We start from the raw sequence: 94842 nt of genomic DNA, 5'->3' as shown, positions 1-94842 counted from the left end.
ACGATTGGCACGCAGAACTGCTAAAACATTTAGCCAGCAACCAACAACGCGTCGCTCAGGTCATCAATAACCTAGAAGGCATGTCGTTTAAGCCTCAATCGGCGACTTTCTTAGCATGGATAGAAAGCACTGACAGCCATATTGACCTTACACCTCACTTTATTAAAGCCGGTGTTATGCCCAGTGAAGGCGTATTTTTTGGTCAAAAGCACAATGTCCGACTGAATTTCGGAACCGATACAGAATCGCTTAACCATGGTTTAGCGATGATTGAGGACTACTGGAAAGCAACTCGTTAGTGCCCGTCTAGGTTCTGTGGATTACTACGGGCTAACCAAAGGTCTTATTTTAACAAGTCGTTCGAGCACATCCTTGTGTCACTCCACAGCGAGATCCCTCTCGCTGAGGCTTGTTAAAATAAGACCTTTGGCCAACCCTCATACGGTGTCATATCTATAGCCACGGCACCTAGAAAGACAAGTTTAACGCCAAAAAACACCATGCGGATCGACCCGAATTAACGCGATTTTATCGTCTAAATTAGCGTTGGGTTTATCTTCTGGAACGCTTTGCCAGCCGCCCTCTGAGCCTCGGAACAACAGAAGCCAGCCAGAGTCCGTAAAATCTAGCAATGCGAACGGTAATCTAACGTTAATTGACTTTGTAGGGTGTGGCACTTCTTCTTGAATTAATACTCGACGCCCTTTAAAAGACACAAATAATCGCTTACCCTTTGGCGGGTATTGCAATAGCTTCGCGATCGAGTGTTCTGCCTGCTTTTTAACCAGCGGCGGTAAATCTTCAATTTTTGACATACAGTGGCCATTAATGAATCTTGAACCCAGTGATTTAATCGAGTTAGCCCATACCACCATGCCCTTCGGAAAGTATCAAGGCCGCAAGTTAATAAAACTGCCTGAAGAGTATTTGCTGTGGTTCCAAAACAAGGGTTTCCCGAATGGCAGATTGGGCCAATTATTGGCCTTAGCTTTGTTATTACGCAGCGAAGGATTAGAGCACCTTTTAGACCCGATAACCAAACAAATGATGCCAGCGAGCTCTACCGTACAATGACTCAGTTAAACTGGCAGCAACAGCCCATTAAACTGGTACGTTCAAACAAACGTAAAACCATTGGGCTTTATGTTAAAGAGCGACAAATAGAAGTTCGCGCCCCTCATCACGTTGCCGTCAGCGAGTTAACTGATTTTATTCATTCCAAACAACAATGGCTCATTAAGGTGTTGGCCGAGCAAGCCCAGCAGATAACCGAGAAACCAGATTTTAGCGTTCGTCGCCATATACCTTTTATAGGTAAGCAGTTAAAAGTTCAGATAGTTCAAGGTAATAAGCTGGGCTGGCGTGATGAAGATGAGCGACTTATTTTGTATGCAAAAAACCAAGAAAAAAACCATATTCACCATCTGCTCGCTGATTTTTACCTGACCAAAGCAAAGTATGTACTGCACAATAAAACTCTCGACCTAGTGAGCACATTAAACTGGCAACACAAGCTGACAGATATTCGCTTCAGACGCACAAAAACCAAATGGGGTCACTGCACCGCGACAGGTCGCATTCAATACAACTGGTTGATTCTAATGGCACCTGAGTCTGTGATAGATTATCTTATAGCGCATGAAGTGAGCCATTTAAAACATTTGAACCACTCAGAGCAGTTTTGGCAACAGGTTCAAGCCATTCACCCGAGCTATCAACTTGATCGAAAATGGTTAAAAGATAACGGTCACACCCTAGTACTTTAAGTGAGTATATTTTGAACGAAAGACGCCAACATCAAGACAAGCTCGTTATAACAATCAGGGTCTTAGCCTCGCTGGCCTGGTTAAGCCTAATTGTCTGGCAAGTGATTGTCTGGCTCGCTGCGCCTGAACAAAACTCCATTATCAATCGGTATCATGAGTTAGAGGTCAGAAGCTTCTGGCTTGAAGACTGGGCCGAATGGTTACCTTGGGCGCTTGGTGCCTGCACTTTGTTTACCCTAGCCGCTTTATTTTGCTCACCGTTTCGCTCTAGACGTAAAAACGACCCAAAACGAGTGCACCTGCTGATATTGTTGGCACTTACTTTATTTGGTTTTTGGTTTTATTGGTCCAAGATCATTACCAATCTTGCCAGCTAAACCAGAGCCTTGGGCAGGCTAACAGTGAACCGAGCGCCACCAAATGGACTTGTTGAAACGTCAATCGTTGCGTTGTAGCTCATCAAAATATCTTGTGTCATTGCCAAACCAATACCTTGCCCTGGTTGTAAGCTATCTAAGCGCTTACCACGCTGTAAAATTCGCTCTCTGGCTTCTGGTGCTATGCCTTCACCGTCATCATCGATATGCACGACCACTTTATTGCTTTCACTGTGCTGATCTACTTCAACGCAAATTACTGAGCGGCCATATTTAAATGCATTTTCAATTAAGTTGCCGAGCACTTCGAGCACATCATTGCTGTCCATCGCCAATAAAACCACCTCGTCGCTCGATGGTAAATCGAGCACCTTATCTTCTTCTAAAAAGGCTTTATCGAGGGCACGCCCTAATCGCGCTAATGCAGCAATCAGGTCACAAGTTTGGCCTAATACAGGACCTTGACGAGCATCGGTCACAGAGCGCTGCAATTGATATCGAACAATTTGATTCATCCGATCAACCTGCTCGTTTAAGGTATTTTGATCATCGCATTGCAAGGTTTTCATCACCGCCAGGGGCGTTTTTAAGCTGTGCGCTAAATCACCCATGGCTTTGCGATAGCGTTCACGCTGGCTTTGTTCGGCATGCAATAGTTGGTTCAAACTGTCTGTTAGCGGCTTAAGTTCGCTTGGGTAATTACCTTGTAATTGGTCGGCTTCACCTTGGCGAATACGAGTTAACTGCAGCGCCAATAAATGCAGCGGTGTTAACCCCCATTTAGTGACCAATGCCAGCACTAACAACAAGGCAACAGAAGCAGTGCTTAAGCCGCCCCAAAGCTGCTGTCGATAGGTTGCAATTGAGGAATTCAAAGGTGCGGCATCTTCTAATACCCAAAATTCAAAGTAGCGATCTTGGTTAGTCGCGTCTTCCCAAATAAAGCCATTACGCTGATAAACAAAACCTTTATGCTGACCAAACTGTTCACCGCCTGGGGCTAAATTAGCTCGACTGCGTACCCATTCGCCTTCGGTAAACCACTCACTCGATAAACTTTCCCAAACCGATTGCCGCTGTTCATTGATGACTAAGCCAATCAAACCAGATTCTGGTGTATTAAAACGCTCTTCACGCAGGGCTCTCGGCAATGTCAGGGTGACATCATCTAGCTCAGCCAACGACAATAAACTAAAGGTCCGAATAAAGAGACGTTCAGCTTGAGCTGCGTTTTGGCTTTGCACAAAGGCTCGGTCTAACGCGTAGCCAGTAATGCCGAGAAAAAAAAGAATAAGGCAAGCGGCTGAACCGATCAGCCGTTTGGTTAACGACAAAGGTTGTTTAACTTGCATAGGCGTTACGCGCTGTCACCTTGATTAAATCGGTAGCCTTGTCCGCGTTGGGTAACAATAGGGTTGCGTTCGCCTTGTGGATCTAGCTTTTTACGTAACCGGCGCACAAACACTTCGATCACGTTACTGTCACGGTCGTAATCTTGTTCATACAAATGCGTCGTAAGTTCGGTTTTAGATACAACTTTATCTTTGTGGGTCATCAAATATTCAAGGGTGTTATATTCATAGCTGGTCAGTTCAACGATACTTCCTGCAACAGAGACCGATTTTGCTGCGGTGTCTAACTCGTATTCACCCAACTGAAGCGTTGGGCTCGACATACCCACACTGCGTCGCACCAAGGCCTTTACCCGCGCCATTAATTCATCAAAGACAAAAGGCTTGGCTAGGTAATCATCGGCACCGGCTTCTAAGCCTTCAACTTTGTCTTTCCAATGACCACGGGCAGTTAAAACAATTACTGGGTAATTTTTATTTTGTTCGCGCAGCTGTTTGATAACCTCTAGGCCATCTATACTCGGCAAACCAATGTCAATAATGGCGGCGTCATAATCTGTTTCTAAACCAAAAAACAAACCTTCTTGACCATCTCCACTGACATCGACAGCAAAGCCTTCTTTTTTAAAGCCCGTTTGCAGGTGTTCGCGCAATCCGGTTTCATCCTCGACGATTAAGAGCCTCATAAACGGCCTCCCTTTCTGCTTTATTTATAGGTAAACCAGTTTGCGGATGAATATCAACTTCCTTGATACGCCCACTGGAATCTAACACTCTGAGTCGATAAAACCAGGGCGGGTTGGTGCCATTTTGCTTTTCAACCTTAGCAACACGCCCTTGGTAGATGCACTCTACCGCTGCAACCACTTGGTTTTCAGAGGTCAGTGGTATCGCCTCGTGTGTACAAGGGTGGGTATCTGGCCAATCGTTGGCAGCAAACACCCAAGTTACCATGACAGACAACATTGCCCCTAGAATCATTCTTTTCATTGCAGCCCCTAAGTACGAAAACTAACGCGCAGTAGGCTGCACCTCCACTTTCAATTGAACGTATCGGCCAGGATGCTGCTGCGTTTGCATGGAAAATTCACGACCATTGTATCGGTAGCGAACGTCATAGCCTATTAGTTCGCGGTACTCTTGTCGATAGCGAGTATCACAGTCACGCTCAACTCGGTAATGTACGGTAGTGTCGTTGCTGCGGCTGACTTCGTTGCCGATCACGCTGCCGATAACACCACCGGCTATGGCACCGATGACCGCCGAGTCTCGACTACCACCCGAAGATGAACCAACATGGGCACCAATGGCACCGCCGATGATAGCGCCTGCCGCTGGGTTGCCACGAGAGCCGCTAGATTCTCGATAGATTTCAACATCACGAATTCGACATACTTCGTCATAGCGATCAGATCGATTACTGTCCCCACGTGAGCGGTAATACCAGTAGGTATCGTAAATCGGCGCGGCACTAATGACTCTGCCTTCGACATAAAACACATGCGAGTTTTGAGCACGACGACTTTCTTGCGAGTAATAGTCATCGTCGTAACGATCAGAATCAGCAAAAGACATGGCTGACAAGGTAGTGAAAGCCACTGCAGCAATTGATAGTTTAGAATTCATAATGGGTCTCCTTCGTAGCATTACAGAAAGATTAACCCTGTGAGCATGAACTCAAGCTGAATAATCTTCAACTGAGAAACGTCATTAGTAGCCCTTTAACGAAATAACTTAAAAAGCGCTCTAGAGTATGTGGCTTGCCTGAGCTGAGGTGCTGTAAAAATAGGCGCGCCGTGAAACCATCCATGGTGGCTCGTCATTGGCATCCATGCCAATGAACGCCCTTTTTTTACAGCACCTCTGCTCAAACTTGTATGCCATCGCTAATATTAGGTTTTATAAATTAGTGGCGCTGAGTTGTGCTTGTATTTCATCTAAAATAGCGGGGTCGTCAATGGTTGACGGTACAGTGTATTCTTCGCCGTCGGCCATTTTACGTAACGTTGCACGTAATATTTTGCCTGAGCGGGTTTTTGGCAAGCGTTCAACAACATGCGCCTGTTTAAAACACGCAATCGCCCCAATTTTTGCTCTGACGCTGGCCACTAGTTGTTCTTCTAGTGTTTCTGGGTCGATGTAGTCGCCATCTTTAAGTACCACTAACCCTAAAGGTAACTGGCCTTTAAGCTCATCCTGTATGCCAATGACGGCACACTCCGCTACCGATGGATGCTCGCTGATGATCGCTTCCATTTCGCCAGTGGAGAGACGATGCCCTGCTACGTTGATTACATCGTCTATGCGACCCATGACGAATAAATAGCCTTCTTCGTCTAAGTAACCCCCGTCGCCGGAAGCATAATAGCCGGGGAACTGGGTTAAATAAGCTGACTCATAACGTTTTGGGTTTTGCCAAATAGTTTGCAAGCAACCTGGTGGTAACGGTCGTTTCAACGCAATGAAACCTTGCTGCATGGGTACACAGCTTTGCCCTGCGTGATCGACAATTTCAACATTGAAACCGGGTAAGGGCCGGCCTGCACTGCCAGGTTTGACGGCAAAGGTTTCAATACCGAGTGGATTTCCGGCAATGGCCCAACCAGTTTCAGTTTGCCACCAATGATCGATCACTGGTTTGGATAAATGGGATTCAGTCCATACCAGGGTTGCTGGATCTAACCGCTCTCCTGCCATGAAAATGGTTTTTAGAGTCGATAAATCATAGTGATCAATCAATTTACCCTCAGGGTCCGATTTTTTGATCGCGCGAAAAGCCGTAGGCGCTGCAAATAACAAATTAACCTTATGCTCCTCACACACTCGCCAAAAGGAGCCCGCATCTGGTGTCCCAATTGGCTTACCTTCGTACAAAACAGTCGTACAGCCAGCAATCAGCGGCGCATAAACGATATAAGAGTGACCGACCACCCAACCCACATCGGAGGCAGCCCAAAACACATCACCTTGCTTAACGTTGTAAAGTGCAGCCATGGAATAGTTCATGGCTACCGCATGGCCACCGTTATCACGAACGACACCTTTGGGTGTGCCTGTTGTGCCGGAGGTATACAAGATATAAAGCGGGTCCGTTGCTTGAACTGCTTCACAATCGGCTAGTTCAGCCTCTAATAATAGGTCTTGCCAGTTATTGAATGGCGCAGTTTGTTTAATTTCTGGACGTTCCCAAATCACAATATGGTTCGGTTCATGATCTGCTTGGGCGAGTGCATCGATCACCATTGGCTGATAGTCGATAATTTTATTAGGTTCTATACCACCCGTTGCTGTGAGCAATACCTTGGGTGTTGCATCATTTAGCCTAACGGCGAGTTCATTAGGGGCAAAACCGCCAAACACGACCGAATGAATAGCACCTAATCGCGCGCAAGCAAGCATAGCAATAACCGCTTGCGGAATCATTGGCGTATACAGCACAACTCGATCACCCTTTGTCACGTCCATGGCTTTTAGCATACCCGCACATAGGGCCACTTCGTCTAATAGTTCTTTGTAACTGTAATGCTGCATGGTATTGGTAACAGGTGAATCGTAAATCAAGGCGGTTTGCTCACCCCGCCCAGCTTCAACATGCACATCTAGTGCTAAATAGGCTGTATTTAACTCTCCGTCGGCAAACCAAACATCATTACCTTGCAGGTTTTGACTGTATCCAACTGTAGGCTGTTTATACCATGTCAGTTTTTGGGCTTGTTCAAGCCAAAATGCATTTTTTTCTGATGCAGCAGCAGAGTGCTCTACTTTATAGCTCATACTATCGCTCCTTTTATTTGTTTTTAGCAGTCGATTGCTTCGAACATAATTAAAGAATGTAATTGGGCTAAAAACTATGACCTTTTAGTCTTTAAGACTAAGGTCGAAATGCATTCAGGTTAATAATGTAAAAACAAGCAAATGTTGATAAAAATGAGCAAAAATAAAACCTGCCAAGGGCTTGTGTTTTACAAAATATCTCCGGCAGGAAAATGACGTTTTTACCGGAAATCAATGCAAACCGCACGGTGCTTAGCTTTGCCAACGGTGTCCACAATTTCTGTGGATAAGTCTGTGCACAAGCAATTGAAAGTGTCATCTAAGCTGCATAACTGCCACACAAGCTGAAATTGCTCATTTTTTAACCAATGAAATAAAATCCTTATAAATCAATTAGTTATAGTATTTTAAAAGTGTTTTTTAGCTGACGGTACATTTTTTAGCCAATATTACGAGTTAAATTACCCTAATAATTGATCTGGGGATATTTTGCTTACAGGGTTTATTTTTACTAGGCAATAAGTTAGTGAAACTATATTGTTACGGAATGTAAAATCTTGACCACATTTGAAAATAATTGCACCGTTTTAGGCCTTTTTGACGGCTTAAAAACAGTTAATATTTATGCAATGCGCCAAAATGTGACCGACACCCTATTTTGAGTAAAAACACATCAATCCAACTGTTTTTAGGCATAAAAAAGCCAGATTAAAAATCTGGCTCTAAATTCACAATTTTGGCTTATTTCTTATTCCGCCTTCGGCTTCATATGCGGAAATAAGATAACGTCTTTAATAGAAGGTGAATCGGTCAAGAACATAACCAGGCGGTCAATGCCAATACCTTCACCTGCCGTTGGCGGCAAACCGTATTCCAATGCATTAATGTAATCAGCATCGTAGAACATCGCTTCATCGTCACCCGATTCTTTTTCAGACACTTGCGACTGGAATCGTTCTGCTTGATCGATAGGGTCATTAAGCTCTGAGAAGCCATTGGCAATTTCACGCCCGCCTAAGAAAAACTCAAAACGGTCGGTAACGTCTGGGTTTTCATCATTACGACGCGCCAACGGAGAAACCTCAGCTGGATAGGCGGTAATAAAGACTGGATCAAACAACTTCTCTTCAACGGTGGCTTCAAAGATTTCAGTTTGAACCTTACCTAAGCCCCAGTTCTCTTTAACATGTACACCTAGCTTTTGAGCAACGGCGGTTGCTGCTTCTAAGGTACTGATGTTATCGGCCGTTAAATCGCTATTGTACTTCAAGATAGAGTCAAACATGGACAAACGTTCGAATGGCTTAGCAAAATCATAATCGCGGCCCTGATAATGAATATCGGTTGAACCCAATACCGAATTCGCCACTTCCCGCAGCATTTCTTCGGTAGTATCCATTAAATCGTTATAGTTCGCGTAGGCTTGATACCACTCTAACATGGTGAATTCTGGGTTGTGACGGGTAGAAACACCTTCGTTACGGTAAGAACGGTTTATTTCGAAGACACGCTCAAAACCACCCACAACCAAACGCTTCAAGTAGAGCTCTGGCGCAATACGCAGATATAAATCACGGTCCATTGCATTGTGATGAGTGATAAATGGTCGTGCAGTAGCGCCGCCCGGTATCACCTGCAACATGGGTGTTTCAACTTCCATGAACGAACGCTCGGTCAAATAATTACGAATACCACTGATCACTTTTGAACGAACTTCAAATACTTTACGTGTTTCTTGGTTAACGATCAGATCAACATAACGCTGACGGTACTTAGCTTCTTGATCAGCCAAGCCATGGAACTTGTCAGGTAATGGACGCAAAGACTTGGTTAAAATACGTACGTTTTCTAAGCTTTCAACATTAACGTAAAGCTCACCCTTACCCGATTTACACAACAAACCTTTAACACCAACAACATCGCCGATATCGAGTAACTTCCAATCATCGCTTTCTTTTTGCAGCGGCCTACCCAAATAAAACTGGATAGAACCGGTTACATCACGAATACCCACAAATGGACCACCGCGACGCATAACACGACCAGCAATAGCAATCATGATGCCTTGGCTTTCAATCTCTTCTTTTTCTAACTCGCCATAAGCGACTTGTAAATCACCTGCTTTATGCTCAACGCGAAAGTCATTCGGAAAGGCAATACCCCGTTTATCCTGCAATTCAGCCAATTTCTGTTTTCGCTCAGCAATAATATGGTTATCTTCTGAAGGATTCGGCAAATTGTTTTCTACTGGGTTATCACTCATTTTTCATTTCCACGTTGTTGGTTTGTTTGTTTCGGTTGTTTCGGTTGTTTCGGTTCGAAGGGTGGTGGGTTGCTTTAAAAAGAACGCTGTAAACCCATCCATGGGCGCTCGAAGATCACATCCATGTGATCTCACGTCTTTTTAAAGCAACCCACCACCCTTCTTTATTTGGTATCACTTTTTAAATTTTAACTGCTTCATGCTTTTTTACTCTCACAAAGTCAATTGTGCCACACTCAGAAACGAATTGGGTACTAGAGTATGAAGGTATGAGACGACATGGATGTCGTCTTTAAGCGCCCATGGACAGGTTCACAGCGCACTTCTTACTCAAGTACCCAATTCGTTGAACGAAGCCACCAAGCCTTAAAGCTTAAAGACCTTTTTTCAAAGAAGCTTCGATAAATTGGTCAAGATTACCGTCTAACACGCTTTGCGTGTTGCGGGTTTCAACGCCCGTTCGTAAGTCTTTGATGCGCGAGTCATCTAACACGTAAGAACGAATTTGGCTGCCCCAACCAATGTCAGACTTATTGTCTTCGACCATCTGAGCCGCTTCGTTTCGGATGCTCATTTCGTGTTCATACAACTTAGCTTTCATTTGCTTCATTGCTTGGTCTTTGTTTTTGTGCTGAGAGCGATCATTTTGACACTGTGTAACGATACCCGTTGGGTTATGCGTTATACGTACCGCAGATTCGGTTCGGTTAACGTGCTGACCACCAGCACCTGATGCACGGTAAACGTCAATGCGTAAATCAGCCGGGTTGATCTCAATTTCAATGTTGTCGTCAACTTCAGGTGAAACAAAAACAGAACTAAAAGAAGTGTGTCTACGGCTACCCGAGTCAAAAGGGGATTTACGTACTAAACGGTGTACGCCCGTTTCAGTACGTAACCAACCAAAGGCATACTCGCCTTCAAAACGAACGGTAGCCGACTTAATACCAGCGACATCGCCCGCGGAAGCTTCCATGAGCTCAGTTTTAAAGCCCTTTTCTTCACCCCAGCGTAAGTACATGCGCAAAAGCATTTCAGCCCAGTCTTGAGCTTCAGTACCGCCAGAACCTGCCTGTATATCTAAATAGGCATTGTTTGGGTCCATTTCACCACTAAACATACGACGAAATTCAAGAACTTCTAGCTGACTTTTTAGATCACTAAGTTCAGCTTCAACTTCAGCAACGGCATCGGTGTCTTCTTCTTCCACCGCCATGTCGAGTAAGTCAATTGAATCAGCTAAGCCTGAATCTAGGTTATCAATGGTTTGAACGACGTGCTCTAATGCTGAGCGTTCTTGGCCTAAGGCTTGTGCGCGTTCAGGCTTATTCCAGACCTCAGGTTGGGCAAGTTCACGTTCAACTTCGTCTAAGCGTTCTTTCTTAATGTCATAGTCAAAGATACCCCCGAAGCACGTCGGTTCGCGCACCTAGGCCTTTGATTAACTCTCTAATTGGATTAACTTCCACGTTTGTACCGCCTGTTGGCTAAAACAGGCCAATTAAGCGCTGTTTAGCAAAAAAATTAAAGGTGCGCATTTTACAGGAAATCAATAGCCTAAGGTAGAGCTGATTAAGCCTTTTCATAATCCACCAACACTGATTCAAATCAACCCGCACAGTTAAAGCTTCGGCTACTCTTGGAGGACTACTTGAGCGAAAGTGAATGATGTATTCAGGTGCTATAGATAACCTCGTCTTAAGGAGGATATATGATTTGGCTCATTGTCGGCTTAGTTCTTTGGTCTGTTTCACATTCAATTAAACCCATTTTTCCAAAATTTAGACAAAAGATTACAGACTCGCTGGGTTTAGATAAAAGCAAAGGTCTTTTTTCTTCATTGGTACTAGTTTCAATTATTTTTATCATCTACGGTTGGCGGCACGCAGACCCCTCTCTCTTAGTGTATACCGCACCGAAATGGCTATTTATTCCAAGTTTAGTATTAATCTTTATCTCGATTTATTTATTTATCAGCAGTACAGCCGGGCTTCGGTATCGTCAATGGATTCGTCACCCACAACTTCTTGGCCTCATAATATTATCGGGTGGACATCTATTAACCAACGGCGAGGTTCGTTCAATTATCCTGTTTGCTGGGTTCGCAATTTGGGCACTGATCACCATACCTTTTATTAATCAACGTGATGGCACCTATGTAGCTCCTACACTAAAGCCGATTAAAGCTGAGATTAAATTTATTGTGATTACTATTATTGCTAGCTTACTTTTAATCGCTCTGCATGGTTTCTATACGGCAAGCCCATTAATTGGATTCTAGGCTATCCAAATAAGTAGGCATGGCTGAAATAAAGAAGCGAAATTAAAGTTCTCTTCGTAGTCAAGTGACAACTGATTCAATGAATTAACCCCTAAACAGGTGCGATTTTGAAATTATTTGTTATTTAAAATATGTACTTATCTTTCTGTTTCTCAAATTACGCCTGTGAATCCAATTTTATTTCATCTGGCTTCTATTTTCGAAAACATTAATTGCAGGGTTTCTTGGCCACGAAATCGGTTACAGCTTAGTTGATAAACGCCTTTTAGACGCTTGCCCTGTGTCGGCCATATGGTTGTATCGACATTAAACGCAATAGCATCAATTTCTTGCTGTCCGGTTTTCAACACTAACTTTAAATGCCGCTCACCCACTATGCGTTGCGAAACTATAGTGAAATCGCCAAAAAATTGCGGTTCAGGAAAAGCTTGTCCCCAAGGCCCAGCTTGCTCAAGAAGCAATGCTTGGTGCAAGTTGAGCTCGGATTCTTGCAAATTTCCGTCTGTCCATAGGTGTGCCTGTAAGACTTCTGGATCGGCCAATGCGTTTATTGACTGTTCGAATAACACTCTAAACTCTTCGAGTGATTCTTGCCGTATGGTTAAACCGGCAGCCATGGCGTGGCCACCAAATTTAATGAGTATGTTTGCGTTTTGTTTGCTTACCCAATCTAGGGCGTCGCGCAGGTGAACGCCGGGTATGGAACGGGCTGAGCCTTTTAAGGTGCCTGAATCGGATGGGGCCATGGCTATGACCGGGCGGTGTATTTTTTCTTTCACGCGCGAGGCGAGTATGCCAATGACGCCTTCATGCCAATCGGTATGGCTGAGGACTAACCCTGATGGCGGTGCGGTTAAATCAAGTTTGTCTAAGTAGCGTTGAGCATCGACTACCATGGTCTGCTCTATTTGCCGACGCTCTACGTTGAAGTCTTGTAATTGCTGAGCAATTTCTTTGGCCTCATGATCGTTTTCGGTTAGCAGTATTTGTACGCCGATGGTCATATCGTCTAATCGTCCTGCGGCGTTTAATCGCGGTCCAATAACAAAACCCATGTCTAAACTTTTTGCTTGTCGCCACTCTTTACCGGCTACGTCAAACAAAGCTCGAATTCCAGGTCGGCATTGCCCTTGTCTTATGCGATTTATACCTTGTTGCACCAGCTTTCTATTATTGGCATCCAATGGCACCACATCGGCTACCGATGCCAAAGCAACTAGGTCGAGCCATTTACCCAAATTGGGCAAATTAATTACGCCTTGCTCACGCAATTTCGCGCGCAGTGCTATCAACACATAAAATAAAACAGTACACCCGCAAGCGGCTTTACTTGCAAATAAACATCCGGGTTGATTTGGGTTCACGATGGCATCGGCGTTGGGCAAGGTGTCGGCGGCCAAGTGGTGATCGGTGACCAGTACTTTTACGTTGGCGGCTTTAGCTTTAGCCACACCTTCTAAACTGGCGATGCCGTTATCAACGGTTACTATTAGGTCGGGGTTTTGCTGTAATGCTAAGTCGACTATTTCAGGCGATAAACCATAACCATATTCAAAGCGGTTGGGCAGTAAGTAGTGTATGTTCAAACCCATCTCGGTCAGCCCTAACATGGCTAATGCAGTTGATGTCGCGCCATCGGTATCGTAGTCACCAATGATCAACACGTGCCAAGCCCGTGCTCGCGCCTGCACGAGTAGATCAACGGCTTTATCAATATCTTTTAAGGTTTGCCAAGGCAGTAGCGTTGCTAACGAAGCATCAAGTTGGTCGGCAGAGTCAACACCGCGAGAAAGGTAGAGTCGGTTTAATAAGGGATTACTGTGAACACTTAGGTGCTCATTTAAAATTGGCCGGGTTCGAACATCAAACCCGCCAATTGAAACGTTTTCTATTTTATTCACCAAATACGTGCTTTACAACATAAGCTTGCAAAACGTTTAGTTCATTTGCAATAACATCATAACGCTCTTCTCGGTCGAACAAATCAGCTAAATGGTGTGGCAGCTCCGGTGTTTCTAAGCCTGCCTTTTCAATCGCCTCGGTAAACTTAACGGGGTGTGCAGTTCCTAAAGTGATCAAAGGGATATTCATGTCACGACGACATTCACGTGCCGCTTTCACACCAATGGCCGTATGCGGGTCTAGTAGATAACCGGTTTCGTCATAAACCTGTTTAATGGTTTCACAGGTAACGTCATCGTTTACTGCGTGACTGTCGAACGTTTCACGTAAGCTGGCCATTTTTTCTAAATCTAATTCAACCGTTTCGACATTCATTTTGTTCATCAGGTTCGCAAGTACGGAACCATCACGGCCATAAACATCAAACAATAAACGTTCAAAGTTAGATGACACAACAATATCCATAGACGGCGATAAGGTATGGGCCAACGGTAGTTTTTCATATTTGTTTTGGCTAATGGTGCGGTGCAAAATATCGTTTTGGTTGGTCGCTACTATCAATTGTTTAACTGGTAGGCCCATTTTTTTCGCCAAATAACCGGCAAAAATATCACCAAAGTTTCCGGTTGGAACCGAGAACGCCATTTCACGATCTGGTCCGCCTAAATTCAAACTGGCGTAAAAATAATAAACTACCTGCGCCATAATACGCGCCCAGTTTATTGAATTTACGGCCACCAATCGGCGCTCTCCGTTTAAAAAACTTTGATCAGCAAAACAGGCTTTAACCATGCTCTGGCAATCATCAAAGTTACCTTCAACCGCCAAGTTATAAACGTTGTCGCCTTTAATGGTGGTCATCTGCTTGCGTTGAACTTCTGACACCCGATTGTTCGGGTGCATGATAAAAATATCAACGTGCTCACTGTGCTTACAACCTTCAATGGCGGCTGAACCGGTATCTCCGGAGGTGGCGCCAATAATAACGGCTTTCTCGTTGCGCTTAGTTAACACATGATCTAATAAGCGACCCAATAGCTGCAATGCAAAGTCTTTAAAGGCTAAGGTTGGGCCTTGAAACAATTCGAGTACGTATTCGTTGTGATCAATCTGCGCTAAGGGCGCTACCGCTTTATGACCAAAACCCGCGTAAGTTTCATTGATCATCGTTTGTAACGTAGCATCATCAATGGCGCCGCCAATAAATGGCTGAATAATTTTGAACGCCAGTTCGGCATAGGGTAATTCACGCCAGCTGCGAATGGTGTCTAGCGAATAATGCGGTAAGGTTTCAGGCACATATAAACCACCATCACTGGCTAGACCTGTTAGCAATACATCTTCAAATTCTAATGCCGGAGCTTGGCCACGCGTACTGATATATTTCAAAATTCTGCTCTCACTGTTATGAGTCTAAACGTTCAACACGAATACGAACAACTTTTGCTGGCACTGAAGACAAGGCTTCAATGGCAGAAATAGCACTGTTCATCTGACGTTCTTTGACCGGTTGTGTTAATAATACCAATGGCACTAGCTCTGCATCATCTGGAGCTTCTTTTTGGATGATTGCTTCCATATTAATACCATGTAGGCTTAATGTTTCTGCAATTTTGGCCATCTGCCCTACTTCGTCCTTTACTGAAATATGCAAGTAATAGGATGTTGTGAATTCATCTGGCGCCAGTACTGGTAAATCTTTGGTGACGGAGCTAAAGCCTAAATGTGGCACTAACCCGGGGCTGTCAATGTCGCGTGCGATATCAACGATATCGGCAATAACGGCCGATGCAGTTGCTTCTGCGCCGGCACCCGCACCGTAATACATAGTTGGACCAACCGCGTCACCGAATACAAGTACTGCGTTTAGCACACCATCGACATTGGCGATCAAGCGTTTGCTTGGGATCAATGTCGGATGGACTCGCATTTCTAGACCTTCTTCTGTACGTCTAGCAATACCGAGGTGTTTAATTTTGTAGCCCAGTTCATCGGCAAATTGCACATCTTCACGGGTAATTTTCGTAATACCCTCGGTGTAGACCTTATCGAACTGAAGAGAAACGCCAAACGCGTTTGCGGCTAAAATTGCCAACTTATGTGCAGCATCTATGCCTTCAACATCAAAAGTTGGGTCGGCTTCAGCATAGCCTAAGGCTTGGGCTTCTTGTAGGACGTCTTCGAAGGCTCGACCTTTTTCTGACATTTCAGACAAGATAAAGTTGCCTGTACCGTTAATGATGCCAGCAAGCGATTCTATTTGATTGGCCACTAAGCCTTCTCGAATGGCTTTAATAATTGGAATACCGCCAGCAACAGCCGCTTCATAGGCAACCACAACACCTTTGGCTTCAGCGGCCGCAAATATCTCATTACCATAAATAGCAATCAGAGCTTTATTGGCTGTGACGACATCTTTACCGTTAGCGATTGCCATTAATACCAGGTCTTTGGCGACGGTGGTGCCACCAATGGTTTCAACAATTATATGAACATCTGGGTCGTTAACGACATCAAAAATATCGCGTGATACTTCAACCTGTGCTAAATCACAACTTGGGTTATCTCGACGAGCACCGACATGGGTAATTTGAACGGAGCGCCCTGCTCGACGTGCAATTTCATCTAAATTACGCTGTAGGACATTAAATGTACCTGCACCCACAGTGCCTAAACCACATATACCAACATTAACCTGTTTCAAAGCTCGCCTCTTAGCGCAGATGATGACAATTACGATTGCGAACAGTACTGAACGCCACCGCCAAGGTCAACGAGCTTCACAGTGAAATGACCGCTTTTTTGATGATTAGCTGGTGACGATTTTGCAATAACCCATTCCAGAGTAATTTTGCTTGGTAAAAGAGGCAAAATTGACGCGATTGAACCAGAAGCTGCCACGGAATGAGGGTTAACCAAAGGGTTTGTTTTATCGGCCTCAGTGAGAGGGATCTCACTGAGGAGTGTCACATGGATGTGCTTGAACGACTGATTAAATAAACCCTTTGGTTAATCCGTAGTAATCCGCCATTCCTAGGTCGACACTCGGAGTACCCCGCCTGAACCGAGGTGCTGTAAAAACAGGGACGCCGTATACCCATCCATGGGGGCTCGTCATTGGCATCCATGCCAATGAACGCCCTATTTTTACAGCACCTCGATTCAGGCTCTCAGATATAGATACAGTGATAAAGCATCGAATAATCAACCGTCTGAAAACAAAAAAGGCCACCCGAAGGCAGCCTCTTTATTTCAGAACACAAGCAGCAATTAAGCGCTTGTTTTCTTACCTGGGATCTTCTCTTTAATACGAGCAGAACGACCAGAACGCTCACGCAAGTAGTAAAGTTTAGCTTGACGTACAGCACCACGGCGCTTGACTTCAATGCTATCTACTATTGCAGAGTAAGTTTGGAAAGAACGCTCAACACCAACGCCATTCGAAATTTTACGAACGGTGAAAGCAGAGTTAACGCCACGGTTACGTCGAGCAATTACAACGCCTTCAAAGGCCTGTAGACGCTCACGGTCACCTTCTTTTACTTTAACCTGTACAACCACGGTATCACCCGGGCCAAAGGCTGGTATTTCTTTTGTAATCTGTTCAGCTTCTATCTGCTGAATTATCAAATTTTTGTTGCTCATGATTCAGCTCCTGATCAGTCGCGTGAGCGTTGTTGCTCACTTTCAAATTCATCTAAAAGAGTCAGCTGTTCTTTCGAAAGCTGGCGACCTTCCAATAAGTCGGGTCGTCTTTGCCTTGTCCGGCCTAGTGCTTGCTTGGCACGCCATCGACGAATATTTTCGTGATGACCACTTAACAGTACTTCCGGCACACCTTTATCATCGAGTACTTCTGGCCGAGTATAGTGTGGACAATCCAACAAGCCATCAAAAAAAGAATCTTCGACTGATGATAAATCATGACCAAGCACGCCTGGCACCATGCGGCTGATTGCATCCATAAAAGCTAATGCACCCAACTCACCGCCACTGAGGACAAAATCTCCAAGTGACCATTCTTCATCAATATCTGCTTCAATCAACCGTTCGTCAATTCCCTCATACCGACCACAGACAAATATCAAATGTTCGTTCTGAGATAACTCAACTACGCCTTGTTGATCTAGTTTTCGCCCTTGTGGTGACATATAAATCACCTTTGCTTTGCCTTGACTGTTCGCTTTCGCGGCAGTGATGGCATCGCGCAATGGCTGAACCTTCATCAACATACCGGGACCACCACCAAAAGGTCGGTCATCCACGGTTCGGTGTTTGTCTTGGGTAAAATCACGAGGATTCCAACACTGGGTTGAAATGAGCCCTTGTTTTACCGCCCGACCGGTTACGCCATATTCTGTAAATGTATCAAACATTTCAGGAAACAACGTGACCAAACCAAACGTAAGTGCAGGTTGATCTACACCTTCTTCATTCAAAACTCTGGATCCCAATCTACCGTCATTTGGCCTTTCGCAAGGTCAATTTCAAGAATAAATTGGTCTACATGCGGAATTAAGCGCTCGCGCCTATCAATGCTATTCACATTGCCCTTTACAACGACGACATCGTTGCCGGGTCCTGCTGCCATTAAATGATCCACTTCGCCGAGCACAACACCTTCGGTGGTGATTACGGCTAGGCCTTCCAGTTCGTACCAATAGTACTCACCTTCGTCCAACTCAGGTAAACGGTCTTTCGGAACGCAAATTTCTGCGCCTGAATATTTTTTCGCAATCTCGCGGTCATCGACCCCTTTCAAATGCGCAACCATTCCCTTGCCATGACTACGTCCTTTGTCCACTTCGACCAATGTCGTTGTTTGACCTTGGCGTAATGTCCAATCTCCGTATTCTAGGATTCGATCCATTGGCTCAGTAAAAGAAAAAACTTTCACCCAACCTTTGACGCCGTAAACCGACGAAATCTTACCTAAAACAATGAAATCTTTAGAACTTTCTGTACTCATGACGACCTATAGCCTCTTAGTTAATTAGGCTTCGGCTTTCTTAAACTCTTTAAGCAATTGAGCGACGCGATCAGAAGTCTGTGCTCCCTTGCTTGCCCAATAGTCAACGCGATCCAGGTCGACGCGTAAACGTTCTTCCTGACCACGGGCTATTGGGTTAAAGAAACCAACACGCTCAATGAAACGACCATCGCGGGCATTTCGGCTGTCAGCCACTGTAAGATGATAAAACGGGCGCTTCTTAGAACCACCACGTGCGAGTCTAATGACTACCATCGCGTTCTCCTGTTTGTGGGCAAGCTTTAAAATCACCTGCCATTGCGGAAAGCTATCGGGGGTTACCCGTAGACTAAAATCCAACGTTTAAATAACCTGGGGAAAACCCAGAAATTACGGCCGCGCAATTATACGTATTTTGCCTAGTTAAGCAAGAGAACATCAGTAAGGAGTATACAACTGAGAATTTGGCTAGTTTCTAGCCCGAGATATAGAGTCCCGCCTAGGCTTAAAGCCATGAAGCAAGAACTCTCAGAGCGTTATCCTTTATTCCTAAAATAACGTATTAATAAATAAGCCTTAATCGCAATGACCACCACTACTGCCACAGTAATCAGAAATACCTGCAAACCTAAAGACATATATACCTCAGCGGACCCTGTATGATTCCGCTGAGTATACGAGATTTACATATCATTAAAAGGCGGATAACCCTTATTCGCTTCAATATCGAAATCAATTTCTTCTGCCGCTAAGGTAAGAGCCTCACTAAACTCAGTACCTGCCAAGATACCATCGATGGCATCCGCCATGGCAGCCCTGATAGTTGGGTAAGCTGGGTGTAAAGGCTTTGCTCTAGCGATGGTTGCGAATTGCTGAGCAGGAATAGTTAAAGGACCACTTTCACCAAAAACGAGCGATTTTTGTAACGCACTGTAAGTCGCAGGCACACTAAACATCTCCGCAGAAGTCGTCAATACTTCTTCATCGGATAAAATAAACTTCATAAATTCCGCTGCTTGCTGGGGGTATTGAGTCTGAGATGTGATCCCATAACTCCAGTTGTCATTACTGGTGACATGGTATGGCCCTAAAACAGGAAAAGGAATCGCGATCAAATCTGTGCCCAACTCATCTTTAAACTCCGGCCATTGGCTCGTCGTTGCGATTGCTAACGACGCCCTGCCTTTCTCGAACCGCTTCGTCGATTTATGGCTAGGGACGATCCACTCCTGCTTAATCATCGGTGCCAATATATCTTCGAAGTCTTCCATGAACAGTGATTGAAGTGCGATATGCGCATCCCACTTAGATTTAGAAATGATATCGCCACCGGTAGCTTGGATAAATGGTGAAAATGCAGTTACATACCAATCATCATCGGCATAATGCAGCTGCATATCCAATGGCCATTTGCCATACTTTTTAGCTAAGACCGCAAGCACTTCGTGAAACTGCTCAGTATTCCAAGCTTGATCTAACTGCATCGGAACAGTGATGCCCGCCTCAAACAACAGACTCTTATTTGCATATAATGCAAGAGCATCACTAGTTGGGCTCAAAGCATACATCCGACCATCTATTGGGTAAGTGCCTTGCTGACGAATAGTGGCTGTGACATTGGTGAGCAGCTCTTCACCAAGCAACTGATTAATCGGCATAAGCAAGCCCGACCAAACATAGCGAGATAGACTGCCGGATTGAAAATATAAAATATCGGGTAACCGGCCCGCATCTGCTTCTTTGACAACAAATTCAGCAAAAGCAGACTGGGGTAAAACCAATGTATTTATTTGGATGCTGGATGTTTTTTCATTAAAGCGTTGAACTTGAGCTTCGAACAAAGCCTGTTCAGCTTCTGAATTTACGTTATACCAAATATTTAATTCGACGGCATCCGCAGCAAAGCAGACGTTAGAGAAAAGGAGCAGTACGATCAATAGATAGTTTTTCATTATTATTTTCCAATCAATTTGAAAACGATTTCATAGAGCCTGACTAATATACATAGATCATGGAACCATGTTCAACCCATAAATTCGAATCATTGCTTGGAATCGCTTTCATAAAAAAAGCACTCGATTAAGAGTGCCTTTGAAAGATCTTACTTTAAAGTTCCGAGCTAGTGCGCCTAGAACGGCATTTTGCCGCCACCCAGCCCAGGCGGTAAGCCACCACCAGGGGGCATGCCACCTTGGCCACCCATCATTCCGCCCATGCCACGCATCATTTTTTGCATGCCACCTTTTTTACCGACTTTTTTCATCATTTTCGCCATTTGTTTATGCTGCTTTAATAGGCGATTGATGTCTTGAATCTGCGTTCCAGAACCTTTGGCGATACGCTTCTTACGTGAGCCGTTGATTTTATCGGGCATACGACGTTCAAGCGGGGTCATTGAATCGATAATGGCACCCATTTGACCAAATTGCTTCTCCGCGCCTTGAATTTGATTCGCTGCTTGGGCCATTTGACCCATACCAGGCATTTTATCCATCATGCCCATCAAACCGCCCATGTTATCCATTTGCTTGATTTGATCGCGGAAATCTTCTAAATCGAATGATTTACCTTTTTTGATTTTGGTCGCGAGCTTTTCCGCTTTTTGCTTATCGACCTTACGCTCAACTTCTTCGATAAGTGACAGAACATCACCCATATCAAGAATACGAGAGGCAATACGATCTGGGTGGAACGGCTCTAGTGCATCGGTTTTTTCACCCATGCCCATAAATTTGATCGGCTTGCCGGTAATATGACGTACTGATAAAGCCGCACCGCCACGAGCATCACCGTCTGCCTTCGTTAACACAACACCGGTAAGCGGCAAGGCTTCATTAAAGGCCTTCGCGGTATTCGCAGCATCCTGACCGGTCATGGCATCGACCACGAACAAGGTTTCTACTGGGTTAACGGCTTTATGTAGCATAGATATTTCAGCCATCATGGCTTCATCTATTGCTAAACGACCAGCGGTATCGACTAAGAGCACATCTACAGCTTGCTTTTTAGCGGCTACCACAGCGTCTTTTACAATCGCTTCCGGCTTTTGACTAATATCGCTAGGGAAAAACAGCGCACCTACTTCGCCCGCCAATGTTTCTAACTGCTTGATAGCCGCTGGACGATATACGTCGGCCGAGACCACCATAACTTTTTTCTTTTCACGCTCTTTTAAAAACTTAGCTAACTTGGCCGTAGTGGTGGTTTTACCCGCACCCTGCAAACCGGCCATTAATACAATAGCGGGTGGCTGTGCTTTTAAGTCTAGGGCTTCGTTAACATCGCCCATGACGTGCTCAAGTTCACTTTGAACAATCTTAAGGAACTGCTGGCCAGGATTAAGCGCTTGCGAGACTTCTTGCCCAACGGCCCGCTCTTTAACGGCGTCGACAAAGGCTTTAACCACCGGTAGTGCGACGTCAGCTTCGAGCAAAGCCATACGAACTTCACGCAAGGATGTCTTAATATTGTCTTCAGTCAGCTTTGACTGACCGGTAATTTGCTTTAATGTTTGGCTTAAACGCTCTGAAAGGCTATTAAACATGGTCACTTCACAGTTACAATCAAAGATTAGAGTATATCAGTCTTAACATTAATTTGGCTAACGACTCACGCATCTACGGTTAAACTTTATATAAAAGGTTCAAAAACATGCTGTTATGGATTGCCATAATAACCTACTCGCTCAGTGGCTCAGTGGCGGTACACGCAATATTAAAGCGTATTGAAGTGAACAATTGGTATCTCTATACGCCTGCAATCATTGGTTTGAGCGCGCATTCGGCGGCATTATTATCTGAAATGTACTTTGAGGGCATGCTGAGTTTCAGCTTACTCAACGCTTTATCAATATGTGTCTGGATGATCATTGCAGTTGTTGTAGTCTCTAGCAGCTCAAAACCATTACAAAACTTATTTCCTTTCTTCATGCCATTTGGTGCCGTTCTGTTGCTGATAGGACTGTTTACGCCTCAGCCCTTGCTTCTTAAAAGTTATTCTTCTGGCATGGTCATCCATATATTTCTCGCCCTGCTCGCCTACAGCGTCATGGTGATTGCTACGGTTCAGGCACTACTGGTAAGCTTTCAAAACCGTCGCCTGCATAATCATCAACTAAAAAACCGCCTTTCTGAACTATTACCGCCACTACAAACCATGGAGCGGTTATTATTTGAATGGGTGTTAGTAGGTTTCTTACTATTAACCTTAGCTATTTTAACCGGCGCTCTGTACGTTGAGAATTTTTTCGCTCAGCATTTGTTGCATAAAACTGTTTTAACTATCGTTTCTTGGGGCTTCTTCCTTTATGTCCTTGTGGCACACTATTTCCTTGGTGTGCGCGGAACTAGGGCTAGTCGCCTTATTTACGTCGGATTTAGCTTCCTAATTGTTGCTTTTGTCGGCTCAAAGTTCGTATTAGAGTATCTTTTACAATGAGTTTTCTCTAAAAACTTGACTCGAACATCATTTAACGATGAAAATCCCCTTTTAATTGTGACAAGGTTCACCTCTCTTGAATGAATTACCTCTAGGCCTACTGTTTACGATCCTAGGCCTACTGATATTATTTTCTGCATTTTTTTCTAGTTCAGAAACCGGAATGCTGTCTCTAAACCGCTATCGTTTAAAGCACCTCTCTAACGAGGGACATCGTGGAGCACGCTTAGCGCAGCGCCTGCTGAAACACCCAGAAAACTTAATCAGTGTTATCTTAATTGGCAACAATTTAGTCAACATTGCAGCGGCATCATTATCAACAATTATATTTTTACGTCTAATGCCGGGCAATGAAGACCTTGCTTTGGCGGTATCAACCGTTGTGTTAACTCTAATTGTACTTATTTTTGCAGAAGTGACCCCAAAGACATTGGCGCAACGACATCCAGAGCGCATTGCCTTTGTTGCCGCCTACCCGCTTAGGGTATTTTCTACTCTATTAGCCCCTGCCGTTTGGTTTGTAAATCACATTGTTAAGGGCATTTTCTGGATCATGCGGGTTGGTCACCGTAAAGATGCTGTTGAGTCTATTTCTTCTGAAGAACTTAAAACTATCGTATTTGAATCTAGCGCCACTTTGCCGCAAGACAAGCAATCTATGCTATTAGGTATTTTAGAGTTAGAGAATGTCACCGTAGACGACATCATGGTGCCGAGAAACGAAGTTGCCGGCATTGATATGGAAGCTACCGTTGAGGAAATTGCAGACAGTATCCGGCAAACTGAATACACCCGCTTTCCGCTTTATAAAGGCGACGTTGATAAAGTCATTGGCATTTTACACATACGTGATGCTGCAGAATTTTTATACGCCGACAACCCCTCAAAAGTCATGCTAACGAAAGCGGCAAAAGACCCTTATTTTGTTCCTGAAGGCACTCGACTGCATACTCAGCTAATGAACTTTCAATCTCAACAGCTGAGAATGGCCTTAGTTGTTGATGAGTATGGCGATATTCAGGGCCTAGTTACCCTAGAAGACTTATTAGAAGAAATTGTGGGTGAATTCACAACAGATCAAGCCAATAGCAATAAAGAAGTTCATCCACAGCGTGACGGTAGCTTCGTTGTCGATGGCACCGCCTCTATTCGCGATATCAACAAGCTTCTAAACTGGAACCTACCCACTGACGGCCCCAAAACCTTAAACGGCCTAATTCTAGAACAAGTAGAAGCCATTCCAGATGCTAATTTAAGCTTAAAAATAGGTGCCTATTTAATAGAAATCCTGCAAATTAATGACAACGCTGTCATCGCAGCTCGCATTACCTCTTTAGATATAACCTAAAACAGCAAAGGCACAAGCCTTTCAATTTGAAAATAAATCAAGAAATGGCAATCCTAGTGATTGTCATTTCATTATTTACCTGCCTATACTTGCACTAACACCAAGCAATTCATGCTTCAATAACAATAAAAACTTTTTAGGGGACACCATGTTTATCAACCATATTATGGGTATTTTCACCAACCCAGACAGCGAATGGGTACGCATTCGTGATGAAAAAGCAACGATTAGCCAGCACTATATGACTCACACGCTCATTTTAGCGCTCATTCCAGCAATTTGCGGCTATATTGGCACCACTAAAATGGGCTGGACCGTCGGCGCATCCGACACTATTTATACATTAACAGCTCAAAGTGCATTTTTTCTTTGTGTGCTATTTTATGGCGCTATGGTCACTGGCGTGGTTGTGCTTGGTAAATTTATCGACTTTATCTCAGTCACCTACCAAGATAAAAAAGAAGGTACGCCACTGCGAGGTATCGCCTTAGCAACCTACACCAGCACACCTTTATTTTTATGTGGTTTTGCCGCGCTCTACCCCATTTTATGGTTAGATTTAATTCTAGTTTTAGCCGCAATCGCTTACGCAGTATATTTACTCTATGAGGGCGTTCCTATTTTAATGGATATCCCTAAAGAACGTGGTTTTGTCTTCGCCAGCGCCATTATTACTGTCGCCATGGTGATGTTTGTTGGCTTGCTTGCTCTAACCGTCATTATTTGGGCTGTCGGCGTAGGCCCTATCTATATTACCCATTAGAAAACAGGCGCTGAACTCGCCAAATCTCATTTTCTTGATACAATGCGGCCAATTAAATAATTGGCCTTTTTTATGCCCCTCAATATTAAAATAGTACTGATTAAAACTTGGCACCCTGGCAACATTGGTGCCGTTGCACGTGCCATGAAAAACATGGGTTTGCACCAATTAGCCCTAGTAGACCCTGTCGACTTTCCTAGCGAAGAGGCGACTAATCGTGCCGGACAGGCAACTGATTTGCTTGAGAACGTCGAAGTATTTAGCACCCTTGCCGAGGCAATTGCAGACTGCACAATGGTCGTAGGCACCAGCGCACGCGACAGAACACTAAAGCTACCCTCACTGACCGCACAGACATGCGCTGAACAAGTCGTAGAGGAGCAAGAGGCAGGCCAAGTCGCTATCGTATTCGGCCGTGAGAGGATGGGATTACATAACGATGAAATACAACAATGTCATTTCCAGTTGAATATTGATGCTAACCCCGACTATCCCGTGCTCAACTTAAGCCAAGCGGTACAAATCGTCAGCTATGAAATATTTAAGGCATCGAAGTTTGCACAAAACAAACCAACAAATAACAGCCCATACCCACTAAATAGCGAATTAACGCTATTTCAAGAACACCTTCAACAAACCATGACCGATATAGGGTTCACTAACGAAAAGCACCCAGGGTTAGCATTTGACCACCTTAAAGCACTTTACCGCCGCGCTCGCCCTACGAAAAAAGAACTGAGCATTCTGCGTGGTTTTCTCAATGCCGCGCAAAAAAATTAGCCATAAGGCATTTCACTACAAAGAAATGCCGACTTTTTTATATATAAAACCCAACAACCAAGCCGGGCCAATTAACAAGAATTGTATATCTTCAAAAAAACTTGGTTTTTTACCTTCAATTTTGTGGCCGACAAACTGCCCAATCCAAGCAATCACAAAGACCACCAAGGCGGTCTTCCAAAGCTCGGTACTGAAAGTCGCTTGATGCCAAAGAATCAAAGCAAAACATAACAAAGAAAACAGCACCATTCCAACAGTGATACTCCAAGAGATACGGCTATAGAAAACCAATGCAAACAAGCTGAAACCAACGGCTAAGTTTAGCCACTCAAACCCTGGCCAATGCACGGACCAAAATAGCGCTAACACAGTCCAAGTAATGGTCGGAACACAAAGCCAATGAATAATCTTATTTGTCTTGTTTTGATGAGACTCTCCATAGCTATCCAACCATTGAGAAATTGATCTTCCCATTTCATTACCTCCCAACAAACTTACAAGTTTTTATTATTTTTTAAGTACCACTGCAATATACGTCTTATTGATAACAATCTCGCTCATTACCTTCAAAATCGACCTCAATCAATAATTTATACATACACCTGTGATATTTCATCATTAATGGATAGATCAATCTTTATTCTATTTCTCTTAGGTTTTTATATTCATTAGAATCCACGGCTCATCAAAGTTGTAAACACTCATTGGTAAAAAATGTATAAATTTTTATTGGTCGTATTAAGTGCCGTATTACTAAATGTAGTTCATGCACAAACTTATTTAAATGGCGTATCCGCCTATGAGCAGCTAAATAAAGAGTATTACCTCGCCGCGCTCTATACCGCCGATCCAATGCACGACGCAGCAACGATACTTGCCGACAAGCGTCCTCAAAAGATGGTCGTACGCGTAACCGCTAAACGCTGGTCTCCACATAAGTTTAACCAGTTATGGCGTCAAGACTTAGCACTTAATAATTCCTTTTCGGATAATCTAAAGCTTACCGAAGCTGCCATTGCCTTTACTAGCTTCCCTAAAGAAAACTTAACCGTAGGCGATGAAATTGAAATTAGTTATACAAGCAAGTCAGGTACTCAAATAAATCTCAACGGCGAGGCTGTTTTAACCTACCCCGACAAGGGCTTGTTTAACGCAATTGTCAGCACCTGGATTGGTGATGTCCCCCCTAGCCGCCTGTTTCAATCTGACATGCTCGGTAATGAATCAATTATCACCTCTAAGAAAGATTTATTCATAGAGCGTTTTGATAATCTTAGTATTAATCCACAGCGTCTAGATTTAGTCGGCACTTGGCAAGAAGCTCAGCAAGCAGCAGAACGAGCGCTGGCCAAAGCAGAACAAGAGTTACTAGAACAGCAACAAAAAGAAGCCGACCAGAAAAAGCAAGCCGCTGCTGAGAAAAAGCGTTTAGATGATGAACGAAAAGCTGCCGTAGCATTGGCCGCGAAACGTAAAAAAGAAGCCGAAGAAGCTAAGAAGAAACAACAGCAAAACAATAGTGGTAATAGCGAAGCTGATAAAGCCAAGATTGCTGAAGAAGAAGCGAAGCTTGCAGCAGCAGTCGCGGCACAACAGGCAGCCGAAGCACGTGCAGCTGAGCTAGAACAACAGCAAGCCGGTAAAAACCAAGAAACTCTGGCTAGAGAATACGCAGAAAACCTTTATAAGTGGGAAGTGCAGCGTGATGTTTATAAACGCATCTCATACCCAGAATGGGCAAGACAGTTCAACCAAGAAGGCACTATACGCATAGAGTTCATTATAAATTCAGCTGGCCAAATGGTGGGGATTACCTCGTTATCACCAGCCGACAGCGGTTTGCTCGGTCAAGAGCTTAAAGATGCGGTCTCTCGTGCTGCACCCTTTAAAGCGTTCCCTGTAGAACTAAACAGTGCGCAACTAAAAATGGTTATTGAGTATGAATTTAGCTTAGAAGAACGTGTTGCTGAGTTACCCGTCATGCCTGTGCCTCCGGCTGCGCTCGAAGTAGATAAAGAATTATCACTAACGCAACAAGCGCAGGCTTGGCAAGCATACAAGCAGCAAATTAAATCGGACATCTCTGCCAGTATTGAGTACCCATTTTGGGCTCAAGATTTAAAACAGCAAGGCGTTGTTAAAATGGAAGTCACGGTAAATAGACAAGGGGTCATTACCAACACCAAACTGACTAAAAAGACGAGACACGCGATATTGAATCAGGAACTGCTCGATGCTTCTGATCGTATTGGAGGTTTCTCAGCATTTCCACAGTGGATCAATGAGCAATCGGTCACGGTTAGCATTGAACACGAGTTTAAATTATAAAACCTTACCTCCTTGGAGTGACGTATGAAACTATCGCATTGGGCATTGGCTAGTTTAGCCATAGTCCCTTTTACCGCTAACGCGTTCGAGACTCGGCTTAATGGATTTATTTCCGTTGGTGCAGGGATGACGTTAAAAGATGGCCAAGAGTTTACAACTGACCCTGTAAACGCCGGCAAATACACCAACGAACTGAGTATCAAACCCGATACTATGGTTGCGCTTCAGACGCTTTCACAAGTTAATGACCGCCTCTCAGCAACGGCTCAGCTAGTGGGTTTTGCGGGGACCGACTTCGATGTGAATTTTGAATGGGCCTACATGAATTATGAATTAACCAATGACATCAGCGTTAAAGCGGGTCGTATTCGTATGCCGGTGTTTAGCTATTCAAGCTCTCTCGATTTAGGTTATTCGTACACATGGATTCGTCCACCCGTCGAAGTCTACAATGTATTTTTAACCAGTTTGGAAGGGATCAGTGTTGATTACAACCTACTGCTTGGAGATTGGTATACCACAGCTTCAGTATACTATGGTGAAACCAGTGGCACCGACCCTGAAACTCAGTCATTAGTTGAATTTGAGAGTATACTTGGTGGTAGTTTAACGCTGAACAATGGCAACTTGACATTGCGTGGCTCAGCGAGTGTGGATGATGATGTAACTGCATTAAGAACAGGTACAACAACCCCTATTGACCTCCCACTTGGCTTTTATTCCGCATCAGCCTTATATGACAACGGTACGTTCTTGGTGAATTCAGAGTATACCTTTACCGACTTCCGAAACGATTTGAATAACAATGAGACGGCTTGGTTTGCGACGACAGGTATGAGAGTTGGTAGCTTCACCCCTCATTTTACTTTGTCATCATTTAAACAAAGTCAAAACTCTACTTTCATGGCAGGTCCATTCGCTGTAAGTGACTATCCTCACGATATATCAGCCTATACCATCGGGGTTCGTTGGGATTTCGACATCGCAGCTTCTGCAAAAATTGAATACACCTCACGTAAAGACAACACTGTAGATGCGCCTATTGATGCACTTGATTCGCCATACGGTGATGCACAAGCCATTTCAGTCGCTGTCGACGTAGTATTTTAAGGGTGACGAATATGAGAATAGATAAAAAGATGTTAAAAATGCTGTCCATGATCGCCCTAACTGTTGGTTTAACCGCTGGCGCAATGGCCGATCTTTTAGTAATTGTTCACCCAGAAAACGCCAATAAAATTGACGCAAAATGGGTTAAAAACTTGTACCTTGGTCAAACGTCTGAATTTAATGATGGCACGGATGCGGTACCATTGTTACTTGCAGAAGACAATGAATTAACACTGTTGTTTTTAAAGGAAGTTGTTAAGCAAAAGCCAGTACAGTTTAAGCGCTTATGGTCAAAATCACTCTTTACAGGTAATGGCTCTCCGCCACAAGAAATCACCAGCGAATCTGAAATGATGTCTCTAGTGATGAACAACCCTGCGATGATTGGTTTTATTCATCAAGATAACTACACCAATGATGTTCGTGCCGTGTTACGAATTAACATGGCTGACTAGTTTGACCCAGTAAAGTAAAAGAGTAGCCGAAATAGACTGCTCTTTTACTTTTCACCTTTTTGATTGCAACTACTATAAAACCAACCTACTTCTTACCCTAAGCAACAAACACTTTCAGTTGATTTATGTACATATTTACAATGCTCTCTGGCTGCTTGCTTTGCATACGCTTCAACCACTGATCTAAACAGAACTGAAGCTGATCAGTGGTACTGAGAGAATCAAACATATCAATTAGCATGGTATCTAACTCATCATCAAGGTATTGCTGACTACACATGGCCAATACTCGACGAATATGTGTCAATTGTTGAGCTGCGGGCATTTTAGTTACCCACAACCCAGCTAGAGCGGCGTGGCTTGCAACGTCATCAGTCAATGTGTCTATTTCTACCTCACCTGTTAAAATGGGTGCAGCGATCTGCTCTGCATCAAAATCACCACTGACTAAGCCTTCTTCCGCTAGCACTCTAACGCGTGCCAAAACCTCGTCACTTATATTTGGAACAATGTCTTTTAACCGTTTTTTGCCATCTATCATAATTAACAACTGACGCTGTTTCATAGACAAGTTCTGTGAACGATCAGCGATGGCAGCTCTTCCGGTTTCTGTTTTTTGAAGGACGGTGTCAATATTCATTCCCATTCCCCATAGGTGGTTTTAATTTTTATTCAGATCAGATTAACATATTTTGTACGGATTCCTAGCACCAGCCCCTATATATAGCCGTTTCCGATCAATACGGGTCAATACAAAACTGCGCCGAAAACACACTGCTGCCCCATAGTTTAGAAGAAACAACCTTCATAGCTTGAGCTATACTGAACAACCATTACAATACGCCCCTTTTCTCTAAACTGAGGTTTGCATGAGCCACGACAATATCATTAATACTTTCAATGTTTCTGAAGGCCACACCCTTGATGCGCCAGGAAACGTCGGTTTTGTCAGTCTTGGCTGCCCGAAGAACACTGTAGACTCTGAACGCATCATTACCCAACTACGCAGTGAAGGCTATAACATCATTCCTAGTTACGAGAATGCCGATGTGGTCATCGTCAATACCTGTGGCTTTATTGATTCTGCGGTTAAAGAATCACTAGACACCATTGGTGAAGCATTAAACAAAAACGGCAAAGTATTGGTCACGGGTTGTTTAGGGGCGAAAGAAGATGATATTCGCGAAGTGCACCCTAATGTGCTTTCTGTAACAGGCCCACATTCTTATGAAGCGGTGGTTAAACAAGTGCATGATGTGATTCCTCCTCGTCATGACCCGTTTACCTCGCTAGTCCCTGATACGGGCATTAAGCTTACCCCAAAGCATTACGCTTATTTAAAAATATCTGAAGGCTGCAACCATCGCTGTAGTTTCTGTATTATTCCTTCCTTTCGGGGTGATTTAGTCAGCCGTTCTATTACTGAAGTATTAACAGAAGCAGAAAGCTTAGTTAAAAGTGGCACCAAAGAATTATTGGTTATCTCTCAAGATACCAGCGCTTACGGCATTGATACAAAGTATCGCGAAGCCAACTGGAAAGGTAAAACCATTCAGACTCGTATGAAAGCCTTATGTGAGGAGCTGGGTCAGCTTGATGCCTGGGTACGCATGCACTACGTTTACCCATACCCACATGTAGATGACATTATTCCTATAATGGCAGAAAACAAAATACTGCCCTATTTGGATATTCCATTTCAGCATGCCAGCCCGCGAATACTTAAAGCAATGAAGCGCCCTGCTCACGCTGAAAAAGTACTGCATCGCATCAAAAAATGGCGTGAAATCTGCCCCGATATCACCCTACGCTCAACCTTTATTGTTGGCTTCCCTGGTGAAACAGAAGAAGACTTTCAAATTTTGCTCGATTTTCTAGAAGAAGCACAGCTAGATCGTGTCGGTGCTTTCCAATACTCAAACGTTGATGGTGCCAGCGCGGCTGCATTACCTAATCACGTTGACGAAGCCGTAAAGCAAGAACGTTATAATCGTTTCATGGAAGTTCAGCAACGCATCAGTGCTGCTCGTTTACAAGCTAAGATCGGCAAAGAAATCGAGGTTATCGTTGATGAAGTCGTTGCTGAAGGTGCTGTTGCGCGCTCGAAAGCCGACGCGCCAGACATAGACGGCCAAGTATTCTTAGATAACCAAACTCACTTAAAACCCGGTGATATACTAACCGTGAAAGTTGAAGATGCAGACGAATATGACATGTGGGCTCAGCCGGTCATCTAGTTTCGTCAGCAAGGTTGGGAAAGCTTAGACTTACTATACTGATGTCCCAGAAATGATTTTGAGATTAGGCCCAGTTCAGCGGCCCATTGCTTGAAATTTCGGTCGCCATAAACCCATCCATGGGGGCTTGATTGAAACATCCATGTTTCAAACATCCGAATTTCAAGCAATGGGCCGCTTCTCAACTATGAGACAGCATAGATTTGCTAGGCTTTTGAACACAAGAAAAAGGTTAGTTTTTGTACTTTTTGTCCTGCTATAAAAATAACGGCAAAGGCTACAGGCCAAGCTACCAGCCACGCATCAAGCCAACGACCAAGAAACCCTGCAGAAATGCCTGTATTAACCCAAGTAATGACGGCCGTCATAATAGTTACCATCAACGTTGTCATTAGAACAGACTGCACAAATCGAGCATATTTTTTTGCAAACACGACCAAACCCCTTAAATTAGACTAAACTAATATAATAGTGATTTGGGTTAGGCTGTCAAGATAATACGGTTGGCATCGTGACAGAACGACCGTAATTATTTTGCTTATTCTCATACATTCGCGCATCGGCCAATTTAAAAACCTCCTGGATATTTTCATGCTCATTAGCACAAGCAGAACCAATGCTGGCATCAATACTTTTAAAACCTTCTTTATGTAACTGCCCTACGGTTCGACTGATCGCTTCAAGTACTTGATTATTGGGGTTACTGTGAGCAATTACTGCAAACTCATCACCACCAATACGATAAAAAGAACAATATAAAGAAAGATTGGCGCTCGCTATTTCACAAAATCGTAACAGTAGCTCGTCCCCTCGATAATGCCCTAACTGGTCATTTAGAAGTTTAAGACCATCAATATCAATGATATAAAGATGGTCGTTGCCACTAAAACTTTCATAATCACGATTAAATGCCCGTCGGTTCAAAACGCCGGTTAATGCATCTGACGTCGCTAATTTTAGTGCTCTTTTCATTTGAATAAAATTCTTACGCTCTTTTTTCTGAAGCTCTCCAACTTGATAAGACATTACCAGCGATAGCAGTAAAACTTCTGTGGCCACAGCTAGTAACCCAATGTGCTCTGTATAGTAATTATATGTCTCACCTAAATCTGTCACGATAATTGAGATTAGCGCTAGTATTGTGAAAGTAACATTTGCGACTAAGTACCAATAGGCAACTTTGTTTTTTCTTAGCGCCAACACGATGGCAGAAAACAGACCAAATAAGCTAAATACGCCCACCCCAAACCGGTCTATCTCCATCATGTAATGTGGTTTAAATAGTCCAATGACAGCCAAAACACTTAACAGACCCACTAACCAACGACTGGTAATAAAAAGCCTAGGGGCGTTGGTTTTTAAGGACAACAATTCTGTTGAAAATAAAACATAGGCAATATTTGAAAACAAAATAGGCATTGCACTGAGTAAGAACCAACTCATGCCAAAAACATCTTTGAAGAATAATAACGCGGTACCCTGCAATAAAAAGTTGCCTACTATGAACAACGTATAATATAAATCTGACTTCGATCGTCTAAAAAAGTACATAAACAGATAGTAAAAAATAAGCGCAAAAAATACGCCTAAACAAAATATAGTGAGGATATTTCCGCTACTAATTGCGTGGTGATATAGATTAACTTCTTGGAAATAAGGTACCGGCTCAATGATAAAGTGGGTACTGTAGAAGTCTAGATTATAGCGATAGTGACCTTCTGATAACTGAGCTTTGCGTCCGTGTCGCAACGGGAACTCATTAGGTGTCGGATCGCCTACGCCTCCCGCTGCAGATGCGACAACTGCACCCGATGCATCCACTATATTCCAAGAAAATGCCTCATAGAGACTACCTTGAGCGAAATCAAAGACATAGACACCCGACTGGGTAATTGTAATATCGCCCGAAAAACTATATTGACCACCGGTTTTCAACGGTTTCGCTATTGGGCTTAATTCAGCATCTAACCACTGACCTTCAATTCGCTGAGGAGCACTAAAGGCACTCACCATCAATAAATTCAATAGTATAAATGCAAGGCACGACTTCAACATCGGAAACTACCTAAAATGCACAGTTGCCAGATATTCAATACAACGACTTTGTTATAATTAAAAACCAGACTTTAGTCACTTTTATGGGTGAATGAACGGATTGGTACTAATAGTAGTTGAATCAGCTCATTCCGCCATAAAAAAACATACTAACCACTGCTGCCCCATAGATTAGAAGCGGCACACTAACGTCTATTTATTCATATCTTAATGCATCGATTGGATCTAAACGCGCGGCTTTCGCTGCGGGTAAAATACCAAAGACCACTCCGACACCTGTAGAGAAGCCCAATGCGAGCACAATAGACCATAGAGGCACATCTGAAGGAGGGAAATTCGGGATAGAACTTGCAATCCCAGCGCCTAAGCCAAAACCTATGGCTAACCCAACAAGACCACCGATCAAACTAATAATCACGGCTTCGAGTAAAAACTGCAGTAAAATATCGGCACGCGTGGCACCCAATGCCTTGCAGATACCCACCTCTCGGGTACGTTCGGTTACCGAGACGAGCATTATGTTCATAATCCCGATCCCACCGACTAATAGACTAATACCGACAATACCGCCAAAAACTAGGGTTATCACCTGCGTCACCTGGCCAATTGAGCTTAAGACTTGATCAGAACTTTGAATCATAAAGTCAGACGGCTCATCCGCGGCAATACCGTGCTGACGCCGAAGCGTACGCTCAACTCGTTCTGTAATACTATCCATTCGATCCACATCGCTGACACGGGCGACAAAAATAACAAACGGCTGGTTTTGAAAACCCATTATAGAAATTGCCGTCGGGTACGGTATATAAACGTAGTTATCAAGATCTTGACCCAGCATCTGGCCCTTGCTTTCCAATACACCAATCACTTTTAACCAATGTGGCCCGTACTGGATAAACTCGCCAATGGGGTTTTCCGGTAGCTTTAATTCATCTCTAACTTTAACCCCAATAACGGCTACTTTTTTACGCGCATTAGCATCGGCTGTGGTAATAAACCGCCCTATTTCAGGATATGAGCTGTCCATTTCGGCGTAGTCAGGTAACACACCAACGACATCAGCCCGGTGATCACGCCCTTTATATTGAACGCCGTTGTATTCAAAAACAAAAGTTTGCGGTGAAACAACGTCAATGCCTTCTATACCACGCAATTTAATTAAATCATCTTCAGTTAAGTCACCTTCTAAGCGACCATAGTTGTCCCGTTTTTGTTGAATAAATAGCGAGTTAGAACCGTAGCCTTCAAACTGATTCGTAATTGACTGTTCAAGGCCTTTAACCAATGAAACCACCGCAATAATACTAGCAACACCAATGATAATACCCAGCGAGGTTAAAAAGCTGCGCATTTTACTGGCAACAATTGCTCGCATAGCCGAACGAAACGCTTCAAACAGAATTAACATACGACACCCTCCGCACCTGCTTCAACGGCTGTGCGAATATCAGACACAACCTTGCCATCGGTTAACCTAATTTGACGATGACAGCGATCCGCAATATCAGGCTCATGTGTCACCATAATAATGGTCTGGCCTTCACGCTGAAGCTCATCGAATAAGTTCAAAATGTCATGGCTGGTTGCACTGTCTAAGTTCCCCGTAGGTTCATCGGCTAACAAAATGGAAGGGTTAGTTACTAACGCTCTAGCAATGGCGACACGCTGACGTTGCCCACCTGAAAGTTCATTGGGTTGATGCCCCATTCGTTTACCTAACCCTACCCTCTCAAGCATGGCTTGCGCACGGAGCTTACGCTTTTTATAACTAACGCGCTGATAAACCAGCGGTTGCATAACGTTATGCAACGCATCAACTCTAGGCAAAAGATTAAAGCTTTGAAAAATAAAACCAATTTTGTGATTTCTGACTCGGGCAAGCTCAGTGCCGGTCATTTCCCCAACGGAGTCACCCTCTAACAAATATTGTCCTTGCGAGGGCGTATCTAAGGCGCCAATAATATTCATTAAGGTTGACTTACCGGAACCACTTGAACCAATAATAGCGACATAGTCATTCGCCATAATGTCGATATCAACACCGTCAAGTGCGTGCAGGGTCTCACCGCCCATTTGGTAAGTTCGACGTATATCTCTTAGAGAGATTAATGCGTTATTACTCATCGCTAAGTTCTACCGTGGTGACTATATCACCGTCAGTCAAACCACGAAGTATTCGATAAGGACCCGTGACTACTTGCTCGCCTGCCGTTATGCCTTTTTTGATAGCCTGATAACGATCATCTTGTACACCTAACTCGACGGTTCTAGAACTCACAACTCCGCCGTTAACCACAAACACTTGGAATGACACATCATTGCCCTCGGTCTGCTCTTGAATAGCTTCAATCGGGACGAGTGGCCAACTGTTTTCTGACCGATTTATAATTTCAGCTCGAGTACTCATTCCGGGGCGTAGAATAACCTTATCTGAATCGGTAACGACAACCTCAACGGGAAAAACCAGGGAATTTTTACCAGGAACATTGCGTGCACTGGTCGCTATCTTAGAAACTGTGCCTTCAAGCTGCTGGTCTAAGTAAGCAACGGCAAATACGCGTACCGGTAACCCTAAAGTCACGTTACCAATGTCGGCCTCATCCACATCTATTTCAGAAAAAATAACGCTCGGGTCTACCAACGTCATAAGTGAGATATCTGCGCCGCCAGATACCGCCAACTCACCACGTTTAATATCTAATGCGCTGACTAAGCCATCGACTGGCGCTTTAATGATTGTTTTCGCTAACCTTTTTTGCGCTTGATTGAGTGCATCGGCGCTTTGCTCTAGTAGCAGCTTTTGCATAGTAAAATCGACTTGCGCCTGAGCAATCTGGTTTTTCATATCTTCTAAGGTTGTTGCTTGTGCGGCGCCCTGTTCAAAAAGTTTATTCTGCCGTTCGAGTTGAATCTGCAAGCTCTCTATTCGTAGCTGGGCTCGCTCTATATCATTACGGCGCAACGCGACATTGGTTTTTTGGTTACTCACCTCTATTTCAAAGTTCTCTTGATCTAATCGAATCAGTAACTGCCCTTGTTTAACGACATCCCCTTCATCTACAGCTAATTCAATAACCCGAGCATTCACTTCTGAGCGTACTTGAAACTCATCGCCATAACGCAAACGCCCGCTGGCTAACACAGTAGATTCTATTGGCTGCTCAATTACAGTAAAAGATTGTACTGCTTCAGGCTCTGAAGATTTCGTTGATCGTCCCATCACGCTCAAGCCAATAACACCGGCGATGACGAGTATAACCAAAAGTAGTTTTTTCATTATCTTCTCCCCTAATGGGCTACAGTGACATCAATCCAAATTGTATTGTTACCGGCACCAGCGCAACGATAACCGCTGTAACAGGTTTACACTGTGTTAACACTTTAAAACCTATGCCATAGAGCGCATAGGACCATAAAGCGCCAATTGTCGCCGTAGAAAGCACGTTGAAGTATTTATCTTCCCAAGTAAGCCCTAATAGAGCGGAAATCGACGTTTTATCTAGCGCCTGAATTAGCGAGAACTCTGGCACGATCAAAGCGTACGACACCCCAATACTTAAAAGAGACAACAAACTTGGTAAGCTGGCCCATGAAATGACAGACAGCCACTGACCATAGCTGGTTTTATTTTCCGCAACCAGTAATGAAATTAGAAAGAAGTAGAGTGCTAAAATAATATAAATGACTAGAGATGAAAGCGAACCGATAGCGGCAGAGGATACTCTGATCACCGATTCTGCTTTTAGTATTTGATTTAATTCTTCAGGGCTAGCTTCCTGCCCAGACATTAACATGGACACTTCCATAAACTGGTATAGATCAATCGTTAAGAAGTACCAAGTCGTCACAGCGGCAGACAAACTCACCATGATCAATAACGGTACCCAAGCAGATAGGCTTTTGTCCTTAATTCGACTGAAAACAGCAAAGGGCGCTGCAAATATATCTAATAGACTATTCACGACATTCTGACTCATTTTATTCTCCTTAAGATGAGCTTTAGTTGCCTAGTATCAACTAATCCTAATCGGCATAAAAGTGAAGATGGTCATAACTTTTTCAGATTAAAAATAAAAAACGGTTAAATGACATTCTCTGTCACTTAACCGTTTGTTTTTACGTGCTTTTTTAACTTTTACCTTTTAACTTTTAACTCAAAGCATTCTGGACTAATTCAGTAACATCAGAGGAAAGTGACTCGGTTGAAATAATATACTCAAGTGCTTTCTTCATAGGAATACCGCGATCATCAGTAAAGGAGCGCCAACTTTCGAGAATTTTGGTGAATCTTGCTGCTATTTGCGGGTTTATTTTATCAAGCTTCACTATCTGCTCTGCAATAAACTGATAGTTTTCGTCACTGCCGGCATGGAACGCTTCAAAATTTGATGCGAATACCCCTAATACTGACCGAACCTTATTTGGGTTGGTGAAATCAAAAGCCTCATGCGTCATTAGTTCGGCGGCTTGCTTATGATCAAAGCGATCTTGGCTCGCGTTTAAGGTTAACCAAGTTTCAACCATTTGCGTATCTTGGTGCCATTGGCGGTAGAAATGGGCGAGTAGTTTTTCGGCGCGTTCGGAATCTTCTGAATTCAAAACAGCACCAATACCATTAAGCCGATCGGATTGATTATCTGCTGCACGGTATAAAGCTTCTGCATAAGTAATCGCCTCTAAGCTTCCTGCCTTTACCCAGTAATTCAATGCCTTGCCATGTAGAGATCGTCGACCTGCTTCTTCAGCATTAAACTCGTACGGTTGAGCAGAGGCCAAACTGTGCGCCAAGCCTTGCCAATGACTCTCAAACTGCTTCGCGATGTGCGTTTGGAGCTTCTCTCTCGCTGCTGTTAGCGCACGAGCGTCCACTGGGGCAAACATAGATCGCAGTACCGCAAAACTCGGTAGCGACACCATGTAAGAGGTTATCGCATTTGATAACCCGCTATCTTCTAAAGTGGCTAACACTAAGGTATCGACTGACTTGGGAATATCACTTTGGATATTTTTAACCAACACACTCAATACATCGATGTATAAAGATTGCATGGCATTGTAGCGATTAAAGGCGTTACCATCTTTCGTTGCCAATAATATCTGATCTTCATCGGAGTAGTTCATATTCACATTAACTGGCGCTGAAAAATCTCTAAATAGGCTAGCAACGGGCTTCTGCGAAATGCCTGTGAATGAAACAATGGTGGATTCCTCAGTGAGCAAAAGCACTGAAGTGCTTGCATTAAAGTTACCATCACACTGAATAGCAATTTCATTGCCGTTACTTTCAAGCAATGCCATCTTCACAGGAATAACAAACGGCAGTTTTTTAGGTTGATTTGGCGTCGGTTTACAATGCTGTTTGAAGCTTAACTGGTAAGTTTGAGTGCCGGCATCATATGATTCAGACACATCAACAGTTGGAGTGCCTGCTTGAACGTACCAGCGTTTAAATTGAGTGAAATCGACTGAGCTCACTTTTTCCATACAACCGACAAAGTCTTCTGTGGTAACTGCCTGGCCATCAAAGGTATCAAAGTATAAATCGGTACCTTTACGAAAATTTTCATCTCCAATAATGGTGTTGATCATACGGATAATCTCAGCACCTTTTTCATAAACCGTTGCCGTGTAGAAGTTGTTTATTTCCACGTATTCTTGCGGTTGTATTGGGTGGGCGTTAGGCCCTGCATCTTCGGAAAACTGTGCAGATTTTAAATCTTCAACATCGCTTATTCGCTTAACCGCAGCATTGTGAGTATCGGCGGTAAATTGCGAATCTCGGTAAACCGTTAAACCTTCTTTTAGGGTTAACTGAAACCAATCACGGCAAGTAACTCGGTTACCGCTCCAGTTATGGAAGTATTCATGAGCGACGATTGCCTCGATGCGATCAAAACGAGCATCATTAGATGTTTCTGGTGAGGCCAGCACTGCTGCAGAGTTAAAAATATTTAACCCTTTATTTTCCATTGCGCCCATATTGAAGTAGTCACTGGCCACAATCATGAAAATATCCAGGTCATACTCACGTCCGTAACGTTTTTCGTCCCAGCTCATAGAGCGTTTAAGTGAATCAATGGCGAAGTCGGTTTTATGAGCATTATGTGCTTCAGCAAAAATACGCAGCGATACCTCTCGGCCTGATTGCGTTACAAAAACATCATCATGGCGTACTAAGTCGCCGGCGACAGCAGCAAATAAATAAGAGGGCTTTGGAAACGGATCGTGCCAAGTTGCAAAATGACGTTCATCAGCCAATTCACCTTGGTCAATTGGGTTTCCATTTGAAAGCAAGACAGGGTATTGCTTTCTATTGGCTTCAATATGGGTTGTAAAGACTGCCATAACATCGGGTCGATCTAAGTAGAACGTGATTTTACGGAAGCCTTCGGCTTCGCACTGCGAACAAATCATCGTACCTGATTGATACAACCCTTCTAAAGAGGTGTTCTTGTTCGGATGAATATGCGTAATGCTTTTTAATATGAAGTTTTCAGCGGTTGGCTGTAAAGTCAGCACTTCATTTTCATACCGATAGCTTGGCTCAAATAATTCACGTTCATCTAAATGTATTGATTGAATTGCTTGATCAATACCATTCAAGCTAAGCTCGGGCAAACCTGACACTTCATTATTTTTAGTAAAATAAAGGGTTGATTCAACCTGAGTATATTGATCAAATATTTTGATCGTTAAGTCAGTCTGAGTAATGGTGTAATCAGGTTTTTTATAATCTTTTAGACGGATAATGTTTGCGTTATCTGTTTTCATGAGGCCCACTTTAATAAATTTTTAGTTACTTTTTTAACATGACTTTCTACTAATAGAGATTGACGTTGTAGCCGCCGAATCGCCTAATGTTAATAACGCCAGTATCGAGTATCAGGTACTGACCCTTAACGCCCATCAAAGTCCCTTCTACATTAGAATCTTTATCGAAATTAAAGCTGGTCACTTTCTCTGGATACTCATTAACTGGGAAATCAAAGCTAAACTCATCGCCATGACCTAACAATTGAACGGCGATTATACCTTGAGCTTCAATTAAGGCATCTAGATCTGTTTTAGCTAAGGCTAAAAGCCGGTCCCGCTCTTGCGCAAGGTTTAACTTATCGGCAGTGCCCTTTAGCATGGTTCGCCAATTGGTTTTATCAGCTACATGGTTTTTAAAGATAACTTCGACCAAGCCGGCCATGAGTCGAGTCGACACCCGAGCCAAAACCAGTGCTTGTGTCGCTCCTTGATCGATCCAACGCGTAGGTATTTGACCTCCGCGCGTAATCCCAACCTTTAGGCCGCTGGCGTTAGACAAATATACGTAATGCGCTTGCATGCAATTTCTTTCACCCCATTCAGGTTCTCGGCAAGTTCCCTCATGGTAGTGGCATTTTTCTGGTGACATAATACAGCTATCGGTTTGTGCTAGGGCCATAAAATGTTTATAGCAGTAACCTTGTCCAAAACTTTTTTTGGTAATTTCATTGCAATGCAAGCATCTAATTTCGCCGGTAAATTCTAAGCGAATTTTCTGACCAATTTTTTCGTTTAACGAAATTCGGTTTTCACCCACTAACAAAGTGTACTGTACAGGCTTGGACTCAACCCAGCTCACTGGCATTTTTCTCAATAGCCCTGATGCTAGGGCATCGGTACTATCGTGTGAGGCAAACATATCCATAGTCATTAGTGAGAACCCTGTGAGTCTGTTATGTCGACGCTAGGAATACTCTCGGTAGAGGACTTACACGCACTTTCTAAATAACCTGTACGCTTATGCTCAGGAACCTTGTTCGTTATTTCATATTTCAACATAGCTTCGATGCACAAACCTTTTTGCTCTTTCGTCAACAATACACCAGTGGGCCATTTACCTAATTCGACAGATTCGCGAATGCGACTGTAAATATCAGGTGTCATGTTTTGAGCTAGTTGGTCAAAATTCATAAATCGGGTTCCTGTTCTTCGTTTTCTACTTTGCGACTCCAGCCCAACTTATTACGGCAAATATCGTAATAATTGTGGCCTTTCGGGTGCAGTAATTTTAATGTTTGAGGGTACTTAACAATATGTAATTCATCACCTTGCTCCATTGTAAGATGCGTTTGAGCATCAAGACTGACGTGGGGCGGTAAATCGTTATAATGATCTACTTTTATACACAAGTTAGATTCAGAGCCAACCACCAGCGGTCGATTATTTAAGCTGTGTGGAAACATAGGTACCAAAATAAGGGCGTTCATATTTGGGTGCATCAACGGACCACCGGCACTTAACGCATAGGCTGTTGAGCCAGTGGGCGTTGAGACAATTAGGCCATCTGAACGTTGGTTATAAACAAACTGATTGTCAATTTCTAAATCGAACTCGATCATGCGCACAGAGACCCCTGGGTGCAAGACAACATCATTTAGTGCGCAGCTTTGCGCGACAACATGACCATCGCGGATGATTTTAGCCAGCAATAAAAAGCGATTTTCAATAACGAACTCACCATTAAACACTTCACGTACTTGACGCTCCATTTGGGAGGGCATTATGTCCGTTAAAAAACCGAGGCGACCACGGTTGACACCTAACATGGGGACTTCAAATTGTGCGACATCGCGGGCGGCAGATAAAAAAGTGCCATCACCGCCGACGACAATGATAAGATCGGCCCATTCGCCTATCGCTGATCGGCTAGCTGATATGCAGTTTATCGTTGGCAAAACGTCTGCGATAGACTGCTCAAGATGGCACTCTTTTTCTAGCTCTAGCAACAGGTGCATAAGTTTAGTGATCGAGTTTTCGACGCTTTTACTGTCTAAGCGGCCGAAAATACCGATTCTTTGAAAGTGTTTTGCTAGATTTTTAGCTGACATAGGCTCAAATTCAGATTTTATATATTGTGACTAGCATACCAGAGGTGGCAAGTTGAACGAACCATTTGATGATCAGATCATTTTAAATGATTTACGCTGGGTATGCTCTGCCCCCTCACTGCTTGAGGCCCATTCGCAAATTTGGCAACCTGGTCTGTTAGATTATGATCAAATAACGGCCAAAATTGATTCAAACCACCTCAATAGCCTCGCCTTAGCCCGCACGAAGAAGCTCGGCGGTTATTTCGAACAATTAGTCTTCTCGCTGTTTACGCTCAGCGACGATTATCAGGTATTGGCCTTTAATCAGGTATTTAATAATTCTCAACGTACACTGGGGGAACTCGATTTACTCATAAAGCATAAATCGGGTGAGGTAATCCACTTAGAGCTGGCATTGAAGTTTTACCTTTGGGCCGAAAGTGAACTCGTCAGTCAGTTTAACTGGGTTGGTGCGGGTCTCACAGACTTTTTTGCGTTAAAACTCGCCCGACTTGCCAGTCACCAATTAAAAATATCGCAAATAGCTATCAAACAACAATGCTGGCCAGATTTGCCCAAACCAGATCGCTCAATGCTATGGATTCCGGGGCGTTTATTTTTACCTGAAGGCATGGCACTGAGAGATACCATTTGTGAATTTAGTGATTCCCCTTGGCGGCTCAATCCATCGGCGTTAACGTCACATTGGCAGATAGATCATGACTTAAAAAAGCATGAAAATAACGCCCTAGTAAAAGGGGATTGGCTTACTGGCTATGCTAGTCGACCAGAGGCAGCCATGAAACGCTATCAATTGCCGATGCAGTTTGCAGGCAAAGAAAACTCTCCAGTGTTTATTTTACCGGGAAACTGGCAAAATGATGCCAAAGCCACCATCGAAAACAAACAATTAAACTATGAACTTAACTGCACTAAGCCCAAACGTTAGCCTTGATCAGTATCAGAATTTGAGATGTTTACGTATTCAAAACAACTCAGCCTGCGCAACTATATTTTTACAGGGCGCGCATTTAACTGAGTACTCCCCAACCGGCTCAACAAACTTACTTTTTGTGTCTGCACAAGAAACCTACAGTGAAAACGAAGCTATTCGAGGCGGCGTTCCAATATGCTGGCCTTGGTTTGGGCCTCACGCTAATGAAACAAATGCCCCGGCCCATGGCTTTGTACGTACACGCGAATGGCAGTACGAAATAGTAAAAGAAAGTCCGGACCGAACTGACATCCAATTTAGCTTTGAAACCACTGGTGATGATCTCGGTTTTCCTTTTAGAGCCCGGGCAGAGCTCCTGATTAGCATTGGTGATACGCTAGTCATGTCTATGACAACTAAAAACCTAGGCGAAGATGCCATACCACTTAGTCAGGCTATGCATACCTATTTCGCCTGCGACGATGTTGAGCAAGTTAGGTTGACTGGTTTAACTGGCCGCCAAACCCTTAATAAACTTACCAACACCAGTATCAGCTTCCCGAAAGACTTTAGCTTTAACCAAGAAGTAGATTGGGTTGTATTAGATGATGGCCAGCCATTGCTTATAACTGGCACAGGCAAAGACGCTATTCAACTCACACGATTAGGTAGCCGCTCGGTTGTCGTTTGGAACCCATGGCAAGAAAAAGCCAAAACGCTGAGTAATTTTCATCCAAGTGAATTTAGAAAAATGTTTTGTGTTGAAACTACGAATGCCGCAGACGATGCTCGCTTACTCAAACCCAAGCAAGGCCACTCAATGGTGATGGAGCTAACTAGGTTGGTCAGCCAGTGAAACAGGTCAACCACAGCCCTGCGCTTTTACAAGCCATAGATCAACTGCTCAGCATAAATCCTGCGGGGTTATCTGAATACGAGCTAATGGCAGCCCTAGATAAACAGCACTCTGACCTTTTCCCAAAGCCCAATTTTTCAGAAAAGGTCTTATTATTTCAACATCATTTTATGTTACGGCACTGTCTATACCGTTTGCAGAATGAATATGCACACCTAGGCGATTTTAGATTAGAAATTGGCTTAAGTAGGCTAGTTAAACATCCGGTCACTAGCCCCAAACAAGACCTAGAACGGCACGACCCTCTACGCGAATATTACTTAAACCTTAGTAATATGAACAAAGAAAGTGAATCTAGCATTGAAAGCCTATTAAATTCATTTTGGACTCGCCTTAGCCACTTTAATGCTGCGCCAGAAGCACATAAGACCCTAGGTCTAACTGGAAATGAAAGCCATCAAGAAAAGCAACAACGCTACAGAAAACTAGCTCAGAAACACCACCCAGACAAAGGTGGTAATGCACAGGAATTTGATAGAATTCAGCAAGCTTGGAAGAGCATTCGTAAACCTTAGCCACCCCTTAGGACCACTCTTTAGAGCATTTTCGACCAGTAAAAACCGTGATACACTTCACCTTATAAGGCGTATATCGATATTTACGCAAACAATAAAAAAGAGATAATCATGAGAATTCTGCTACTAGCTTTACTACTGATACCTACGATGGGCATTGCCAACACAATATCGGTTGTTCATTCAAACTATAGCCAAAGTGAAGCAAAAGCATACAGTATTTTGCAAAACTCCCTCGCTGAAGATAATTTAATCTGGGTAGATCAATTACCTGTAAACCAAGGTTTTCCAAGTGCCGATCAAGTAAAAAGCATCGTTGAACAAAACCCAAGCCAAGCTAGCATGGCACAAATACACGGTAAAGAGCTCGAACGTTGGTACGACTTAGGCGTCGTTCGCCATTTAACTACTGTAGCTGAGTCAAATAGATGGCGAGATCTACTGCCTGAGTTCATATACAAAAAAATCCAACATCGGGGTCAAATTATTGCGGTGCCAAGCGGCTTACATATTACCAATACCCTTTGGGCTAACAAAAAAATCATTGATAATACTGGCTTATCCTTAGACAGCTCATGGGATAACTTCTTGAACTTATTAGCTAAAATAGAAGAAACAGGTATTACGCCAATCGTCATGATCGACAATGTACAGTTTGACACCCTACTCTTTGAATCATTGTTACTCTCTGAAGTAGGCGCTGAAGCATACAACGCTTCAATGCTTGACTTAGATAGCACAGCCTTGCGCGCCATTGAACCTGCCTTCGAACGTGTTTTCCAAAAACTTGACGCGCTCAAGCCGTTTATTAGTCGATTACCCGAAGACACCAATATAGTTACCGTCGTTGAAGCCATAGTGAGTGGCCAAGCTGCGATCACCTTACAAGGTTCGTGGATTCAAGGAGAGTTTACATTCAAGGGTTTACTCGCAAATCAGCAATACTATTGCGCACAAGTACCTGGCCAGCACGAAGGTGTTATTTTTATGCTTGATACTTTTGCCGCTCTATCTACATCTGATATTGCAGCTCAACAAAAGCAGGCTATTTTTGCCAATAAAGTTCTCGACAAAAACAATCAGTTCCTAATGAACAACTACTCTGGTGCACATGCAGTCGTCCCGGATACCGGCTTAGAAAAACTAAATGAATGCAATGCCGCAGCAAACAACCGCCTTACCGAAGCAACCGCGACAAAACAAATTGTAGGCTCAACGGCCATGGGTATGAACCTGCCAGTGCAGATTGGCGATGAGGTACTTGAGATCATACATACCTTTATGACCACGAATGCCTCAGCAGCCGACACTGCGAGCCATTTAAGAAAACGCATGAAATATGGCAGCTTCCTGATTAATTAAAATCATAACTCTAGGGTCCAACTATGCCAGACGACAAAATCATTCCCTTTTACGAAGCGAAAGCAAAAGCGACTGGTACAGACCCTGATTTAGCTGCCGTAATAGAGCAAATCAATCAACGCTTTGGTGTCAATATAAGCTTAACAGATCATCGTTTAGCTGGGTTTAAAGCTTTGTTCCCTGTATTGAATGAAGCAGCCACATTGACTCACGATATCTCTGTAGATACAGGCAACCCTGCAATTGAGAAAGCTTTTTTAGAAGGGGTTAGCGCAGGAAAAGCGCAAATGACGATAGATGTCATCATTTGCATACTCGAAAAAGACGGACTCATTAATCGAGTCTAACTATTGGTAGTAGGCGTTGTCTGTCACTGTATGGTCTGTTACGTCACGCACACCTTTTAGCTGAGGCAGGCGCTCTAACAGTGTTTTTTCAACACCATCTTTTAACGTTAAATCAACGGCTGAACAACCTTGGCAACCACCACCAAACTTTAATACCGCAACGTTATCTTCGGTCAATTGCTCTAAAGAAACCTCACCACCGTGTGATGCTAAGCCAGGGTTAATTTCAGTAAACAAAATGTAGTTCAACTGCTCAGATAGAGGGCTATCGTTATTAACCTTAGGCATTTTCGCGTTTGGTGCTTTGATGGTTAATTGGCCACCCATACGATCTTGGGCGTAATCAACTTCGGCTTCATCTAAATAAGGCAGGCTGTTTTTCTCGAGATGCACTAACAACTGGCTCATTTGCACGACTTCATCGTCTTCTTTTTCTTCGCCTGGCTTACAGTACGCTAAGCACGTTTCAGCATATTTAGTACCCGGTTGGGTTACAAACATACGAACTGACATACCTGGTGTTGTCTGCTTTGACAACAAACCCGCTAAATAAGCTTCAGCCGATTCAGTAATATTCAATTGAATATCCATTCACTACCTCATATATGGAAAAAATCTTATGCGGTTATTCTACCGTAAAAAACTCAAAACAAAAATACCCGACCAAAATAGTCGGGTATTAATTGAACAACTCTTACAATTAATGCGCTAAACACTGCGTTATGCTGGCTTAGCACGCCCTTCTTTTAGAGCATCTGCAATCAAAAAGGCCAGCTCTAGAGCTTGATCAGCATTCAAACGAGGGTCACATTGGGTATGGTAGCGTTCAGCTAGGTCTGCTTCAGTGATTTCAAATGCCCCACCCATGCATTCTGTTACATTTTTCCCGGTCATTTCAAAGTGAATACCGCCGGCGTAAGTGCCTTCAGCTTTATGAATGGCAAAAAAGTCCTTAACTTCAGATAATATCGATTCCACCTTGCGAGTCTTATAACCGTTGCCGGCTTTTATTGTGTTGCCATGCATTGGGTCACTGCTCCAAACGACATTGCGCCCTTCTGCTTTAACTTTTTGCAACAAAGCAGGGAAATAGTCACCAATGTTATCAGCACCCATACGCACGATTAGGTTTAAACGACCGGCTTCGTTATCTGGGTTTAAAATATCTATTAATCGAATTAAGTCATCAGGGTCCGTCGATGGCCCTGCTTTTAAGCCCAATGGGTTATGTATTCCACGACAAAATTCAAGATGTGCGCTATCGAGCTGGCGGGTTCGATCGCCTATCCAAAGCATGTGCGCTGAACAATCATACCAATCGCCAGTCAAGCTATCTTGTCGCGTTAACGCCTCTTCATATGGCAGCAATAGGGCTTCATGTGAGGTAAAAAACTGGGTCTCTCTTATGTGAGGCGTATTACGAGGTGAAATACCAATAGCACTCATAAAGGCTAATGAATCATCAATTTGATCGGCCATTGCCTGGTATCGTTCACTTTGAGGACTTTTCTCGACAAAGTTCTGATTCCATTTATGAACTTGGTGAATATCGGCTAAACCACCTTGTGCAAACGCACGCAATAAGTTCAACGTCGAAGATGACTGGTGGTAGGCCTGAACCATACGCTCTGGATCTGGTTGGCGTGCTGCATTGGTAAAATCTATACCATTAATAATATCACCACGATAAGACGGCAGTGTCACACCATCTATGGTTTCATCGCCAGCCGAACGTGGTTTAGCAAACTGACCAGCCATACGACCAACTTTAACAACTGGGCTTTGACCGCCAAAGGTTAAAACAATGGCCATTTGCAGCAACGACATAAAAGTATCGCGGATATGATTAGTTTGAAACTCTTGGAAACTCTCAGCGCAATCGCCGCCTTGTAATAAAAAGGCTTCGCCTTTAGAAACTTTAGCAAGCTGTGATTTTAGCTGACGGGCTTCACCGGCAAATACCAAAGGAGGCATGTTGGCGAGTTTTTTTTCAACGCGGGTGAGGGCGTCCTTGTCCTGATAGTCAGGCATTTGTCGAATGGTATGCTGTCTCCATGAAGACGGGGTCCAAGTTGTCATTACTTAACGATCCTAAATAGTTGGCGGCAACCGTGCTGAATTTGATAAATTCAGGGCGATCTGTTCACAGGGGTTTTTGAGCGATATCAAACCTAGGCTTTCGAGTTTATACAAGCACTAGGCATCTGAATTGAATGAAATAGTAACACGAGATTGGTTTAGTTCTAGACCACTCGAATATGCCAAGGTTCGTAGCGCACCCCTAGCTTGTTGTCCGCTGTATAACGAATTTGAACATAGCCGAGGTCTTGCAACTTTTTAAATTCATCGGTACTGGCAAACTCTGCAGTAAAGTTAGCTAAACCCCCACCCACACGGCCAACATCAAAATCACCAATTGCATGATAAGAATGCCCTGGAGGCGCAAGAGAACGAGATGCTCGAGATAGGTTACCGCTAGCTTGAACTGTTTTTGCCATAAACAACTGATATTGCTTGACGATGTTACGCACACCACTGGTAAGAATAAGGGTATCGCCTACTTCTGATGTTAAGTTGTTATAGAAGGTTTCAGAATGCCCACGGAACACGTAATGACCAGTGCCCGGCATTTTCACGACGTCGTTTGTAGCGACTACGTTGGTAATATTTGCAATTACCTTTTCTCCAAAAAAACCAAGCCGACTAGAGTTGTAGTTGAACATTTTCTCTAAGAAATCGAGTTCTTCTTTAGTAAACTCTCCGATTCGAGGTGAGTACTTTGCATATTTGAGGGTTTCATCTAACGACAATACGTTAAAATTACCAAAACCGACGTAATCTTGAACACGGTTAATTCGCTCTAACGACTGTACCAATAGCTTATAATCGGCTTCGGAAAGTACAACGTCATCTGTATAGTTGGTCTCGAAATTAGATACCTTTTGCTGCACGTTTATAGCTGACTCTTGTGGCGTTGCTAAGGCAATGTTTTCGATACTGGTATCTGGTAAGGCGACTTCTTCAACAATGTTCAATTCATCGTCTGGAATAGTTAGGTCAGCCATAAGCTGCTCAGCCTGTTGCTGCTGAAGATAAGATAAGGCTGGTCGCGCCTGTGTTTTTTCCCCTAACGGCATGACCGATGAAGTATCTGGCGTTAAAACAGACGCAATACCTTCATCCATAGTCGGGTTATTTTCGACCATCACTTTTGCAGCTGCGCGTGTGGCTCGCTGCTCTACGGTACGCTCAAATCTCAAATGTCTGCGGGACAACATATCTAACGAAGCGTATCCAGCACCAGCTATCACTGCAGATGCAGAAATAGACTGTATTAAAAATTCACGACGCTTCACTCAAATTCTCCGGTATAAAAAACAATGAATCACAGCTTAAGTATTGTCGGTTTTTCAAAAAGTGCCAATACTTTATCAATCAATTCTAATATGTTGTAAGCCAATAGCAATGGGATATCTCTTACTTTTGCTAGAATATCGCAATCTTGCCAGAGATATCGACTAAATTTACTATAACTTAAAGGTTATTTTGGGCTTCTGCTTTGGCTTTGATGAAATGGGAATGATGCAAATGCAGCGCTTCGTTGACACGCCGAATCCGTTGATCTTCATATTTATCTAAATCGCCATCTGCGAAGGCAACACGCCACAAATCTACAATAAGTTCATATCGCTCTGGTTCTTGCCAATTATCGTTGATCACCTTGGTGAATTGATACAAATCATAGCTCGACTGCCTTCTGTCAATCGCCGCCTCTATGCATTGATTAATTTCGCTTTCGGGCACAGCTAAGCGCCTTGCTAATATGGTTGCAATGCTTTGCCGCTCACGCTGTTCCATTTCATGGTCAGCCATCATAATTTCAATTAACAATACCGCTGCGGCATCGTCAACGGTTAAGTCATTGCCCGCTTCTTCTTGAGCCGACTCAAAAAACGCCAATATCTGTTTGATCATATTTCGACCTATTTAACGAATAAACAACATCACGTTGATAGACGTCGATCTTCAGTTTCAACACCCCCGAAAATCAACGTTAATTAAAAAGTTAAGCCAATAAATTAACCATTATTTGATAGTAAATTTCGGTGAGCTTGTCGAGATCGTCGACACTGACACACTCATCTACCTGATGTATCGTCTTATTTAAAGGCCCTAACTCGAGTACTTGTGCACCCGTTGGCGCAATAAAACGACCATCAGAGGTTCCACCGGCCGTTGATAGCTCTGGTTCATAGCCTACGGTATCAGTTACGGCTTGAATCGCAGCTTGGACCAATGCGCCCTGCTCAGTCAAGAATGGCTGACCTTTGACTTCAAAACGAAGATCGTAATCAAAATCAAAACCGTCGAGCAATTTTCGAGTCCGTTCCTGTAAAGATTCAGCGGTAGCTTCTGTACTGAAACGAAAACTGAACATGAGTTCAGCGGTACCAGGAATTACATTAGTGGCACCTGTTCCAGAGTTTATATTTGACACTTGGAATGAAGTGGCCGGAAAGTAATCATTACCGTGATCCCAAACTTCAGTTGATAAAGCCGCAATAGCCGGCGCAACCAAATGCACAGGGTTTTTCGCTAAATGTGGATAAGCCACATGACCTTGTTTACCTTTAATCGTTAAGTAACCGAGCATTGAACCACGGCGACCATTTTTAATGGTATCGCCAACTTTAGCCGTACTAGAAGGCTCCCCTACCAGCGCCCAATCAATTTTTTCTCCGCGAGCCATTAGCCGTTCAATAACAGCAACCGTACCATGATAGGCATCGCCTTCTTCATCAGAGGTAATTAAGTAACCAATTCGGCCGTTATGCTTAGGGTAATCGGTCACAAAGCGTTCAGTCGCAACTACCATAGCTGCTAATGAGCCTTTCATATCTGCGGCTCCACGGCCATACACCAAGCCATCAACGACTGTCGGCTCAAAAGGCGGATGTGTCCAGTGGCTAAGGTCTCCTGTTGGCACGACATCGGTATGCCCTGCAAAGACCAGCAGCGGGCCACCCTCGCCATGAGTCGACCAAAGATTGTCGACATCTTCGATACGCATGTGTTCATTGGTAAAGCCAACTGCCGCTAAACGGTCTGCCATTAACTGCTGGCAGCCTTTATCTTCTGGCGTTACGGAGTCGCGTGAAATTAATTCACAGGTTAAATCGAAGGTAGCTGAACTCATAATTGTCTTTTTCTATAAAATTAACGTTTGGGCAGCTATCATACGCACAAACCTTTCATGATTTAAGGCTCTAATAGTGACGAATAAGGAAAAGCTTACTGCGTGGCTTGAAAGGCAAATCAAGGCACCTCGGTTGGCACTGCAGCGATTCACCACCGGCGGCTTTATATTTTCCGGTGGTTTTATGCTTTTGATTCTTGCTGACCAGCGTTTCCCCGATAGCCTCGGAAAAGAAATTGCCGCACTTTTTTCAATGGCGCTGATTTGCCTTGGCGGCCTAATTGCCCTACGCGGTTACTTAGCCTTAAGTGTATTTAAAGTTCTATATTACCTGCTTTCCTCGAATTCGGCTTCAGACAAGTGATACAATGGTCAAATCGATTATTAAGGTCAGACCTGCAACATGAATAAGCCACCCGATTTAGAAATTTATATCGCAGACATCAATGTTGAGCAATCACTGGAGTGGCTCAGCCAATTATTCACACAAGTGACCAAAACAAAAAAAGTTAAAGGTATGCCAAAACAAGCCTTTCCTTTTAATTTTGAACATGAAAATAAACGCTACGAAGGCATTATCTATGACCGTGTTGCCGATGGTTTTACCAGCATTTGGCTCAACAGCCATGAGTTACCTTGGCAAGATGACCTTACCTGGGGCAAGGTTGCCGCTCAAACACTGAGCAAAGAGGTTCGAGTAACGGCTGGCGGGTGGGATCAAAGCCAAGATGCGGATGCCTGGGTTAGTATTGCCCCCGATGCCTCTATCACTCAAATAATCTGGAAGACCTAATATAAAAAAGCCAAATCGCGATGACTTGGCTTTTTTAAATAACTCGCTTATTTTACAAAAGCTAGCTTATTTTTGACGTAAAATAGTTACATCTTCAGCTTGCAAACCTTTGGAACTTTCGACAACGCCAAAGCGAACACGCTGACCTTCTTGCAATGAACGGTGGCCACGCCCACGAATAGAGCGGAAGTGAACAAACACATCTTCGCCGTTCTCACGAGTGACAAAACCAAAACCCTTACTGACGTTAAACCACTTAACCGCACCTTCTTCGCGATCATCTTCTTCAAATTGAGCGACCAAAGGTCCGGCAATGACTTGTGCTAATAGCACCAAAATAAATGCAGCAATGACGACGCTGATGTATGCCGCCCATTTTGCACCGGACATTGACGTAGAGACAAGCTCTGCAATCGTTAACAACTTCAATTCCGGAATCAATGATATTGCGGCCGCAATAATGATCGGGGCAACCAGAGCCACCAATAAACTCACCGCGATTTTAACTAACCATAATTTCAACTTCATGTTTTTACTCACTATTTAATGACAGATGTCTTACTTTATTAGAATACTTATTTAGGCTAAATATCAGCCATTTGTGTTTTGTTATATCTATTTACACCTAAAATTGGCGAAATCCTTCGCATAATGCCAAAATTCCCACCTACTTTGCAACGTATCACATTTATTAGGAAAGATATTGTAAATGAACAACTCAAACCAGTTAGTGGAGCTCGAAACCCGTATTACCCACATGGATGACACAATTGATCAGCTAAATGACGTAATTAGCCGCCAACAGATGCAAATAGATAAGCTTGAACGAGTTGTGCAAAATTTACTCAACGAGCACCTTGAGCTAAAAGATCAGATATCGCCGGAGATCACCGATACTCCACCGCCTCACTATTAAAGTAGTGTCAGTTGCTAAAAACCCGTAAAATAGCCTCCTCTTTTGTTAAGGTACTGTGGTTTCATGTTATCCATTAAAGCTAAATTTCGTCAGTTAGTTCAAAAAGTATTATTTTGGTGGGTGAGAATTGGTGAGAACCCTCACCACACTGACCTTGAGCGCATTAAAAAGGCAAAGCATTGCGTTTATGTGCTTGAACATCAATCTACAGCCGATGCCCTTGTCGTTGACTATCAGCTGCAACAACTTGGTCTTGCTGGCCTACATGAACGCATGGCAATAACCGCCACTGAAGATGAGAAGGCTTTGTTAACGGTTCACCCGAGAAAGTCAGTTCTACGTCGTAGTCATCAAAGCATTACTCCTCGTATTCAAGCCTTCATTGACTACTTAGCCGTTAACCCAGAAGAAGATATACTACTCGTTCCTATTGCCTTGTACTGGGGCCGCGCAGCAGATACTAAGAGTACTATTTTATCGGCGCTATTGAGCTCTAACTGGACCGTTGTTGGCCGATTTAGAAAGCTATTAACGGTGCTTTTTAACGGTCGTGATACCTACTTAGAAATTAACTCGCCCATATCACTTCGACAGCTACTCGATGAAAGCGAAGATACTTCAAAAATCACACGCAAAGTTGCTCGAGTACTTCGAGTGCATTTCCGCCATGTACGCACTGCCGTGATTGGTCCTGATTTATCGCATAAACGCGTCATCATTGACCAAGTTTTAAATTCAGAGCCGGTACGTAAAGCCATCGCTGCTCACTCTTCAGGTAAGTCTGTTAGTCCCGAGCGTTCTCGTTCTGTCGCGCGTAAACATGCGTTGACGATTGCTGCGAACGTGTCATATAACACGATTAGAGTGTTGGATATTATTTTGACTCGGCTGTGGAATAAAATTTATAACGGCATCATTTTAAACGGAATTGAACCCGTCCGTGAGTTAGCGAAAGATAATGAAATAGTTTACGTACCTTGCCACCGCAGCCACATAGATTACCTGCTATTAAGTTATTCATTGCACCGTAATGGCTTAAACGTGCCTCATATTGCTGCAGGTGAAAACCTAAATATGCCCATTGTCGGCAATATTTTAAGACGCGGCGGGGCATTTTTTATTCGCCGTAAATTTGGCGGTGATAAACTTTATAGCACCGTTTTTAACGAGTATATCCATACGGTGTTTAAGCGCGGCTACCCAGTCGAATACTTTGTCGAAGGGGGTCGGTCCCGAACGGGCCGCATGCGTAACCCTGCAACCGGCACCTTGGCAATGACAGTGAAGAGTCACTTACGCGACAATAGCCGCCCTATCGTCTTTATTCCGGTTTATATTGGCTATGAAAAAGTGTTTGAAAGTAATTCGTATCTAGGCGAGTTAAAAGGCAAGGTGAAGAAAAAAGAGAATCTATTTGACCTTGTTAAAACCGTTAAACATCTAAAGAACTATGGCAATGTTTACTTAAACTTTGGCGAAGCTATTCGTTTAAACGATGAGCTAGACCAAGAGGTCCCGCAATGGCGAGATAAAGCATATGGGCCAGAAGACAAGCCAGATTGGATGTTCCAATTTGTAGACTTGCTAGCAAAGAAAGTAGTCACCAAAATCAATGCGGCGGCCGCTTTAAACCCAATCAACTTAGTTGCTACGGCGTTGCTCTCTACGCCAAAGCAAGCCATTGAGTCGACTCTGTTACATCAGCAACTGGAAATTCTGGTCGAGCTAAACAAAGACAACCTCAATGGCTCTCTAGTCACCTTGCCAACAGGTACGCCAAAAGAATGGGTCGACTATGCCGTAAAGATGAATACCCTCAGACTTATTCCACAAAAGTTTGGCGATATTTATGGCCTTGACAGTCACAACACCATTCTAATGTCTTACTATCGAAACAACATCCAACATCTCTTCGCTCTGCCTTCATTGGTTGCAGCATTAGTGGTGCGCAGTGAAGGCATCAGCAAAGAAGATATGGTTGAACTAATTATGCTAATACATCCTTATATTCGCAGTGAGCTGTTCATTGATAGCAGCGATGAAGACACGATCAGCCAAGCCAGTGAAGTTATTGAACGATTACTCAGCCTGAATTTAATTAGTCGCAATGTTGATGGTCTATTTTGCCCGCCTGAAAAGACCTTTGATAAGAGCTTACAGTTACAGTATCTAGCAAATATCATTTTGCCAACATTGGAGCGCTACTTATTAACCTTATCTGTTTTAGTTCGTTTCGGTAAAGGTGAATGCAGTCAAACTGTTTTGGAGAATCAATCGCAGCAAATGGCTCAAAGGCTTTCATTACTTAATGGCTTAGATGCGCCAGAGTTTTTTGACAAAGCCCTATTTAAGAACTTTATCATGACGATGAAAAAGCGAGGCGCTATCTCCACCAATGAGACCGGCAACCTAACCTACAGTGACAATATCACCATGGTCATTAATAAAGCCGGTTCCGTTATGCCAGATGATATTTGGTATAACATTCTGCAAGTTACGAAACGATCGACTTCTTAGTATAGAGATCAAACCGACTGCTCTTGCCAACGAGCGAGGTAGTCGGCACTTTCCCTGCCAAATAAGGTGCCTGTTTAGGCCGCTTTACCACGACACGAAACTCTGCTAATGCAATTGCAGGCTCTAACAGTTTGTCGGCATCTGCATCGATTCCGACTAAATCATGAAACAAAGCCATATCTTTTTTGACCTTGGCAGATTTTTCACGGCTTGGAAACATAGGGTCCAAGTAAATAACCTGAGGGGCAAAAGCCTCGGCTTCTGATGAATCAAAAAAAATACCTTGTTCCAACCTCAGGGAAAGGTCTGCTAGTTCTTCACTACGATTGGCTTTGAATCGCATCAGTCCATCATTGAGTAACTGAAAGACGACCGGGTGTCGCTCATACATAAGCACCTGGGCACCCAGTGAGGCCATGACAAAGGAATCTCGACCTAAGCCTGCCGTTGCATCTAATACTCTCAGTGATCTGTTTTTATTGAGACCTATGGCTTTAGCCACGGCTTGCCCTGCACCGCCACCATGAAGCCGACGATGTGATGCGGCGTTTGATAAAAAATCGACACTGACCGGCTTAATTTTTGGCCAATCGACATCTGCAATAGCTAAGTGGTTATGATCAAAAAGTAAAAATGGCTGATCATCAGGCGTTTCGGAGGCTGAAATCCAAGGTAGTTTAGTTAGGCAATCAAATCGTTCGCGCAGCTCGCTTTGATTTGAATTTAGGTTGAGTAACTTGATGGTCATTTATTTAATGCGCTGTAAATTAATTTCCCCGATATTGTAGGGCAATACAGCGACTAAACGTAGACATCGACACCAAAAAGATCAGATTGAGCATTTTTAGCATTGCTCACGCCCTGCTGTGCCATTTGCTGATATTGATTAATGGGTTTATTAGCACTAGCACTAGCACCGTCACGGTTGGTCGCATAGGAGCCGTTTGATGCGCTACTAGAAGTGGGTGCACTCACAGGCGCGAATTGCGTGTTACTGGCAGTTTCTGTTCTATCTTGACTTACGGCCCGTGCGTCAGGTTTGTTATCAGCAGCCGGGCTAGGCCTTGCTTGAGCAGTTTCCGCTTGTGGTTGCTGCCTATTGGATGCAGCTGGCTTAGCCTGCGCGGCCAACGTAGGAATAGATGCGCTTTGTATTTGCATAATAAACTCAAGCCCGAAACTGTAATGACTCTACTCTAGCGCCGTTTTACTTTTTCGCCAGTACTGGTTACGAAAAGTAAACAAAAAACAAAATAGCGCCCAAAATAAGCCGATAAATGACAAAGGGTAAAAAACCAGCTCGTTCAATCCACTTTAGGAATAAAACGATACACGCCAATGCACTGAAAAATGAGATGACACTGCCATAGATCAAAGCAGAGAAGTCAAATTGTTCAGTTGATTGCACGATATCTAGACTAATTAACAAGCCAGCAGCTAGGATAATTGGGATCGACAATAAAAAACTAAAACGTGCTGCATCTGCTTTTTTCAAGCCGACCATTAACCCTGCCGTCATGGTTATCCCTGAGCGCGACGTACCCGGTATGAGTGCAACAGCCTGTGCGAAGCCAATCCAAACCACACTCTTAAGAGTTAGGTCGCTCAGGGTGTGTTGTTGCTTTGCTTTATGATCGGCATACCACAACAGCAATCCAAAAATAACCGTGGTACAGGCAATAATTAAGACACTATTATCACGGACAACAGTTTCAATGACGTCTTTGAGCAGCGCACCGAAAATCACAGCAGGAACAGTGCCCAGTACAATAAACCAACTTAAGCGAGCTAAGTGTACATCGTGAGGTTTTTTCATCAAACTCAGAGACCAATTCATGGTCATGGCAACAATATCTTTGCGAAAGTAAATCACGACAGCCAGTAAAGAACCTAAATGAACGGCAACATCAAACGCCAGCCCTTGGCGAGGCCAGTGCAGTAACTGCTCAGGCAATATTAAATGACCTGAACTTGAGATAGGCAAAAACTCGGTGAACCCTTGAATTAACGCCAGGACTATCCATTGAACTTCAGACATAGCTTCCTCTTTAAATAAAGTTTCATTGATAAGTCATCAATGAGTATTAACTGCCTACTTTGGGCTTATTATCCCAAGTAACGTTATCGCGCAAATAGGTTGGTAAAGCCAACTCCGGACTCACTGCAACTGACTTATCTTGCTGATACAGCGCTAAAGCGAGTTGCGCGGAATCGAGTGCGTTAGGGACCAAGATGTGAATGTCGGATGTTTCCACTGCTTCGGCAATTTTTGGGGAGAGTTCATAACCTGCTTTCCAGCCATTGCCTATTAGGGAGCTGCCATCCGATAACGTTTCAGTAATATGTTTTGGAGGTAATACCCTTTCAGCAGTATCAAGTTCTGGTACGCGTTCGTTGTTTAACTTATAAACTGCAAAATAAACTTCTGACATTCGCGCATCTAATGCTACCCAACTAGAAGCTATATTCTGTTGTGCCGCAGACCACGCCAACGATTGTAAGGTACTAACAGGAATAATTGGGCATTTGACGGCCATGGCTATTCCTTGCGCAACGCCAGCGGCTATTCGAATTCCCGTGAAAGAACCTGGACCCCGACCATATACCACTGCATCCAGTTGTTGAATGCTCATTTCTGCCTGAGTTAACAACTTCTCAACCTCAGTCAAAAGTATATTGGCATGCTCCCTTGGGCGGTGCTGATGAAAGGTATAATTTTGCTCTGGTGTCAGCAATGCAATAGAGCAATATTCACCTGAGGTATCAATAGACAGAATGTTTTTCATGATATGACTGCATTAGACGTAAATCGCTGAGGATATTATCACAAAATGATAAAAATACATGAACAATGGCGGGATTCGAGGTACCTATAAACAAAAAAGGCTGCATTCGCAGCCTTTTTATAAGTGAGAAGTGAAATTACTTCTTCTTAGCTACTTTCTTTGTTGCTTTCTTTTTAGCAGGCTTCGCGCTATTAGCTTTCTTTAACGCTGAAACTTTAGCTTTAACCTTTTTAGCGGTTGCGCTAACTTTGCTATCTTCTTTCTTTTCGAAAGCTTTTACTTTCTTCGCATCGGCTTTAGCACGAGCTGCAAGCCACTTTGCTTCAAAAGCAGCAGCGGCTTTTTCAAGTTCAGCTGACTTCTTAGACTCAAGATTTGACGCGAATTCAACGGCACGCTCACCCGCTTTTGCTTTTGCTGCTTCAACTGTTGCTTCAACTTCAGCAACTTTTAAGTTGAATGCTGCAGTCTTAGCAACACCTTTTGCTGCCGTCAATGCTGCACGTGCTTTATCAACAGCAGTTTTTGCAGCTTCAGCTTGACGCTTCACAGCGGCAGTTTTCTTTTTCTTAGCAACAGCGGCTTTTTTAGTCATTGCACTGCTAAGAGCTGTTTCAGCTTTCTTAACGCCAGCTGTCGCTTTTTCAACAGCTTTCGCTGCAGTAGTTACTGCTTTATTTGTTGCTGCAACTGGCTTCGTAGCCGCCGCTTTTTTAACTGGTTTCTTAGCCGCTTTAGGCTTAGATTTTTTCGCTACAACTTTCTTCTTTGTAGCGGGTTTAGTTGTTGTCTTTGGTCCGCGCTTTGCGGCTTTCTTCTTGGCAGCTGCCATAAAATTTCCCTCGTTTGTTCACGCACTGAAATGATCGAATAAAAATAAGTCATCGATGGAAACCTAATTTAGCTTCCTTAAATCAAATTGCAAACAAAATGAGCACAAAATGAGCAATTAATGTTAAAAAAGTACAAATTTTCTTCATTTAAAAGGCATATCTTACTAATTTCAAAATAATTGATAATATTTTTGAAATGTGTCGCTGTCAAAGTAGCAATCGCGTTCTAATTTAAAAGTTTAAAAAATGGTTAACTATTTCAAACTTTGAGCTTTAATTATTTGTGAAGTGTTCGCAGTTTTCGGCCCAGATTATAGACATATTAATCCACTAAATAATTAGCAGTTTCAGCGCTATACAAAAGAAGGAAATTCGCTAAATTTTGGTAGAATTCAACGATCTTGATTGCAATCAAATTTGGGTGTTGTAACTAGGTTATGTTTTGAATCTACTTAACTCAGATAATTCTAAATCTTTATTGGTATCTAAGGTGAAGTCTGCCTCGATATTTGTATGTTATTACGAGTATGTTTTTTTTGAGTTGTATCTTTATTGCGCCCAAGGGCATTCACGATTCAAGAAACGAGAAACGAGAAACGAGAAATGTTTCCTTAAAATCGACCAGCCTCGTCACTAAAAACGACAATCGCCCGAATAACATCCAGAATCTTACGTACAAACCATGTAATTGTGAGGGATCCAAATAAGTCGAAACTCAGCGCAATCAAGCAACTATCACGTTCTCCTGCCTTTCGAATATCAACTCTATTTATTATAACCAATTAATCTAATAGTTATTTCCCAACCAATGACTGTTCGGAAAGCGAGCAAAATGGAGGCTGCTTGAAAAATAGTCAGTTTTTTAGACTCTGCAGTCTTCCAATCTTTAGAATTCTAAATGCGAAATGAAATATATCGACTATATTCATTATTACTGTTGATCGTAGCAGCAGCAGTATGGTGACTACTCCCATGTGGGCTCTGCCCCATGATTTCGGACACTGGTTTCAGTGTCCGTTTTTTTTGCCCGGAGATAATTAAATGCCAAGTGAATTCTTAACCATTGAGCAAGCCGCAACTTTCTTGAATGTGTCGAACATTACGCTTAAACGATACTTACGTGAAAATTTAATACCTTCGTCTAAACAAAACGGTCAACCGTTAATCGACAAAGCGGCACTCGAGCGTTATAAGGCCATAAACGATCAGTTTAAACGCTGATTCATTGCAAGAGCTTTGTTACACTTATCTTTTTCTTATTAAGATATTCACATGCACCCAACACTACAAATGCTCGAACGCCATCGACCCGAGCTAGAAGCGGTTTCTTGTCATTATTTCGACGCTCCTGATTCAATTCCTTGGTTAAGCAATAATTCAAAGAGCTTCTCGCTTAATGCAATTAGCACGTCGCCGTTAAAACCCAAGCAAGCCACGTGGCCCACCGCTGAATTAAATGTTCTCTTTTACCCGAAAGCAAAGGAACGGCTACTTTGGTGGCTGTACCAAATTCAACAGTCATTAAGCGGTACGCAGCAGCTTTGGGTCGTCGGTGAGAATGATGGTGGTATCAAAAGCTTAGCGAAGCGACTAAAAGGTATGTTCGAATGCGAAAAAATAGACACTGCCAGACATTGTGCACTCTTTGTGCTCACACCTAAGCCAGGTGTGACAATCGAGGATTTCTGGACGCATTATCAACATAACGAGCTTTCTATTTCGGCATTACCCGGTGTATTTAGTGCAAAAAAACTAGATACCGGCACATCGGTACTCTTGGAGCATTTACCTGATCTGAAATCTGGTGATTTTTTAGAAATGGGCTGTGGCTCTGGTGTTTTGGCAGCAGAATTATTAACGAGATACCCACAAGCACACCTAGACACCTATGATGTTGATTTACTAGCGGTAGAGTCTGCGCAAGCAACGTTAAATGCCAACAAGCTAGCTCAACGCGCAAATGTTTATTGGTCGGCTGACGCAACCGCCCTGCCTCCAAAAACATATCAGGCTATTGTCACTAATCCACCTTTTCATAAAGGTATCCGCACAGAGTATGGCCCGACTGAGACTTTTTTTAGTCAGGCAAGTGATCGGCTTGTCCGTGGTGGCAAGTTAGTTTGGGTCGCGAATGACTTTTTGAATTATCAGACCATTATTAAAGCGCAATTCAAGTCTGTCACTGTCATCGCACAAACAAAAGGTTTTAAAGTATACGAAGCTATTAAGTAACTAAACTCAATAGCTAACATCACTCACAAAAAGATAACCTTTAGAGCGAACCGTTTTGATTCGGCGCGGGTGAATAGGGTCATCGCCAACTTTCGGACGGATTCTCGAAACACGAACATCAACAGAGCGGTCTTGACCGTCATATTCGATTCCGCGTAGCTGACTAAAAATCTCTTCGCGGGTTAACACTTCACCTGCATGACTGGCCAACAACCAGAGTAAATCAAACTCGGCGCTGGTCAGCTCAATTGTTTCTTTATTCAGCCAAGCTTCACGCATTGCGTTATCTATCGACAAATTGCCAAACTCCAATCGCTCACCTGAATTAGCCTTCTCTATTTCGGCATTAACTCGGTCTATGCGTCGCAAGAGAGATTGGCAGCGCGCTAAAATTAAGCGTTGTTGAGTTGAGCGCTGTATATAATCATCAGCGCCCATATCTAAGCCTAAGACTTGATCAAGTTCATCTAAGCGATGGCTCATTAAAATGATGCCACCGTTAAAAAACTTACGGCTCAGTTTGCAAATTGTTAAGCCTGACTCGCCGCGTAAATCGACTTCGATAAGGACAAGGTCTGGCGAATCTTCTCTAATTCTAGCTAAGGCAGCCTGTGAATCGGTTTCAATCTCGACCTGATACTCACTGCGAGTTAAATATTCACCCAATTTCTGCGCAAAACTAGCATTGTCATCGACAATTAAAATGCGTTTTTGTGCAATGCTGTCAGATTTGAATCCCACGAAGTAACCTACTGTTTCAATGTAACAAAAAAAACGCTGTGCGACCTTATTTAAAGAGTTCGGACCGCACAAACCTGACTTGTTAATCTAGTCGGTATTTCTTAAATTGCTAGGATTTCGTGAAGATTTGTTAATAAATGTGAAGCACCCTGCAATTGGTATTGCAGGGTAACACCTAATTATCGAGTACCAAACAACTTATCACCGGCATCACCTAAGCCCGGCACAATGAAACCTTGACGGTTTAAATGGTCATCAATGGTGGCAACATAGATATCAACGTCTGGGTGCTTTTCTTCGATAGCTTTAGCACCTTCAGGAACCGCAAGCAAACACAGACCCATAATTGAAGTACAGCCTTTAGCCTTTAACAGATCAATGGTGGCGATCATTGAACCACCGGTGGCTAGCATTGGATCAACAATGAGTGCTGTTCGTTCTGCAACATCTTCGACGACTTTATCGAAGTAATAAACCGGCTCCAATGATTCTTCATCACGATATAAGCCAACAACACTGACGCGTGCAGATGGAATCAATTGTAAGACACCATCCATCATCCCTAACCCTGCTCGTAGAATTGGCACAACCGTAATCTTTTTACCGGCAATACGGTCTACTTGCATGGTACTGCCATCCCAACCGGTAATATCGACAATATCTGTCTCAAGGTTTCGGGTCGCTTCGTAGGTAAGTAAGTTACCAATTTCCGATGCTAATTCACGAAACTGCTTGGTACTAATGCCTTCCTCACGCATGATGCCGACTTTATGTGCCAACAATGGGTGTTTAATTTCAATAATCGCCATAGTTATATCCCTTCTAGAAAGTCTAATTCTGCTTGTTTGCGAATCACTTTACGATGATTTGCCCATAATTCTTGAATTTTTTCGCGATTACATTGTTGACGGTCAACAAGTACCCGCGTTTGCAATTCGCCTCGCGCTTTGGCACCGCTAAGCGGTACTTTAGAAAATACGAACTGGTTAGAAATCATATCCATAAAAGGACCTGATTTACTGGTCGGCATTATAAATAACAATTGTAGTCCAAGACTTTCAGTCAAATAACGAATGACTTCTTTGGATCGCGTCTCATCCATTTTTGAGAAGGCCTCGTCTACCAACACCATGCGTAGGTGGCTGTCTCCTTCGTTGAATCGGAATGCCGACGTTATCGCTGCTGAGCGAATAATATAAGCGGGCGTTTCGAGCTGGCCACCAGAGCCTGTGCCATATTGAGATAAGGCAATAGGTTGCTTGCCTTCAGGCTGCTTATAAATTTCATAACTGCGATAGTTACGGTAATCGGATATTCGCTCTAACTCACGTAATGCCTTCTGCTCATCGACATCGAGTAACATGGCCATTAGCTGATCACGAATTTTACTCGAACGCTCAGTAAGTTGAGTATCAAATAGCGTCTTGCCTTCGCCAATAGACGGACTTTTGAATACCTCATCAAAGAAATGCCAATACTCTTTGAATTCGGGTACCCATTGATAATCGAACCAATATTTTTCCCGATCTGCACCAAAACGGTGATGCTCAAGCTCTTTGTTTAGGTTTTGCAGTACCCGCTTACCTTCACTGATCGAGTGATAAATGGCGTGGCACAGGTTCGTCACAAAGGCGCTATTAAAGCTTTCACGCAAATTCGCAAGCTGATCAACCTTTTCGACCAGTACATTGTTACGCAATCGGTTTAAGCCGTTGTCAATGGCTCGACGCAAGTTCACCATACCTCGGAAGAAATCTAAGCTATGAAGCTGGCCATAGTTCATTTCAATTTCAATGGCATCTTGCTGCTGACATTCTTGGTTATGTTCTTTGAGTAACATTTCCAATTCGTGCGCTTTGGTATTTAGCTCACTTTCTAATGACTTGCGTAAGTTTTCTTCACGTTCGGCATCGGTATCGGCGGCCTGCTCATCGGCGGCCAATAGGCGTGCATCGGCATCAAAGTTTGGCCAATACTCGACAATTTTACGTAAGTACTCTTCTTTTTCTTCTGAGCGCAGCTGAGTTTCTTCTTGACGCTCCGATAGGTCGGCACATTGTTTAGTGAGGCCAGCTATGCGTTCTTGAAGCTTGCCTTTTTGCTCGTTGTTATCGTTAAGCTTTTTATCAAGATCAATCAACGCACTCGAAACCTGTTTATACTCTTCTTCAATGCCTTGAACATCGCTTAAATCGAGAGACTTTAACGCTTGTTCAGCGGTTCGAAGCTCGCGATGCGTTTCAAGCATTTCACGCATCTGTTGGCCATGTTGCATGTGTGCCAGCTTATTAACCGCATTATAGAGCTGACGAATTTCTTCAACGCCAGCTTGTAAGTCGTTTGCTTGCTTAGCTAAATCGTTTAACTCAGACTTTTTCGCAGCAAGGGCACGCTCTCGTGCGCCTTGGCCAAATACTAAATCTGCAATAGGTACATCACAGCGATACATAGCATAAGCACCACTGCCTAGGCCCGCTGAGGTGACACCACGTCGAGTACCGCGTAGTTCTTGCGCGTCTTTGCATTGCTCTACCATGCCGTAACTTGCGGTCAAATAAGACTTGGCAATGGCATGATCAAACTTTAATAAATGGACTATTGAGTTAGCCGGTAACTTTATTCGCTGTGCGTCTTGCTTTGCTTTACTACCCTGAATGACCCGAGCACGGTTGTCACGCGGTAGTGCTCGTACAATGCTGATAGCTTCGGCTTCGTAATCGGGTTCTACCAAAATCGCAAAACGTGCACCGGCCATGTAGCCTTCTAAAGCCGACTGCCATTTCTCATCTAAAATTTCAACGTAATCACATAGGACTCGGGGATCGGCCTCTGGGCATTCGCGCTTTATTGCCTCTATGGCGATACGCACATGATGCGGATAATTAACTTGCGCTGACGCTAGACTGTCAATGTCTTGTTGCTTTCTTGATATATTTTGTCGCACTTGCATCAAGCGCTGTTCACGCCGATCGACCAACCGATGTGATTGGTCACGCAGTGAAACACCACTGGCCTGAACTTGCTCGTCAAACCACTGTTGACGCCATTCATTTAACAACGCCTGCTGTGCCATCGCACTATCAAGATGTGCTTCGAGCGGGCTGATATCGATCCAATCTTGATTCAATAAACTTTGGAAATCAACTTCAATTTTTGCTTGCTGCACCACCTTTTTGGCCATTTGGTGCAAGCCTTTATCATTTAAACCTTCAATCTCTGTGGCTAAAGATGATTTCAGTAATAACTGATGCAAAGTTGTACTGGCGGCTAAGGTTTGTTCTAAGGCGTGGTTTTGACGCAACAAAGGTTCCGCTTGCTTTTGCAACTGCGCAGTTGCTTCATTGACCTTGGTTTCAAAGCGGTCTTTATCTTGCAGGGCATCAACTCCACGGCGCTGTGCTTCTATGGAAACTAACTGGTCGTGTGTTTGTCGACGACGCTCGGAAGCTACTTCAATATCATTGATCAGCGACTCGTGATTATTTATAACTTTTTGCTGTTCTGATTTTACCAATAAGTAACGCTGTTGATCGGCTAAGTAACGTGATTTAGCCGCTACATAATCTGTAACATTGTAATCAATCCAGCGATCAACATAGCCTTCGCCTTGAGTTCGAGCACGCCCTAGCCGATCAATTATAGCTTTTAACCGGTTGGCTTCGGTTTCCATGCCGTTAATCGTTTTCATTAAATCGGAAACGGTACGAATGGCTTCGCCCAAATCTTTACGTTCAAGAATTTCTTGGGCGACAAAGCCGTCAATACTCTTAACAGGCTTGTAAGCCATAAAGCGAGAAAAAGCGCGCGCGGCATTCATGGCTTCACGTTCGCTTATGGCATCATTACGGCCTTTAAGTACCGCATAGAGCCGGCGTAGATATTGCTTTTTGGTGTCGTACTTTTCGACAGCAATTTTCTTAGTGCTCAGTCGGTTAACTATTTTGTCAAGCGGAACCACCTGTGAACGGCCATCGATGTCTTGTAAAAAATCTGCTTTCGTTAAAGATTCTCCTGGGCTGATGAAGTACGAAATGTCCGATTGACGAGCAATGGCCGTGGCGCCGGCTTTATCTAAAAATGCCGAGACACCGATAATGGCCGTAAATGGCTCTGCTGATTCTCCCTGTGTTGGGTGAAATACCGCAGCCAAATAACCCACGGTTGGGTCTAGTCGAGCGAATGAGCCATCATCACACCCGAGCACATAAGAGGCTAAGGTACGAACTTGCTTACCACGGCCACGCTGTGTTGATTCATCTTGGCCTGGGTTGTATTGAAACAAGGTATCGTGGGCGGCCGTCATAATAGTTTGCAAGGCATCGGCTGCGGTCGTTTTTCCAGAACCGTTACCACCACTGAATAAATTGATTGGCCCGAAGTCAAATTCCATGACCGGAATATTGCCCCAATTCACATAGATAAACTTCTTTAAATGCATGGGTTATTCCTTTTCAGTATCGGGTAGTTCGTCATTCATCGGCTCAACTGTAGCTTCATTGTTTTCTTCGTCGTTACCGACTGCGTGCTCGCTGGTTTCACCTAATAAAGCAGACAAAACATCGTCAGACACATAGCTGATAATCATGGGTCTAATACGGATCCATAGGTCGGTGCTGTCTTCGGTTAAATCTTGGTTTAACTGAATTAAACGCAGTTGCTTTAGACGTCTAAAAATAGCACGGCGGTCGGTTAATTGTTCAGGCAGAGTGCGCTTTAATAGGTTACGCAACGATAGCGTAACGTTTTCTATTGAAACAGAGACACAGCCTTGATCGTCTAGCTGCCCTTCTCTTAAAGCTCGGTCATATAAACTGCGTAGAATCAGAACCACGGCCACTTCATTTTGCGACAATCGAACTCTAAAACCGCCATTAAACGGCTGATCTAAGTGATCTGATAAGCCAGGTACTTCCGCTCCGGGCGGAAACAAACGTACAAAGTTGAAACGCTGATCATGGGCTAAACGAATCCCAACAATAGATAAATAGTCTTCAACTAAGCCCTTAAGTCGCACAAAGCGATCGTAGAGTACTTGTTCCGTTTGGCTCTCATCACGACACAACACGCCGTAGTCCATTAAGCGAATCAAAAGTTCAGAGTACTCACTCTGACTGATTCCGGCTTTTTCCAGTTGCTGTTCAATTTCCTGAAACAATTGGGGCTTCCTCTAATATATGTTCTGCGTCGTGAGTTAAACTAATTTCGAATAAATCGTGTTGATCAAAAAACTCACTGCGCACTGGGTCTTCATTGATGTACTTAACAACAAACTTAAATTCACTGCTTAATGAATTCGCACTACCGACTTCAATGGCATGCGACAGCGACAGTAATTCACTGGCTGTTTTAACCGGTAATGACGAGGTTTTAACTGTTTCACCGCGTGTAAGGTGAGACACCAAATACTGTCGAACTTGATTATCATTAATTAAAAAAGCTTGGTCTAACCATTGCTGAACCATTAATTCTTTACGGGCGCCTTGATCAAAGTCTTCAAGTCGATCTTCTATGACATCGAGCTGATACTCTCGTCGCACGCGTCGATTGTGTAGCCGAATCATCGAAGGATCTAAATAACCCAATTGCGGCACAGACATTCGCTCGCTGGCCAACTCAAGTAATCTACTTTGCTCGTCTAACGGCTTTTCAACAAATTGCTGACACACCTGAACCATATCGTTATGGCTTGAACTTGAAAGGTAGTTCATTTGCCGAATAATCAGATCGGCTCGTTTGGTAAAACCTTGTAAGGCGCGGCGTAATGCAGGCAACATGATGTCACTGGCGGCCTGCAAGCGAGTTTCAATACTCTCCAATATTATCCATAAAACGGATTGATTCTCTTGTACTAATTCTGGCAATAACTCGCGGAGTCGGCGTTCGGCTCGCTGCTTAAAGGCTGTATCTTTTTTACGTATCTGATGAATAATCTCAACAATATGGTCACGATATTTTTCAACGTTATCGGCCGACAAACGAATCGCTAAGTCGGGCTGAAAACGGCGCTCCATAAAATCGAAAAAATCTTCGGTTGCCTGTTGCACCATGGCGTGAGTTTCCATCTGCCGAACTAACGAGCGCTTTCGCTCATCTAACTCAGCAATAATGTCTGTGAAATCACTAATGATGCTTTCTGAATATTCCCAAGCATCGAGTAAATCGTAGGCTTCGCCATTTTCAAAAAATGAATTCATGGCATTACGTACATTACGCGTATTTCTGTGGCGAGTACGCACTGAAGATGTATCGGTTTGTACAAAAGGCTCGGTAAAGGTTCGGCCCATACGGCTAAAATTAAACGAGCTTTGTAAGTTGGCTTCATCGACCTGTTTCTCAAGCCAGCCATGGTCTAGCAACTGGGATAACATCCAATTAGCTTTTTCACGATTTGTACGAAAACGGCCTTCAAATTCGTCATCTTCACTGGCAAGCACAGGCGATCGCTCTAATGCGGCACTGAAGGTATCTATAACATCGTCACGGTTTAAGGCATGGCCATAATCGGCACTGGAGCTTGCATACAGCCGCCGATACAGCTCTTTTAATGCCTCAACAATTTGCTCACGGTATTTGCTGGTCAGCGGTCTAAAAAACTGCTCACGCATTTGGTCAAAAAACATTCAAGCTCTCTGCAATATCAATCACTTAGCGGAAATCGCCAAACGCCCCAGCATACAGCAATAAAAGCGCTAAGACGAGATTCGAACGGCGCTCAGCGTAGAATTATTCGAACCCTTTTTACCCTACTTTGTAGCGAATCGTCCTTTAGGTACTGTGGTTTGTTACGGATTGACTAAAGGGCTATTTTTTACAAGTCGTTCAAGCACGTCCATGTGACACTCCACAGCGAGATCCCTCTCGCTGAGGCTTGTTAAAATTAGCCCTTTGGCCAACCCTCATTCCGTGGCACTTTTAGAATTGGAGACTCATAAGGTACTGGTGATTGAGCATTAGGTCTTCTCACGTTAGTCTATGCGCAACACTTTATTAAAAGGACTCCACTCATGGCATTACCTCCATTGCAATTACCGACTGTTGGCAAGGCCGCGCCAGCTTTTACTACTGTGAACCAAGCGGGAGAGAAAGTTTCTTTGTCAGGGCTTAAAGGCCAAAAAGTAGTGCTCTATTTCTACCCAAAAGCCATGACACCCGGTTGTACCACGCAAGCCTGCGGTATCCGTGATACCCAGAAAGACTTTGAGAAGCGCAACGCCCTAGTGTTAGGCATTAGCCCAGATGCCCCGGCTAGATTGGTCAAATTCATAGACAAACATGAGCTTAATTTTGACCTTTTGAGCGATGAAGACAACAGCATTGCGCAAAAGTACGGTGTGTGGGCGCTGAAGCAATTCATGGGTAAAGAGTATGTGGGTATCCACCGGCTTACCTTTATTATCGATGAAAAGGGCAAGTTGGTGCATATTATGGAAAAGGTAAAAACTAAGTCGCATCATGATGATGTGCTAGCTGTTTTAGATTCTCTATAAGCAAAATCACTGCTGCCGCTGCTAAATGAACGGGCAGTAGTGATCTACTTCGAGAGGGTAATCGTATTCAATTGCTGTAAACTTTTTGCACGAAGCCGACTATGAAAGCACTCTATATTGTTTTAGCATCATCTATGCTCACTTTTCTCGCTACCCCAGCCTTGGCTTGGGATAACGATGATATTGATGCAGCTTGGCGCGCAAATGACCTTGATAGCCTGCGGGCTTTAGCCCAAGGAGAAGGTTTTTCGGCTTTATATAGCCATTACCGCATTGCCTTAATTGCACAAGAACAAGGCGATAAGAAACTCGCCAAAAAATCACTCGATATTATTACGGATCAATTAGAAGACAACTACCAAAATGCTGATGAAGCCGCGCTTTATTACAATAGTGTCGGGCTTACCATTGCACTGAAACCTTGGACTGCCGCTTTTGCCATTAAAAAAGCAACCCAAGCGCTTGAATACAGTGAAGCCCTTACCCCGAATCATGCTCCAACCCTAGTCGCGAATGCCGTCGGTTTATTAAACCGCCCTGCTTTTGCTGGCGGCGATAAAGACCAAGCCTTAATCTATTTTGAGCAAGCACTGGCGCGTTATCAACAACAGGAAGCTTGGGGCTATGAAGATGCCCTGCTGTGGCGAATAAAAGCCTTAGATGCCACAGACAAAACAGAATTAGCCGTAGAACAACTCAAGCTGCTGCAGCAAAAGTACCCCAATTTTGTCGCCGCTCAAGAACTAACATTGTAATTACGGCCAACTTCGTTACCATTTCCAATTATTTTTTGAAATTGGATCACGATGGCGCACTTTTTAATCATTAACACGGGCGGAACCATTGGAATGGTTGAAGGCCCTCGTGGTTTAGCACCCTGCTCTGGGGTCATTGAACAAACAATGAGTAATGCTGCTGACCTACAAAATTGGCGTAAGCATCAACTCAGTTGGATTCAATGGCAACCACTGCTTGATTCGTCCGATTTATCGCCGCAACACTGGCTAGACATTAAAGCCTCAATTGAAGCGACAGCGAATGTCGATGGGGTATTGGTTATTCACGGAACAGACACCCTGTCTTACAGTGCCGCCGCATTAAGTTACTTATTAGCCGACACTGCCATTCCCATTGTGATTACCGGCTCTATGTTGCCTATTGGTGCTGTTCAGACTGACGCTATTTCAAATTTACAATTGGCGTTAACTGGGTTAGAAGCAAAGCGACCTGAAGTAATGGTTGCCGTCGGCACGTCGTTATTACCTGGCGCAAAAACCACTAAAGCGACAACTTTTAAGCACCAGGCGTTTATTGCCAGCCAATGGCAAGAATCAGATTGGCAAAAACCATTGTCGCGTCCTCTGCCTTCACCCAACCCTTTTGCAGATATACACCAATGGCGGCCCACTGCTATTGGTGTTTTCACCCTATTTCCTGGATGCCCCCTTGATGGCCTAATGACCATGGTTGATCGCTTTTATCGGGCGATTATCATCAATGCATTTGGTAACGGTAATGCCCATGACAGTGATGCCTTTAGACGCATATTAAATCGAGCTGCGGAGAAGAAAATCCCTGTGTTTATTCGCAGCCAATGCCTTGAAGGCCATGTCAGTTTTGGTAAATATGCCGCAGGCGCTATGTTTCAAGACTGCGGAGCCGTAGAATGTGGGCACATGAGCTTTGAAGCGGTTATCACTAAATTACAGCTACTCGGCTCCACCATTACAAATTCAGATCAACTGGTTACTTTATTCAAACATCCGTTTAGTCGAGAGTGGCAATAGTAAAATACTCAAGCCAATCCAACAGACAACTTAAAAAGAGAGATACCATGACGACCGAAATTTGGAGCCCTGCATCGAATGATGAAAGCGTACCAGCCAATGCCTTAAAGTCGGCCCTTGAAATTATTCAAGCTGAGACCTTTCCAAAAAAACCACCTGCAGAAGTCAAAGTTCTTCAGTCTTGGATGAGCCGGCCTTATTCACTTTGGGGTGATGCCTTGAGTAGCTTTGATATTGAACAACTCAATTATCTAGTACGTTTTTTTACACTAGCAGAAGCTACTTGGTCAGACTGGTTTGGCGGTGATAAAAACCCAGCCATTTGGGCCAGCAAAGAGCTTAAAAAACAACAAGCTTTCCCCGACAAAGCATTCATAGAATGGATACGGGCAAACACAGACAACCGCTTTATCCCTTATGGTAATGTTTTAGGTTAATGCCCGCTTCACTACCCATTGATTCAATTAAAACCGATGTCTTAACTGCTTGGCAACGAGGTGGTTGTATCGTTGCTGCGCCTCCGGGCTCTGGCAAATCGACTCAACTGCCGCTTTGGGGCTTATCACTGGCGAATGAAAAAATTTACCTACTTATTCCCAAGCGTATTGCGGTCAAGTTAGCCGCTCAGCGCCTTGCTAGCAACTTAGGTGAGCCCGTTGGTCAAACGGTAGGTTACCAACTGCGGCACGATCGCAAGACCAGCCAACAAAGTCGAATAATTGTGACGACATACGGTAGTTTCTTACAAATGCTACTTAATAATCCTGACTCAATTACCAACAGCACCGTGATTATGGACGAATTCCATGAGCGTGGATTAGATCAAGACATAAGCTTTGCACTGATTCAAGAAGCAATTGAATTACTGGATGAGTCAGTGACACAAATTATTATGTCCGCGACGTTAGAAATAAATCAGCTCCTTGCACTCACAAAGCTGCCACTGATTTCTTCGCCAGGGTTTAGCCACCCTATTGATATTCAGTATAAAAAACTAGCCATTCAACGCTCTGATTTGTTTGCTGAAGAAATCAAAAAACAATGGCAAGGTTCCAATTCGCACATATTAGTTTTCTTACCTGGCCTTAAAGAAATAAGAGCCTTAGAGCGAAACCTAAACAGCACCATCCCGGTTTTAGTACTACATGGACAGCAACGCGATACACCAAATCTGACTGTTTTAGAGCATGCCCCCGCTACGGTTATTTTAGCCACCAACATTGCCGAGAGCAGCATTACCCTAGCCAACGTTCACACCGTGATTGACAGTGGAATGGAACGCTACGCCAGTACTCACCCAATAAGCGGTTTGCAAACATTGAAGTCACGCCGTATTAGTCAAGCAAGTGCCACTCAGCGGGCAGGCCGTGCCGGTCGATTAGCGCCGGGCACCGCCATTCGCCTTTGGAGTGAAGAAGAGCACAAATCACTTATCCCTTATCAACCGGCTGAAATAACACAAACAGATTTAACGCTCGCATTGTTGCAGCTCACGCTCTGGGGTACGAGCTTTGATCAGGCCGTTTGGCTTACCAAGCCCGATGCGAACCGAGTGGCAGCAGCGCAGGTAAAATGTGAGCAATGGGGTGCGATTATTAAGGGTCAGTTATCCATACATGGTGCAGAAATGCTCAAGACGGGTTTGGAACCAGGCTTAGCGCATTTTGTTGTTTTATCTAAACAACACAAGTGTTTAGAGGCCGCAATTTGCTTTGCCGCGACCTTGTCTATTGCACCAGAATTACTCGAAGATGCATTCACTCGAACCACACTACCAAACCACCCCGAAATTCAAAAGGAAGCCAAGCGGTTAGCAAAACGACTAGAAGTAGCTTTAGCGAAGCAATTTACACCCATCCGAGCAGGCACGCTCATACAAGCTTTTCGCCACCGACTTATTTATGCGCCCAAACAACAAACAGCCAAAATGCTCGACGGTGCCGCTGTTACGCTTGCCCAACCCAGCTCAAGTGAGTGGTCACTCATGCTCGATGGCCATCGCAATGAACAAGGCATCCGCGTTTTTAATGCGCTGGCACTTAACCAAGCTAGCGTTTTAAACGCCCTCGAGGTTGAGCAAAAAGTCACCTTTAAGCCTGAACAAAAGCAAGAGTTCTGGTTGGTTGAAGAGTTAGGCACTCTCGTTCTTTCCGAAAAGCCCATTCAGCCTGATCATCAACAAAAGAAGCAAGCTTGGCTAGGTTACATTCAACAAGTTGGTTCAGCGGCCATTCCGAATAACCCGGATATTAAAGCGCTAGAAAATCGCTGGCGCATTGCCAAGCAACAGCATACCGATTGGCCTCAATGGCCTGCAAAGGATGACTGGCTCGATATTGCCAGCCCTTTTCTTGATAGTCTAACTAAGCTCGCTCAATTAGATAGCTACACGGCATTGAAGAATTGGCTCGGCTATAGCCAATTAAGTTTACTTGATCAGCTGTGCCCAAAAAACTGGACTTGCCCAAGTGGGCGCGCTGTTGAACTTGACTATCAGCCCGCGCAACACAAAGTAACGGCAAGCCTAAAGCTTCAAGAAGCATTTGGCTTGGCGAACCAACCACTGGTAGCCAATACGCAATTCGTCACCTTAGATTTAACCGCACCCAATGGTCGACCTGTCGCCAGCGTGAGTGATATTAAGTACTTTTGGCACGAAATATACCCACAAGTGAGGAAAGAATTGCGAGGCCGATACGCCAAACATCCATGGCCAGAAGACCCGCTAAACTTCAAAGCCACAGCAAAAACTAATCGACAACTTAGAGCTACCTAAAAACTTACCTTGCCAGCGCAGTGAGAATCTATAAGATACGCGCAAACAAACCAAAGCCCTTAACTGCTACTTAATATGAATGAAGACGTTCAAAGCAAAACCGACGAAACGATTCCTGAGAAAAAACCAATTGGGCTAAAACGCCTAGTTAGAGCAACTCAATACAGTTATCGCGGCCTAATTGCGACCGCGCAACACGAAGAAGCCTTTCGCCAAGAACTGTTATTATTGCTCGGCGCATTTTTATTAATGCCACTTTTCGCTACCAGCTGGTTCCATGCGGTTGCTTTAATAGGCTCGGTCATCATGATTTTAATCGTGGAATTGCTCAACAGCGCTATTGAAGCCATTGTGGATAGAGTGGGGTTAGAATTTCATGAGCTGTCTGGGCGAGCAAAAGACATGGGCTCTGCTGCTGTTTTTTTAAGTATCACGCTCGCGGGGATGGTTTGGTCGGTTTCAGTTATTCAGTGGTTTTTACATCACTAACTATAGCTAACAACGTTAGCTATTAGGATAAGTGGCAAACTCTAAATAAGGCCACATAGTCGAAGGACGATCTTCAACTCGTTCTATTTCACCTAGGTTCTGCTCTAAATACGCCATAATTGTCATGGCTATCTCAAATTCGCTGGTTTCATTCAACCCTTTAGTATTAATTGCGAAACATAATCGGCGACGAGTACGCATTTGAGCACGAATACTTACATTTTCTGAGGCGAATTGATCGACATATCCTTTTAGCTTTTCAGGATGTTGGACATCTTTAGATAGGGTAAGCCACCAAACTCGCTCCCAACAATTAGCCGCTAAACGAATTCGTGGCGGCATTGGAGGATAAGCCTTTGGTGAATAGGATGGCGTACGAATTCTGCTGACTTTGGCTTCAGTCATTTAATTGGCCTCGATACTGAAAATAGGTGTCCATCCCTGTATTGAATAAATAATGTACTACAATTACTGAAACACAGGCTATTTGTCAAACTAAACAGCGTTTACTTTGCATTCAACTGACGAATCCGTGATATAGGTCTAAAAATGAGCAAGAAAAGCAGCCAAGAACCTTACAAACCGCCAAAAATAGTAGGTTTATATGCAGTGAGTAGGGTTCGTGCTGAAAGAAAGGAGTTTTAGCTTAAGGTGCACAATATAAATTATAAAGCACCGATATTATCGCTTCAGCTTGGGGGCTGGCGATTGAGTAATAAACTGTTTGAGCTTCTTTACGAATTTTGACCATATCATCTTTGCGTAAACGAGCTAGATGCTGAGATAAAGCAGACTGGCTCAACGGGATGCGCTCGTTCAACTCTCCGACGCATTTTTCACCCGAAATGAGATTACATAAAATCAATAAACGACTTTCATTACTTAGAGATTTAAGCAACGCAGCAGCATCTGAAGCATTAGCTTCGAGCATCTCTATGGGTAGATTTTGCGTGTCCATAATACTCATCCTGATTTAAAGTTGCCATTTTACAAGAATTTACAGATTAACACTATGATAAGTATCACTAGAAACTTGGCTTTGTTTATTTAATCCCCTATCCTGCCCGCAAATTGTAAAAATTAAGGCAGCTACGGTGACCCGAAGCGATGAACGAGCGCACTTACATCGAATAATAGGGAGTGTTATTTACGATTGGCTGGTGCTACTTGGCCTCTTAATGATTTTCGGATTTATTGGTGTTGCGGTTAACCACAGCCTAACAGGCGAGGAGTCTATCAAGCCAAACAACCATTTGTTTCAGCTTTATATTCTTGCCGTTGTTGTTTGTTACTATACCTATTTTTGGCAGCGCTCAGGCCAAACAGTGGGCATGAAAGCTTGGAAGTTAAAGCTGCAATCTATTGATCAACAACCCATTAACTTCAAACAAACTTGTATCCGTTTAATTGTCGCGATGCCAGCTTACTTACTTGGTTTACTGGGTATATTATGGGTTTACACCCCTACTGCGCGAACATGGCAAGGTATAGCCAGTGGTACGCAACTTATTTACATACCTAAAAAGTAGTATTAAATTTAATAACGTTACTCCACACACAAGACGGGCATAAGTACCCGCTTAACATTTGGAATATTATAATGAAAATCACCTATTCAAATGCCTCTTTAAAAAAAATCCCTCAGCACCTAATGGTGGCATTCCATTTTGAAGACGCTGACACCCTTAGCTTTTCAGCGCTAAAAGAAAGCCAATCGAATTTGATAGATACTCTAGTAGACAACAAAACCATTAAATCTGATTTTGGCACCGTTACCCCCTTAATTGGTCATGAAGGCTTACCTTGTAGTCACGTGGTGGTCATTGGTTGTGGCAAGGTAGAAGGTTTTAAAGAAGCAGAACTCATCAAAACAATGGCATCCGTTACGGCCGCGATTAAAAGCAGCTCAGCTGAGTCTCTCGCACTCTGCCTTGACGATTTAACCACATCTAACCGTGATGCACGTTGGTGTGCTGGAAAATGCACCGAGACAATCCTTACTGGGCTGTATGAATACGACACAACGAAAAGCGTCAAGGCAGACCCTTCTACTTTGCAAGAAATTCACTTTATCACTGAAGAAAGTGACCTAGACCAGGTTATTTTAACCGGCAAAGCTGTTGCCCACGGTACCAATATTGCTCGTGAACTCGGCAACTTACCGGCTAATATTTGTGATCCGGCTTACCTAGCAGAACAGGCGGTTAACTTAGCCGATGCTTATGATGAAGTAGAAGTAGATGTACTTGAAGAAGCTGAGTTAGAAGCAATGGGCATGGGTGCTTTTATGGCGGTATCTCGCGGTAGCGAAAAAGCAGGCAAAATTCTTGTCATGAAATACAACGGTGGCGCGGCAGATGAAAAGCCTCACGTCTTAGTCGGTAAAGGCTTAACCTTTGACACCGGCGGCTACAGCTTAAAGCCACCAGCAGGTATGGAAGAAATGAAATGGGACATGCTGGGCGCTGCGTCAGTCATTGGTACCATGAACACCATTGCTGAGTTAAAGCCTAAAATCAACGTCATTGGCGTTGTTGCCACTGCAGAAAACATGATCAGTGGCGGCGCGACTCGCCCTGGCGATGTTGTGACTTGCTTGAACGGTAAAACCGTTGAAATTATTAACACCGACGCCGAAGGCCGTTTGGTTTTATGCGACACATTAACCTATGTTGAGCGCTTTGAGCCGAAAACGGTTGTCGATATTGCAACCTTAACGGGTGCCATTGTTATTGGCCTAGGTCACCACGCAACTGGTGTTTATTCAAATGATGAAGTTCTGCAGCAAAAACTTATTAGTGCTGGCCAAGCTAGCTGGGACCGTGGCTGGCCAATGCCGCTTTGGGACGACTATAAAGATCAGCTGAAATCACCTTACGCCGATATGCGTAACGTCGGTACTCGTGCAGGCGGTTCAATTACCGCAGCGGTATTTTTAAGTGAATACGCCAAAAACTACAAATGGGCACACTTAGATATTGCAGGTACGGGCTGGTCATCTGCTAAAGAAGGCGCATCAGGTCGCCCAGTGGCGATGTTGACTCAATATCTTTTGAGCCAATAAACCGGTATTACACAAAAAAGCACTCAAATGAGTGCTTTTTTCATTTGCGGCTTAAATATTTTTAACCAAAACTAATGGCTTTAATATAAGCGGGTCGTTGTTGGACTTTTTCAAGATAAGCTAGGGTATGCGTTTTACCTTCAAGCAATTTTGCGCGCTTTGCCATTTCTAAGCTAATCGTCATCATAATATCGGCGGCCGTGAATTCACTGCCTGCAAAGTAAGCTTGCTTGCTCAATGTTGTTTCGATATATGAAAAATCTACATGCGCTTCTTTGGCTATATATCCATCCATGGGTTGCTTGCCATCGCGTGTTTCTGCTCTCATCAGGCCACTCATAATAATCGGTAACGCCAAAGAGCCTTCTGCAAAATGGCACCAAGACATATAGTCATAATATTCTGCAGAACCGAGCGGTGGCCGCAATCTATGCTCGGAATCTTGATCAATAATATACTCAACGATAGTGCTCGATTCACATAAGGTGATTGGTCCGTCAATCATCACCGGCGCTTTTCCGAGTGGGTGGACGGCTTTTAGGCTATTGGGCGCTAAATAAGTTAGAGAGTCGCGCTGATGATCGACTCTAGTGTATGGCGTACCTAGCTCTTCAAGCAGCCAAAGAACTCGCTTTGATCGCGACCGATTTAAGTGATGAATGGTTAACATTGAAGCCCTTATAACAGTAATTTGGTTTAACCTCCCTACCCTAACTTAAAGGTATGGCAGGTTTTGAATGGGTTAACTGCATAATACCTTACTAGTTTCCAATGTATGCGCCCATGGGTAACATTGGCTAAAATTAGTAGCAGCTATCTTTAGTATTTTGTGTAAAATTCATTCAAACTCATAAAAGACTCGATTCCACCCATGACCAAGGTAGATTTTCATATATTGCCGGCGTTTCACGAGCGAGACCGACTCAATTACGTCACTCGTTTAATTCGCAAGGCACAATCTCAGTCGCTCGACATACTCATCAGCGTTGAAGACGATGAGCATCGCCAAATGACCAGTGAAGCCATCTGGGCGGCATCTCCCGATTCTTTTATTGCGCATGAGACTATCGGCAGCAATTTTCATCCAGTGCAAATCAGCATTGATGAAGACTGCGGCGAGCATCATCAGGTATTAATAAACCTTCGCAAAGAAACGCCAAGCTTTTTTTCACGCTTTGAACGTGTTTTTGAGGTGGTCAGTCAAGAGACTGAAATTTTAAACGCTTCGCGCGCCCGTTATAGATTTTATAAAGATAGAGGCTATGCTTTAGCCAAACATGATTTAAGGGATAGAGTTTAACCGTGTCAAAGCAGCCGGCGAACCACACGCTTCTAGAAGATTTAGAAGCAATTCAAAAGAGTTTGGATACCATTTCCAAATCTCAGCCAACTATTCCAACCTTGGAAGAAATTGTCGGTCACCGCGCCCCAACAACGGTAAACCCTGCTAATCCATTTTTATCGAGTAAATCTTTGTCTGAATTGATCAATATTCGTAATGAAGCCGAAACCCATTCCGCTGAAGAATTAGCTCGAATAAGGCCCATACGCCCAATTGAAGAAATATTAACCCCTGAAAAACCCAAGCCAACTGCACCCGATCCTGCTGTGATAATCGAGCAAATGGAGCATCGGTTCGAAAGCTGGATTGAAAACGCCGTCAGTGACTACATGACCGTCTTCGAAAGTGAGTTGCGCAACCGCTTACAGCAAGACTTTCGCACACTGGTGAGCCAATGGTACAAAGATAACAACCTCCCTATGCCGCAAGGTTTTGAACGTACCGAAGAACCACCAGAGAAAGATGCTCAATGAGCCTTACCTAGGCCTGAGACTTATGTATAATCAAGCTTATCAACGTTATACCCCAAACATATAACAAAGCCACTTATTCGCTAGCGAGACAGAGAGTACCCCATTCCCATGGAAAAGACGTATCAACCACAGAATATAGAAAGCAAACATTACGACATTTGGGAGAAGAAAGGTTACTTCAAGCCCAATGGCCAAAGTGATGAAACTTACAGCATCATGATTCCACCGCCAAATGTCACCGGTGTCTTGCACATGGGTCACGCCTTCCAGCAAACCATTATGGACGCACTCATCCGCTTTAACCGCATGATGGGTAAAGACACGCTTTGGCAGCCGGGTACAGATCACGCTGGCATTGCAACGCAAATGGTGGTTGAGCGTTTATTAGCCGCAGAAGGCAAAACACGTCACGACTTAGGCCGTGAAACCTTTATTGACCGTGTTTGGGAATGGCAAGAACAATCTGGTGGCACCATTGGCTCACAGATGCGCCGTCTAGGTGACTCGGTTGACTGGTCACGTGAACGTTTCACCATGGACGATGGCATGAGTGAAGCCGTTCGCGAAGTATTTGTTCGTCTGCACGATGACGGCCTTTTGTACCGCGGTAAACGCCTAGTTAATTGGGACCCTAAATTCCATACTGCTATTTCTGACTTAGAAGTAGAAAACAAAGAAGAACAAGGCCACATGTGGCAGTTCCGTTACCCGCTGGCCGATGGCGCTAAAACAGCCGACGGTAAAAACTATTTAGTGGTGGCCACCACTCGCCCTGAAACCATCCTCGGTGACTCTGCCGTTGCAGTTCACCCCGAAGATGCGCGTTACGAGAGCCTAGTAGGTAAGTTTGTTGATTTACCTTTGGTGGGTCGTCGTATTCCGATTGTTGCCGATGACTATGTAGAAATGGACTTCGGAACCGGTTGTGTAAAAATCACTCCGGCGCACGATTTTAACGACTACGAAGTGGGTAAACGCCATCAAGCGCAAGTAATTAACATTTTTGATCAAAGCGCTGCTGTTTTAAAAACCGCTCAAGCCTTTGATTACAGTGGCAAAGCCGATGAAGGTTTTGATGGCAGCTTACCTGAAGGCTATGCCGGCTTAGATCGTTACGATGCGCGTAAAAAGATCATTGCAGAATTTGAACAGCTAGGCCTGCTAGATTCCATTAAAGACCACACCTTGATGGTGCCTCGCGGTGACCGTTCAGGTGCCGTAGTTGAACCTTGGTTAACCGATCAATGGTATGTATCTGCAACCAAATTAGCGGGTCCTGCGGCTGAAGCCGTACGTTCAGGTGAAATTGAGTTTGTACCTAAAATGTTCGAAAACGAATACTTCCGTTGGATGGATAACATTCAAGATTGGTGCATTTCTCGTCAACTTTGGTGGGGGCATCAAATTCCCGCCTGGTATAACGACGAAGGTGAGGTGTTCGTTGGTCGTAATGAAGAAGAAGTTCGTAGCAAATACAATATAGCTGCCAACGTAAACCTACGCCGCGACGAAGACGTACTCGATACTTGGTTCAGCTCTGCTCTATGGACATTCTCAACCTTAGGTTGGCCGAACAACATGGAAGAAGTGATGAAATACCACCCAACAAACGCGTTGGTCACGGGTTTCGACATTATTTTCTTCTGGGTTGCGCGCATGATCATGATGACCATGCATTTCATTAAAGATGAAAACGGCAAACCGCAGGTTCCATTTAAAACTGTATATGTCACGGGTTTGATTCGTGATGAAAACGGTCAAAAAATGTCTAAATCAAAAGGCAATGTATTAGACCCAATTGACTTAATCGACGGTATCGACATTGATTCGCTTGTCAACAAACGTACCAGCGGCATGATGCAACCTAAACTGGCTGAAAAAGTGGCCAAAGGCACGCGTAAGTCATTCCCTGAAGGCTTTGCTGAAAGCGGCAGTGATGCCCTGCGCTTTACCTTAACTTCACTGGCGTCTTTATCACGCGATATTAATTTCGATGTGAAACGCTTAGAAGGTTACCGTAACTTCTGCAATAAAATCTGGAATGCCTCACGTATGGTGATGCAAAACACCTTTGAGCGTATTGAAGACAGCGACGACTTTGGCGCGCCTTTAGATTGCGGCCAAAACGGTGGTGAAGTTGAACTGACTTTGGCTGATCGCTGGATTCGTTCACGACTACAAACCTTAACAGCCGATGTGCATAAGCACTACGTACAATATCGTTTCGATTTAATGAGCCAAGGTTTATACGACTTTATCTGGAATGAATACTGCTCTTGGTACTTAGAGCTTTCTAAGCCGGTATTGTGGAATGAAAACAGCACCGAAGCACAATTGCGCGGTACACGCCAAACACTGGTGCAAGTTTTAGAAACACTCATGCGTTTGCTACACCCTATTATGCCGTTCATCAGCGAAGAAATTTGGCAGAACATTAAAGCTGTTTCCGGTGCAACCGGTGACTCGCTCATGATTCAATCATTCCCTATCGTGGATGAAAGCAAAATAGATACCGCCGCTGAAGCCGATTTAGAATGGGTGAAAGGCGTTATTATGGGCGTGCGTAACATTCGCGGTGAAATGGATATTGCACCTAGTAAAGCCATTCCAATTTTATTGCAAAACGGTACGGCAGAAGACAAACGTCGTTATGAAGAAAACGCAAAATTCTTAACTCAATTAGCCAAGTTAGAAAGCATAACCTGGGTTAATGAAGGTGACGAAGTTCCACACAGTGCAACGGCCTTAGTCGATAAACTGAAAGTATTAGTACCGATGGCTGGCTTAATTAACGTTGAAGCAGAGCTGACCCGTGTCGCCAAAGAAGTCGACAAGGTGAATAAAGAGTTGGCGCGCATTGAAGGCAAACTTAACAATGAAAAGTTCATTGGCAAAGCACCTCAAGACGTAGTCGACAAAGAAAAAGCCAAAGCCGCCGCACTGCAAGATAAACTAACAGACTTAAACGCACAGGCAGAACAACTTAAAGCCCTCGCTTAGGTTTACTTAAAAGCAGTCCATTAAAGGGCATGTTGTTTGTAGTCAGAATTGAGTTTACTCAGTCACTATAAACACCATGCCTTTCTTAATTCTTAGCGTAAAAGGCCCTCTATGACCATCGATCTCGACTTTGATAAAAAGCATCTTTGGCACCCCTATACTTCAACCACGCACCCACTGCCTTGTTACCCAGTAAAAAGCACTCAAGGTGTCAGAATTGAGTTCGAAGATGGTACGCAAGTTATCGATGGTATGGCCTCTTGGTGGTCGGCCATTCATGGCTATAACGTACCTGAAATAAACCAAGCTATTATTGAACAAACCCAAACGATGGCACATGTCATGTTTGGTGGCTTAACCCACGAACCCGCCATTGAATTAGGCAAAAAGCTGGTTGCGCTTACGCCTGAAAAACTTCAGAAAGTGTTCCTAGCCGATTCTGGTTCTATCGCCGTAGAAGTCGCTTTAAAAATGGCCATGCAATATTGGGCAGGTAAAGACCAAACCAGCAAAACAAAAATGGTTACCGTAAATCACGGTTATCATGGTGATACCTTCGGCGCGATGAGCGTGTGCGACCCAGTAAATGGTATGCACTCTTTATTTGAAAATGCATTAGCTGATAATCTTTTTTTAGGCGCTATTCCGCTCGGTTTTGATACACCAATTGATGTTGAGCTCGCGGCTAATTTTGAGCAACAGATAGCACAGCATGCCGATCAACTAGCCGCCTTTATCATTGAGCCTATTATTCAAGGCGCTGGCGGTATGCGTATTTATAACCCGCAATGGCTCAAGCTTATTCGCCAATGGTGTGATAAATACAACTTACTGCTCATTGCCGATGAAATAGCCACGGGCTTTGGCCGTACCGGGAAAATGTTTGCCTGCGAACACGCCAACATAAACCCTGATATTCTTTGCTTAGGTAAGGCTATTTCAGGTGGTTACATGACCTTAGCCGCCACCTTAGCAACAGATGATGTCGCTGAAGGCGTCTGTGCCTCAGAAGCAGGCGTCTTTATGCATGGGCCAACCTTTATGGGCAACCCCCTCGCCTGTGCCACCGCCAATGCGTCTCTAAGTTTATTGATAGAGTCAGATTGGCAAAAACGCATCAACAGTATAGAAAGCCAATTATTAAAAGCCCTAACACCTTTAAAAAGGTTAACATGCGTCGAAGACATTCGCGTAATGGGCGCCATAGGGGTTATGGTCATGAACAACCCTGTCGATGTCGCCTTAACACAAAACTTCTTTATAGAACGTGGCGTTTGGATCAGGCCGTTCGGCAAATTAATCTATATAATGCCCGCTTATGTCATGAGCCAAACAGATTTATCTACGATAACGGACTCCATGATTGCCTTTGCAAACGCAACCGAAGCCGTTAGCCTTTAATCAACTACACTTAAACACTATCCATATTGATAGCGAATTAGGAATACCATGAAAATACTTGTACGCAACTTAGACCGCAAGACAACCAAAGACGAATTAGAAGTTTTGTTCAGAGAACATGGCAAGGTTCAGTCTTGCAACATCGTTGTAGATAAAGAGACTGGCGAATCAAAAGGCTTTGCCTTTGTTGAAATGCCTAAAGCAGGCGAAGCAAAAGCCGCCATTCAGAATTTAAACTATAAGAAAGTGGGCTCTGAGTCTATTCGGGTAAAGCGAGCACAAACGAATACTGAAGCAGAGTAGCCGCCCTATTGTTGTCTTAAAAACAATAGTCATTCGCAATCGCTCCGGTATATAACCCTATTAAACTAGGTAATATGTCACTCATCAAATTGAATTCTTTGCAGGAGCAATAAACCGATGACAGATTCAAATATTCAACTGATTTCAACCGTCAGTGAAGACAGCAAATTAGTCCTATCCCTACAAGATGTAGAAGTGCCTCAACCCGGTGCCGATGAAGTAGTTATTCGCATCGAAGCCGCGCCGCTAAACCCTTCTGACTTAGGCGTCATGTTTGGCGTGGCAGATATGTCAACAGCGACACAAACCGGCACTGAGCACAGCCCCTCTATTACCGCGAATGTTCCAGCTAAAGTAATGCCATCGCTTAAAGCTCGTATGGGCAAAGCAACGCCTGTGGGTAACGAAGGTGCCGGCACCGTGATTGCGGCAGGGTCATCACCCGCGGCACAAGCGCTCATGGGCAAGACTGTTGCTGTCATTGGCGGTGGAACTTTCCGTCAATTCTTGCGTGCAAACGTGCAAAGCTGCCTAGTATTAAAAGAAGGCACAACGGCTAAAGAAGGCGCTTCTTCTTTTGTGAACCCGCTCACTGCATTAGCGATGGTTGAAACCATGCGAGCTGAAGGTCATAAAGCCATCATTCATGCGGCCGCAGCGTCTAACCTTGGGCAAATGTTAAACCGCATTTGTATTGCCGATGGCGTAGATTTAATCAACATTGTTCGTAAACCAGAACAAGAAACCTTGTTACGTGATATGGGCGCAAAATATGTTGTTAATTCAAGCAGCGAGTCGTTCATCGCTGACTTAACGGCTGCGATTGTTGAAACCGGTGCGACCATTGCGTTCGACCCAATTGGTGGTGGCCAATTAACCAGTGATATTCTTAATTGCATGGAAGCAGCCGCTGCTCTTAACATGAAAGAATATAGCGTATACGGCTCAGACACGTTCAAACAGGTTTATATCTATGGCGCACTCAACCGCGGCCCTATTACGTTAAACCGAAACTTTGGTTTTGCCTGGGCAGTCAATGGCTTCTTGTTATTTAACATGCTTGGTAAATTAGGGCCTGAAACGGCCATGAAAATGCGTAAGCGTGTGGCCGATGAAATCACCACAACCTTTGCGAGCCATTACACACATGAAGTGTCATTAGCAGAAGCGTTAAAGCTACAATCAGTAGCCGCCTACTCGAAGCAAGCTACAGGTGAAAAGTACTTAATTACACCGCAAAAATAGTGGATTCTTAACTGTTAAATAAAAGCAGGTACTCTTTAATGGCATCTGCTTTTTTTTTGCCCATTCGTTTTAAATTAATAGTATTCAGCCCCTGGAATCCAGGTTAGAAAATCGGCACCAAAACGTTCCAACCAAGTAGTCAACGGCTCTTCCATCAGCAACACTATCTCGTTTTCCTGCTCAACTCGCCAAGCTACTTCACCTTCATGCAATATTGCCTGCCAACTATTACTTAAAGCCATATTATTTAAAATAGTCTCCGCCAATTGAGTGGCGATCTCAGGGCTTTCGATCACCAAAGCCGTCTCGGTATTAATAAATGCGGAACGAATGTTAAAGTTAAGCGAGCCGATGTAGACAGATTTACGATCAAACACCGCCGTTTTTGCATGAAGTCCAATGAGGTGGTGCTCACAATTTGCTTCAATCACTACCATCTTAGGGCAAGATTTAAAGCTAGGCTTCAGTTCATAAAGTTCCGCGCCCGCCGCCAGTGTATTTTCACGAACCATGGCATAACCCGCATGATTCATCAGTAAATTATTCGACGCCATCGAGTTCGTTAAAACTTTAACTTTTACGCCGCTATGATATAGCTGCTGGAAAATATCAATAGACCTATCATCAAGGACTAAGTAGGCTGATTCTATAAGAACCTCTTCACGACTATTCATAACCAATTCAGCAATTTCTACTGCAACCTCTTTGGGTTTATCATCTGCTAATGGCTCAAAGCCACCGGGCTTATCATAAATAAAATAGGTCGGTGCCCAAATGAGTTGGTTATACAGCTTCCGATAGTATTTTGTTAAGAAGACACTATTCGCTACCTCTCTTGCATCACCAAAACTCAAAATGTAGTTAAAATCACTCTCCACGAGTGCATTGATAAACTCTGCACTCTCAACATCGTTATCCGTTTCATAGAGTTTGGCGACAGGTGTTGACCAAGGGCTATTCCAATAATAATTGAAGCCGTTTGAAACTTGCCGTACGACGGGACCCACACTGAGCACATCCATATCATAGAAATTATAGTGCTCATCAAAAAAGAAGTAAGCATCACCAATATTTCGACCACCGGTAATGGCAACACTGCCATCGAACACGAATGATTTATTATGCATACGTTGATTTAATCGATCAAAATCTTTAGCAAAATTAACCACTCGCGCTAACATTTGTGAACCCTCTATAGGGTTATACACTCGGATATCTATATTTGGGTGATCCGATAAATAAGCCAACTGTTTATGATGTTCTGTAATACTCAAGCCATCGAGTAACACTCTGACCTGTACACCACGATTTGCCGCTTTCACTAATCGCTGTAACAACAGCTTCCCTGTCTTGTCGTCATTCCACAAAAAGTACTGAGCATCGATTCTTTTTTCAGCCGCATCAATTAAATAAAGTCTCTCTATCAACGCTTGATGGCCATCACGTAGCAATAAGTTCCCGGAAAAGTCATCGCCCCTTATTGAAGGCATCGTTCGGGCCAGTAACGTGCCTGCAAAGTGATCAGAAGGTAAAACCTCAAATTGCGTATCACTTCTGAGCACCTGTGATGAACTGCAACCCAGCAATATCAAGGTAATGGATAATATAATTCCAAGTTGTATCGCTGTACTGTGGGCCATAGTTTCTATTCCAAAGTGTGAGTAAAGTGATAATGTGGTGTCAGCTTGAGAACACTACCATACAGACAAAGCAAAATACTCATCTACTAAAAATTAAACGCCCAATAATTCGAAATTAAAGAAGATAACAGCACATACCTACAAGTTAACACCTTGCTTGGTTACAGGCGCTAAACCTTAATCGTCATCAGATACCTCGTAAAAAAATCAATAAGTTTTGCTTTGAGTTTTCATCTAATACTTCAAACGCCCGCCTTGACTCAAGCGCTTCTCCGCCATGCCAAATGACAGCTTGTTCAATAGTTTTCGCTCGACCATCATGGAGAAAACGAGCATGGGGTGAGGCTTCAACTAACCCTAAACTCCACAGTGGGGGTGTTCGCCATTCTGACGGCTCTGCATGACCTTCCTTTACCTGATCACTTAAATCAGAACCTAAATCATGTAATAGTAAGTCGGTATAAGCATAAATGAGTTGGTTTGATAACAACGGATATTTGTCAGATTGTCCGGTAGTCAGTGTTGGATAATGACAATCTGCACAACCTAGCTCATCAAACAACTTGGCGCCTTGATCAAAAGTTTCTTGATCTTCAATTCTGCGTTCTGGTACCGCTAACAGCGATAAAAAATCGTTAATTGCATCCAGTGAATTATCTGATACTTCAGGACTTCCACCACTGGGTTGCTGGGAACAAATGGTTTGTTGAAGCGTACAAGGTTCATCTGGGTTTAAGTTTGTAGTCAGCCCCATATCTTGTTGCATAGCGCCTGCACTTTGATGTCTTAACGAAGGTTGCATCGCCTTCCAACCAAATCGCCCAAGCACTCTTTCACCATCCACTTCGTGCCAATGTGCACGACCAGAAATTCCATCGCCATTGAGATCAAATTCGTCTTCTCGGCTCAGAATGTCGTGTTCAGTGACTAGATCTAGCAATCCGATTCCCGTTAATTGCGGAGACAATCGCGGCCCTAAATGAATCCCCTCTGCTAAAGCAAGTTGATTCGTAACCAATGTAAAGGCTGGTCGACCAGAGCTATCCAATTGCCAACTGACACGGCCTTCACTATTACCTGCTGTTGCAGCCGTCTGCAACTGACCGCCGTAGTACGGGTCTACCTTACCCTTAGAGTCTGCTAATCTAAATAACAAACCAACACCAACCTCACCGTTAGGATTCAAACTGGCGGCTCTTCCCGTTGGTAAATGGCAGGCATCGCAAGATGACGCAATCGCTAATGGCCCCAGACCATCTAACAAAGGTCTTGTACCTGGCGCTGCATCCCAATCTGCTATAAACAATTCACGTCCTTGCGAGGCAATAGTAAGATTTGCTAAATCCAAGGTTGGAATAAATTGTAGAAAAGGATAGTTGGGATCAAAATCTGCCGTTGCAGAGCCCGCAACAGGATGCCAAACCAAACTTTCTTGTTCGGTCAGATTTGTCGTGTCGAGATCGGCTGTGCAACCTGAGAATAAAACAGAAAGTGGAATGGATAATAATAAACTTGTTCTTAACATATTTAAGTTCTAGTATTTTTGATTCGAAAAAAATAGTACCCTTACTTCATAGCCAAATAACTACAAACTAAGGGTTTAAAAGAGTGCAATATTAATCAGCTATCGATAAAAATAACGGCAACCGGTAAGTCCATGCGTTGATCGTACTCTCGCCACCACCAAGTGAGCCTTCAAAACTCCAACCCCATGAAAAGAATTGATTATCCGCGTTTAGCGCTAACGTATGAAGCGCTCCATTACCCAAATCAATTACGTTTTCTAATCCAAAAACGGCGCTGTTTGGTGTTTCGACATTGCCATCCTGTTCAATTCCCAGTGTACCCAGCATATTTTGCCCCCAAGGGTAAACTTTGCCATCGCTACGCTGTACAAAACTTTGATTGCCCTTTGCCCAAACCGCAATGGCATCGTCAAACCATGGCAACAACTTAGGTTCGTATACATAACCTCCCCAGTCTCCAGTTTCATTCATACCCACTTGACTACTGGCATTTAAACCCCAGGCATAAACGGTACCCGAGTGAGTTAAAGCAAGAACATGGCCTTTACCGCTGGCAAGACTAAGAACGGGCTCATTTATCGGGATTTGTGTCGGTATAGAGTGAGCATCCGTGTCTTTAACGCCATTCGCCAATTGTCCGTATTTGTTGCTGCCCCATGCCCAAACACGACCATCTCTATCGAGTGCGAACGAACCAATAGAAGCAGATATTTGGACAATATTACTCAAGCCATTAACAATAATAGGGCTATCGCTACTGTCCGTTGAACCATCACCAAGCTGTCCTGCATTATTATCACCAAAGGCAAGTACAGTTCCGTCCCCTTTTAGCAATAAGGCATGATCCAGTCCTCTGCTAATCGCAACTATATTGGTTACGCCGATAATTTGTTGCGGACTGGTACCATCAATTTCATCGATGAGCCCATCATTCGCGACACCTAAACCAAGCTGGCCATCATCACCAACGCCCCAGCTCCAAACATTGCCATCAACATCTAATGCACTGGACGCGTTTTGATTAAAAGCAAGGGATACAAACTTAGTTTCTTCTCCGCTTAAAGAGGGTGCTGAAATAAGGATAGGTGCCATAGGATGTGGCGCTTCTGCACTTGCAGGATCATCTCTAATGCTGGTAATAAATCCAATTCCGGCTTGACCTTTATTGTTACGGCCCCATGCATAAATGGCTTGATCTTTCAATATGCCTGAATGCGCTCCGCCAGCACTTAAGCGAGCGCCAAAATAAAACGAATCAGAGAATATCGTTTCATTATTTGCTTCATCGATAGCGGTAATCGTATACCTATTTCCGCCCGGTAGCGCATTCATTTCGGCACTAAACTGCTCTCCATCTAACTGTGCAACCACCGATTCTGTTTCATTAGAAACCACAACCGATTTAAGCGGAGAATCATCAACGACCTCACCACGTACAACAACCAACATTGATTGAATACCCATACCGTTTCGTGGGAATACCTGGCTAATTTTAGGTGAAATTGTATCGGGCGCGATCTCGTTTAGAGTCGTACTATTTGATGAGTTTTCTGAAGGACCACAGGCTTGTAGCAAGAAAGCACTAGCTAATATGGACGCGAAATAGATTGCATTTTTTCTTTGCATTGGAATATCACTGGACTAGAATTTCCAAGCAAGATACCCCAAATGATAATCATTCGCAAATATAAATAGTTATCATTGCTATTGTATAAGGTAGGTCAACGATTAGATCGTATAATCAACCACCAGAGGTTCTAACACCAAAGCAATGTAAAATATCCAAATAACCAAGGCCACATGCAATACATCATTCTCTGAAAACCAGATACCTCGTTGCCATAGTTTTTGTGTCCAGCCTAAACGCAAGTACTGATGGAACAGCCACATGGTTAGTATTAATCCAAACCAAGTACCGAGAAGTGCCAAATCTAAAGCGTTACCCGTTAGCCAGAAGCGGCTACCATTTAAACCGATAAAGAAAAAAATAAAGGGTGAGCAAAACAGTACCATGAGCTCAAACGTTATGAATGATTTCACCGGTTTGAATGCCCCCCAGCCAACCACCAAGGTATAAACAACAGAAACCAAAACAGCTAGATACATTGAGAGCGATTGTCCCAGTACCGGCAAGCATGAATAAACCACTGCTATTAACATAACCGATACGCTGACTTGCTGAAAAATCAGGTAGACCACTTCCCACCAGCTGGTCCACACGACTTCTGGCCTACCTGCACATTTAAGCTGATAACCAAAGGCTTGATAACTTGTGCCTGCCAACAACGCACCTACACCCCATAAAATTAACGATATGCCCCACATTATCCGAGATACCTGATTATCATGGGTAACGCAAAAATACAGGCCAAGTAGCGTGGTTAATACACCCAATAAATAGACCCAAAATGTAGAGCTGGGTTGCGTTATCAGTATGCTATTGCCAAAAAACTGATACGTTTTACAAGGCTGTGCGGTGAACCAAGTTTCGTTATTCAAGCTGGCATCGTCATGCTTAATTGAGTGTAAACGCTTCCAAACAGAAACCGATGACTTAGATTGAGAATGCATCATTGTGATTTTTTTAGACCTAAGAATTTATCTTGCTCATTCGTCAACGCAGGCGGTATCAACACGAACTTGCCTACATGTTTTTTCTCGGTAAATTCTTTTTGGGCCTCAACTATATTTTCTAACGGAAAAGTTTTTGCTAATAATGGTCTAATTTCTCCGCGTTCAATGTAGCGAATTAAATTTGGAAATATGGGTTCATCCCAACCAGTGCAACCAATTAAGGTCAAATCTTTTAGGTATAGGTTACGCATATCAAGTGTGACAAGTGGCCCCGCTATTGCACCAGATGAAGCATAACGACCGCCACGCTTTAACACCTCGGTCATTTGACCAAAACTTTCACCCGCTACATTATCAATAACGACATCGATTGATTTTTCGCCTAATTCAGCTACCAAATTTAGCCCGCGCTCAACAATACGATCGGCACCGATCGCTTGTGCTTCCACTTTCTTATCTTTACCAACAATAGCTGTAACCACAGCCCCTCGACACTTGGCTAATTGAACTACGGCCGAACCAACTCCGCCAGAAGCACCTGCCACCAAGACATGATCACCCGCTTTTACATTAGCACGGTGAATCATGTTTTCTGCCGTGCCATAGGCGCAAGGAATGGTACCCAACTCGGCATCGGTCCAATTACAATCTACCGCAAAAACTTCAGAAGCTGGAACCTTAACAAATTGGGCAAAAGCCCCATCAAAATCAGAAGCCATCCAAATATTTTCTGGTGAATCCCAGCCTTGATTACGAATACAGCTGCGAATTAATATTCGCTCATTAATACGCTTAGTATCAACATTTTCACCTACAGCAACGATACGCCCACAACAGTCTGTGCCTTGTATAAAAGGAAACGGCGTCACTTCATTCCAACCACCATCAGACTCATCTGCTGCGCTTTCTTTTTCGCTTTCGTTTTCACTAAGCGCTTCTGTACCTTGCGTTACCTTTGATGAATACCAACCTAAACGAGTGTTAATTTCAGTATTGTTAACACCGGCCGCCAACACCTGAACCAGTACTTCATCAGCGCTAAGGGTAGGGATTGGCACATCTTGGTAGCTAAGCATGTCATAGCCGCCATTAGCCAATGTGACCACCGCTTTCATCGACACCTGTGATTTATCTAATTTGAATCTGTTTTTGTCCCAGGATGGACTTGAACTACTCATAAATGCTCCGAAGATATTATTGGGTTTTGATACAGCTAAAAAAGAGATACAGCCTATAACTCTTGCATGTTCGAATACAAAACGCAAAAATTAATGTCGCTGTCTAACCTAAACTGAGAGCATGTAGATATGATGATAATTCAAAGACTTTTAGCATAAAGGGAAGTTTTGGCAACCGGAGCAGTAAGGTTTTTGGTATCGAAGGTACGATTTTGCGCCACTACTGTTGCCAGTGTAATAATTATTAGAGTCAAAGCTAAAGTTATATCGAGTGAGACCATTCAGCTATAAGACGCTTTGATACAAGCCTTCGATTTCCTGCTGATATTGCTCGGCAATATTTTTACGACGAACTTTCATCGTAGCGGTCACTTCACCATCGTCATGGTCTAACTCTTTCGGTAAAAGATAAAAGGTTTTGATCTGTTCAACCCGCGCCAGTTGCGTATTGGCTTTATCCACTTCGTCGGCGATCATCTCTCGAACTTCGGCTGATTGCGTTAAAGATTTGAACGTGGTGTAACTGATATTATTTTGCTCGGCCCAGGTTGGCACGGCATCTGGATCTATCTGCAACAAAGCCGACACATAAGGGCGTTGATCGGCAATGACGATGCATTCTTTTATAAACGCTGAGGCTTTCAGGGTGTTTTCAATCAAACTGGGCGACAAGTTCTTACCGGCGGCGTTGATCATAATGTCTTTTTTACGGTCGACAATGCTGAATGAACCGTCGGCATGTGCTTGGCCGATGTCGCCGGTATATAGCCAATCAGCTTTGATGGTCTCGGCGGTGGCCTCATCGTTTTTATAATACCCTTTAAAGATAATGCCGCCTTTCACCAGTAGTTCACCGTCTTCAGCGACCTTGCATTCAACGCCGGTACAGGGCCGGCCAACCCGACCTTCGGAGTTCATATGCCAAGGTTGAATGGTGGCGGCTCCGGTGGTTTCTGTCATCCCGAAAATCTCGCAAATACGAATGCCCATGCCACGCATCTGTGACAGTAATGCTGGAGAAATGGGCGCGGCGGCCGTCATAGCAAAGCGACAACGCGCCAAGCCAAGATAGGCGCGAAGGTGTTTGTAGACCAGTGCATTCCAGAACGCGTAAGTGAGCTTTTGCGACACCGACCAATTAATCGGCAGCACTTCGCCAAGGTCTTGAGCGCTCGCCATGGCGCGCAGAATTAACCAACCGCGCAAGCGACCGCTGCGTGAAGCCAGAACACTGATTTCAGCCTGCATCTTTTCCCAAATACGTGGCACACCAAAAAATACATCGGGTGAAATTTCCTGCAGGTCGGTGCGGATAGTTCGTAGGCTTTCGCCGAAGTTAATAACGACCCGATTAATCATTAGGTTCAACGTAGACATAGCCTGCTCTGCAATGTGACACAAGGGCAGATAGCTCAATAAGTTCATACC

At 43.7% G+C, this 94842-nt stretch carries 91 protein-coding genes and 1 pseudogene; 38 read left to right on the top strand and 54 right to left on the bottom strand.

Annotation, left to right across the window (positions count from 1 at the left end; all coding sequences use genetic code 11):
- Window positions 1-299, top strand: a pseudogene (locus ACI882_RS12325) (hypothetical protein); the annotation flags it as partial.
- A gap of 183 nt (window positions 300-482) precedes the next feature.
- Here the strand turns inward: ACI882_RS12325 and ACI882_RS12320 are convergent.
- Window positions 483-815 carry a hypothetical protein gene (locus ACI882_RS12320; protein WP_411745508.1) on the bottom strand — a complete coding sequence of 111 codons (333 nt, stop codon included), beginning with the start codon at window positions 813-815 and terminating at the stop codon, window positions 483-485.
- Window positions 816-828: 13 nt separating this feature from the next.
- Between ACI882_RS12320 and ACI882_RS12315 the strand changes: the two genes are divergently transcribed.
- Genes ACI882_RS12315 through ACI882_RS12305 form a run of 3 tightly spaced genes read left to right on the top strand, consistent with a single transcriptional unit; the run spans window position 829 to window position 2143 of the window.
- Window positions 829-1074: a DUF3820 family protein gene (locus ACI882_RS12315; protein WP_411745507.1), complete on the top strand. Its 246-nt coding sequence runs from the start codon at window positions 829-831 to the stop codon at window positions 1072-1074.
- On the top strand, window positions 1071-1766 hold the full coding sequence (locus ACI882_RS12310) for a M48 family metallopeptidase (RefSeq protein WP_411745506.1): 696 nt from the start codon (window positions 1071-1073) through the stop codon (window positions 1764-1766). Before ACI882_RS12315 ends, ACI882_RS12310 begins: the two co-directional genes overlap by 4 nt.
- 11 nt (window positions 1767-1777) lie before the next feature.
- Window positions 1778-2143, top strand: coding sequence for a hypothetical protein (locus ACI882_RS12305; RefSeq protein WP_411745505.1), 366 nt, complete (start codon window positions 1778-1780; stop codon window positions 2141-2143).
- Here the strand turns inward: ACI882_RS12305 and ACI882_RS12300 are convergent.
- The 7 genes from ACI882_RS12300 to prfB form a co-directional block, all read right to left on the bottom strand.
- Window positions 2140-3495: an ATP-binding protein gene (locus ACI882_RS12300; RefSeq protein WP_411745504.1), complete on the bottom strand. Its 1356-nt coding sequence runs from the start codon at window positions 3493-3495 to the stop codon at window positions 2140-2142. The genes ACI882_RS12305 and ACI882_RS12300 overlap by 4 nt on opposite strands.
- Window positions 3496-3500: 5 nt before the next feature.
- Window positions 3501-4181 (bottom strand): response regulator transcription factor, encoded by a 681-nt coding sequence (locus ACI882_RS12295; protein ID WP_411745503.1) that lies wholly within the window; start codon window positions 4179-4181, stop codon window positions 3501-3503.
- Window positions 4156-4485, bottom strand: a complete 330-nt coding sequence (locus tag ACI882_RS12290; RefSeq protein ID WP_411745502.1) for a PepSY domain-containing protein — start codon at window positions 4483-4485, stop codon at window positions 4156-4158. The genes ACI882_RS12295 and ACI882_RS12290 overlap by 26 nt, the downstream gene beginning before the upstream one ends.
- Window positions 4486-4506: 21 nt before the next feature.
- Entirely contained in the window at window positions 4507-5121 is a 615-nt protein-coding gene (locus tag ACI882_RS12285) for a glycine zipper 2TM domain-containing protein (protein ID WP_411745501.1), read from the bottom strand.
- A 273-nt stretch (window positions 5122-5394) separates the two neighbouring features.
- A complete protein-coding gene (locus ACI882_RS12280; RefSeq protein ID WP_411743958.1) occupies window positions 5395-7269 on the bottom strand; it encodes a propionyl-CoA synthetase in 1875 nt (624 codons plus the stop codon).
- Between the two features lie 748 nt (window positions 7270-8017).
- On the bottom strand, window positions 8018-9532 hold the full coding sequence (lysS, locus tag ACI882_RS12275) for a lysine--tRNA ligase (protein ID WP_411743957.1): 1515 nt from the start codon (window positions 9530-9532) through the stop codon (window positions 8018-8020).
- Window positions 9533-9905: 373 nt separating this feature from the next.
- A protein-coding gene (gene prfB / locus ACI882_RS12270) for a peptide chain release factor 2 (protein ID WP_411743956.1) occupies window positions 9906-11001 on the bottom strand; the annotation gives its coding sequence in 2 pieces (ribosomal slippage) (window positions 9906-10928 and window positions 10930-11001; 1095 coding nt in all).
- A gap of 242 nt (window positions 11002-11243) precedes the next feature.
- Here prfB and ACI882_RS12265 point away from each other — a divergent pair.
- Entirely contained in the window at window positions 11244-11813 is a 570-nt protein-coding gene (locus tag ACI882_RS12265) for an NnrU family protein (protein WP_411743955.1), read from the top strand.
- Between the two features lie 182 nt (window positions 11814-11995).
- Here the strand turns inward: ACI882_RS12265 and recJ are convergent, their stop codons facing one another.
- The 9 genes from recJ to ffh form a co-directional block, all read right to left on the bottom strand.
- Window positions 11996-13714, bottom strand: coding sequence for a single-stranded-DNA-specific exonuclease RecJ (gene recJ, locus ACI882_RS12260; protein WP_411743954.1), 1719 nt, complete (start codon window positions 13712-13714; stop codon window positions 11996-11998).
- Window positions 13707-15104 (bottom strand): threonine synthase, encoded by a 1398-nt coding sequence (thrC, locus tag ACI882_RS12255; protein ID WP_411743953.1) that lies wholly within the window; start codon window positions 15102-15104, stop codon window positions 13707-13709. Before thrC ends, recJ begins: the two co-directional genes overlap by 8 nt.
- A 16-nt stretch (window positions 15105-15120) precedes the next feature.
- Complete coding sequence (locus ACI882_RS12250; protein ID WP_411743952.1) at window positions 15121-16419, bottom strand: homoserine dehydrogenase; 1299 nt, start codon at window positions 16417-16419, stop codon at window positions 15121-15123.
- Between the two features lie 566 nt (window positions 16420-16985).
- Complete coding sequence (gene rplS / locus ACI882_RS12245; RefSeq protein ID WP_411743951.1) at window positions 16986-17360, bottom strand: 50S ribosomal protein L19; 375 nt, start codon at window positions 17358-17360, stop codon at window positions 16986-16988.
- Between the two features lie 14 nt (window positions 17361-17374).
- Complete coding sequence (trmD, locus tag ACI882_RS12240) at window positions 17375-18169, bottom strand: tRNA (guanosine(37)-N1)-methyltransferase TrmD (RefSeq protein ID WP_411748505.1); 795 nt, start codon at window positions 18167-18169, stop codon at window positions 17375-17377.
- Entirely contained in the window at window positions 18151-18684 is a 534-nt protein-coding gene (gene rimM / locus ACI882_RS12235; RefSeq protein WP_411743949.1) for a ribosome maturation factor RimM, read from the bottom strand. The genes trmD and rimM overlap by 19 nt, the downstream gene beginning before the upstream one ends.
- Window positions 18685-18708: 24 nt before the next feature.
- Window positions 18709-18960, bottom strand: a complete 252-nt coding sequence (gene rpsP, locus ACI882_RS12230; protein ID WP_411743948.1) for a 30S ribosomal protein S16 — start codon at window positions 18958-18960, stop codon at window positions 18709-18711.
- Window positions 18961-19367: 407 nt separating this feature from the next.
- Window positions 19368-20636, bottom strand: coding sequence for an ABC transporter substrate-binding protein (locus ACI882_RS12225; RefSeq protein WP_411743947.1), 1269 nt, complete (start codon window positions 20634-20636; stop codon window positions 19368-19370).
- Between the two features lie 176 nt (window positions 20637-20812).
- Window positions 20813-22228, bottom strand: coding sequence for a signal recognition particle protein (ffh, locus tag ACI882_RS12220; RefSeq protein WP_411743946.1), 1416 nt, complete (start codon window positions 22226-22228; stop codon window positions 20813-20815).
- A gap of 107 nt (window positions 22229-22335) precedes the next feature.
- Between ffh and ACI882_RS12215 the strand changes: the two genes are divergently transcribed.
- From ACI882_RS12215 to ACI882_RS12200, 4 genes are all read left to right on the top strand, one after another.
- Entirely contained in the window at window positions 22336-23121 is a 786-nt protein-coding gene (locus ACI882_RS12215; protein WP_411743945.1) for an inner membrane protein YpjD, read from the top strand.
- Window positions 23122-23197: 76 nt separating this feature from the next.
- Window positions 23198-24469, top strand: coding sequence for an HlyC/CorC family transporter (locus tag ACI882_RS12210; RefSeq protein WP_411743944.1), 1272 nt, complete (start codon window positions 23198-23200; stop codon window positions 24467-24469).
- Window positions 24470-24617: 148 nt separating this feature from the next.
- Window positions 24618-25232 carry a Yip1 family protein gene (locus tag ACI882_RS12205; protein ID WP_411743943.1) on the top strand — a complete coding sequence of 205 codons (615 nt, stop codon included), beginning with the start codon at window positions 24618-24620 and terminating at the stop codon, window positions 25230-25232.
- Between the two features lie 72 nt (window positions 25233-25304).
- Window positions 25305-26012 (top strand): RNA methyltransferase, encoded by a 708-nt coding sequence (locus tag ACI882_RS12200; protein WP_411743942.1) that lies wholly within the window; start codon window positions 25305-25307, stop codon window positions 26010-26012.
- A 15-nt stretch (window positions 26013-26027) separates the two neighbouring features.
- On the opposite strand, the gene ACI882_RS12195 is transcribed toward ACI882_RS12200, so the two are convergent.
- Complete coding sequence (locus tag ACI882_RS12195) at window positions 26028-26486, bottom strand: DUF962 domain-containing protein (RefSeq protein WP_411743959.1); 459 nt, start codon at window positions 26484-26486, stop codon at window positions 26028-26030.
- 240 nt (window positions 26487-26726) lie between these two features.
- Here ACI882_RS12195 and ACI882_RS12190 point away from each other — a divergent pair, with 240 nt between their 5' ends.
- Genes ACI882_RS12190 through ACI882_RS12180 form a run of 3 tightly spaced genes read left to right on the top strand, consistent with a single transcriptional unit; the run spans window position 26727 to window position 29905 of the window.
- A complete protein-coding gene (locus ACI882_RS12190; RefSeq protein ID WP_411745859.1) occupies window positions 26727-28340 on the top strand; it encodes a TonB family protein in 1614 nt (537 codons plus the stop codon).
- A gap of 24 nt (window positions 28341-28364) precedes the next feature.
- On the top strand, window positions 28365-29450 hold the full coding sequence (locus tag ACI882_RS12185; protein ID WP_411745860.1) for a hypothetical protein: 1086 nt from the start codon (window positions 28365-28367) through the stop codon (window positions 29448-29450).
- An 11-nt stretch (window positions 29451-29461) separates the two neighbouring features.
- Complete coding sequence (locus tag ACI882_RS12180; protein WP_411745861.1) at window positions 29462-29905, top strand: hypothetical protein; 444 nt, start codon at window positions 29462-29464, stop codon at window positions 29903-29905.
- A gap of 97 nt (window positions 29906-30002) precedes the next feature.
- Here ACI882_RS12180 and ACI882_RS12175 read toward each other — a convergent pair whose 3' ends face one another.
- A complete protein-coding gene (locus ACI882_RS12175) occupies window positions 30003-30545 on the bottom strand; it encodes a hypothetical protein (RefSeq protein WP_411745862.1) in 543 nt (180 codons plus the stop codon).
- A gap of 229 nt (window positions 30546-30774) precedes the next feature.
- Between ACI882_RS12175 and rimO the strand changes: the two genes are divergently transcribed.
- On the top strand, window positions 30775-32142 hold the full coding sequence (rimO, locus tag ACI882_RS12170) for a 30S ribosomal protein S12 methylthiotransferase RimO (protein ID WP_411746808.1): 1368 nt from the start codon (window positions 30775-30777) through the stop codon (window positions 32140-32142).
- Window positions 32143-32348: 206 nt separating this feature from the next.
- On the opposite strand, the gene ACI882_RS12165 is transcribed toward rimO, so the two are convergent.
- From ACI882_RS12165 to ACI882_RS12120, 10 genes are all read right to left on the bottom strand, one after another.
- Window positions 32349-32576 carry a DUF2798 domain-containing protein gene (locus ACI882_RS12165; RefSeq protein WP_411746807.1) on the bottom strand — a complete coding sequence of 76 codons (228 nt, stop codon included), beginning with the start codon at window positions 32574-32576 and terminating at the stop codon, window positions 32349-32351.
- A gap of 55 nt (window positions 32577-32631) precedes the next feature.
- Window positions 32632-34197, bottom strand: a complete 1566-nt coding sequence (locus tag ACI882_RS12160) for a diguanylate cyclase (protein ID WP_411746806.1) — start codon at window positions 34195-34197, stop codon at window positions 32632-32634.
- A 196-nt stretch (window positions 34198-34393) separates the two neighbouring features.
- Window positions 34394-35605 carry an ABC transporter permease gene (locus ACI882_RS12155; RefSeq protein ID WP_411746011.1) on the bottom strand — a complete coding sequence of 404 codons (1212 nt, stop codon included), beginning with the start codon at window positions 35603-35605 and terminating at the stop codon, window positions 34394-34396.
- Complete coding sequence (locus tag ACI882_RS12150; protein ID WP_411746010.1) at window positions 35599-36321, bottom strand: ABC transporter ATP-binding protein; 723 nt, start codon at window positions 36319-36321, stop codon at window positions 35599-35601. The genes ACI882_RS12155 and ACI882_RS12150 overlap by 7 nt, the downstream gene beginning before the upstream one ends.
- Entirely contained in the window at window positions 36314-37474 is a 1161-nt protein-coding gene (locus tag ACI882_RS12145) for an efflux RND transporter periplasmic adaptor subunit (RefSeq protein ID WP_411746009.1), read from the bottom strand. Before ACI882_RS12145 ends, ACI882_RS12150 begins: the two co-directional genes overlap by 8 nt.
- Window positions 37475-37493: 19 nt before the next feature.
- Window positions 37494-38174 (bottom strand): YIP1 family protein, encoded by a 681-nt coding sequence (locus ACI882_RS12140; protein WP_411746805.1) that lies wholly within the window; start codon window positions 38172-38174, stop codon window positions 37494-37496.
- Between the two features lie 172 nt (window positions 38175-38346).
- Window positions 38347-40968, bottom strand: coding sequence for an aminopeptidase N (pepN, locus tag ACI882_RS12135; protein ID WP_411748504.1), 2622 nt, complete (start codon window positions 40966-40968; stop codon window positions 38347-38349).
- A 49-nt stretch (window positions 40969-41017) separates the two neighbouring features.
- A complete protein-coding gene (locus tag ACI882_RS12130; protein WP_411746636.1) occupies window positions 41018-41881 on the bottom strand; it encodes a DUF2797 domain-containing protein in 864 nt (287 codons plus the stop codon).
- A complete protein-coding gene (locus ACI882_RS12125) occupies window positions 41881-42141 on the bottom strand; it encodes a DUF1315 family protein (protein WP_411744472.1) in 261 nt (86 codons plus the stop codon). The genes ACI882_RS12130 and ACI882_RS12125 overlap by 1 nt, the downstream gene beginning before the upstream one ends.
- Complete coding sequence (locus ACI882_RS12120; protein ID WP_411744471.1) at window positions 42138-43058, bottom strand: NAD(+) kinase; 921 nt, start codon at window positions 43056-43058, stop codon at window positions 42138-42140. Before ACI882_RS12120 ends, ACI882_RS12125 begins: the two co-directional genes overlap by 4 nt.
- A 52-nt stretch (window positions 43059-43110) precedes the next feature.
- Here ACI882_RS12120 and ACI882_RS12115 point away from each other — a divergent pair, with 52 nt between their 5' ends.
- The 5 genes from ACI882_RS12115 to ACI882_RS12095 all read left to right on the top strand — a co-directional run bounded on the left by ACI882_RS12115 (window position 43111) and on the right by ACI882_RS12095 (window position 47114).
- On the top strand, window positions 43111-43989 hold the full coding sequence (locus ACI882_RS12115; protein ID WP_411744470.1) for a DUF1853 family protein: 879 nt from the start codon (window positions 43111-43113) through the stop codon (window positions 43987-43989).
- Window positions 43958-44830 carry a D-hexose-6-phosphate mutarotase gene (locus ACI882_RS12110; RefSeq protein ID WP_411744469.1) on the top strand — a complete coding sequence of 291 codons (873 nt, stop codon included), beginning with the start codon at window positions 43958-43960 and terminating at the stop codon, window positions 44828-44830. The genes ACI882_RS12115 and ACI882_RS12110 overlap by 32 nt, the downstream gene beginning before the upstream one ends.
- Window positions 44827-45405: a DNA-J related domain-containing protein gene (locus tag ACI882_RS12105; protein ID WP_411744468.1), complete on the top strand. Its 579-nt coding sequence runs from the start codon at window positions 44827-44829 to the stop codon at window positions 45403-45405. Before ACI882_RS12110 ends, ACI882_RS12105 begins: the two co-directional genes overlap by 4 nt.
- A gap of 111 nt (window positions 45406-45516) precedes the next feature.
- Entirely contained in the window at window positions 45517-46767 is a 1251-nt protein-coding gene (locus ACI882_RS12100) for a hypothetical protein (protein ID WP_411744467.1), read from the top strand.
- A gap of 23 nt (window positions 46768-46790) precedes the next feature.
- Window positions 46791-47114: a hypothetical protein gene (locus ACI882_RS12095; protein ID WP_411746635.1), complete on the top strand. Its 324-nt coding sequence runs from the start codon at window positions 46791-46793 to the stop codon at window positions 47112-47114.
- Here the strand turns inward: ACI882_RS12095 and nfuA are convergent, their stop codons facing one another.
- From nfuA to dapE, 5 genes are all read right to left on the bottom strand, one after another.
- Window positions 47115-47705 carry a Fe-S biogenesis protein NfuA gene (gene nfuA / locus ACI882_RS12090; protein WP_411744465.1) on the bottom strand — a complete coding sequence of 197 codons (591 nt, stop codon included), beginning with the start codon at window positions 47703-47705 and terminating at the stop codon, window positions 47115-47117.
- A gap of 129 nt (window positions 47706-47834) precedes the next feature.
- Window positions 47835-49193, bottom strand: a complete 1359-nt coding sequence (locus ACI882_RS12085; RefSeq protein ID WP_411744464.1) for a class II 3-deoxy-7-phosphoheptulonate synthase — start codon at window positions 49191-49193, stop codon at window positions 47835-47837.
- 164 nt (window positions 49194-49357) lie between these two features.
- Window positions 49358-50470 carry a M15 family metallopeptidase gene (locus ACI882_RS12080; protein ID WP_411744463.1) on the bottom strand — a complete coding sequence of 371 codons (1113 nt, stop codon included), beginning with the start codon at window positions 50468-50470 and terminating at the stop codon, window positions 49358-49360.
- A 178-nt stretch (window positions 50471-50648) separates the two neighbouring features.
- Window positions 50649-51089: a TerB family tellurite resistance protein gene (locus ACI882_RS12075; RefSeq protein ID WP_411744462.1), complete on the bottom strand. Its 441-nt coding sequence runs from the start codon at window positions 51087-51089 to the stop codon at window positions 50649-50651.
- A gap of 91 nt (window positions 51090-51180) precedes the next feature.
- The gene (dapE, locus tag ACI882_RS12070) at window positions 51181-52311 is read right to left on the bottom strand and encodes a succinyl-diaminopimelate desuccinylase (RefSeq protein WP_411744461.1); all 1131 of its coding nucleotides are present in this window, start codon (window positions 52309-52311) and stop codon (window positions 51181-51183) included.
- 76 nt (window positions 52312-52387) lie between these two features.
- Here dapE and ACI882_RS12065 point away from each other — a divergent pair, with 76 nt between their 5' ends.
- The gene (locus ACI882_RS12065; RefSeq protein WP_411744460.1) at window positions 52388-52675 is read left to right on the top strand and encodes a hypothetical protein; all 288 of its coding nucleotides are present in this window, start codon (window positions 52388-52390) and stop codon (window positions 52673-52675) included.
- A 39-nt stretch (window positions 52676-52714) separates the two neighbouring features.
- Window positions 52715-53104: a hypothetical protein gene (locus tag ACI882_RS12060; RefSeq protein WP_411744459.1), complete on the top strand. Its 390-nt coding sequence runs from the start codon at window positions 52715-52717 to the stop codon at window positions 53102-53104.
- A gap of 66 nt (window positions 53105-53170) precedes the next feature.
- Here ACI882_RS12060 and ACI882_RS12055 read toward each other — a convergent pair whose 3' ends face one another.
- The gene (locus ACI882_RS12055; RefSeq protein ID WP_411744458.1) at window positions 53171-53632 is read right to left on the bottom strand and encodes a cold-shock protein; all 462 of its coding nucleotides are present in this window, start codon (window positions 53630-53632) and stop codon (window positions 53171-53173) included.
- Between the two features lie 181 nt (window positions 53633-53813).
- Here ACI882_RS12055 and ACI882_RS12050 point away from each other — a divergent pair, with 181 nt between their 5' ends.
- Window positions 53814-54020 carry a SlyX family protein gene (locus ACI882_RS12050; RefSeq protein WP_411744457.1) on the top strand — a complete coding sequence of 69 codons (207 nt, stop codon included), beginning with the start codon at window positions 53814-53816 and terminating at the stop codon, window positions 54018-54020.
- A 63-nt stretch (window positions 54021-54083) separates the two neighbouring features.
- Window positions 54084-56537, top strand: a complete 2454-nt coding sequence (gene plsB / locus ACI882_RS12045) for a glycerol-3-phosphate 1-O-acyltransferase PlsB (protein ID WP_411744456.1) — start codon at window positions 54084-54086, stop codon at window positions 56535-56537.
- On the opposite strand, the gene ACI882_RS12040 is transcribed toward plsB, so the two are convergent.
- From ACI882_RS12040 to ACI882_RS12020, 5 genes are all read right to left on the bottom strand, one after another.
- The gene (locus ACI882_RS12040) at window positions 56515-57285 is read right to left on the bottom strand and encodes a class I SAM-dependent methyltransferase (protein ID WP_411744455.1); all 771 of its coding nucleotides are present in this window, start codon (window positions 57283-57285) and stop codon (window positions 56515-56517) included. The two genes, plsB and ACI882_RS12040, sit on opposite strands and share 23 nt — an antisense overlap.
- A 53-nt stretch (window positions 57286-57338) precedes the next feature.
- Window positions 57339-57698, bottom strand: a complete 360-nt coding sequence (locus ACI882_RS12035; RefSeq protein ID WP_411744454.1) for a hypothetical protein — start codon at window positions 57696-57698, stop codon at window positions 57339-57341.
- Window positions 57699-57765: 67 nt separating this feature from the next.
- On the bottom strand, window positions 57766-58575 hold the full coding sequence (locus ACI882_RS12030; protein WP_411746634.1) for an undecaprenyl-diphosphate phosphatase: 810 nt from the start codon (window positions 58573-58575) through the stop codon (window positions 57766-57768).
- 46 nt (window positions 58576-58621) lie between these two features.
- On the bottom strand, window positions 58622-59323 hold the full coding sequence (gene tsaB, locus ACI882_RS12025) for a tRNA (adenosine(37)-N6)-threonylcarbamoyltransferase complex dimerization subunit type 1 TsaB (protein WP_411746633.1): 702 nt from the start codon (window positions 59321-59323) through the stop codon (window positions 58622-58624).
- 136 nt (window positions 59324-59459) lie between these two features.
- On the bottom strand, window positions 59460-60155 hold the full coding sequence (locus ACI882_RS12020; protein ID WP_411746632.1) for a hypothetical protein: 696 nt from the start codon (window positions 60153-60155) through the stop codon (window positions 59460-59462).
- Window positions 60156-61197: 1042 nt separating this feature from the next.
- On the opposite strand from ACI882_RS12020, the gene ACI882_RS12015 reads away from it, so the two are divergent.
- Both ACI882_RS12015 and ACI882_RS12010 read left to right on the top strand, forming a co-directional pair.
- Complete coding sequence (locus ACI882_RS12015) at window positions 61198-61377, top strand: helix-turn-helix domain-containing protein (protein WP_411746631.1); 180 nt, start codon at window positions 61198-61200, stop codon at window positions 61375-61377.
- Between the two features lie 51 nt (window positions 61378-61428).
- On the top strand, window positions 61429-62388 hold the full coding sequence (locus ACI882_RS12010; RefSeq protein WP_411746630.1) for a methyltransferase: 960 nt from the start codon (window positions 61429-61431) through the stop codon (window positions 62386-62388).
- A 6-nt stretch (window positions 62389-62394) separates the two neighbouring features.
- Here the strand turns inward: ACI882_RS12010 and ACI882_RS12005 are convergent, their stop codons facing one another.
- From ACI882_RS12005 to ACI882_RS11985, 5 genes are all read right to left on the bottom strand, one after another.
- Window positions 62395-63129, bottom strand: a complete 735-nt coding sequence (locus tag ACI882_RS12005) for a winged helix-turn-helix domain-containing protein (RefSeq protein WP_411743979.1) — start codon at window positions 63127-63129, stop codon at window positions 62395-62397.
- A gap of 179 nt (window positions 63130-63308) precedes the next feature.
- A complete protein-coding gene (gene upp, locus ACI882_RS12000; protein ID WP_411743980.1) occupies window positions 63309-63938 on the bottom strand; it encodes a uracil phosphoribosyltransferase in 630 nt (209 codons plus the stop codon).
- A gap of 2 nt (window positions 63939-63940) precedes the next feature.
- Window positions 63941-67567 (bottom strand): ATP-binding protein, encoded by a 3627-nt coding sequence (locus ACI882_RS11995; protein ID WP_411743981.1) that lies wholly within the window; start codon window positions 67565-67567, stop codon window positions 63941-63943.
- A 3-nt stretch (window positions 67568-67570) separates the two neighbouring features.
- Window positions 67571-68284, bottom strand: coding sequence for a DUF4194 domain-containing protein (locus tag ACI882_RS11990; RefSeq protein WP_411743982.1), 714 nt, complete (start codon window positions 68282-68284; stop codon window positions 67571-67573).
- A complete protein-coding gene (locus ACI882_RS11985) occupies window positions 68268-69749 on the bottom strand; it encodes a Wadjet anti-phage system protein JetA family protein (RefSeq protein WP_411743983.1) in 1482 nt (493 codons plus the stop codon). The genes ACI882_RS11990 and ACI882_RS11985 overlap by 17 nt, the downstream gene beginning before the upstream one ends.
- A 384-nt stretch (window positions 69750-70133) precedes the next feature.
- Between ACI882_RS11985 and bcp the strand changes: the two genes are divergently transcribed.
- From bcp to ACI882_RS11955, 6 genes are all read left to right on the top strand, one after another.
- Window positions 70134-70616, top strand: a complete 483-nt coding sequence (gene bcp, locus ACI882_RS11980) for a thioredoxin-dependent thiol peroxidase (RefSeq protein WP_411743984.1) — start codon at window positions 70134-70136, stop codon at window positions 70614-70616.
- 101 nt (window positions 70617-70717) lie between these two features.
- On the top strand, window positions 70718-71371 hold the full coding sequence (locus tag ACI882_RS11975; RefSeq protein ID WP_411743985.1) for a tetratricopeptide repeat protein: 654 nt from the start codon (window positions 70718-70720) through the stop codon (window positions 71369-71371).
- A 51-nt stretch (window positions 71372-71422) separates the two neighbouring features.
- On the top strand, window positions 71423-72403 hold the full coding sequence (locus ACI882_RS11970) for an asparaginase domain-containing protein (RefSeq protein WP_411743986.1): 981 nt from the start codon (window positions 71423-71425) through the stop codon (window positions 72401-72403).
- 47 nt (window positions 72404-72450) lie between these two features.
- Complete coding sequence (locus ACI882_RS11965) at window positions 72451-72840, top strand: hypothetical protein (RefSeq protein ID WP_411743987.1); 390 nt, start codon at window positions 72451-72453, stop codon at window positions 72838-72840.
- Window positions 72840-75179 (top strand): ATP-dependent helicase C-terminal domain-containing protein, encoded by a 2340-nt coding sequence (locus ACI882_RS11960; protein WP_411743988.1) that lies wholly within the window; start codon window positions 72840-72842, stop codon window positions 75177-75179. Before ACI882_RS11965 ends, ACI882_RS11960 begins: the two co-directional genes overlap by 1 nt.
- Before the next feature lie 75 nt (window positions 75180-75254).
- Complete coding sequence (locus ACI882_RS11955; protein WP_411743989.1) at window positions 75255-75668, top strand: diacylglycerol kinase; 414 nt, start codon at window positions 75255-75257, stop codon at window positions 75666-75668.
- 15 nt (window positions 75669-75683) lie between these two features.
- Here the strand turns inward: ACI882_RS11955 and ACI882_RS11950 are convergent, their stop codons facing one another.
- Together ACI882_RS11950 and ACI882_RS11945 are read right to left on the bottom strand one after the other, a co-directional pair.
- Window positions 75684-76073 carry a hypothetical protein gene (locus ACI882_RS11950; RefSeq protein WP_411743990.1) on the bottom strand — a complete coding sequence of 130 codons (390 nt, stop codon included), beginning with the start codon at window positions 76071-76073 and terminating at the stop codon, window positions 75684-75686.
- A gap of 241 nt (window positions 76074-76314) precedes the next feature.
- A complete protein-coding gene (locus ACI882_RS11945) occupies window positions 76315-76626 on the bottom strand; it encodes an ArsR/SmtB family transcription factor (protein ID WP_411743991.1) in 312 nt (103 codons plus the stop codon).
- 136 nt (window positions 76627-76762) lie between these two features.
- Here ACI882_RS11945 and ACI882_RS11940 point away from each other — a divergent pair, with 136 nt between their 5' ends.
- Both ACI882_RS11940 and ACI882_RS11935 read left to right on the top strand, forming a co-directional pair.
- A complete protein-coding gene (locus ACI882_RS11940; protein WP_411743992.1) occupies window positions 76763-77197 on the top strand; it encodes an RDD family protein in 435 nt (144 codons plus the stop codon).
- Between the two features lie 71 nt (window positions 77198-77268).
- Window positions 77269-78732, top strand: a complete 1464-nt coding sequence (locus ACI882_RS11935) for a leucyl aminopeptidase (protein WP_411743993.1) — start codon at window positions 77269-77271, stop codon at window positions 78730-78732.
- 61 nt (window positions 78733-78793) lie between these two features.
- On the opposite strand, the gene ACI882_RS11930 is transcribed toward ACI882_RS11935, so the two are convergent.
- Window positions 78794-79402 carry a glutathione S-transferase family protein gene (locus tag ACI882_RS11930; RefSeq protein WP_411743994.1) on the bottom strand — a complete coding sequence of 203 codons (609 nt, stop codon included), beginning with the start codon at window positions 79400-79402 and terminating at the stop codon, window positions 78794-78796.
- A 201-nt stretch (window positions 79403-79603) separates the two neighbouring features.
- Here ACI882_RS11930 and ACI882_RS11925 point away from each other — a divergent pair, with 201 nt between their 5' ends.
- From ACI882_RS11925 to ACI882_RS11900, 6 genes are all read left to right on the top strand, one after another.
- The gene (locus ACI882_RS11925; RefSeq protein WP_411743995.1) at window positions 79604-80032 is read left to right on the top strand and encodes a DNA polymerase III subunit chi; all 429 of its coding nucleotides are present in this window, start codon (window positions 79604-79606) and stop codon (window positions 80030-80032) included.
- Between the two features lie 2 nt (window positions 80033-80034).
- Window positions 80035-80547, top strand: coding sequence for a hypothetical protein (locus ACI882_RS11920; RefSeq protein ID WP_411743996.1), 513 nt, complete (start codon window positions 80035-80037; stop codon window positions 80545-80547).
- Between the two features lie 108 nt (window positions 80548-80655).
- Window positions 80656-83547 carry a valine--tRNA ligase gene (locus ACI882_RS11915; RefSeq protein ID WP_411746473.1) on the top strand — a complete coding sequence of 964 codons (2892 nt, stop codon included), beginning with the start codon at window positions 80656-80658 and terminating at the stop codon, window positions 83545-83547.
- Between the two features lie 111 nt (window positions 83548-83658).
- Entirely contained in the window at window positions 83659-84948 is a 1290-nt protein-coding gene (gene bioA, locus ACI882_RS11910) for an adenosylmethionine--8-amino-7-oxononanoate transaminase (RefSeq protein WP_411746194.1), read from the top strand.
- Window positions 84949-84996: 48 nt separating this feature from the next.
- A complete protein-coding gene (locus tag ACI882_RS11905; protein WP_411746193.1) occupies window positions 84997-85251 on the top strand; it encodes an RNA recognition motif domain-containing protein in 255 nt (84 codons plus the stop codon).
- 117 nt (window positions 85252-85368) lie between these two features.
- Complete coding sequence (locus tag ACI882_RS11900; RefSeq protein ID WP_411746474.1) at window positions 85369-86496, top strand: zinc-binding dehydrogenase; 1128 nt, start codon at window positions 85369-85371, stop codon at window positions 86494-86496.
- Between the two features lie 74 nt (window positions 86497-86570).
- Here the strand turns inward: ACI882_RS11900 and ACI882_RS11895 are convergent, their stop codons facing one another.
- From ACI882_RS11895 to ACI882_RS11870, 6 genes are all read right to left on the bottom strand, one after another.
- Window positions 86571-88136 carry a phospholipase D family protein gene (locus ACI882_RS11895; protein ID WP_411746475.1) on the bottom strand — a complete coding sequence of 522 codons (1566 nt, stop codon included), beginning with the start codon at window positions 88134-88136 and terminating at the stop codon, window positions 86571-86573.
- Window positions 88137-88323: 187 nt separating this feature from the next.
- Window positions 88324-89661, bottom strand: coding sequence for a di-heme oxidoredictase family protein (locus tag ACI882_RS11890; protein ID WP_411745917.1), 1338 nt, complete (start codon window positions 89659-89661; stop codon window positions 88324-88326).
- 91 nt (window positions 89662-89752) lie between these two features.
- Window positions 89753-91288 carry an RCC1 domain-containing protein gene (locus ACI882_RS11885; RefSeq protein WP_411745916.1) on the bottom strand — a complete coding sequence of 512 codons (1536 nt, stop codon included), beginning with the start codon at window positions 91286-91288 and terminating at the stop codon, window positions 89753-89755.
- A gap of 102 nt (window positions 91289-91390) precedes the next feature.
- Window positions 91391-92236 (bottom strand): hypothetical protein, encoded by an 846-nt coding sequence (locus ACI882_RS11880; protein ID WP_411746476.1) that lies wholly within the window; start codon window positions 92234-92236, stop codon window positions 91391-91393.
- Complete coding sequence (locus tag ACI882_RS11875; protein ID WP_411746141.1) at window positions 92233-93414, bottom strand: alcohol dehydrogenase family protein; 1182 nt, start codon at window positions 93412-93414, stop codon at window positions 92233-92235. Before ACI882_RS11875 ends, ACI882_RS11880 begins: the two co-directional genes overlap by 4 nt.
- Before the next feature lie 285 nt (window positions 93415-93699).
- On the bottom strand, window positions 93700-94842 hold a 1143-nt coding region (locus ACI882_RS11870), incomplete at its 5' end, for an AMP-dependent synthetase/ligase (protein ID WP_411748503.1).

Origin of the sequence: Reinekea sp., from assembly GCF_046710285.1 — a bacterium.
Lineage (GTDB): Bacteria > Pseudomonadota > Gammaproteobacteria > Pseudomonadales > Natronospirillaceae > Reinekea.
The sequence above is the reverse complement of the archived record's forward strand: the minus strand, read 5'-3'. Positions and strand labels throughout refer to the sequence as shown.

Bases quoted from the DNA above. Each gene is read 5' to 3' on its own strand.
- ACI882_RS12320 (WP_411745508.1), bottom strand. From the start codon at position 815: ATGTCAAAAATTGAAGATTTACCGCCGCTGGTTAAAAAGCAGGCAGAA.
- ACI882_RS12315 (WP_411745507.1), top strand. From the start codon at position 829: ATGAATCTTGAACCCAGTGATTTAATCGAGTTAGCCCATACCACCATG.
- ACI882_RS12310 (WP_411745506.1), top strand. From the start codon at position 1,071: ATGACTCAGTTAAACTGGCAGCAACAGCCCATTAAACTGGTACGTTCA.
- ACI882_RS12300 (WP_411745504.1), bottom strand. From the start codon at position 3,495: ATGCAAGTTAAACAACCTTTGTCGTTAACCAAACGGCTGATCGGTTCA.
- ACI882_RS12295 (WP_411745503.1), bottom strand. From the start codon at position 4,181: ATGAGGCTCTTAATCGTCGAGGATGAAACCGGATTGCGCGAACACCTG.
- ACI882_RS12290 (WP_411745502.1), bottom strand. From the start codon at position 4,485: ATGAAAAGAATGATTCTAGGGGCAATGTTGTCTGTCATGGTAACTTGG.
- ACI882_RS12285 (WP_411745501.1), bottom strand. From the start codon at position 5,121: ATGAATTCTAAACTATCAATTGCTGCAGTGGCTTTCACTACCTTGTCA.
- ACI882_RS12280 (WP_411743958.1), bottom strand. From the start codon at position 7,269: ATGAGCTATAAAGTAGAGCACTCTGCTGCTGCATCAGAAAAAAATGCA.
- lysS (WP_411743957.1), bottom strand. From the start codon at position 9,532: ATGAGTGATAACCCAGTAGAAAACAATTTGCCGAATCCTTCAGAAGAT.
- ACI882_RS12265 (WP_411743955.1), top strand. From the start codon at position 11,244: ATGATTTGGCTCATTGTCGGCTTAGTTCTTTGGTCTGTTTCACATTCA.
- rplS (WP_411743951.1), bottom strand. From the start codon at position 17,360: ATGAGCAACAAAAATTTGATAATTCAGCAGATAGAAGCTGAACAGATT.
- rimM (WP_411743949.1), bottom strand. From the start codon at position 18,684: ATGAGTACAGAAAGTTCTAAAGATTTCATTGTTTTAGGTAAGATTTCG.
- rpsP (WP_411743948.1), bottom strand. From the start codon at position 18,960: ATGGTAGTCATTAGACTCGCACGTGGTGGTTCTAAGAAGCGCCCGTTT.
- ACI882_RS12225 (WP_411743947.1), bottom strand. From the start codon at position 20,636: ATGAAAAACTATCTATTGATCGTACTGCTCCTTTTCTCTAACGTCTGC.
- ffh (WP_411743946.1), bottom strand. From the start codon at position 22,228: ATGTTTAATAGCCTTTCAGAGCGTTTAAGCCAAACATTAAAGCAAATT.
- ACI882_RS12215 (WP_411743945.1), top strand. From the start codon at position 22,336: ATGCTGTTATGGATTGCCATAATAACCTACTCGCTCAGTGGCTCAGTG.
- ACI882_RS12205 (WP_411743943.1), top strand. From the start codon at position 24,618: ATGTTTATCAACCATATTATGGGTATTTTCACCAACCCAGACAGCGAA.
- ACI882_RS12200 (WP_411743942.1), top strand. From the start codon at position 25,305: ATGCCCCTCAATATTAAAATAGTACTGATTAAAACTTGGCACCCTGGC.
- ACI882_RS12195 (WP_411743959.1), bottom strand. From the start codon at position 26,486: ATGGGAAGATCAATTTCTCAATGGTTGGATAGCTATGGAGAGTCTCAT.
- ACI882_RS12190 (WP_411745859.1), top strand. From the start codon at position 26,727: ATGTATAAATTTTTATTGGTCGTATTAAGTGCCGTATTACTAAATGTA.
- ACI882_RS12185 (WP_411745860.1), top strand. From the start codon at position 28,365: ATGAAACTATCGCATTGGGCATTGGCTAGTTTAGCCATAGTCCCTTTT.
- ACI882_RS12180 (WP_411745861.1), top strand. From the start codon at position 29,462: ATGAGAATAGATAAAAAGATGTTAAAAATGCTGTCCATGATCGCCCTA.
- ACI882_RS12175 (WP_411745862.1), bottom strand. From the start codon at position 30,545: ATGAATATTGACACCGTCCTTCAAAAAACAGAAACCGGAAGAGCTGCC.
- rimO (WP_411746808.1), top strand. From the start codon at position 30,775: ATGAGCCACGACAATATCATTAATACTTTCAATGTTTCTGAAGGCCAC.
- ACI882_RS12160 (WP_411746806.1), bottom strand. From the start codon at position 34,197: ATGTTGAAGTCGTGCCTTGCATTTATACTATTGAATTTATTGATGGTG.
- ACI882_RS12155 (WP_411746011.1), bottom strand. From the start codon at position 35,605: ATGTTAATTCTGTTTGAAGCGTTTCGTTCGGCTATGCGAGCAATTGTT.
- ACI882_RS12150 (WP_411746010.1), bottom strand. From the start codon at position 36,321: ATGAGTAATAACGCATTAATCTCTCTAAGAGATATACGTCGAACTTAC.
- ACI882_RS12145 (WP_411746009.1), bottom strand. From the start codon at position 37,474: ATGAAAAAACTACTTTTGGTTATACTCGTCATCGCCGGTGTTATTGGC.
- ACI882_RS12140 (WP_411746805.1), bottom strand. From the start codon at position 38,174: ATGAGTCAGAATGTCGTGAATAGTCTATTAGATATATTTGCAGCGCCC.
- pepN (WP_411748504.1), bottom strand. From the start codon at position 40,968: ATGAAAACAGATAACGCAAACATTATCCGTCTAAAAGATTATAAAAAA.
- ACI882_RS12130 (WP_411746636.1), bottom strand. From the start codon at position 41,881: ATGACTATGGATATGTTTGCCTCACACGATAGTACCGATGCCCTAGCA.
- ACI882_RS12125 (WP_411744472.1), bottom strand. From the start codon at position 42,141: ATGAATTTTGACCAACTAGCTCAAAACATGACACCTGATATTTACAGT.
- ACI882_RS12120 (WP_411744471.1), bottom strand. From the start codon at position 43,058: ATGTCAGCTAAAAATCTAGCAAAACACTTTCAAAGAATCGGTATTTTC.
- ACI882_RS12110 (WP_411744469.1), top strand. From the start codon at position 43,958: ATGAACTTAACTGCACTAAGCCCAAACGTTAGCCTTGATCAGTATCAG.
- ACI882_RS12100 (WP_411744467.1), top strand. From the start codon at position 45,517: ATGAGAATTCTGCTACTAGCTTTACTACTGATACCTACGATGGGCATT.
- ACI882_RS12095 (WP_411746635.1), top strand. From the start codon at position 46,791: ATGCCAGACGACAAAATCATTCCCTTTTACGAAGCGAAAGCAAAAGCG.
- nfuA (WP_411744465.1), bottom strand. From the start codon at position 47,705: ATGGATATTCAATTGAATATTACTGAATCGGCTGAAGCTTATTTAGCG.
- ACI882_RS12085 (WP_411744464.1), bottom strand. From the start codon at position 49,193: ATGACAACTTGGACCCCGTCTTCATGGAGACAGCATACCATTCGACAA.
- ACI882_RS12075 (WP_411744462.1), bottom strand. From the start codon at position 51,089: ATGATCAAACAGATATTGGCGTTTTTTGAGTCGGCTCAAGAAGAAGCG.
- dapE (WP_411744461.1), bottom strand. From the start codon at position 52,311: ATGAGTTCAGCTACCTTCGATTTAACCTGTGAATTAATTTCACGCGAC.
- ACI882_RS12060 (WP_411744459.1), top strand. From the start codon at position 52,715: ATGAATAAGCCACCCGATTTAGAAATTTATATCGCAGACATCAATGTT.
- ACI882_RS12055 (WP_411744458.1), bottom strand. From the start codon at position 53,632: ATGAAGTTGAAATTATGGTTAGTTAAAATCGCGGTGAGTTTATTGGTG.
- ACI882_RS12050 (WP_411744457.1), top strand. From the start codon at position 53,814: ATGAACAACTCAAACCAGTTAGTGGAGCTCGAAACCCGTATTACCCAC.
- plsB (WP_411744456.1), top strand. From the start codon at position 54,084: ATGTTATCCATTAAAGCTAAATTTCGTCAGTTAGTTCAAAAAGTATTA.
- ACI882_RS12040 (WP_411744455.1), bottom strand. From the start codon at position 57,285: ATGACCATCAAGTTACTCAACCTAAATTCAAATCAAAGCGAGCTGCGC.
- ACI882_RS12035 (WP_411744454.1), bottom strand. From the start codon at position 57,698: ATGCAAATACAAAGCGCATCTATTCCTACGTTGGCCGCGCAGGCTAAG.
- ACI882_RS12030 (WP_411746634.1), bottom strand. From the start codon at position 58,575: ATGTCTGAAGTTCAATGGATAGTCCTGGCGTTAATTCAAGGGTTCACC.
- tsaB (WP_411746633.1), bottom strand. From the start codon at position 59,323: ATGAAAAACATTCTGTCTATTGATACCTCAGGTGAATATTGCTCTATT.
- ACI882_RS12020 (WP_411746632.1), bottom strand. From the start codon at position 60,155: ATGGCAGCTGCCAAGAAGAAAGCCGCAAAGCGCGGACCAAAGACAACA.
- ACI882_RS12015 (WP_411746631.1), top strand. From the start codon at position 61,198: ATGCCAAGTGAATTCTTAACCATTGAGCAAGCCGCAACTTTCTTGAAT.
- ACI882_RS12010 (WP_411746630.1), top strand. From the start codon at position 61,429: ATGCACCCAACACTACAAATGCTCGAACGCCATCGACCCGAGCTAGAA.
- upp (WP_411743980.1), bottom strand. From the start codon at position 63,938: ATGGCGATTATTGAAATTAAACACCCATTGTTGGCACATAAAGTCGGC.
- ACI882_RS11995 (WP_411743981.1), bottom strand. From the start codon at position 67,567: ATGCATTTAAAGAAGTTTATCTATGTGAATTGGGGCAATATTCCGGTC.
- ACI882_RS11985 (WP_411743983.1), bottom strand. From the start codon at position 69,749: ATGTTTTTTGACCAAATGCGTGAGCAGTTTTTTAGACCGCTGACCAGC.
- bcp (WP_411743984.1), top strand. From the start codon at position 70,134: ATGGCATTACCTCCATTGCAATTACCGACTGTTGGCAAGGCCGCGCCA.
- ACI882_RS11975 (WP_411743985.1), top strand. From the start codon at position 70,718: ATGAAAGCACTCTATATTGTTTTAGCATCATCTATGCTCACTTTTCTC.
- ACI882_RS11970 (WP_411743986.1), top strand. From the start codon at position 71,423: ATGGCGCACTTTTTAATCATTAACACGGGCGGAACCATTGGAATGGTT.
- ACI882_RS11965 (WP_411743987.1), top strand. From the start codon at position 72,451: ATGACGACCGAAATTTGGAGCCCTGCATCGAATGATGAAAGCGTACCA.
- ACI882_RS11960 (WP_411743988.1), top strand. From the start codon at position 72,840: ATGCCCGCTTCACTACCCATTGATTCAATTAAAACCGATGTCTTAACT.
- ACI882_RS11955 (WP_411743989.1), top strand. From the start codon at position 75,255: ATGAATGAAGACGTTCAAAGCAAAACCGACGAAACGATTCCTGAGAAA.
- ACI882_RS11950 (WP_411743990.1), bottom strand. From the start codon at position 76,073: ATGACTGAAGCCAAAGTCAGCAGAATTCGTACGCCATCCTATTCACCA.
- ACI882_RS11945 (WP_411743991.1), bottom strand. From the start codon at position 76,626: ATGGACACGCAAAATCTACCCATAGAGATGCTCGAAGCTAATGCTTCA.
- ACI882_RS11935 (WP_411743993.1), top strand. From the start codon at position 77,269: ATGAAAATCACCTATTCAAATGCCTCTTTAAAAAAAATCCCTCAGCAC.
- ACI882_RS11930 (WP_411743994.1), bottom strand. From the start codon at position 79,402: ATGTTAACCATTCATCACTTAAATCGGTCGCGATCAAAGCGAGTTCTT.
- ACI882_RS11925 (WP_411743995.1), top strand. From the start codon at position 79,604: ATGACCAAGGTAGATTTTCATATATTGCCGGCGTTTCACGAGCGAGAC.
- ACI882_RS11915 (WP_411746473.1), top strand. From the start codon at position 80,656: ATGGAAAAGACGTATCAACCACAGAATATAGAAAGCAAACATTACGAC.
- bioA (WP_411746194.1), top strand. From the start codon at position 83,659: ATGACCATCGATCTCGACTTTGATAAAAAGCATCTTTGGCACCCCTAT.
- ACI882_RS11905 (WP_411746193.1), top strand. From the start codon at position 84,997: ATGAAAATACTTGTACGCAACTTAGACCGCAAGACAACCAAAGACGAA.
- ACI882_RS11900 (WP_411746474.1), top strand. From the start codon at position 85,369: ATGACAGATTCAAATATTCAACTGATTTCAACCGTCAGTGAAGACAGC.
- ACI882_RS11895 (WP_411746475.1), bottom strand. From the start codon at position 88,136: ATGGCCCACAGTACAGCGATACAACTTGGAATTATATTATCCATTACC.
- ACI882_RS11890 (WP_411745917.1), bottom strand. From the start codon at position 89,661: ATGTTAAGAACAAGTTTATTATTATCCATTCCACTTTCTGTTTTATTC.
- ACI882_RS11885 (WP_411745916.1), bottom strand. From the start codon at position 91,288: ATGCAAAGAAAAAATGCAATCTATTTCGCGTCCATATTAGCTAGTGCT.
- ACI882_RS11880 (WP_411746476.1), bottom strand. From the start codon at position 92,236: ATGATGCATTCTCAATCTAAGTCATCGGTTTCTGTTTGGAAGCGTTTA.
- ACI882_RS11875 (WP_411746141.1), bottom strand. From the start codon at position 93,414: ATGAGTAGTTCAAGTCCATCCTGGGACAAAAACAGATTCAAATTAGAT.